Raw genomic sequence first — 114,346 nt, 5'->3', positions numbered from 1 at the left:
TACGCGGCCCTCCTGGCTCAGAACAACCTGACGCCGGCGAACTACGAGGCTTCGCTGCGCGACGAGATCGCCAACGCCCACTTCTTTTCGGCGGTCGCCGGCGGCCTGAAGGCCCCGCGCATCTACGCCGCCCTGCAAGGCGCCTACGTCCTGGAAGAGCGCGACGTCGCCGCCTTCGCCGTGAACCCGGCCTCGGTCACCCGTCCGGCTCCGCCGACCGACGCGCAGCTGACCGCCTTCATGAAGGAAAACGCCGAGCGCCTGACGCGTCCGGAAACCCGGGTGCTGTCGATCATGCGTGTCAGCGCCAAGGCCCTGGAGCCGACCGTCGCCATCGACCCGGCCGCCGTGCAGAAGGCCTACGACTTCCGCAAGGACAGCCTGGCCAAGCCCGAGACTCGCACGATCGTCCAGATCGTCGCTCCGGACGCCAAGGCGGCCGCCACGATTTCGCAGCGCCTGGCCAAGGGCGAGGATCCCGCCGCCGTCGCCAAGGCGTTCGGCAAGACTCCACTCGTCCTGACCGACAAGCCCAAGACCGCTGTTCCGGATCGCAAGGTCGCCGACGCCGCCTTCAGCCTGGCCGCCGGCCAGGTCAGCGGCCCGATTACGGGCGAACTGGGCGTTTCGGTCATCAAGATCGTCAAGGTCACGCCGGGCTCGACCGCCTCGCTGGAGAGCGTGCGTCCGCAGATCGAGGCCGAGGTCCGCGCCCAGGCGGCCCAGACCAAGGCCTATGACCAGACCCAGACCTATCAGGACGCCCATGACGGCGGCGCCGATCTGGTCGCCGCGGCCAGCAAGGCCGGCGCCCTGGTGCTGACGACCGCCCCGGTCACCGCCCAAGGCGCGGACGAGACGGGGCAGCCCGTCGCCGGCCTGACGCCGGACATCGTCAAGACCGCCTTTGGCCTGTCGCAAGGCGGCGAAAGCGATCTGATCGAGGCTGGCAAGGGCGAATACTACGCCGTCAAGGTCGAGAAGGTGATCCCGGCCGCCATGCCGCCGCTGGCCGAGATCAAGCCGCAGCTGACCGCCGTGTGGATGGGTCAGGAAATGAGCAAGCGCCTGAAGGCCAAGGCCGACGAACTGGTCGCCCGCGTCAAGAAGGGTGAGCCGATCGAGGCCGTCGCCGCCTCGGTGCAGTCCAAGGTCCAGAAGGTCCCGGGTCTGTCGCGCCAGAACGCTCAAGCGCACATGGGCCTGGGCCGCGAGTTCCTGAGCGCCGCCTTCCAGGCCAAGAACAACGAGGCCTTCGCCACCCGCGCCGGCCCCCAGGGCGAGGCCTATGTCGTCGCCAAGCTGGAAGCCATCCGTTCGGCTCCGACCGCCGCCATCGCCCAGATCACCGCCATGGCGGGCGCCCAGGCCGGCGAAGGCCTGATGCGCGACCTCGGCGAAGCCTCGCGCAACGCCGCCAAGGTTCTGCTGAAGACCAAGAGCAACCTGACCCTGGCCCGTCAGGCCATCGGCGTCGACACCGAGGCCCTGGCCAAGGCCGAGGCCACGAAGGCCGGAAAGAAAGCCGAGTAATGAGTCTGGAGCCCGCGTTCGACGCCTTTTCGGAAATCTACGATTCCGGACGGCAGCAGGTCGTCTGGACCCGCCTGATCGACGACCTCGAGACTCCGGTCTCGGCCTATCTGAAGATCGCCCAGGCGCGTCCCTACAGCTTCCTGTTCGAGAGCGTCGAAGGCGGGGCCTGGCGCGGTCGCTACTCGATCGTGACCATGAACCCGGATCTGGTGTGGCGCTGCCGCGGCGATCAGGCCGAGATCGCCGAGGGCGACGACATCGCCGCCGGCCAGTACACGCCTCAGCAGGGCGGCGCACTGGACAGCCTGCGCGATCTGGTCGCCCGCTCGCGCATGGAGCTGCCCAAGGGCCTGCCGCCCATGGCCGCCGGCGTGTTCGGGGCCCTGGGCTATGATCTGGTGCGCCTGGTCGAGCGTCTGCCCGATATCAACGAGGATAAGCTGGGCCTGCCGGACGGGATCATGACCCGGCCGTCGATCGTCGCCGTTTTCGACGCCATCGCCCAGGAGATCATCCTGACCACGGCCGTGCGCCCGAAGGCCGGCGTCTCCGCCCAGGACGCCTATGCCGCCGCGCGGTCGCGGATCGAGACCGTGATGGCCGACCTGCATCGTCCGCTGGCCCACGACGCGCCGCGCGCGCCGCGGGAACCTATGGAGTTCACCACGCCGGTCAGCCGCGCTGACTACGCCGACGTCGTCGCCAAGGCCAAGGACTACATCGCCGCCGGCGACATCTTCCAGGTCGTGGCCAGCCACCGCTTCCGTGCGCCTTTCGACCTGCCGCCGTTCGCCCTCTACCGCTCGCTGCGCCGGACCAATCCGTCGCCGTTCCTGTTCTTCCTGAACCTCGACGGCTTCAATCTTGTGGGTTCCAGCCCCGAGATCCTGGTCCGCCTGCGCGACAACAAGATCACCATCCGGCCGATCGCCGGCACCCGTCCGCGCGGCGCCACGCCCGAGCAGGACGCGGCGCTGGAGGCCGAGCTGCTGGCCGATCCCAAGGAACGCGCCGAGCACCTGATGCTGCTGGATCTCGGCCGCAACGACGTCGGCCGCGTGGCCATGCTCAATCATCAGGGTCGAAACACCCCGGCCGAGCGCCCCAAAGGTCCGAATGTCCGGGTGACCGAGAGCTTCAAGATCGAGCGCTACAGCCACGTGATGCATATCGTCTCGAACGTCGAGGGCACGGCGCCGGAAGGCGTGGATCCGGTCGACGTGCTGATGGCCGCCCTGCCCGCCGGCACCCTCTCGGGCGCGCCCAAGGTGCGGGCCATGGAGATCATCGACGAGCTGGAAGTCGAAAAGCGCGGCATCGGCTATGCCGGCGCCGTGGGCTATTTCGGCGCCGATGGCTCGGTCGACACCTGCATCGTGCTGCGCACGGCGCTGGTCAAGGACGGCATGATGTACGTTCAGGCCGGCGGCGGCATCGTGGCCGACAGCGATCCCGACGCCGAGTATGACGAGACCCTGCACAAGTCCCGGGCTCTCAAGCGCGCGGCAGAGGAAGCCTGGCGATTCAGCTGAGCCTTAGGGCTGTTTCTTCCGCGCCTACGGACCGCCTAACCGGTCCTCCGGCAGGTGTTGGGTGACCGCCGGCGGCGCCAGCACCATCACCGTGGCGAAGGCCAGCGCGCAAAGCGCGGCGAAGGCCGCGGCGGCCAGCACCGGCGCCATCTTCTGGGGGCGCGTCTTGGGCCGCAGCAGCGCGCGGACATAGGCGACGGCGACAGGGTCCAGGGCGGAATCACGCGGGTCCATTCCCATATGATGCTCCAGACCGCTTCCGCTGTAACCGTAACTGAAAGCCGCGGGCGAAAATGCCGCTACACAAAGGCTTCGCCCGCGCTAGAACCGCACTTCGAAAGGCGGCGTCATGATCCTCGTCATCGATAACTACGACAGCTTCACCTACAACCTCGTTCACTATCTGAACGAGCTGGGCGCCGAGACGGTCGTCTACCGTAACGACGCCCTGACGGTGCAGGAGGCCCTGGGCCTGCATCCGGCCGCCGTGTTGCTGTCGCCCGGACCAAAGGCTCCGGACCAGGCCGGCATCTGCCTGCCGCTGCTGCGCGCCGCGCCGGCCGACCTGCCGATCCTGGGCGTTTGCCTCGGCCACCAGGCCATAGGTCAGGCCTATGGCGGCGAGGTGATCCGCGCCAAGCAGGTCATGCACGGCAAGGTCAGCAAGGTGCGCCACAACGACAAGGGCATCTTCAAGGGACTGCCCAACCCCTTCACCGCCACCCGGTATCACAGCCTGGCCGTCCGCAAGGAGGACCTGCCGCCCGAGTTGGAGGTCACCGCCTGGACCGACGACGGCGAGATCATGGGCGTCCAGCACAAGACCCGGCCCGTGTTCGGCGTCCAGTTCCATCCGGAATCGATCGCCACCGAGGGCGGCCATCAGATGCTGGCCAATTTCATGGACCTGGCGGGCGTCAAGCGCGACGCGGCGGTCTGGGTCTAGGACGGTCAACATGTCCGATGCATTCAAGCCGCTGTTGGCTAAGCTGGCCGATGGCCAGACCCTGGGCGAGGAGGACGCCGAGGTATTCTTCACCGCCTGCCTGCGCGGCGAACCGACGCCGGCCCAGGTCGCCGCCGCCGTCACCGCCATGCGCCTGCGCGGCGAGACCGTGGGCGAGATCGCCGCCTGCGCCCGCGCCATGCGCCGCGCGGCCGTCCAGCTGGAGCATCCCTACGAGGTCATCGACGTCTGCGGCACCGGCGGGGATGGCCTGCACACCCTGAACATCTCCACCGCCGTGGGCTTCGTGGCCGCGGGCGGCGGCCTCAAGGTCGCCAAGCACGGCAACCGCGCCATCACCTCCAAGTCCGGCACGGCCGACGTCCTGACCGCCCTGGGCGTCAATATCGACGCCACGCGCGAGCAGCAGCGGCGGGCCCTGGACGAGGCCGGCATCTGCTTCCTGTTCGCCCAGGCCCACCACGGGGCGATGAAGCATGTCTCGCCTATCCGCCAGCAGCTGGGTTTCCGAACCATCTTCAACCTGCTGGGCCCGTTGACCAATCCGGCCGGCGCCAAACGGCAGGTGGTGGGCGTCTCGGCGCCGCGCTTCGTCGAGCCGATCGCCAAGGCCCTTGGCGCCCTGGGCGCCGAACGGGCCTGGTCGGTGCACGGCGCGGGCATGGACGAACTGACCACCACGGGCGAGACCGAGGTCGCCGAATGGCGCGACGGCCGCATGCATCTCTTCACGATCACGCCCGAGGCCGTCGGCTTGCCCCGCGCCTCGCTGTCGGACCTCACCGGCGGCGATCCAGACTTCAACGCCGCCGCCCTCACCCGACTGCTTGACGGCGAGCAGGGCCCGTATCGCGACATCGTGCTGCTGAACGCCGCCGCCGCCTTCCTGGTCGCCGACAAGGTCGAGACCCTGGTCGAGGGCATCGCACTGGCCGCCGACGTCATCGACGACGGCCGCGCCAAGGCCGCCCTCGCCGGCCTGGTGGCCGCAACGAATACGGAAGCCGCCGCATGACCGACATCCTCGCCAAGATCGCCGCCTACAAGCGCGACGAGGTCACCGACCGCAAGCGCCGTCGCACCCAGGCCGCCCTGGACTCCGCGGCCCGCAACGCGTCGTCGCCGCGCGGCTTCAAGCGGGCGCTCGCTCAGGGCCACGCGCCCGGCAAGCTGTCGCTGATCGCCGAGATCAAGAAGGCCTCGCCCTCCAAGGGCCTGATCCGGGCCGACTTCGATCCGCCGGCCCTGGCCCGCAACTATGAGGCCGGCGGCGCGGCCTGTCTGTCGGTGCTGACCGACGGACCCAGCTTCCAGGGCGCCGACGCCTATCTGATCGATGCTCGCGCGGCGACCGCCCTGCCCTGCATCCGCAAGGACTTCCTGGTGGACCCCTGGCAGGTGGCCGAGAGCCGCGCCCTCGGCGCCGACGCCATCCTGGTGATCCTGGCGATGATCGACGACGTCCTGGCCGCCGAACTGATGGCCGAGGCCAGGCGGCTGGGCATGGACGCCCTCGTTGAAGTCCACGACGAGGCCGAGATGGCTCGCGCCGGCGCCCTGGGCTCGGACCTCGTGGGGATCAACAACCGCGACCTGAAGAGTTTCGTCGTCGACCTAGCCGTCACCGAGCGGCTGTCGGCCCAAGCGCCCAAGGACGCCCTGCTGGTCACCGAGAGCGGCATCTTCACCCCTGATGACGTGGTGCGGATGGAGGCCACCGGCGCCAAGGCCATGCTGGTCGGTGAAAGCCTGATGCGTCAGGCCGATGTCACGGCCGCTACGCGCGCTCTGCTCGGCTAAAGGATCGGGTACGCGCCATCTGGCGTTTTCGGCTTCGGCCGCTCACAGTCGCCTCAACAAGAAAGCCGCCGCGCCGCGACGCCGGCGACGCCACGCGAGGAAGCGCGAATGCATTGGGTCGCCCGCGTGGTGAATTGGTCCCTCGTCGCCTTTTTCAAGCGGGAGGGTTGGACGATCGAAGGCTCTGCGCCGACGACGACCCGCAAGTTCGTGATCATCGCCGCCCCGCACACCAGCAACTGGGACTTCGTCTATTTCCTGGGCGCGGCCGACGCCTTGAACTTGAAGTTGAGCTTCATGGGCAAGGCCTCGCTGTTCCGCTGGCCGTTCGAAAGGCTGATGAAGGACCTTGGCGGCGTGCCGATCGACCGCTCCCAGTCGCGCGATACGGTCCAGGCCATGGCCGACGAGTTCGCCCGCCGCGACGAATTCATGCTGACGATCGCGCCCGAGGGTACGCGCGGCAAGGCGGGCGGCTGGAAAACAGGCTTCTACAACATCGCCCTGAAGGCTGGCGTGCCGATGGTGCCCGGCTTCATGGACTACAAGCGCAAGGTGGTGGGCCTGGGACCGGCGATGATCCCCAGCGGCGACTACGAGAAGGACCTGGCGACGCTGGCGGCGTTCTATGCGCCCGTCACGCCCAGGCGCCCGGAACTGAAAACCGTCCCCTAGGGTGGATCAACGGCCGGGTTGGCTGAAGCTTGGTCGCTCGCTAGGGTCCGCGCCGCTCTTTCGTTGAAAGGAATCGGATGCGGGCCCTTCTCTCCAAGCTGCGGCGCGCCTTCTCGCCCGCGCCCCAGGCGTCGGTCGCCGACGCCGTGGCCGCCCCGCAAGAGCTGTGGCACCTGGTCGGCGCCGCCGACGCCGACTTCATTCGCGTAGGCCAGCAGTTCAAGGAGCTGTTTGTCGCCGCCGGCCTGCAACCGCACCACGCCTTCCTCGATGTCGGCTGCGGCATCGGCCGCGCCGCCGCGCCGCTGGTCGACTATCTGGATGCGTCGGGCCGCTACGCCGGCTTCGACGTGATGGCCGAGGCCATCGACTGGTGCAAAGCCAACATCGCCGTTGGCGACCCGCGCTTCGAATTCACCCACGCCGATATGCATAGCGACCGGTACAATCCGGGCGGCTCGCAGCCGGCCAGCGCCTTCGTCTTCCCCTATCCTGACGCCAGCTTCGACTATGTCTGGCTGGGTTCGGTGTTCACCCACCTGCTGGCCGCCGACCAGGCCCAGTTCGCGCGCGAGATCGCCCGGGTGCTCAAGCCCGGCGGGACCAGCATCGTCTCCTGGTATCTGATCGACGAGGAGGCGCGCGCCAACACGGGCGGCGGCGAGATCGCCTTCGATTTCGTCCATGCCCTGGAGGGCTGCTGGACCGCGACGCCGGACCTGCCGGAGGCGGTGATCGGCTATGACCTGCAGCCGATCCTGGCGCAGTACGAGACACTCGGACTCGATGTTCTGAACCAGGCCCTGGGCGTCTGGCGCCGCCAGCCGATGCAGGACCAGGACATCATCATCGCCCGCAAGCGCGCCGAGCTCTCACGCTTTTAGCCGCCGAAGACAAAGTCGGTTTTCCAATAGCCGTTCGACGGATCGAGGATGTTGACCGCGAACGGCGCCGCGCCGTCCGAGAGGTCCGTCAGCCAGGCGTCGTTGGACCTGGCCAGCACGCCGACATCCTCGGTGGCCGCGGCCGCCAGCAGGAATCCGACCATGGCCGCCTTCGTGCCGATACCGGTTGGGCCGTCGCCGCCGTAGTAGGCTAGGTAGTCCACCCGGGTGTCGATCAGCGCATGGACCTTGGCGTCGGTCGGCGTCCCGCCGAAGATGGCGCCATAGGCCTTCTTGGTCGCGTCAAAGAGGCTCAGCGATCCATAGCTGGCCACGAAACTGTCCTTGGCCTCGCCGTTCTTGCCCAGATTGACCGCGAAGTTGATGTAGCGGTTCACCGTATCGAACGTGGCGTAGTAGGCGCTGTTGAGGTTCGTGGCGTTCGGCCCCGTCGGCGAGATCAGGAAGTCGACGCCGACCTCGCTCGGCACCTTGCCAGTGAAGAACTGATAGCTCATCGACGCGACCGAGGTCGTGGCGTCGGCGGCCTTGACCACTTCGGCGATCGCCCCCGCCGGCGTCAGGGTCCCCGCCGCGATCTTGGCGTCGAGATCCGCCGCCGTCGCGCCGCCGCCGCCGCGCAGGATAGCGCTCACGGCGATCTGGGCGGCGGAGACGGTGAGCGACACCGTCTTGTCGGAGAATTTCAGGCTCTCGATATTGATCAGGATGTCGACGCCCTCACCGCCGCTGGGGCGCAGGTCGCGGACGGTCCAGGAACCGTCGGCGTTGCGGACCCAGGCGAAATTCGTCGAGGCGGCGGCATAGGTCATCACGTCCGCGCCGCCGCCGCCGTCGATCCGGTCGTCGCCGACGCCGCCGGTCACCGCGTCGGCGCCGCCGCCCAGCTTGACGTCCAGCCGCTCGACATGGCGCAGGTGGACCGCCGCGAGGTTGGTCAGGCTGCTGGGAACGAAGATGTCGCCATTCAGGTCGCGCACGACCCGCAGGCTCTCGGTCCGAGCGCTATAGTCGGCCCGGAAGACGTCGACGCCGGCGCCGCCATCGATGTCGGCTAGCCAGGTCTGGTCGAAGATGTCGTCGCGGATCGTCCCCAGCCCGGCGTCGGCCACGATCGCCAGGTCCAGGTCGCCGATCGTGTACCGCGCGCCGCGATAATAGGCGACGCCGTTCATCAGCCCCGCCAGCGGATCGCCGCCGCTGGGCGGAGCCGCGACCGTGCCGTAGTGCGTGTAGTTGCCGGGCGTCAGGGGAATTTCGTGGCCGACGAGGGCGAGGACATTCGGGCCGGAAAAGTACGGCGCGGCGCCCTCCTTGATCACGCGCAGGTCGTACGGAGAACGGAAGAGACCATCGAGCGCCTCGCCATAGCCGCTGAAGACCAGGCCATGCCCCAGTTCATGAACGATCACGCTCAGGGCGTCGGTGCGATTGTTCGGAATGTCGTCGGCGGTCTCGGGCGTCGGGTCGAACCAGAGCTCGTTGCGAAGATAGTCGATGGAGAACTGCAGCCTCAGATCATCGCCAACGGTGTTCGGATTGCCGCCCGAGCGCAACTCGGCGCTCAGCGTCCCCTCGCCCAGAATCATGCCGCCGGCGAATCGCGCGGCGGTCGTGACCTGCGCCGGCCCGCCCTGAGCGCGGCCTGAAGCGGTCGAAGTCATGATCTCGACAATGATGTTCGCCGTCGCCGATCCGGCCAGAACATCGCTCCACCTGGACAGTCCCAAGGTGATGGCCTGGGTCAGGTTGGCGCGTTCGACGTCGGTGATGCCGACCTGGTCGTCGAAACGGATCGAAGGCGTTATCGTCATAAGATCAACCCGTTATCGCGACATTCCAATTGGGCCTCGAACCGATGCGCCGCGTTCGCGCCCGTCCGCGCGATCACCTTAGCAGACCCGCACGACCGTGTTTGTCGGCCAAGGCTCACATCACGCCCTTATCTCATCGTCAACTTGACATTAAGGAAGAACGCCTAGAGAACATTGGCAAGGTTTGCGGTTTGTTCCGCGCTCCAGCCGAGGTCGACATGCTCACCCGCAAGCAGCACGAACTGCTGATGTTCATCCACGAGCGGATCAAGGAGACCGGCGTCTCCCCTCCTTCGACGAGATGAAGGAGGCTCTGGACCTGGCGTCGAAGTCGGGCATCCACCGGCTGATCACGGCCCTGGAGGAGCGCGGCTTCATCCGCCGCCTCGCGCACCGCGCTCGGGCGCTCGAGGTGGTGAAACTGCCGCAGCAGGCCACGACGGCGGCTCCGCCCAAGGGACGCGGCGCCTTCCGGCCCCAGGTGTTCGAGGGCGGCGGCGCGCCGCCATCGACGACCGCGTCCGCCACGCCGGCCAATGACAGCCGCGAACTGCCGATCCTGGGCAAGATCGCCGCCGGCACGCCGATCGACGCCATCCAGCACGAACGCGAGCGCCTGCCCGTGCCCGAATCCATGCTGGGCAACGGCGAGCACTATGTTCTCGAGGTGCAGGGGGACTCGATGATCGAGGCCGGCATTCTCGATGGCGACTACGTGATCATCAAGAAGGGCGACACCGCCACCTCGGGCGAGATCGTCGTCGCCCTGGTCGGCGAGGAAGCCACCCTCAAGCGCCTGCGCAAGAAGGGCGGCTCGATCGCCCTGGAAGCGGCCAACCCGAAATACGAGACCCGCATCTTCGGTCCCGACCAGGTCGAGGTGCAGGGCAAGCTGGTGGGCCTGATCCGCCGGTATCACTAGGCCGCGCCGGCCCGCAGAGAATTGGCCCTGATCCTCGGCCGAGGATCAGGGCTTTTTCGTATCCGGACATCGCGGTCGGTTGCGCCGTTCTAGGGGCAGTCGCCGTAGAAGGTCATGGTCTTGCCGCGATAGTCGAGCAGCAGTCTCAGCTTCATCGCCGCCAAGAGCTTGTTGCCGACATTGGCCACCCGCGTGTCGGTCGAGCCCGCCTCGGAGTAGGTGCTGACGATCTGTCCGGCCGGCAAGGTGAATGGCCCGAAGCCGACCGGCGCATTGAAGCTGTAGCTCTTGGACTTGGCCTCGCCTCGCGCGCCTGTCCGGGTGATCGTCCCGGCCTCGGCGAGCGCGTCTCGCGCGCCTGGCAGATCCAGCGCGCTCTGAAAGAGGCCGATGGAGCCGGTGGAGCCGGTGTCGAGAACTCACAGGCGCCTTCGCGTCCCCCATCCGGAAGTCGGGAATGATCGGGAAACTGTCGACAGTCCTCAACGGCGTGGTCCAGCGCGTGGCGCACCCCTTCGTCAGAGCCGTCGCTTCGCTGGCGCGCGACAGGATCGAAAGCTTGCTGGCCGGGTAGTCGATCAGGACCGTCTTGTCGCTGAGGAAACTGTAGCCCAGCACGCCGTCCAGCTTGCGGCCCAGGGCGCCCGACAGGCCGCCCATCTCGGTCGCCAGGGCTTCGAACTTGCCGAAGCGGGCGCCCTTGATCGCCAGGCCCTCGATCTCGGTCGGGAAAACCGCCGCGCCCTTGCCGTCACCGAAGCCGCTTGCCTCACCGGCGTCGCCGCGATCGATCTTCAGGCCGAGGCTCTCGGCCGTGGCGAGGTCGATGACCGAGGGGTCGACGCCGGTGTCGAGGATCATGTGCAGCGGTCTGCCCTTGACCGTGATGTCCACCCCGATCGTCGTCTTGGAAAAGTCAAAAGACGTCGTGGTCGGGCCGCGGAGGGGCGCGCTGGCGCAAACCGCTGGAAGCATGACGAGGAGCAGAATGGGGGAAGACTTCACGGTGCGTATCTCGCGGTGAACTCGGTTGAGAAGGTGCTCGCCTTCCAGTTTCACGCACAATCACGCGCGCGCGGAAGAGCATTCCTTATGCCCTGATTTCATGACGCGATATGGCGGTCAAATCGGTCGAACCTCCTCGCAAGCGGTGGCAAAATTCCGCCTGCGTGACGCCTACAGTCGCCCTGCCTCCGCCAGCCGCTTGGCGGCCGCGTCGAAGCCCGCCCAGGCCGCCGCCGCGAGCGAACCGCCGGTGCTGACACGGCGCACGCCCAGCGCCCCCAGGCTCTCGACCGACATCTCGGGTCCCCAGAGCAGGACATTAACCGGCTTGGGCGCCACGGCCTGGACGATAACCTTGATCTCCTGGGGATCCGTCACCGCCGGGGCGTAAAGGCAGTCGGCGCCCGCGGCCGCATAGGCCTTTAGGCGCTCCAGGGTCACGGCGAGATCGCGGACGCCGCGGAGATAGCCTTCGGTGCGGCCGACCAGGATCACGTCCTGGCCCGAGGCGTCGATCGCCGCGCGGGCGGCCTTCAGACGTTCGACGGCGACCGGCAGGTCGTAGAGCGCCGAGCCCGACTAGTCCTCGATCGACAGGCCCGCGACCCCGGCCTCAATGGCCAGGGTCACGCTCTCGCCGACGCCCTCGGGCGTGTCGGCGAAGCCGTTCTCGAAGTCGGCGTTCACCGGCAGGTCGGTGGCGGCGCACAGCATGCACAGGTGATCGACGACGTCATCGCGGTTGACCTGGCCATCGTCCTTGCCCAACGCCCAGGCCATTCCGGCGCTGGTCGAGGCCAGGGCCTTGAAGCCGAGCTTTTCCAGACGTTTGGCGCCGCCGACGTCCCACGGGTTCGGCAAGACGAAACAGCCCTCGGCGTGGAGGGCGCGGAAGGCCGCGCGACGGGCGGCGAACGGGTCCGACATGTCACTGCACTCCTGGATGACGTCCCAAGGTTTAGCGGACGCTGGTGACATCGGCTGTCAGCAGGCGGCGCCCCGCTGGACGACTCCACGGCCGGTCGCCGCGCAGGGGCTGAGCCCAGACGATGCGCCAGCCATCGGGCCGACGATAGAGCTCCGCGGCCCCGCCCGTCGCGAAGTCCTCGGCGGTCAGCAGCACGGTGTCGGCGCACAATGGCGGCATGCGCGCGGGGGCCGGGGCGCGGATCACCACGACCTCGCTGCGCACGCAGAGACCCGCCAGCGTTTCGGCGTCGGGTGTCTTGCGACTCCACGCCAGCGACAGGCGCACGGGCGCGCCCGGCTCCGGCGCGCAGATCCGTTTGTCACAGGCATAAAGGCTCCAGGTCGCCGGCGTCAGGCCGCGCCGGCGCGCCCAAAGCTCGGCGCCGAACCGCTTGGCGTCGGCGCGCAGCAATACCGCCGCGTCGCCCGAGCGGACGGCGACCGTCGCGCCATCGCTGGCGATCCAGGCGTCCGGCGCGGCGGGCCTTGGCCACAGAGCGACCGCCAGAGCCAGGGGAGCGCCGATCCACCGCAGCCGGCCGCGCCAGAGGCACAGGATCATCAGGCCCAGGAGCGCGACCACCAGGACCTGCGGCGGCGCGCTGGCCACGATCCTCTGGGCGCCGCGGGCGTCGGCGAAGCCGTTGGCGATCGCCACCATGGCGTCAACTCCCCAACCGGCCACGACCAGAAACGGCGCGCCCAGGCCGAACGGCTCCAGCAGCGTGCCGACCGCCAGGAACGGCATGATCACGAACGACGAGAGCGGCGCGACCGCCAGGTTGGCCGGCAGCCCCCAGACGGCGACGCGGTTGAAGTGCTGCATGGCGAACGGCGCGGTGGCCAGGCCCGCCACCAGGCTCGCCGCGACCGAGGCCGCCAGCCAGGTCAATCCGGCCTGCGGCCAGCGGATCCACCGCGGCGTCGAGATCTCCTTCACCGGCTGAGGCCAGCTTTCGGCCAAGGCCACCAGGGCGGCGGTGGCGGCGAAAGACATCTGAAAGCCCGGCTCTCCGGCGGTCTCGGGTTTCATCGCCAGGATCAGCAGCGCCGCGACGGCCAGGCCGTGCAGGGTGATGGCGCGGCGATCGAACAGAATGGCCAGGAAGGCGACGCTGGCCGTGATCGCCGCCCGCTCGGCCGGCGGCGGCGCGCCGGAGATGACGAGATAGCCCAGGACGGCGGCAAGGCCGGCGACAGCGGCGATCTTCTTGCCCGGCGCCCGCAAGGCCAGCCAAGGCCAAGCGGCGACGCCCAGCCGCACGGCGCCGAACACGAAACCGCCGACAATGGCCATGTGCAGGCCGGAAATGGAGAGGATATGCGCCAGGCCCGAGGCGCGCATGGCCTCGGTCTGGTCCTCGGTGATCCAGGCCTCGTGGCCGGTGACCATGGCCGCGCCGATCCCGCCGCTGCTGGGCCCCATCCGCGCCAGAATCCGCTGAGCCAGAAGTCCAGCGGAAGGAATTGATCGCCATGGTCAGGCGCAAGCTCAGGGGCGGCGGATCGAGCCGCGCCGCCCCCAGCTCGCCGATCGTGAAGCCGACGCCGCCGATCGAGTCGAACCAGGCGTCGCGGGCGAAATCATAGGATCCCGGCGCGGCCGGCGGCGGTGGCGGTCCCAGCATGGCCCGCAGCCGAACCGCCTGCCCTGGCGCCGGCGTCTCGTTCTCTCCGATCGTGACGCGGATCCTGCGCGGCGTTCGTTCCGGCGACAGGCCCGAGACCGCCACCGGCGCGATCAGCAAGCGCGGTCCGCCCACGCCGGGACTGACGACGTCGACGACGAATCCGTCCACCCGACGCACGACCCGCTCCCCCACCACGAGCGGCGCGGCCACGCGATCGCTCCGAACCTTGGCGGCCAGACCGCCGCCCGCCCCGAACGCCGCGAGGCTGGCCAGCACCACGAGCACGCCCGGCGCGTTCCAGCGTTGGCAGGCCCACCAGGTCGCCGCCAACGATCCTGCCGCCAGCGCCAGCATCCAGAGCGCCGGTTCGCCCCGAGCCTCCAGATAGCCCGCCGCGCCGAGACCAAACGCCACCGGCGCCCACAGGAACGCCCGATCCAGATTGACGCGACCTTCGGCCAGCAGCGCGGCCTTCACGGCGGACAACGATAGGCGGGGCGCGGACACCGAAGGCGGCGCCTCGACGACTTCAACGCCTAACACCCGGAAACCCTTGTGTTTTTGGCGAGCGTTCTCAGTTCGCCGCGATGCGGAAAACCACTAGGTCCAGCGCGAAGCCGCGTGCTAAGACGCGCCATCCAAGCCGCCTTGCGGTTCGTGCTCGTCAACGCCATTTCGGCGTCCAGCCCCACAGTTTTGAAGCCCATGTCGAACTCCACCTCCACCGGCCCCGCTTCGACGGGCGTCGTCACGCGCTTCGCCCCCTCGCCCACCGGCTTCCTGCATATCGGCGGCGCCCGCACGGCGCTGTTCAACTGGTTATATGCGCGCCATACGGGAGGGAAGTTCCTTGTTCGCGTCGAGGACACCGATCGCGAGCGTTCGACCGAAGCCGCCGTCGCGGCGATCTTCGAGGGGCTGAACTGGCTGGGCCTGGAATCGGACGAGGAGGTCGTGTTCCAGCACACCCGCGCCCCGCGCCACGTCGAGGTCGTGCACGCGTTGCTCGCCAAGGGTCGCGCCTATCGTTGCTGGATGACCGTCGAGGAACTGGAAGTCGCCCGCGAGAAAGCCCGCGCCGAAGGCAAGGCCATACGCTCGCCCTGGCGCGACGCGCCAGAAGGCGACCTGTCGGTCCCGCACGTGATCCGCTTCAAGGGCCCGCTTGACGGCGAGACCGTGGTCGACGACCTCGTGAAGGGCCCGGTGACCTTCAAGAACATCGAGCTGGACGACCTCGTTTTGCTTCGCGCTGACGGCGCCCCGACCTACAACCTGGCCGTGGTCGTCGACGACCACGACATGGGCGTCACCCACGTGATCCGCGGCGACGACCACCTGAACAACGCCGCCCGCCAGAGCCTGATCTACCAGGCGATGGACTGGGGCGTGCCGGCCTTCGCCCACATCCCGCTGATCCATGGCCCGGACGGCGCCAAGCTGTCAAAGCGCCACGGCGCCCAGGCTGTCGGCGAGTTCGCCGATCTCGGCTATATCCCCGAAGGCATGCGTAACTACCTGGCGCGCCTGGGCTGGGGCCATGGCGACGACGAGGTGTTCAACGACGAGCAGGCGATCGCCTGGTTCGACGTGGCCGACGTGGTCAAGGCGCCCGCGCGTCTGGATTGGGCCAAGCTGAACCACATCAACGCTCAGCACCTGCGCAAGGCCGACGACGCCCGCCTGACGGACCTGGCGCTGGACGCCGCCCGGAAGCGCGGCGAGCCCCTGCCCGCCGACGCCCGCGAGCGCATCGCCCGCACCGTTCCGGAAGTGAAGGAAGGCGCCAAGACCATCCTGGAGCTGGTCGACCACTGTGCGTTCGCACTGAAGACACGGCCCTTCGCGCTGGAAGAGAAAACCCAAAAGCAGCTCACCGAAGAAACCGTCGAGCGGCTCAAGCGCCTGCGCGATCAGCTGGCCGCCGCTCCGGCGTTCGACGCCGCGACCCTGGAAACCGTGTTGAAAACGTTCGCGGAATCCGAAGGCGTCGGCTTTGGTAAGTTCGGTCCGGCCCTGCGCGGGATTCTGACCGGCGGCGCCCAGGCGCCCGATCTGAACAAGACCATGGCCGCCCTCTCGCGCGAAGAGAGTTTGGGGCGCCTTGACGACGCCCTGGCGCCGCGCGCATGAGGCGCTATAACGCACCTGCGAAAACGAAAGTTGGACTGCTCGTTCCAATTTATGAAGGGGTCTAAGTATGACCGATAAAGCCACGCTGACGATCGGCGACAAGAGCTACGACCTGCCGATCCTCAAGGGCAGCACGGGTCCGGACGTCCTCGACATCCGGAAAGTCTACGCTGAAAGCGACCACTTCACGTTCGATCCGGGCTTCACCTCGACCGCGTCGTGCGAGAGCAAGATCACCTACATCGACGGCGACGCCGGGGTTCTGCTGCACCGCGGCTATCCGATCGACCAACTGGCCGAGAAGTCCTCGTTCCTCGAAGTCTGCCACCTGCTGCTGAACGGCGAACTGCCGACGGCCGACGAATTCGCCAAGTTCGAGCACAACATCACCTACCACACGATGTTGCACGCTCAGTTCGACCGTTTCTTCGAGGGCTTCCGCCGCGACGCCCACCCGATGGCCGTCATGACCGGCGCCGTCGGCGCCCTGTCGGCCTTCTACGCCGACAGCATCAATGTCGACGACGCTCGTGAGCGCGAGATCAGCGCCCATCGCCTGATCGCCAAGATGCCGACGATCGCCGCCCGCGCCTACAAGTACACGGTCGGCCAGCCGTTCGTGTCGCCGCGCAACGACCTGTCGTATTCGGAAAACTTCCTGCGCATGTGCTTCGCCGTGCCGGCCGAGGACTGGAAGCCGAACCCGGTGCTGACCCGCGCCATGGACCGGATTTTCATCCTGCACGCCGACCACGAGCAGAACGCCTCGACCTCGACCGTCCGTCTGGCCGGTTCGTCGGGCGCGCACCCGTTCGCCTGCATCGCCGCCGGCATCGCCTGCCTTTGGGGCCCGTCGCACGGCGGCGCCAACCAGGAAGCGCTGGAGATGCTGGAGACCATCGGTTCGGTCGAGAACATCCCGGACTACGTCCAGGGCGTGAAGGACCGCAAGTACAAGCTGATGGGCTTCGGCCACCGCGTGTACAAGAACTTCGACCCGCGCGCGAAGGTCATGCAGAAGACCGCCCACGAAGTGCTGGCGGAACTGGGCCACAACAACGACCCGCTGCTGCAGGTCGCCCAGGAACTGGAAAAGGTCGCCCTGAGCGATCCGTACTTCATCGACCGTAAGCTGTACCCGAACATCGACTTCTATTCGGGCATCACCCTGCGCGCGATGGGCTTCCCGACCAACATGTTCACCGTGCTGTTCGCCCTGGCCCGCACCGTCGGCTGGATCAGCCAGTGGAAGGAGATGTTCGAGGACCCGACCCGCAAGATCGGTCGTCCGCGTCAGCTCTATACGGGCGCCACGCAGCGCGACTACGTCCCGGTCGAAAAGCGCTAGACGCTTCTCCCTCGGAGACACGGATCAGGCCCCGCCTCGGCGGGGCCTTTTTCGTTTCTAGCGCTTTAGCAGGAAGCTCAGGACCTCTGCGACGGCGCGGTAGAGGGCCTCGGGGATCTCCTCGTCGATCTCCAGGGTCGAGAGGGCCTGGGCCAGCACGGGATCTTCCTCGATCGGCACGCCGTGTTCGCGAGCGGTCTCAATGATTTTCTCGCCCAGCCAGCCCTGGCCGGAGGCCACGACCTTGGGCGCGTTGGGGTCTTCGTAGAGCAGCGCGACGGCGATGCGCGGCCGAGCCGAGGGTCCGGTGATCCCGCTCATGAAGCTTGATCCACGAAATGGCCCAGCGGACTGCCGGCGCTCGGACTGGACGGAGCGCCGGAATGTACGGCGACCTCGGGCGACAACTCGGCCCGGCGCAAGGCCGCGCCCAGGGTCTCCTCGCCAGCGCGAAGGCGCGCGATGGTTTCGGCCCGCTCGGCCCACAGCGACACGCGCGTGTGCGAACCGGTCAGAGTGATCAGGGCGTGGACAGGGCCCAGCGGCTCGAGGTCTAGCGAGAAGCGCGCCTTGTAGGTGCGTTCGGCCGGACCGACCGCGCCGCCCCCCGAGCCCCCGCCGTCGTGGCTGATCTCGAACTGAGCGACAGCCACGCCCTGTGGCGTCATGAACGGCAGGTCGAGGTTCAGGCGGCCGGCCTGCTGCGGCCGGGCCTCGGCGGTCTCGGGTTCGTGCGCCTCCGGCAGCGACGCGATCTGCATCAGATCCTGGCGGGCCAGGGCGCCGTTGGTTCCCTTCAGCAGGCGCCGCACAAGATCGGCCGGCGACGGGTCAATGGGAAGTTCGGGCGCGGCCGGCTTCTGACCGACCATCGGGCCGCCGGCGTAGGGCGGGGGCGGCGTCTTCGAGCGCGAGGCCTCGGCTGGCGCCGCGCCGTAGCCCCTGGCGTCAGCGGTCTAGGCTCGGCGGCCACCCCGGCGACGGGCGCTTCGGCGAGAGCCTCCTCGGCGATCAGGCCCAACTGAACCAGCGCCGACATCGCCGCCCGGACGGGCGTCTGGACGGTCGCGGACGGCTTGGGCGCGGCCACGAAGGCGCCGAAGCGCGCCGCGAGGCCTTCGTCCTCGGGCGGCGGCTCCGGAGCCTTGGCGCCCGACGGAAGAGCCGCCGGCGCGATATCGGGGACCTCGCTCGAATGGATCGGCGGCGCGTAGGTTGGCGGCCTGGGCGCGGCCTCAAGGCCGGGTTGGATAGCTGCGGAATTGGCGGCGGTCGGGGGGCGCTGGGTTATCGCCGGCGGCGTCGGAACGGATCGAACGGCGCGAAGCGACGCTGGCGATGGCCCCTCGGCTCTTTCGCCGGCCGCAGGGATCGAGACCGGTCCGTCGATTGGCGCTTCCAAGGTCTGACGCGGCGGCGCCTTGGCCAGCCAGCCTGACAGCGCGCCCCGGAAGACCAGCAACGCGGCCTTCATGTCGCCAGCCTCTTGAAGACGCGGGGAGCCCTCCAGGGCCGGCGTGGTGGCGGCGCGGGCCATACTGGCCTCCAGGAAGACGCCGGACCGCTCGATAGCCTGACGCAGGCCCTGGGGCGTGGCGATCTGAGCGGCCGAAGGCGCCTTGGCCAGAAGCGCCCTCCCCGCCTCGCGCACCTCGGCCGGCGTGTCGGGCGTTCGACGACGGCGCGGATATTGGCCATCAGCGGAGCCAAGCCCGTCTGACGCGGCACGGCCTCGGCGGCCGCGATGCGCACGGCGCGCGCCAGCCGCGTCTCGGGCTTCGCCAGAGCGGCCTGCTGAAGCGCTGGTGGCGCGACCTTGGCGCCGTGCGCGTCAGCGGCGTGGCTGGTGTCGTGGGCTCCGGCCTGCCCAGCCTGCTCGACGGACGCGCCGGGCTTGGATTGAGCGGCGGGCGGACGACCGACGATCTCGCCCAGCTGAGCGGTCGAATTGGCGAGCGCCTGGCGCGCCATGGCCTGAAGGGTCGCGACAGAATCGGCCGGCGTCCCAGCCGCGGGGGCTGGAAGGATCGGGGTCACGGGCGTGGTCGGGTCTATGGCCACGACAACGGCTCCACGGCGACAGTTATGAAGACGTTAGCCCCCGGACGTAAATCGCTGGTTAACCTTCGAAGTATGAACATCGCGATGTCTCGCCTCTAGGGTGAGTATGGTTCCGGCGTAAGAGGTGCGTTCTGGATACGCGGTGGCTGAGCATCGTCGAGCATCGGCGCCGCGACCTACTGTCCATCGTGCCGATGACCGTGCTGGCCGCCGCCGGGAGCTGCGCCTGGCTCGATCCCAGGCTCTGCGCCGCTTGGCTGGCCATCGCCGCGGCGCTGATCGGCGCCAGCCAGTTGCTTTGCCGGTTCATCGCCAAGCATGGCCAAGCTGCGCCGATCCTCGAGACCGTGCTGGCCGCCTTCACCTTGGTCTACACTTTCGTCTACGCCAGCCTGCCGTCAGCCTTGGTGATGGTGGGCACGCGCGCCTCGGTGATGACCGGAGGAGCCATGATGGGCGCCGTCGCGCTGAGCTGCACGGCCGAGTTCGTGATCTCTCGCCGGATCGGCCTGGCCGCCCTGGCCGCCGTGGTGCTGCAAGTGCTGCTGATCACCGTTCTGACCTTTCCATCGACCGGCCCTGTCCAGCTGGCGCTTTCTCTGGTCGCGGTGCTGTGCTTCTTCGCCTACGTGCTGCGCTACGCCCTGCACCGCGAGGCGACCGTGCGGCAGATGGCGGCGGCCACCGCCCTGGCCCAGGCCCGCGAGGCCGAGGCGGCCAGCGCCAACCAGGCCAAGTCGTCGTTTCTGGCGACCATGAGCCACGAGATCCGCACGCCGCTGAACGGCATCCTGGGCATGGCGCAGGTGATGCAGGCCGACGAACTGTCTCCGACCCAGCGCGGCCGCCTGGACGTGGTTCGCCAATCCGGCAAGGCCCTGACGGATATCCTCAACGACGTGCTGGACTTGGCCCGCATCGAGTCCGGACAGCTGGAGCTGCGCCCAGAGCCGTTCGACCTGCGCGAACTGCTGATCGGCTGCGGCCAGACCTTCGCCGCCCTGGCTTACGGCAAGGGCTTGAGCCACGACCTGAGCATCTCACCGACCGCCGAAGGCGCCTATCTGGGCGACGCCGGCCGGCTTCGACAGATCCTGCATAATCTGCTGTCCAACGCCGTGAAGTTCACTGAAACCGGCGGCCTGTCGATCGCGGCTGACTACGTGAGCGGCCGACTTGAAGTGACGGTCGCGGACACCGGTCCCGGCGTCGCCGCCGACGAGCAGGAGCGTCTGTTCGGCCGCTTCGTGCTCTTGGACGACATCGCCACCCGCCGCCATGGCGGGGCGGGTCTGGGCCTGGCCATCAGCCGTGAGCTGGCCCGGCGCATGGACGGCGACATCACCCTGTTCAGCCGCCTGGGTGAAGGCAGCGCCTTTACCGTCGTCCTGCCGTTGGCCAAGGTCGACACGTTCGCCCAGCCCGAGGACGAGACCGCGCCCGACACCGCGCCGGGCCTCCGCATCCTGGCCGCCGAGGACAACCCGACCAACCAGCTGGTTCTGCGCTCGGTCCTGAGCCAGGCCGGCGTCGAGCCCCTCATCGTCGACAATGGCGCCAAGGCCCTGGCCGCATGGCGCGACGAGCGTTGGGACGTGGTGTTGATGGACATCCACATGCCGGTCATGGACGGCTTGACGGCGCTGAAGGAAATCCGCCGACTAGAGGCCGAGGAAGGCCGTCCGCGCACCCCGGTGATCGCTCTGACGGCCAACGCCATGCGCCATCAGATCGAGCTGCTGATCGAGGCGGGCATGGACGACCATGTCGGCAAGCCGATCGACGTGGCCAAGCTGTTGGGCGCGGTCGACCGGGCGGTTTCAGGCCGCAGCCTGGCTTCGCGTCTCCAGGAAGTCGACTAGGGCGTCGGCCGCGGCTTTCGACGGGTCGGGCATGCCTCGGCCCATCTTGTTCAGCGCGGCGTTCTGCGCGGCCGACTGCGCGGCGCGCAGCGCCGGATCGTCCAGCAGGCGCCCCACTTCGCGGGCCAGGCCTTCGCCCTCGCAGGCGTCCTGAAGCAGCTCGGGCGCGATCTCCCGATCGGCGGCGATGTTGAACAACGTGACCCAGCGCGGCTTCATCAGGCGCTTGAGGATGGCGTAGGTCAGGGGCGCTGTCTTGTAGCCGACCACCATCGGGCGGCCGGCGAGGGCCAACTCGGTCGTCACCGTGCCGCTGCAGGCCAGCGCGACGTCGGCGGCGACAAAGGCGTCGTCCTTTAGCCGTTCGTCCTCGATCACGTGCGCCCGGAACGGCCAGCCGGCGATGCGCGCCTTCACGGCTTCGGCGACGGTGTAGGCGGCGGGGACGACGATCTCCAGCTCAGGCCGTTCGGCCTTCAGACGGCGCACGGCGTCCTCGAAGGCTGGCAAAACGCGCTCGATCTCGGACGGGCGGCTGCCCGGCAGCACGAGCAGGATTTGAGCCGAGGACGAGACCCCGATCGCCGCGCGCAATCTCGCGCCGTCGGCTTGGTCGAAACGCTTGGCCAGGGCCGAGTTGCCGACGAAGACGCTGGGCAGGTCCACGGCGTCGAAATACGGCTTGTCCATCGGCTGGATCGACAGCAACAGATCGAAGGCCTTGGCCAGGCTCCGGGCGCGGCCCGCGCGATAGGCCCAGACCTGCGGCGCGACGTACTTCACCAGCGGCAACCTGGAATCCAGCTTCCGCAGAGCGTGAGCCAGGCGGATGTTGAAGCCCCAGCTGTCGATCAGGATGGCCACATCGGGCTTTTCGCGAGCCGCCAGAGCCACCGTGTCTTTAAGGCGGGCCCTGACCGTCGGATAGGCCTTCACCCCCTCCACGATGCCCAGAATCGACAACTGAGCAATGTCGAAGGGGCTATCGACGCCCAGCTCGGCCATCTTCGCCCCGCCGACGCCGACGAAAGTAACGCTGTCGCCCAGACGCGCTCGCAGCGCCTTGGTCAGGCCGGCCCCCAGCGCGTCGCCCGAGGCCTCGGCGGCGACCAGCATGACTTTCAAGGGCCTGCTTGGCGGGGCAGCCATCAGGGTTGCTCCCGAGGATCGACCCCTAGCACGAACAGGCCCAGATCGTCCGCGCAGGCCATCACGGCCTCACGGTCAACGACCAGCAGGCCGCCGGCCTCGCCAACCACCCCGGCCAGGCCGGCGCGGGCGGCGCGCTGGATGGTGGCGACGCCGATGGTCGGCAGATCGACCTTGGTCTCCTGGATCGGCTTGGGCGCCTTGGCCAGCACGCCGCGCGGACGCTCAGCCGAACCTCGGATCGCCTGGGGCAGCTCGGCCACCCGGCGCAGCATGGCGTCGGTGCCTTCCTGAGCCTCGACCGCCAGGACGAGGCCGTTGCAGACAACGGCGCCCTGCCCCACGTCCAGCCGGCCGATCTCCCGCGCCACCAGCAGGGCCTTGTCGATATCGGCCATGTGCTCGTCGCGCGGATAGAACTTGCCCAGGCGACCGCGCGGCAAGGTCATCTCGCTGACCACCTCGTGCGCGCCCTCGATCTCGAAGCCTTCCTTCTCGAACTCGTCCAGCACCCGGCGCAGCAGCGCGTCGTCGCCCTGGCGCGCCGCCTTGATCAGGCTGGGCATGATCAGCAGGCCGCGCGCGTCGGGCATCAGCGCGCCGAAATCCGGACGCTTCACGTCGCCGGCGAAGCAGACGACCTCGCAGCCCTCGGCGCGCAACGCCTTGAACGCCTTGCCAAATTCGCCGATGCCGACCTCGACGCCGGGATAGCGGGCCAGCGAAGGTTCGGCGAAACCACGCAGCCGCATGACGGCGAAGGCGCGGCCAGCGGCCTCGCAATGGTCCGCCAGTTCGACGGGCAGCGACCCGCCGCCGGCGATCAGTCCCAGCTTACGCATCACCCGGTCCTAGATCTCGCGCTCGGGCAGGCAGAGCGGACGGTTGGCGTCGGCGCGGATGAAGTCAACGATCTCCATCACTTCCGTGATCGCCGCATGGGTTTCGGCTACGTCGTCGAGCCGCTCCTGGAACGTGCCTTCGTCGGCGAACATCAGGCGATAGGCCGCGCGCAAGGCGTTGATCGTCTCGCGCGAGAAGCCCCGGCGCTTGAGGCCGACCAGATTCAGGCCCTCGAGATGGGCGTGGTTGCCCCACACCGAGCCGTACGGAATGACGTCCTTGGTCACGGCGGCCAAACCGCCGATAAAGCTGTAACGGCCGATGCGCGAGAACTGATGCGCGGCGGCCAGGCCGCCCATGAACACGTAGTCGCCGATCGCCACGTGACCGCCGAGCGTCGCTCCCTTGGCCAGCACCACGAAGTCGCCGACGATGCAATCGTGCGCCACGTGCGAACCGACCATGTAGAGGCCGTCCGAACCGATGGTGGTCACGCCCCGGCCCGAGGCCGTGCCCGTGTGCATGGTCACGTGCTCGCGGATGATATTGCGCGGCCCGATCAGCAGTTCGGTGCGCTCGCCCTTGTGGCCCAGATGCTGGGGCGGCCCGCCGAGATTGGCGAACGGATGGACGATGCAATTCTCGCCGATCGTCGTCGCGCCCTCCACCACCACATGCGACAGCAGCCGCACGCCCGCCTCCAGGGTCACGTCAGGGCCGACGATGCTATAGGGCCCGATCTCGACGTCCGCGGCGATCTTGGCCTCGGGCGCGATGATGGCGGTGGGATGGATGGTCATGCCTTGGGTCCCGTCTCGACCACCATCGCGGCGAACTCGGCCTCGGCGGCCACCTTGTCGCCGACCTTGGCCACGCCCTTGAACTTGAAGATCGACGAACGCGCGCGCACCACCTCGACCTCCATCCGGATCACGTCGCCCGGGCGCACGGGATTGCGGAAGCGCACGCCGTCGATCGACATGAAGAAGATGGTCTTGCCTTCGGTGTCGACTTCCAGCGTCTTGCTCATCAGCACCGCGCCCGTCTGAGCCAGGGCCTCGACGATCAGCACGCCGGGCATCACCGGGTTGCCCGGGAAATGGCCCTGGAAGAACGGCTCGTTGATCGTCACGCACTTGATGCCGACGATCGACTGGCCAGGCTTGTAGTTCTCGGCGCGGTCCACCAGCAGGAACGGATAACGGTGCGGGATGCGCGCCAGGATCTCCGCGATGTCGATATCGGTCCGCACCGTTTGCTCGGTGTTCTCGCTCATGGTCTGCCCCTCGTCCCTCGACCGCCCGCCATGCGCGACAGCCACGCGGTCTCCCGAAGCCACCGCTTGAGCGGCCGCGCCGGGAATCCCGTCCAAGTTTCACCTTCCGGCACGTCCTTGAACACCGAGGCGGCGGCCCCGATGCTCGCGCCCGAGCCGATGTTCAAATGGTCGGCGACGCCGGCCTTGCCGCCGAAAGCGACACCGTCGCCGACGATCGTGCTTCCCGACAGCCCCGTATAGGCCGCCAGAACGCAATTACGTCCTACACGGACGTTGTGCGCGACATGCACCAAGTTGTCGATCTTGGTGTTCTCGCCAATCATGGTGTCGGCGAAGGCGCCCCGATCGACGCAGCTGTTGGCGCCGATCGTGACGTTGTCCTGGATCACCACCCGGCCCAGCTGGGGCATGTCGACCATGCCGCGCGGCCCGCCGGCGGCCCCGAAGCCCGCCTCGCCCAGCACCGCGCCAGCCGAGATCGAAACCCGGTCGCCCACGAGCGCGAAACCGATGACGGCGTTGGCGCCGATCACGCAGTCACGCCCGATCAGCACGCCCGGACCGATAACGGCCCCGGGGCCGATCCGCGTGCCGCGCCCAATTCTCGCTCCCTGGCCGATCGTCACGTTGGGCGCCAGGAGGACGCCATCTTCCAGCTCCGCCTCCGGATGAAGGGCGGCGGCGGATGGATCGTGACGGCGCGGCGTATGAAGACGGCTCACGGCCGCGGCCCAGGCCGCCTGGGGATGTCTGGTGATCAGCGCGGCGCAGGTCTCGGGAAGAAGATCGCCGTGCTCGGGGCGCACGAAACACGCCCCGGCCAGGGTGGCCCCGGCGGCGTCCTTGCGCTTGGCGTCCGAGAAGAAAGCGACGCCCCGCGCGTCGGCGTCATCCAGCGGCGCGGCGCGGATGATGGCCCGGTCGCCCAGGGCGGCATCCGCCAACTCGGCGGCGCCGGCCCGGGCCAACTCGGAAAGCGATGCCGGACCCAGGTTATCGAAGAAACGGGGGTCCGGCATGGCTCCTCACGAATAAGTTCCCCTAGGTAATCCTAAAGGAGACGATTCGCTTACTTATTGGTCGGCTGCAGGGCCGCTGCGCCCGGGACGCCTTGGTCCAGACGTTCGCGATCGAAGGTCAGGGTCTTGATGCGCGCGTCGAGCGCGGCGACCACGGCGCCGGTGATGTCCATCGCCGGGTTGGCCAGCATCACCGATTCACGATCGAACAGGATGCTGCACTTCTGCGCCTGGTAGACTTGGCGGATCGGCGTATCCATCTCCTGATAGACGCGCTGTAGCGCCTTCTGCTCGGTGGTTTCGACTTCCTTCTGGCGCAGTTGGCCCTTGCGCTGCCAGGCGTTGGCCTTGACCTGCAGAGCGGCGGCCTGCTGCTCCAGGGCGTCCTGGGCCAGGGTGGCCTTCTTGGCGTCAAGGGCCTTGGCTTCGTTGTCGAGGCCGGTGCGCTCGGCCGTCAGTTCGGCGTTGACCTGCTGGATGATGGTCTTCAGGCGAGCATCGACCGCCTTACCCACCATCGAGTTGCCGACAGCGCCCTGGCTCGAGAAGATGCAGACGCCCGGCAGAGCCGGACCATGCGTGACAGCCGGAGCCGCGGGAGCGGCGGCGGCCGGAGCCGTCTGGGCCGAGGCGCTGGTCGCGAGGGCGAGAGCGACAACGCTGGACGCGGCCGCGGACAGGAACTTGGACATGTTTATTGGAACCTTGTGGAGGTGGAGAACCGGAAGGTTTCGGTTCGGTCGTAGTCTTCCTTGGCCAAAATGCGGCTGATATCGAATCGAATGGGGCCCATGGGGGACTTCCAGTCGATCGAGATACCCGCCGAAGCACGCAGGCCGAGGTTATCCTTGATGTTGGGATCGAACACGCCGGGCGAACGCTGACGATCCACATCATCCAGCAGACCCGCCGTACCCACGTCGCTGAACAGGGCGGCCTTGATGCCGTACTGTTCGGGCAGGAAGGTCGGGACAGTCAGCTCGAAGGTGCTGATGGCGTAAAGCTGGCGCCCATCGAGTTGTTGGTGCTCGAGATGTCGCGCGGACCGATACCGGCGATCTCGAAGCCGCGGAACGAGGTGCCGCCGCGATAGAAGCGGTCGTTGATGCGGACGTTGTCGCCGCCCCAGCCCTCGATATAGCCGACCGAGCCGGTGGCGCTGAACACCAGATCCTTGTTGAAGCCCCAGTACCAGCCGGCGTCGGCTTCGGTCTTGAGGTACTTCACGTCGCCGCCGATGCCGGCCAGATCCTGGTTCAGGTCGGCGAACCAGCCGCGGGTCGGATTGATCGGATCGTTGCGCTTGTCGATGCGCAGGCCGTAGCCGATCAGCGAGGTGATGTACGCGCCGCGCTGCAGGCAGAGGATCTGCGAGACAGAACCGCTGGTGCAGAGGCTGTCGGCGACGCTGACCTCGTCCTGACGGACCGTGTAGCGCAGGCTCATCGACGAGTCGTTGGTCAGCGGGAAGCCGAAGCGGATGTCGCCGCCGACCGACTTGGTGTCGTAGGCCGCGTAGTCCGACAGGTCGTAGCGGAAGGTGTAGAGGTTGACGCCCGCAACCAGGTTACGGCCGGCGAAGCGCGGCTCGCTGAAGCCGAAATCGACCTGCTGGCGCAGCGAACCGACCGAGGCGCGAGCCCGCAGGTTCTGGCCGCGACCGCGGAAGTTGCGCTCGGTGATACCGACGTCGAGCACCAACTTATCGACCGAGCTGTAACCGGCGCTGAATGACAGTTCGCCCGTCGGCTGCTCCTCGACCTTCACCCTCAGGTTGGTGCGGTCCGGGGCCGAGCCCGGGGTGTCTTCGATATCGACTTCCTTGAAGAAGCCCAGGCGACGGATGTTGTTCTTCGAGCGGTCGACCAGCACGCGGTTGTAGGCGTCGCCTTCGGCCACTTCCAGTTCGCGGCGCAGGACGTAGTCCAGCGTGCGGGTGTTGCCGACGATGTCGATGCGGTCGACATAGACGCGCGGGCCTTCCCGGACCGAGAACACCACGTCGACGGTCTTGGTCTCGCGGTTGGGGACGTAGCGCGGACGCACGTCCACGAAGGCGAAGCCGGCCGCGCCCGCCGCGAAGGTCAGGGCGTCCGTGGCCTGCTCGATACGCTCGTCCTCGTACAGCTGGCCGGCGCGGATCGGCAGGATCTGGGCCAGCAGGTTGCCGTCCAGCTTCTTCAGTTCGGTTTCGACCGTAACCTTGCCGAACTTGTACTTCGGGCCTTCGTCGAGGGTGTAGGTGACGGCGAAGCCGTTCTTGTCCGGCGCCAGTTCGGCCACCGACGAGACGACGCGGAAGTCGAAGAAGCCGCGGTTGCGGTAGTGCTTGCGCAGCTGCTCGCGGTCGTACTCGATCCGGTCGGGGTCGTAATTGTCGTTGCTGGTCAGGATCTTGTACCAGCGGCTTTCCTTGGTCACGACCACGTCGCGCAGGTCGTTGTCCGAGTACTCGCTGTTGCCGAGGAAGTTGATCCCCAGCACGCCGCTCTTGGGGCCTTCGCTGATTTCGAAGACCAGGTCGACGCGCTTCTGCGGCAGCTCGACCACCTTGGGCGTCACGGTCGCCGAGATGCGACCCGAGCGGCGATACAGTTCGATGATCCGCTGAACGTCGGCCTGGACCTTGGCGCGGGTGAAGATGCCGCGCGGGCGGATCTGCACTTCGTCCTTCAGCTTGTCTTCCTTCAGGGACGAGTTTCCCTCGAAGACCACCTGGTTGATGATCGGATTCTCAACGACCTTCACGACCAGGTCGCCGCCCTGCATCTCGATCTTCACGTCGGCGAACAGGTCGGTGCGGGCCAGGGTCTTCAGCGCCAGGTCGAGGCGCTGGGAATCGACGGTGTCGCCGGGCTGGATCGGCAGATAGGACAGAACCGTGCCCTGCTCGATGCGCTCGTTGCCCTGAACGACGATGCGCTGGACCACGCCGGTCTGAGCGGCCTGGGCGAAAGCCTGATGCGGAGCCACCAGGGCCGTCGAGCCGAGGAGCAGCGCCATACCCGTGGCGAACGCGGCGCTTTGGGCGCGAAGTTTGTTCATGGGACCAATCATGGACGAAGAGCGGGCGTTCACGTGAACAGGCCGCCGATGAATTTGAACACGTCGTAGCGGTTGAGGTCGTTCCACGCCGCGAACAGCATGAAACCCAGGATCAAGGCAAGCCCCGCGCGGAAGCCGGCCGCCTGGAAATCCGCCCGTAGAGGCCGCTTGGCCACGGCCTCATAGGCGTACATCAGCAGATGCCCGCCATCGAGGACCGGGATCGGCAGAGATTCATGAAGCCGATGCTGACCGACAGGCTGGCGATCAGCAGCATGGACGAGATGAAGACGCGCAGGGCCATGGTGCCCACATCGGGCGCGCCGGCGGCGCTGGCCTTGGTCACCGCGCCGGCGGTATGGCCGATGCCAATCAGGCCGCTGATCTGGTCGGCAGGCAACTGACCCGTGACGAGGCGGCCCAGATAGAAGCCGATCGTCCTGATCATGCCCCACACCTCGACCGTGGCGTCGGGAATGGCGGTCAGGATGCTGGAGCGCTTGAACTGGGTGATCCCGGCGTTCTCGATGCCCAGCTGGCCGGTCTTCATGCGCCCGCTGATCTTGTCGTTGATCTCGACCAGGCGCGGCGTGGCGGTCAGGTGGACCTGCTGCTGGCCCCGCTTGACGGTGAAGTCGATCGGCAGGTTGGCGCGCAGCGAGACATAGCCCTGCAGATCCTGGAACGTGCCGATCTTGCGGCCGTCGGCGGCGACGATGATATCGCCTTTCTTGAAGCCGGCCACGGCGGCCGCGCCGCCCGGCACGACGCCATTGACGCTGGCCACGCGCTGCGGCGAGCCCACCAGCACCAGGAAGACGGCCATGATCAGTATGGCCAGGACGAAGTTCGACACCGGGCCGGCCACGGCGATGATCGCCCGCTGCCAGACCGGCTTGAAATGGAAGTACTTGGAGACGCCCGCCTCGCCCTCGCGCCGTACGATCGAGTCGCGCATGGCGGCCAGATTGTCCTGGTCGGGCACGCTGGCGGCGTTTTCGTCGCCGGAGAAGCGGACATAGCCGCCCAGAGGGATCGAGGCGACGCGCCATTCGACGCCGTGCTTGTCGGTCCACGACAGCAGCGGCGGGCCAAAGCCGATCGAAAAACAATCGATGGCCACCCCGCAAGCCCGCGCGGCCCAGTAGTGCCCCAGCTCGTGGATGGTCACCACGACGGATAGCACGAAGGCCGTGGACAGGATGAAGATCAAGACGTCAGTCATAAGGTTGGCCGGTCCCCCGGATCAGAGCCGGCGATGCTTTTGCGCGACAACCTCGGCCGCAATGCGGCGAGCGCTGGCGTCGATCATCATCGCATTATCGACAGCGTCACTTTCCGTGACGACGAGACCGCCAAGACTGTTCATACGCTCGAGAGTTCCCGCCACCGCGGCGGCAATATCGAGAAAGCCAATCCGCCGGTCAAGGAAAGCGGCGACGGCGACCTCATTGGCCGCGTTCATCGCCGTCGGAGCCCCGCCGCCCAGGCGCAGAGCCTCACGGGCGATTCCGATCGACGGGAAGCGATCCAGGTCGGGCGATTCGAAGGTCAGCTGGCCGTAGGCGGCCAGATCCAGGCGCGGCGCCGGCCAGGGCAGTCTGTCCGGCCAGGCGAAGGCGCAGGCGATCGGGGCGCGCATGTCCGGCGGGCCCAGCTGGGCCAGGGTCGAGCCATCGGCGTACTCGACCAGACTATGGATCACGGACTGGGGATGGATCACGACGTCGATGCGGCCTTCGGGCGTTCCGAACAGGTAGGAAGCCTCGATCATCTCGAGGCCCTTGTTCATCATCGTCGCGGAATCGACCGAAATCTTGGCGCCCATGCTCCAGTTCGGGTGGGCGATGGCCTGCTCCGGGGTCGCGGCGGCCATGGCGGCCCTGCCCCAGGTGCGGAAGGGGCCGCCCGAGGCGGTCAGGATTAGACGCGCCACCCGGTGCGCGCAATCGGGCTGCAGCACCTGGAAGATGGCGGAGTGCTCGGAATCGACCGGGATCACCGAACCGCCGGCCGCCTTGGCGATGGCCAGCAGGGCCGGACCCGCGCAGACGAGGCTTTCCTTGTTGGCCAGGGCCACGATCGCGCCGGTGCGAGCCGCCGCGACGGTCGGGGGGAGGCCCGCCGCGCCGACGATGGCCGACATCACCCAGTCCGCGCCCATGGCGGCGGCCTCGGCCACGGCGGCTGCGCCAGCGGCGGCGCGCACGCCGGTTCCGGCCAAGCCGTCCCTCAGCGCTTCTAACTTGCTCTCGTCCTCGATGACCGCGACTTTCGGCGACCAGCGCCGGGCCTGCTCGATCAGACGCTCGACATTGCGACCGGCCGTCAGGGCCAGGATTTCGACCTCTACGCCGGATTCCTCGAAAAGGCTCAAGGTCGAAAGGCCGATCGATCCGGTCGAGCCCAGCACCACCACCTTGCGGGGCAAGGTCAATGCGCCCATCCCACGTGGTCGACCAGCCGTACGGCGGCGATGACGATCGCCGCGAACATCAGGCCATCGACGCGATCCAGCAGGCCGCCGTGGCCCGGAATGATGTCGCCGCTGTCCTTCACGCCGAAGCGGCGCTTCAGGATCGATTCCCAGAGGTCTCCGGCCATGGTCGCCAGGCCGCCCAGCAGACCGATCAGGGCCGCCGCGGGCCAGACCAGCTTCAGATGGGCGAAATGGGCCACCAGGACCGCGCCGATCGTCGCCGCCACCAGGCCGCCGATGAAGCCGGACCAGGTCTTGTTGGGCGAGATCTGGGGCCACAGCTTCGGCCCCTTCAGCAGGCTGCCGACCACATAGGCGAAGATGTCGGCGAACCAGGTCACCACGAACAGCAGCAGCGTCCACCACAGACCGTCCGGCAGGGAGCGAACCCACACCAGAGCGATGACCGCCGGGGCGATATAGACCACGCCATAGGCCGCGTCGGCCCGGCGCTCGACCGCGCCGCGCGCGATCAGGCCCGCCAGGAAGGCGCCGACCAGCACAACAGACCAGGCGATGTAGAAATTGTGCAGGAAGCCGGCGATCACGGCGATCGCGCAGAAGACGCCGACCACGGCGCCGACCGCTCGAGGAGCCTTGGGCGCGCTGATCTTCCCCCATTCGCGGGCCAGCAGAGCCACGCAAAGGAGGGCCAACGCCAGAATCCAGTAGCCCCCGAACCAGACGGCGGCCACGACCGTGGGCACGAGCACGGTGGCGGAAACCACGCGCGTCCGAAGATTGCCCCAGTTGAAACGCTTAGCCGGCGACGGCGACGTCATCGGCAGCGACCCCTCCGTAGCGTCGGTCCCGACGGCGATAGTCTGCGATGGCGGCCGCCAGGGATTTCGGGCCCGTAGTCCGGCCAGAGCACGTCCTGGAAGACCAGCTCGGCGTAGGCGCACTCCCAGAGGAGGAAGTTGGAGATCCGGCGCTCGCCGCTGGTGCGCACGATCAGGTCCGGCGCCGGCGCGGAAGCCGTCGACAGGAAGCGCTCGAAGGTCTCTTCGGTCAGGTCCGAGGCCTTGGCTTCGCCCCGCTCGACCTTCTCGGCGAAGGCGCGGGCCGCGTCGGTGATGTCGGCCTGACCGCCATAGTTGAAGGCCACCTGCAGCGTGAACCGGGTGTTGCCCTCGGTGCGCTTCTCGGCCCTGTCGATCACCTCGGCGATATCCGCCGACAGTCCTGTGCGACGGCCGATGATGCGGACGCGCACACCCGCCTTGGCCAGGCGCTCGAGGTCCGATTCGACATAGGCCTTGAGCAGGTTCATCAGCTCGGAGACCTCGTGCGCCGGCCGACGCCAGTTCTCAGTCGAGAAGCCGAAGACCGTCAGAACGCCAACGTTCTGAGCCTGAGCGCCCTCGACGGTGCGCTTGAGAGCGTTGACCCCGGCGCGATGACCGAGGACGCGCGGCATCCCCGCTGCTTCGCCCAGCGGCCGTTGCCATCCATGATAATGGCCACGTGCAGACGTTGATCGGTCGCCTCGCCCCCGGCGCGCCCCGACACGTTCTGCGGACCGGTGGTCGCCGGCATTCGCTTCAACCTTCCCTCGTCGCTCCCCCGTCAACTCGCAGGAGGGGGCGATCAGACCTGCATGATCTCTTGTTCTTTGATTTTCAAGGCCTCGTCCACGCGCTTGATGGCCTCGTCGGTCATCTTCTGGACCTCGGTTTCCATCTTCTTGCGCTCGTCCTCGGCGATCGCGCCGTCCTTCTCGGCCTTCTTCAGGTCGTCATTGGCGTCGCGGCGGACGTTGCGGACGGCGATCTTCTGCTGCTCGGCGTACTTGCCGGCGATCTTGGAGAGGTCCTTGCGGCGCTCTTCGGTCAGCGGCGGAATAGGAATGCGCAGATTCTGACCTTCAACGACCGGGTTCAGGCCCAGGCCCGAGGCGCGGATCGCCTTCTCGACCGAGACCACGACGCCCCGGTCCCAGACGCTGACATTGATCTGGCGCGGCTCGGGCACGCTGACCGAGGCCACCGCGTTCAGGGGCGTGGTCGAGCCGTAGGCCTCGACCATCACCTGGTCCAGCAGGCTAGCCGACGCACGGCCGGTGCGCAGGGATCCGAACTCTTCCTTCAGAGCGGCGACGGCCTTGTCCATGCGGTCGCGGTAGCGGGCCAGGACGGGTTTCTCGGCGGCGGCCATGAGGCTCTCCTCGCTTGTCTTTAAGGCTTAGGCGGCGCGGTCGGCGGCGACCACGGTGTGGGTCCCCTCGCCTCGCAGGACGGTCAGCAGGTTGCCGCGTCCCTTGATCGAGAAGACCACGATCGGAATATTGCTGTCGCGCATCAGCGCCACGGCCGAGGCGTCCATGACCCGCAGGTCCTTGGCCAGCACGTCCATATAGCTCAGGCGATCATAGCGCTCGGCCTTCGGATCCTTCTTCGGATCGGCCGTATAGACGCCATCGACGCTGGTGCCCTTGAACAGCGCGTCGCACTGCATCTCGGCCGCGCGCAGGGCCGCGGCGGTGTCGGTGGTGAAGAACGGGTTGCCGGTGCCGGCGGCGAAGATCACCACGCGCCCCTTCTCCAGGTGACGCTGGGCGCGACGGCGGATGTAGGGCTCGCAGACCGTGGCCATCGGGATCGCCGACTGCACGCGGGTCTCGACGCCGATCCGCTCGAGCGCGTCCTGCATGGCCAGGGCGTTCATGACGGTGGCCAGCATGCCCATGTAGTCGGCGCTGGAGCGTTCCATGCCCTTGGCCGCGCCCGCCATGCCGCGGAAGATATTGCCGCCGCCGATCACCAGGCACAGCTCGACGCCGGACTTGACGATCTCGGCCACGTCTTCGGCAACGGATTGCACGGTGTTGGTGTCGATACCGTAGGGCGTGTCCCCCATGAGGACCTCGCCGGACACCTTCAGCAGGATGCGGCGGTATTTCTGGGGCGTGCTGGTATCGGACATGGGACCGCTATTCCTGAGTTCGTCGGCACGCACATTACGTGCGTTCTACAGAAGTGGGATGGGTTTTGCCAACCGCGGCCGCGCCTTTGACAGCACGGCCGAACGGCAGGCGCAAAAAGGGCGCGGCGCGCGTCTAGACGCGCCGCGCCCTGATTGTTTGCCAGAAGCCCGAAGGCTCCCGACGGCAAGCCTTAGGCCTGGCCGGTCATCGAGGCGACTTCGGCGGCGAAGTCATCCTGCTTCTTTTCCACGCCTTCGCCCAGGGCCAGACGGGTGAAGCCCTTCACGGCGATCGGCGCGCCCAGCGTCTTGGCGGTCTCGGCGACCAGCTGCTCGACGGTCTGGTCCGGGTTCATGACGAAAGCCTGCTTCAGCAGCACGACTTCTTCCAGGAACTTGCGGATGCGGCCTTCGATCATCTTTTCGACGACCGCCGGCGGCTTGCCCGACTCCAGAGCCTGCTCGGTGAACACGGCCTTTTCACGCTCGATGGCGGCCGGGTCCAGATCGTCCGACGACAGCGACAGCGGAGCGGTCGCGGCGACGTGCATGGCGATCTTGCGGCCCAGCTCGCGCAGGGCGGCCTTGTCGCCGGTCGACTCGACGGCCACCAGCACGCCGATGCGGCCAAGGTCCGGCGCGGTGGCGTTGTGGATGTACGAGGCGACGACGCCGTTCTCGACGGTGTGCTTGGCCGCGCGACGCACCATCATGTTCTCGCCGATCGTGGCGATCAGGTTCGTCAGATGGTCCTGCACGGTCTCGCCGCCGGCCAGCTTGGCCGCGGTGATGGCGTCGACCGAACCGTCGGTGGTCAGAGCCGCGCCGGCGATCTGGCGAGCGGCGCCTTGGAACAGGTCGTTGCGCGACACGAAGTCGGTTTCGGCGTTCACTTCGACGGCGGTGGCGGTTTCACCCGCGCCTTGATCGGCCGTGGCGACGGCCACCAGGCCCTCGGCGGCGGCGCGATCGGCCTTCTTGGCGGCCTTCGAGAGGCCCTTGGCGCGCAGCCAGTCGATGGACGCTTCGATGTCGCCGTTGTTTTCCGACAGCGCCTTCTTGCAGTCCATCATGCCGACGCCGGACTTTTCGCGCAGTTCTTTGACGAGCGCGGCCGTGATCTCAGCCATGGAAAATCTCCATATTCAAACGGTTAGCGACCGGGCTTGTAGCCCGGTCGCATGTCAGGGTCGCGACGGCCACTCCACCCCGGCCAGGCCAGGAGAGAGGCGCGCGGGAAATCAGCCCTCGGCCGACTCCGGAGCCGCTTCGGCGGCGACTTCAACCGGCGCTTCCGGAGCGGCTTCCGGGGCGACTTCAGCGATCGCTTCCGGAGCCAGAGCGCGGGCCAGGGCCGGCTCGGTCGGGTTCACGGCGGCGCCCAGGTCGACGCCCGAGCCGGCTTGGCCAGCAGCCAGGCCGTCCAGGACGGCGTCGGCGATCAGGTCGCAGTACAGCTGCAGGGCGCGAGCGGCGTCGTCGTTACCCGGGATCGGGTAGGTGATGCCGTCCGGATCGCAGTTGGTGTCGAGAATGGCGACGACCGGGATGTTCAGCTTGCGGGCTTCCAGGATCGCGATCGCTTCCTTGTTGGTGTCGATCACGAACATGATGTCGGGGATACCGCCCATGTCCTTGATGCCGCCCAGCGACAGTTCCAGCTTGTCGCGCTCGCGCGTCAGCTGCAGCAGCTCCTTCTTGGAACGGCCTTGGCCTTCGCCGGCCAGGACGCCTTCCAGCTCGCGCAGACGCGCGATCGAGCCCGAAACGGTGCGCCAGTTGGTCAGCGTGCCACCGAGCCAACGGTGGTTCACATAGTATTGGGCGCAGCGCTTGGCGGCCGTGGCGACCGGGTCGCTGGCCTGGCGCTTGGTGCCGACGAACAGCACGCGGCCGCCGGCGGCGGCGACTTCACGAACCTTCACCAGGGCTTGGTGCAGCAGCGGGATCGTCTGCGACAGGTCGATGATGTGGATGTTCGAGCGCGAGCCGAAGATATAGCGGTCCATCTTCGGGTTCCAGCGGTGCGTCTGGTGACCGAAGTGAGCGCCGGCTTCCAGGAGCTGACGCATGGAGAATTCGGGAAGAGCCATCGGGCCTGTATCCTTTTTCCGGTTGAACCTCCGCGGACACCCCCGTTCCAGACCATTCTGGAGCGGGACCGGAACGGCGAAGCCGGGATGTCTCCCCGGCGCAACCGAACGTCCACGTGTGGAATGGCCGGGCAGATAGTCTCTCGGCGGAGAAAAAGCAAGCCCTCGCCGTGATGGCCGGCGCCGGCCGCACGGTTGATCCGTCGCGACCCCGCCGCCCGCAAGATCCATCCCCAAAACGGGCGAGCATGCGCCGCCCCTCCACAGGAAGACCGGAAAGCCGTCGCCGTCCCGACATAGTGATGTGGCGTAATCCCTCCGGCGTCGTCGTTCTACACGGCATAGCTGGAGGACGTCATGCTCGCGGTCTTCGATCTGGACGGAACCTTGCTGGACGGCGACTCCACCGGCCTCTGGCTGTGGGGACGGGTCAAGCGCTCGCCCCTGCGCGCCCTGGCGGTCCTCGTCGTGGCCCCGCTCGCCGCGCCGATGGTGATGATCCCGCGTACGCGCCGGCTCGGCGCCTCGATCCTGCTGTGGATCGCCACGGCGGGCCTGGGCGAGCGGGCCTTGCGTGATTCTTGCGCGGAGTTCGGCGCAACGTTCCGAGCTGGCGGCAACGCCCTGGCGTGGCGCCCAGGCGGTCTCGCCGCGCTGAAGGCGCATCTGGACGCCGGCGACCGCGTCATCGTGGTCACGGCCGCGCCGGCCATCCTGGCGCAGGCCCTGATCGGCCCTCTGGGCCAGCCGATCGAGGTGCTCGGCACCTCACTGAAGCGCCGCGGCGGCGGCTGGGTCGCCGATGTCCACTGCCGCCATCAGCGCAAGTGTCAGGCCCTGGCCGAGGCCGGCCACGGCGCGCACTGGACCTATGCCTATACCGACAGTCTCGACGACCTGCCCCTTTTGCGCGGCGCGGATAAGCCGGTGATCGTCAAGGGCGGCAAGAAGGCCGAGCGGCGGCTGTTCCGGGGCCGGGCTGACCAACGGTCGGGCGGCGGCTTGGTGACGTGACGCCTGGCGAGCGCTTCCCGCAGAGCTTCGGTGTCGGACGATTGCGCGCCCGAGCCAGCCGAAAGCATGAGGCCGTGCGTGGCGGGCCATGGCGAAGGGGCTGGCTTGGCGACTACCCAAAGATGATCCGGCTTCCAACGACAGTGCGGAAGACCTGATCGGGCATTTGGGCGATGGCGGGGGCGATGAAGGCCTCGCCCGTGCAGTGCCCTGGCAGGATGTAGTCCGGCTTGAGCGACTGCATCAGGGCCAAGGTTTCGAACGCCTGTTGAGACGTCTGGGGCGGAACGAGATGGAAGCCTCCCATGATCGCATGGATACGATCCACGCCTGACACCGCCTGCGCCGCCCGCACGGTGTTGATGACGCCCCGGTGGCTGCATGATCCGATCACGATCAGACCCTTGCCCTTCAGATGAAAGGCGGTTCCCAGCTCATGGACGGCGTCGTCGACGAAAAAGTCCAGGTCGCGACGATCAGGGTCAAGATCGGCTCGGCGACAGCCCTGTCCGGGCAACATGGCGGTCGGCACCTTCGGCCGTTCGGGTGAGACGAACGGGATCCTGCCCGTGGTGAAGCCTATGTCGGCGATGGTTCGCGGCGATGAGGCGACACGCAGATCGATTCCCGCCGCGACCAGATCGGCCTTTTCCAACTGTCCGAAGCTCGGGCCATTCGGCGCTACGCCTCGCAGCCGGGCGCAGAACGCTTCCTCGCCGCCAACATGGAGTGGGGTTCCACGCTTGACCCGCCCGACCAGGGCGGCGAGCCCGCCGAAATGGTCATAGTGGCCGTGACTCAGCACCATGGCGTCGACCGTCCCAGGATCGACGCCCAGGAGCGCCATGTTGGAGGCCAAGGTCTCGGGTGTGTAGCCGAAATCGATCATCACCCGGCGGCGAGCGCCGGCGCTCATCGCGTCGGCCAAGAGCGAATAACCCCACTCGCCGCGCAGGGTGAGCTTGTAGGACGAGGCTGCGCGCTCGGGCGGAAGGATCTTCAGGCCCGGACGCTCGACCGGCGTTGCGAAACTGGAGACCGTGCTGTCGGCGAGCAGCGTCAGGGTCAGGCGATCGATCTCGGGGACCATGAGCGGCGCGGCCGCGCCAGGCGGGGCGCCACCATGGCCAAACCCGAGGCCAAAATCATTCGACGCGTCAGCATGACCGGCCCTACCGTTGGAAAGCCTATCGCTCTGATCGGCCCTTCTCAGAGATACGCGCCTCCAGGCTCCGGTGCAGCCCCAAAGCGCCTCTTGAACCGCCTCAACCGCCGCTGATCGGAATACTGGCAGGCGAGGCGTAGTGGCATCGCCAAAGCGGTAGCCAACCTCATACGCTCCGCGCGTTCTATCCGTCATGAGCGAGCCGGTCGCGTGTGTCGCGCGGGAGCGGCCGCGGGGCAGGCGTGGGCCCGCGGCCGCCCCGTTTGTCAAAACGACTTGCCGTCCACCGGCCGCGGCTTGAGAGCGAAGACGTCGACCCCGTCAAGGCAGCGAACATTGATCGCCGCCATCTTGCGACCGTCCGGCGCGGTTCCCATCCCGAACGACTGGATGCCGCAGGTTTCGCAGAACAGGTGGGAAATCTGGTGAGTGTTGAACTGGTACTCGGTCAGGGCGTCCTGACCGCTCTTCAATTCGAAGGCGCTCTCCGGCGCGAAGGCCAGGATCGCGCCAAGCTTGCCGCAGCGCGAGCAGTTGCAGCTGATCAACCCGTCCAGCTCGACCTCGACCGCGTAGCGCACGCGACCACACTGGCAACCGCCTTGGTGACTGGTCATCGGCCCTCTCCTCCCCTGTCAGCCCGTTCTGAACCGCCTTGACGCCGCCAGCGGCGGCTATCCCGTCGAGGTCCGCCGCCCCGGACATCGCACCGAAATAGGAATATGTTCCTACACATCCTCCAGCAGCGCCACGCCGGGCGCGGTCTTCAGCGCCCCGCGCAGGGCGGCGTCCAGCGTGTAGCGTCCTGGCAGGCGCAATTCGATCTCGCGCCCGCCGCCGATCGCGGCGACAAAGGTCACTTCTCCGCCCTTCTGCCCCTGCGCCGGTTCGAGGCGCCGCTTGAGCGCCTCGATTTCGGTCGCCGATGGCGACAGGTGGACGCGCAGCCCGGCCACCACGTTCTCGATGGCCTTCTCGATCGGCTCGGCGTCGTCGCCGAAGAAGCGAACCTCGCCGTCGCGGGCCTTGGCGCGGACCTTGATGACCACGGCCTTGCCCGGCTCCAGCACGTCGCGACATTTTCGCAGGGATTCCGGCGGGAACAGCACCTCGTATTCCCCAGTCGGGTCCGAGAGGGAGACGAAGGCGAACTTCTCGCCGCTCTGCGAGGCGCGCTCCTGGCGGCGACGGACGACGCCGCACATGCGCAGGGCCTCCATCCCGGCTTCGGCCTGGGCCATGGCCTCGGTGAGCATGGACGTGCGGCGACGACGCAGCATGCCCACCACGTCTTCCAGGGGGTGGCCTGTCAGGTAGAAGCCGACGGCGGACAGCTCCTCGTCCAGCAGGTCGACCTGGTTCCAGTTCTCCGTCTTGGAGAGGCGCGGGCGCCCGGCGCCCGGGTCCGAGCCGAACAGCCCGCCCTGCCCGCCCTGGCGGTCGGCGTGGCAGCTCTGGGCATGGGCGATCAGCACGTCGGCCGAGGCGACGATCTGGGCGCGGTTCTTGTGGATCTGGTCGAAGGCCCCGGCCCGGGCCAGGTTCTCGATGGCGCGCTTGTTGACCTGCTTGGGATCGATCCGCTCGACGAAATCGAAAATGTCGCGGAATGGCCCGCCCTCCTCGCGGATCGCCACCAGATGCTTCATGGCCTCCAGACCGACGTTGCGAATGGCGCCCAGGGCGTAGAGCACCTCGCCGTTCTCGACCTCGAAGTCGGCGCCCGAGACATTGACGTCCGGCGCCCGCACCGTGATGTCGAACTTGCGGGCGTCCTGGTGAAAGACGGCCAGCTTGTCGGTGTTCGACAGATCGAGGCTCATCGAGGCGGCGAAGAACTCGACGGGCGTATTCGCCTTCAACCAGGCCGTCTGATACGAAATGAAGGCGTAGGCGGCGGCGTGTGACTTGTTGAAGCCGTAGCCCGCGAACTTGGCCACCAGTTCGAAGATCGAGCCCGACTGCTCCTCGGGGACGTTCTTTTCCCTGGCGCCGGAGACGAAACGGATCTTCTGGAGATCCATCTCCTCCTTCTTCTTCTTGCCCATGGCGCGACGCAGAAGGTCGGCCTCGCCCAGGCTGTAGCCGGCCAGGATCTGGGCGATCTGCATCACCTGTTCCTGGTAGACGATGACGCCGTAGGTCTCCTTCAGCACCGTCTCCAGCGACGGATGCAGCGTGTCGACGGGTTTACGGCCGAACTTGCAGTCGACGAAGGTGTCGATGTTGTCCATCGGCCCCGGACGATAGAGCGAGATCAGCGCGGTGATCTCCTCGATCGAGCCGCAGCGCATCTTGCGCAGCGTGTCGCGCATGCCCTGGCTTTCAAGCTGGAACACGCCGACCGTCTGGCCCGAGGCGAGCAGTTCGTAGGTCTTGCTGTCGTCGAAGGCCAGCTTGCCGAGATCGATCTCGAAGCCGCGCTTCTTCAGGTGCTTCACCGCGCGATCCAGCACGGTCAGGGTCTTCAGGCCCAGGAAGTCGAATTTCACCAGGCCGGCGCTCTCGACCCACTTCATGTTGAACTGGGTGGCAGGCAGGTCCGAACGCGGATCCTTGTAAAGCGGGGTCAGCTGAGTCAGAGGGCGGTCGCCGATCACCACGCCGGCGGCGTGGGTCGAGGCGTTGCGGAACAGCCCCTCCAACTGCAGCGCCACGTCCAGACAGGCCGAGACGTTGGCGTCTTCCTTCTTGGCCTGCTTGAGGCGCGGCTCAAGGTCGATCGCCTGGGCCAGGGTCACCGGCGCGGCCGGGTTGTTGGGCACCATCTTACAGAGACGGTCGACCAGACCCAGCGGCAGCTGCATGACCCGGCCGACGTCGCGCAGCACGGCGCGGGCCTGCAAGCTGCCGAAGGTGATGATCTGGGCCACGCGGTCTCGACCGTACTTCTCCTGCACGTAGGAGATCACCTCCTCGCGCCGCTCCTGACAGAAGTCGACGTCGAAGTCGGGCATGGAGACCCGCTCGGGATTGAGGAAGCGTTCGAACAGCAGGCCGAAGCGCAGCGGATCCAGGTCGGTGATGGTCAGCACCCAGGCGACCAGCGACCCGGCGCCCGACCCCCGCCCTGGGCCCACCGGAATCCCGTGCGCCTTGCCCCACTTGATGAAGTCCGACACGATCAGGAAGTAGCCTGGGAAACCCATCTTCTTGATGATGTCGAGCTCGAAATCGAGCCGCTTCCAGTACTCCTCCTCGGGCGCCGACAGGGTCAGGCCCACGAAGCGCGCCTTCAGGCCTTCCCGCGCCTGATGCTCCAGTTCCTCGGCCTCGTCACGACCGTCGCCGGTCGGGAAGCTGGGCAGGATCGGGTCGCGCTTGTGCACCATGAAGGCGCAGCGACGGGCGATATCGAGCGTGTTGTCGCAGGCCTCCGGCAGATCGGAGAACAGCTTGCGCATATCGGCCGCCGGCTTGAACCAATGCTCGGGCGTCACGCGTCGGCGCTCATCCTGGCCAACGAAGGAGCCGTCCGAGATGCACAGCAGAGCATCGTGGGCGGCGTAGAAGCTCTCTTTGGCGAAATAGACGTCGTTGGTGGCGACCAACGGCGCGTCATGCTCATAGGCCCAATTGACCAGGCCCGGCTCGGCCGCGGCCTGCTCGGGCAGGCCGTGGCGCTGAAGCTCGACATAGAAACGATCGCCGAATACACGCTGCATCTCGGCCAGGGCCGCGGAGGCCTCAGCCGTCTTGCCGGCCGCGAACAGAGCGTCGACCGGGCCATCCGTACCGCCTGACAGCAGGATGAGGCCTTCGTTGTGTTCGACAACCTTGGCCCAAGGCACGATCGGCTCGGGCAGTTCGGCGCTGTCGAGATAGGCGATCGACGACAGTTCCGAGAGGTTCAGATAGCCCCGTTCGTTCTGGGCCAGCAGCACGATTGTCGGAGCCCGAGCCCAGCGCTCCGTCGGACCGCCGCCGATGCCGGTGATCGGAATGGCGCAACCGATGATCGGCTGGACCCCCGCGTCCTTGGCGTAGGACGAATATTCAAGCGCCCCGAACAGATTGGCGCGATCCGCGATGGCCGCCGCCGGCATGCCGATCCCGGCGGCCAGCTTGCCGATCTGGTCGGCCTTGATCGCCCCTTCCAGCAGCGAATAGGCCGAGCGAACCCGCAGATGGACGAAACCCTGTCCCTCCCCGTCCGCCATGACCAACCTCCGCTACACGACCGTCGTCATACGACTCAGGCCACCAGATTGGCGACCGTGCACATCATCCAGACGAAGCTGGCGACCGACACAAGGGCCAAAGACTCACGCGCGATACGGATCATAGGAGCCTCCACAGATTTCTTGTTTTGTTCCATATTCCGCTTTTGTTCTGTTCACAAGATGTTCCGCGACGTTCCACCGCATTTTCTCGAGCCGCGTCACGCTAGGCCGCAGCCCCGGCGTCACAGCCGGGGCGATCACGATGTCGAAATCCAAAGCGAACCGACGCGCGGGCATCCGGCGCTCTAGCGGCGGCGGCCCAACGCTAGCGCCACATAGGCCAGCGACAAAACGGGGTTGTTCGCGGCGATGAAGCGAACCTTACTCGGATCCCGCCCGATCAGAAGGTGCGGGCTTCCAGGTGGCCGTCCTTGAGGGCCAGCACGCGGTCCATGTAGCGGGCCAGCTCCATGTTGTGCGTGGCGATCAGGGCCGCCACGCCCTGCTCGCGGCAGGTCTGGTACAGGGCCTGGAACACCGCCGCAGACGTGGCCGGGTCGAGATTCCCGGTGGGCTCGTCGGCCAGCAGCAGCTTGGGACGGTTGGCCAGGGCGCGGGCGATGGCCACGCGCTGCTGTTCGCCGCCAGACATCTGGGCCGGCTGGTGGGTCATGCGGTGACCCAGGCCCAGGCCTTCCAGCAGCTCCTTGGCCCGCGCCTCGGCCTCGCGACGGCTCTTGCCGGCGATGTTCAGCGGCATGGCCACGTTCTCGAGCGCCGAGAACTCGGGCAACAGGTGGTGGAACTGATAGACGAAGCCGACCGTGCCGAGGCGGATGCGGGTTCGGGCGCGCTCGGAAAGCTTGGAGCAGTCGCGCCCCTCGAGGGCCACGAGCCCGGCGTCGGGGTGCTCCAGCAGGCCCGCGGAGTGCAGCAGCGACGATTTGCCCGAGCCCGAGGGGCCGATCAGGCCGACGACCTCCCCCGGATAGACGTCGATGTCGACGCCGCGCAGCACGGGCAGCGCCCCAGCTTCGGTCTTGTAGACGCGCTCGACCCCGCGCAGGGCCAGGATCGGATTACTCATAGCGAAGCGCCTCCACCGGATCGAGACGCGAGGCGCGCATGGCCGGCGGCAGGGTCGCCAGGATGCTCATCAGGGCCGAGAGCGCGACGATGCCGCCGACCTCGGTCCAGTCGATCTTCGCGGGAATATGCGAGAGCATGTAGACGTCGGCGCTGAACACGGCCGTGCCCGTGACCCACTCCACGAAGGTCTGGATCGGGGTGATATAGGCGCAGAACACCACGCCGAGCGCCAGGCCGCACAGGGTGCCGGCCACGCCGATCGAGGCGCCCGCCATGACGAAGATGCGCAGCACCGCGCCCTGGCTGGCGCCCATGGTGCGCAGGATGGCGATGTCCTTGCCCTTGTTCTTCACCAGCATGACGAGGCTGGAGATGATGTTCAGGGTGGCGATGGCGACGATGCAGAACAGGATCAGCCGCATCACCTTCCGCTCGACCTGGAGGGCGGTGAAGTAGCTGTGGTTCTTGTCCTGCCAGTCGGTCACCAGCGCGCCGGGGCCGGAGGCGACCTCGACATCGTGCTTGTATTCCTTAGCCTTGTCGGGGTCGTCGACCTTGATCTCGACATAGTCCACGGATGTGTCACGACCGAAGAACAGCTGGGCCTGCTCCAGCGGCATATAGATGAAGGCTTCGTCGAACTGGCTCATGCCGACGCTGAACAGGCCGCCGACGATGTAGTTCTTCTCGCGGGTCGAGGTGCCGAACGCCGTGGCCGGCCCCGAGGGCGAGATCAGGGTGATCGGATCGCCAGGCTGCACGCCCAGGGTCTGGGCCATCCGGTCGCCGATCAGGACGATGTCGCCCCCATACTCCCCCTCACCGAAGCCTTCCAGCGAGCCCTTCTTGATGTTGCTGGAGATCAGCGACATGTGGCGCAGGTCGTTGGGGGTGACACCGCGCACGATGGCGCCGGTCACCTGGGTCGGGCCAATGACCATGGCCTGGGCCTCGACCATCGGCGCGGCCTGGATGACGCCTGGAGCCGCCTTGATACGGCGGATGATGGTGTCGCGGTCCGGTCCGTTGATCAAAGGCGACTGGGCGTAGAGATGGCCGTTGAAGCCGACGATGCGGCCCAGCAGCTCAGCCCGGAAGCCGTTCATCACGCTCATCACGGTGATGAGGGCGAAGACCGCCAGCATCACCGCGCAGAACGAAATGACCGCGATCAGCGCCACGCCGCCGTTCTTGCGCTTGGCGAACAGATACCGGCGAGCGACGGAGCGCTCCCAGCGGCTGAAGGGACCGGCGGCGCGGACGTCTGGCATCAGGCGGTCTTGCTCTTGGTCAGGCCTTCGAGGACCGAGTCCAGCGAGGCGGTATGGCGCTCGCCGGTCTTGCGATTCTTGATCTCGACCACGCCCTCGGCGATGCCCTTGGGACCGACGACCAGCTGCCACGGCAGGCCGATGAGATCCATCGTGGCGAACTTTGCGCCGCCGCGGGCGTCGGTGTCGTCGTAGAGCACGTCCTTGCCGGCCGCTTTGAGCGCGGCATAGGCCGTCTCGCAGGCCGCGTCGCAGGCCGCGTCGCCCTGGCGCATGTTGACGATGCCGACGTGGAACGGCGCGACGCTTTCCGGCCAGATGATGCCGGCCTCGTCGTGGCTGGCCTCGATGATCGCGCCCAGCAGGCGCGAGACGCCGACGCCATAGCTGCCCATCTGCACGGGCACGTCCTTGCCGTCCGGACCGGTGACCATGGCCTTCATCGGCTCGGAATACTTGGTCCCGAACGAGAAGATGTGACCGACTTCGATGCCGCGCGCCGACAGGCGGTCACCCTCGGGCAGCGCGTTGAAGGCGGCCTCGTCGTGGATTTCCTCGGTCGCGGCATAGAGCGCCGTGCGCTTGTTCACTAGCGGCTGCAGGTCGCCATACCAGTCGACGTCCGGACCGGGGGCCGGCATCTCGACCAGATCCTTGTGGCAGAAGACGGCGCTTTCGCCAGTTTCGGCAAGGACGATGAACTCGTGGCTGAGGTCGCCGCCGATCGGGCCGGTGTCAGCGCGCATCGGCACCGCCTTCAGGCCCATGCGCCCAAACAGGTTCAGGTAGGCCACGAACATGCGGTTGTAGGCCTTGCGCGCGCCCTCGGCGTCGAGGTCGAAGCTGTAGGCGTCCTTCATCAGGAACTCGCGGCCACGCATCACGCCGAAGCGCGGGCGGGTCTCGTCGCGGAACTTCCACTGCACATGGTAGAGGTTCTTGGGCAGGTCACGGTAGCTGCGCACCGAGCCGCGGAAGATCTCGGTGATCATTTCCTCGTTGGTGGGTCCGTACAGCAGCTCGCGCTCGTGGCGGTCGGTGATGCGCAGCATCTCCGGACCATAGGCGTCATAGCGGCCCGACTCGCGCCACAGGTCCGCCAGCTGAAGCGTCGGCATCAGCAACTCGATGGCGCCGGCGCGATCCATTTCCTCGCGGACGATCTGCTCGATCTTCTTCAGCACGCGCAAGCCCAGTGGCAGCCAGGCATAGATGCCCGCCGCTTCCTGGCGGATCATGCCAGCGCGAAGCATCAGCTGGTGCGAGACGATCTGGGCGTCGGACGGTGCTTCCTTCAGCACCGGCAGGAAATAGCGCGACAAGCGCATGCGCGTGGAAACTCCGGGGAATTCAAGGAGGCCTGAGATAGCCTCTCGTCCGACAGCTTGGCAACGCGGTAGAGCCCGCCCAGTTCAGATCTTTGATCTGAACTGGGCTGGTGGGCTCGTCCCTCCAAGAAATCGACGCGCGACAACCGCAGAAACCGGCATCCACTTTCTGCTGTCGCGCTTCGGGCTAAAGTAAGGCTCCGCAGGCGAATAAAAGAGAGGCCGCGCGGATCGCCGCGCGGCCTTTCAAGTCATCGTCGGGGAAGACGCCACAGAGCGAGACCGGCAAGGCCGATCTCCTGAAGTCACCTTACCAACCAAACATCTGTTGGGGCACGACCATGCGACGGAAGCGCTCACAATGAGAGCGTTCGCCCAAGGCTTGGGCGTTCGAGGGCAGATTGCTCACCTCACGCCCAAGGCTTGTGCATTCGCACGTCAGCCTCGGCCCTACTTCCAGTCGGGCAGGTCCGGCAAGGTGATCAGGTTGAAGTGAATGGTGAGGAAGAACAGCACGAAGATGACGGCCGAGACCCAGGTCGTGGTGATGAACTTGCGCTTCAGGTTCGGATTGATCGGCGCGCCCGGATCGCCGCCGCCCGGCGGCTTGACGCCAGCCTCGTGGTAGCTGCGCGAGCCCAGCGGCAGAACGGCGAACAGCACGGTCCACCAGATGGTCAGGTAGATCGCGAACCAGGTGATCGGGCTCATATCAGTGAGCGTCCTTCGGGCTTTCCATGAGTTCGACCAGCAGGCCGCCCATGTCCTTGGGGTGGACGAAGATGATCAGCGTGCCGTGGGCGCCGATGCGGGGCTCGCCCAGCACGGTCGCGCCCTTGGCCACCAGATCGTCGCGCGCGTCGTAGATGTTCTCGACCTCGAAGCAGATGTGGTGTTGGCCGCCCTTGGGATTCTTGGCCAGGAAGCCATGGATCGGCGAGTTCTCGCCATAGGGCTCGATCAGTTCGATCTGGCTGTTGGGCAGGTTGACGAAGCAGACCCAGACCCCCTGCTCCGGCATCGCCCACTTCTCGGTCACCGAGGTCGCGCCCAGGAGGTCGCGGTACATCTTCACCGAGTCGTCGATCGAGGGCGTCGCGACGCCGACGTGATTCAGCTTTCCGATCATGGTCATTCTCCTAGCCGCCGAAGGTACCAATCGGATCGCTGAAAGCCGAGTGCAGATCGTTCAATTGGCTGATGGGCATATAGAAGCTGCAGCCCTTGCAGGGCTCGGGGACACCGCAGCCCTGCCAGTCCCAGAGGGCCTTGACCCTCTCGGAGCCCAGCAGTTCGGCCAAGCTGGCCTCGCGAATATCGCCCAGCATCAGGGCGGTCTTGCCATCGAAGTCGGCGCAGCCGCAGAACGACACCTTGCCGCTCGAGAGCACCTGCAGGCTGATCAGCGGCAGGGCGCACTGCTCGGTGTTACGCTGCGGCGGCATCCACTCGGCGTCCAGCGGCAACGGCTTGGACGTGTCGAACACCGTCCAGTTGGCGTAGGTCCGCGTGCCCGGCAGCGACAGCTGGCCCGGTTCGACGCCGGCGCGCTGGGCGACATCGGCCAGCCAGGCGTCGATCTCGTCGGCCGTTCGCTCGCGCAGATGCCGCGCCCCAAGCCCCACCTTGGCGACGCCGAAGATGCGGATCAGCCGGCCCAGCGAGTCCATGAACTGGTCGTACTGGTCCTTGCGCGTCATCAGCGCGAACTCTTCGGCGTCCAGGCCGTAGACCGACACGGTGATCCGGTCGAAATAGCCGGCCAGCTCGGCCAGTTCTTCGTCCGTATAGAGATAGGCCATGGTGGCGTTGGTGATCGCCGAGACGCGACTGATCGCCGGCGTGGCGCGCAGCAGCTCCAGGCGGTCCAGAAGCTGCTTGTCCAGCAGCACCTCGCCGACCATCGGCGTCAGGGTGACGGGACCGCCCCCCAGGGCCGCGTAATCGGCCACGACCTTGGCGAACACCGCCATCTCCATGCCCTGCTTCTTGCGGGTCTGGATCGAGTACGGGCAGATAACGCAGTCGTTGTTGCAGATATTGACCGTCTCGATGCTGATCGCCAACGGGCGGAAACGGCCGCGATGGGTGAAGTACGAGATCCGCTCCGGGCGGTAGATGGCCGGGAACTTGGCGATCGGATGCCCCGAGACCCGCTCGCGATATTCCGGCGAACCGACGATCTCGGCCTTGATGTCCTCGATCGTCGCGCCACGCTCCATCCAGGCCACGCAAGCGGCCAGGGCGTCGGGATCCGGCTCGCGCTTGAGCAGCTCCCGATAAAGGTGGCGGACGATCTGGCCCGCGTAGCCGTTTTCGCCGGCGCCCGAGGTCGGCGAGGCCGACGTCTGGGGCTCGGCGGAACGGCTACGACGGAAAATCACAGGCGCAGAACCGTGGTTTCCACGACCGGCTTGCGCTCCCAGATGCGGAACGCGGCCTTCTTCACGGCGCGGGAGATGGCGCTTTCGATCGCTTCGTCCAGCTCGCGGGTGTCGCCCGTCAGCTTCTTGTAGGCGGTCTCGGCTTCCTCGGCGAGATCGTCCAGCGCGTCGTCGAGGCTGTACTCCTCGTCGCCGGTCAGGCCGATGCCGCGGACCTGCGGGCCCGAGACGATCTTGTTGCGGCCGTCCAGCACGATCGACACGGCCAGCATGCCGTTGAACGCCGCGTGACGCCGCTCGCGCAGGGCGTCGCCGTTCTCGGGCGTGACGACGCCGCCGTCGACATAGAGGCGCCCGGCCGGCACCTCGTCGATGATCTCCGGATGGCCAGGCGCCAGGCGCACCATGTCGCCGTTGCGCGGCGAGATGGCGTGCGGAACCTGAAGGTCCTTGGCGAAGGCGGCATGCTCGATCAGGTGACGGCGCTCGCCGTGGGTCGGCACCGCGATCGTGGGACGCACCCACGCATACATCTGGCGCAGCTCTTCGCGGCACGGGTGACCCGAGACGTGGATGCCGGGCGTGTCGCGCTCGGTGTGCAGACGCACGCCGCGGTCGGCCAGCTTGTTCTGCAGGTTGCGGATCGGGATCTCGTTGCCCGGGATGACCCGCGACGAGAAGATCACGTGGTCGCCCTGCCCCAGCTTGACGTGCGGGTGGCTGCCGTCGGCGATGCGCGACAGCGCCGCGCGGGCCTCGCCTTGGCTGCCCGTGCAGAGGAACAGCACCTCGCTCTCGGGCAGGTGCTTGGCTTGGTCGTCGTTGATGAAGGGCTCGAGGCCCTGCAGCAGACCCACCGAGCGGGCGGCGGCGGCCATGCGGTGCATCGACCGGCCGGCCAGGCTGACCTTGCGGCCGCAGGCCTGGGCGGCGCGGATCACGGTGTCCATGCGCGCCACGTTCGAGGCGAAGCAAGCCACGGCGATCTTGCCAGACAGAACTCTTGATCAGGTTGCCCAGCGCCACACGGACACCCGCTTCCGACCCCGCCTCGCCCTCGACGAAGACGTTGGTGCTGTCGCAGACCATGGCCAACACGCCTTCGTCGCCCAGGCGGCGCAGGGCGGCGTCATCGGTCGGCGCGCCCAACTGGGGTTCGGGATCGATCTTCCAGTCGCCAGTGTGCAGGATCGTGCCCAGCGGCGTCTTGATCGCCAGGCCGTTCGGCTCGGGGATCGAGTGCGTCAGGGTGATCAGCTCAAGGTCAAACGGACCCAGCTTGAAGCGGCCGCCCAGCGGCACCTCGGTGATCGGCACGTCATCCAGGATGCCCGCGTCCCGCAGCTTCTCGCGCAGCAGGAAGGCGGTGAACGGCGTGGCGTAGACCGGCGCCTTCAGGCGCGGCCACAGCCAGTGCACCGCGCCCAGGTGGTCTTCGTGGGCGTGGGTCAGGACGATGCCGATGATGTCCTTGGCATAGGGCTCGATATAGGACGGATCGGGCAGGATGATCTCGACGCCAGGCGTCGTCTGGTCGCCGAAGGTCACGCCCAGGTCGACGACGATCCACTTGCGATCGTGCGCCGGGCCGAAGCCGTACAGGTTGAAGTTCATGCCGATCTCGTTCGACCCGCCTAGCGGCAGGAAGACGAGCTCGTCGCTCTTGGATTTTTTCATCAGGTCTCGGAAATGGTGTTTCGACGATAGATTTCGAGAAGACCCCGTATCGTCAGGTCGGGGTCGAAGTGGTCGATGCTGTCGGTGGCGCCCTCGAACAACGAAGCGACGCCGCCGGTGGCGATAACGGTCATGGGCTCGCCGCGCTCGCCCTTGATGCGCGAGACGAGCCCTTCGATCAGAGAGATATACCCCCAGAAGACGCCCGATTGCATGGCCGACACCGTATCGGTGCCCACGATCCTGTTACCGGCCGGCCGCTGAATGGCGATCCGGGGCAGCTTGGCCGCCGCCTCGTGCAAGGCCTGCGTCGAAAGATTGATGCCCGGCGAGATGATCCGCCCTCGAACGCGCCGTCGGCGGCCACGATGTCGAAGGTGGTGGCCGTACCGCTGTCGATCACGATCAACGGGCCCGGATAGACCATGTGCGCGCCGATGGCGTTGACCAGACGGTCGGCGCCGGCCTCGGAGGGCTTCTCGATGCGGACATCGATGCCCAGCCGGGCATTCTCACCGATCACCAGCGGCTCGACGTTGAGATAGCGCCGGGACAGGTTGCGCAGGTTGAAGATCGACTGGGGCACGACGCTGGAGATGATCACCGCGTCGATGGCCCGGAAGCCGATGCCCTGCATCGACAGCAGCTGCGAGAGCCAGACCACGTACTCGTCGGCGGTGCGGGTGCTCTCGGTCGCCGCGCGCCACTGAGCCAACCACGACGCGCCGTCGTGAATGGCGAACATGGTGTTGGTGTTGCCCTGTTCAATGGCGAGAAGCATCACGCGCCTCCGAAGAACACATCGCCGGCGGTGATCCGGCGGATCCTGCCGTCATCCAGACGAAGCCGTAGAGCCCCGTCGCCGTCCAGCCCCTCGGCGATCCCTTCGACCGTCTCGGTTCCCAAGCGCGCGAGGCAAGGCTCGCCCAGGCCGTGGGCGCGGGCCGTCCAGGCGTCGGCGATCGCCGGAAAGCCCAGCGAGGTCCAGATACGGAACCAGCGCTCGAAAGCTTCGGCCAGGGCCTGGGCGGCCTCGGCGGCGCCCGGCGGCGATACGTCACGATGGGTGGCGATCGAGGTGGCGGGACGCTCGCTGTCGATCGGCTTGCGGGCGAGGTTAACCCCGACGCCGACGGCCAGCCACAGCCCGCCCTGGGGCGAGGCGCCGGAACTCGATCAGGATGCCGCTGACTTTCAGCCCGCCCAGCAGCGGGTCGTTGGGCCATTTCAGGCTGACCAGCGAGGCGGGCACATAGCAGGCCAGCATATCGGCCACGGCCAGGGCGGCGACGAACGAGACTTGGGCGGCCTCGGCGGGCGGCTTGTCAGTGCGCAGCAGCAGGGTGGCGGCGAGGTTGCCCTCGCCCGTTTCCCAGGCCCGACCGCGACGCCCACGGCCGGCGGTCTGGCGGAGGCCGACCAGCCACACCGGGCCGACCTCACCCGCCTCGGCCCGGCGACGGGCTTCGGCGTTGGTGGAGTCAATCTCGTCGAGAACGACGATGGGTGGGACGACGACGGGCGAAACGCCCGTCACGTCACGCGTGACCAAAGGCCGCCGCGGCGGCCTTGGCGGCGGGATCCAGCCAGACCAGGGCCACGAGCACGATCGGGAACGAGAAGAGCGCGGCCGCGATGCCGACGGCTTGAGCCGAAGGCGACGGCGCGTCGACCGAGCCGGCCGGTGCGTCGAACCACATCGATTTGATCAGGCGCAGATAATAGAAAGCCGCGACGACCGAACCGACCAGGCCCAGCACGGCGGCCCATTGCAGGACCACGTCGCCCGCGCCCAGGGCGGCCTTGAACACATAGTACTTTGACCAGAAGCCCGAGAAGGGCGGCAGACCCAGGGCCGACAGCGAGAACGCCGTCATGGCCAGGGCGACGCCCGGACGTTCCTTGATGAGACCGGCCATCTCCTCGATCGTCTCCATCGGCTTGCCGCCGCGGTTCAGCGCCTGCAAGCAGGCGAAGAAGCCGGTGACGTCGACCATGTAGAGCACCATGAAGACCAGCATCGCATGCAGGCCGACCTCGCCGCCCGCCGCGACGCCCAGCAGGGCGTAGCCGACATTGGCGATCGAGGAATAGGCCCACAGGCGCTTCAGATTGGTCTGGGCCAGACCCGCGAAGGCGCCGACGAAGATCGACAGCAGGGCCGCGATCACCAGGATCTGGCGCCATTGGTCGCCGGCGGCCGGGAAGGCGTCGCCCAGCACGCGGGCGAACATCATCATGGCGGCCAGCTTCGGCGCGGCGGCGAAGAAGCCGACGACCGGGGTCGGGGCGCCTTCATAGACGTCAGGGGTCCACATGTGGAACGGCGCCGCCGAGACCTTGAAGGCCAGGCCGCAGATCAGGAACACCAGGCCGAACAGCAGGCCCGTGCCGTGCGCGCCGCCGTGGGCGGCGGCCAGGGCGATCTGGCTGAAGTGGGTCGAGCCGGTGAAGCCGTAGATCAGCGAGCTGCCGTACAGCAGCAGGCCCGACGACAGCGCGCCCAGCACGAAGTACTTCAGGCCCGCTTCCGACGACTTGGCGTCGTCGCGGCGCATGGCGGCCAGCACGTACAGGGCCAGGGACTGCAGCTCGACGCCGACATAGAGGCTGATCAGGTCGCCGGCCGAGGCCGTGACGCCCATGCCGAGGGCGGCCAGGATCACCAGGACGGCGTATTCGAACTTCTGGTCGCCGCGCTGGGCCAGCCAGCGGTCGCCCAGCACCACGGCGATGGCGCTGGAGAGATAGATGGCCACCTTGGCGTAGGTCGCCGCGGCGTCGGCCGCGTAGACGCCGCCGAAGGCGCGACCATGCGGACCCAGCACCGCCGTGGCGGCGGCCGCGATCAGCGCCGCGACGGCGGCCAGGGTGAAAATGGCCCCGACCTTGCCCCGGAAGGCGCCGGCGACCAGCAGGACGAGCGCCGCGATCGCGAGAACGATCTCAGGCAGGACGAGCGTGAAGTGGGCGGAAAAGGTCATAGGCTCCTCACCCGCCCACGGCGGCGCGCCAGGCGCCGACGAGCGCGTCGACGGACGTCGCGGTCAGGTTGAACACGAGATTGGGATAGACGCCCAGCAGAAGGGTCATCGCGATCAGAGGCACGAACAGCACGATCTCGCGCGCGTCCAGATCGGTGATGGACTTCAGCTCGGGATTGGTGATCTCGCCGTACATCACCCGGCGGTACAGGGTCAGCGCGTACATGGCCGACAGGATCACGCCAGTGGCCGCCACGATCGCCGTCCAGGTCGAGGCCTTGTAGACGCCGGTCATGGTCAGGATTTCACCGACGAAGCCCGAGGTGCCCGGCAGGCCGACATTGCCCATGGTGAACAGCAGGAACACGAAAGCGTAGTGCGGCATCCGGTTGGTCAGGCCGCCGTAGAAGGCGATCTCGCGGGTGTGCATGCGGTCGTAGACGACGCCGACGCAGAGGAAGAGCGCGCCGGAGATCACCCCGTGGCTCAGCATCTGGAACAGGGCCCCCTGCTCGCCCGCCGCATTGCCCGAGAAGATGCCCATGGTCACGAAGCCCATGTGGGCGATCGACGAATAGGCGATCAGCTTCTTGATGTCGGTCTGACGGAAGGCGACCAGCGAGGTGTAGACGATGGCGATGGCCGACATCGCGAACACCAGCGGCTGGAACATCTCCGAGGCGTTGGGGAACATCGGCAGGCTGAAGCGCATGAAGCCGTAGCCGCCGAGCTTCAGCAGGATGCCGGCCAGGATGACCGAACCGGCCGTCGGGGCTTCCACGTGGGCGTCGGGCAGCCAGGTGTGAACCGGCCACATCGGCATCTTCACCGCAAACGAGGCGAAGAAGGCCAGCCACAGCCAAGTCTGCAGCCACGGGGCGAACTTGAACGTCATCAGCGCCGGGATCGACGAGGTGCCGGCGATATTGATCATGGCCAGGATGGCGGCCAGCATCAGGATCGAACCCAGCAGCGTGTAGAGGAAGAACTTGTAGGCCGCGTAGATCCGACGCTTGCCGCCCCAGATGCCGATGATCAGGAACATCGGGACCAGGCTGAATTCGAAGTAGAGATAAAACAGGATCAGGTCGAGCGCGCAGAACACGCCGATCACCAGGGTCTCCAGGACCAGGAAGGCGATCAGATATTCGACGACACGCTTCTCGACCGACTTCCAGCTGGCGATAATGCAGATCGGCAGCAGGAACGCGGTCAAGAGGACGAACAGCACCGAGATGCCGTCGACACCCATGCGATAGTGGAGGCCCGCGAACCACGCGAAGTCTTCCACGAACTGGAAGCCCGGGTTCTTCGGGTCGAACTGCAGGGTCAGGACGATCGACAGGCCAAACGTGACCAGCGTGGTCACGAGCGCGATCCACTTGGCCAGGGTGTCGGTCTTTTCGCTCGCGCCGCTGAAGGCGCGCGCGGCGAGGATCACCGCGACACCGATGATCGGCGCGAAGGTCGTAAGGCTGAGAAGGCCGCTCATGAGCTCCGTCCCCCTCAACGGAAGGCGTACAGGGCGAAGGTCAGCAGGCCGGCGACGCCGAGCAGCATGACAAACGCGTAGTGATAGAGATAGCCGGTCTGCAGCTTGCCGGTGCGCCTGCCCACCTCATAGGAGAGTCTGCTGACGCCGTCCGGGCCGAGGCCGTCGATGATCTTCTGGTCGCCGCCCTTCCAGAACAGGTCGCCGAGGAACTTGGCGAAGCGCACGAAGGTGGCGTCGTAGAGTTCGTCGAAGAACCACTTGTTGTAGAAGAAGACGTAAAGTGGGCCCTTGCGCTCGGCCAGCTTCAGACCCAACCGCTCGTTGCCCTTGATGAGGTAGACGTAAACCGCGACCAGCAGGCCGACGATCGAGGCGATCAGCGGGCTCCACTTCACCCACTCGGCCACTTCGTGCGCCTGGTGGAGGACATGGTTGGTCGGGGCGTTGTAGATCGCGCCGCGCCAGAACTCTTCCTGGTGGTGACCGACGAAGTAGTCGGTGAACACGAAGCCGGCGAAGATCGCGCCCAGCGACAGCACCACCAGCGGGAACAGCATTACCCACGGGCTTTCGTGCGGCTTGTGGTCGTGACCGTGGCCGTGATCGTCATGCGCGTGGTCATCGTGCACCCCGTGCGCATGGGCGTCGTGACCATGGGCGGCGTGGGCGTCACCGTGGGCGTGATGGTCGTCATGACCCCAGCGCGCCTTGCCGTTGAAGGTGAAGAAGGCCAGGCGCCACGAGTAGAACGAGGTCAGGCCCGCGACGAGCACGCCGATCACCCAAGCGAACATGGCGATGCCGTTCTGGCCGCCCGCGGCGAACGCCGCCTCGATGATGGTGTCCTTCGAGTAGAAGCCGGCGAAGCCCAGGTGCAGCGGCGGGAAGCCGAGACCCGTGATGGCGATCGTGCCGATCGTCATGGCGATGAAGGTCACCGGCAGCAGCTTGGCCAGGGCGCCGTAACGGCGCATGTCCTGCTCGTGGTGCATACCGTGGATCACCGAGCCGGCGCCCAGGAACAGCAGCGCCTTGAAGAAGGCGTGGGTGAACAGGTGGAACATCGCCGCCTGATAGGCGCCGACGCCGGCCGCGAAGAACATGTAGCCCAGCTGCGAACAGGTCGAGTAGGCGATGACGCGCTTGATGTCGTTCTGGGTCAGACCGACCGTGGCGGCGAACAGGGCCGTCACCGCGCCGATCACCGTGACGATGTTCTTGGCGACGGGCGCGTATTCGAACATCGGCGACAGCAGGCACAGCATGTAGACGCCGGCGGTCACCATGGTCGCCGCGTGGATCAGGGCCGAGACCGGGGTCGGGCCCTCCATGGCGTCCGGCAGCCAGGTGTGCAGGAAGAACTGCGCCGACTTGCCCATCGCGCCGATGAACAGCAGGAAGCAGGCGATATCCATCAGCGGCCACGTGTGGCCGGCGAATTCCCAGGTCTTGCCGGCGTGGCTGGCGATCATCGGGAACAGCTCGGCGAACTGGATGGTGCCGAACGCCCAGAAGGTGGTCATGATCCCGAGGGCGAAGCCGAAGTCGCCGACCCGGTTGACCACGAACGCCTTGATGGCCGCGGCGCTGGCCGAGGGTTTCTTGAACCAGAAGCCGATCAGCAGGTACGAGGCCAGGCCCACGCCTTCCCAGCCGAAGAACAGCTGCATGAAGTCGGCCGCGGTGACCAGCGACAGCATGGCGAAGGTGAACAGCGACAGGTACGCGAAGAAGCGCGGCTTGCTGTCGTCCTCGGCCATGTAGCCCCAGGAATAGATGTGTACGAGGGCCGAGACCGTCGTGACCACGATCAGCATGGTCGCCGACAGGGCGTCGATGCGGATCGACCAGTCGGCCTGGAAGTCGCCGATGTGAATGAACGGCAGCAGGTGGACGGTGAAGGCCTCCATGTGCCCCCAGGTCCACTGGCTGAACGTGTACCAGGACAGCGCGCAGGACAGGATCAGCGCGCCGGTGGTGACCGACTGCGAGGCCACGTCGCCGATGCGGCGGCCGAACAGGCCGGCGATGGCCGCGGCGATGATCGGCGCGAAAACGAGAATGGTGACAAGCGTCTGCATGACGTCGCTTAGCCCTTCATCATGCTGGCGTCGTCAACCGCGATGTCGCCGCGGTTTTCGGAAGAAGGTGACGAGGATCGCCAGACCCACGGCCGCCTCGGCGGCGGCGACGGTCAGCACGAACATGGCGAAGATCTGCCCCGCCACATCGTGCAGGAAGGACGAGAACGCCACGAGATTGATGTTCACCGCGAGCAGGATCAGTTCGATCGACATCAGGATGACGATGACGTTCTTGCGGTTCACGAAGATGCCGAACACGCCGATCGTGAACAGGATCGCGGCGACGACGAGATAGTGCGACAGGCCGATCATTCGGAGATCCCCTCACCCGGCTTGATCTGGACCAGTTCCATGCCGGTCTTCGGCGTACGGGCGACTTGCTTGCCGATGTCCTGGCGCTTGACGCCCGGCTTGTGGCGCAGGGTCAGGACGATGGCGCCGATCATGGCGACCAAGAGCACCAGGCCGGCCAGCTGGAAGAAGAAGACGTAGTCGGTATAGAGCACCCGACCGATCGCCTCGGTGTTGGGCACCCCGCCCGGCGAGGCGTTCGGCAGAGCGTTCCGCGAGGCCGCGCCGTTGGTGGCGACCGCGGCCACGACCATCACCATCTCGGTGGCGATGACCAAGGCGATCGCCCCGCCGAACGGCAGGTACTGCACGAAACCCTGCCGGAGCTCGGCGAAGTCCACGTCCAGCATCATGACGACGAACAGGAACAGCACCGCGACCGCGCCGACATAGACAACGACCAGCAGCATCGCCAGGAACTCCGCGCCCAGCAGGACGAAGAGGCCGGCGGCCGAGAAGAAGGCGGTGATCAGGAAGAGCACCGAGTGCACGGGATTTCGCGCCGACACGACGAGAAGACCCGCCGCGATGGTCACGAAAGCCAGCAGATAGAAAGCGATCGCCTGCAAGGGCATTGGCCCAGGGCTCCCCTGAAATCTTACGTTCGATGACGCGACGCCTTGCGGCGCAACGCCTGCTTCGGATTCGCGCCCGTCTTTAGCGGTAGGGCGCGTCCAACTCCAAATTCTTCGCGATCAGGCGCTCCCAGCGGTCGCCATTATCGAGAAGCCGTTCCTTGTCGTAGTAGAGTTCCTCGCGGGTCTCGGTCGCGAACTCGATGTTCGGGCCTTCCACGATGGCGTCCACCGGGCAGGCCTCCTGGCACAGGCCGCAGTAGATGCACTTGACCATGTCGATGTCGTAGCGGGTCGTGCGGCGGCTGCCGTCCTCGCGCGGTTCGGCCTCGATGGTGATCGCCTGAGCTGGGCAGATGGCTTCGCAGAGCTTGCACGCGATGCAGCGCTCCTCGCCTGACGGGTACCGACGCAGGGCGTGCTCGCCCCGGAAGCGCGGCGACTGCGGGCCACGCTCGTTCGGGTAGATCACCGTCTTCTTCGGCGCGAGCATGTACTTCATGGCCAGGCCGAACGCGCCGGCGAAGTCCAGAAGGGCCGCGCCCTTAGCCGCTTGAGTGATGCGCTGGAACACCAGAGCTCTCCTAAAACCTATACCGAGGAGGCGCGTTGGCCCCTCCCCGTCTCGACTTTGGGCGTGACGCCCCTATTTCGCCCCGCGCGGGATCACGCAGGTGTAGTTCGACAGCTGAGCGGGGTCGCCCCCGTCCTGCTTGGCCTGGATAACGCCGCCCGAGGCCTTGCATTTGTCGCCTTCGCGGCGGAGGTCGTCATAGCTGACCACCCCGTCGCCCAGCGAATAGGACCGATCCGTCGCCGCGACGCCCGCACAGGCCGTCAGGGTCAGACCGGAAAGGCCTACAGCAAGAAGCGCGGCGCGACGCATCAGACCCCCGGACCGAACACGCGCCAGGCGGCGACCGCGGCCACCAGCACCAGCGAGGTCGGCAGGAACACCTTCCAACCCAGGCGCATCAGCTGGTCGTAGCGGTAGCGCGGCACGATGGCCTTCGCCATGGCGATCATGAAGAACCAGAAACAGATCTTGGCGTAGAACACCAAGGCCAGGAACAGATTGCCCCACCAGCCCCAGCCCTTCAGGAAGTCGGTCGGGAAGCCGGGATTCCAGCCGCCGAAGAACAGCACGCTGATCATGGCGCACATCAGGACGATGTTCGAATACTCGGCCACCATGAACAGCAGGTACGGCGTCGAGCTGTACTCGACTTGGTAACCGGCGACGAGTTCGGATTCGGCTTCCGGCAGGTCGAACGGCGGACGGTTCGTCTCGGCCAGGGCCGAAATGTAGAACATGCCCATCGAGACGACCATGATCGGCACGAGGACGATGTTCTTCAGGCCGCCGCCAAAGACGTTCCAGTTCCAGAACCAGCCCGACTGCTTCTCGACGATGGTCGACAGGTTCATCGAACCGGCCAGCAGGATCACCGTGATGATGATCAGGCCGATCGAGACTTCATACGACACCATCTGCGCCGCCGAACGCAGCGCGCCCAGGAACGGATACTTCGAATTCGAAGCCCAGCCGCCCATGATGATGCCGTAGACGCCCAGCGAGCTCATCGCCAGCAGGTAGAGAATGCCGACATTGAGGTTGGAGACGACCCAGCCCGGCGCGAACGGCACCACGGCCCAGCCGACGAAGCCCAGGACCAGGCTGATCAGCGGCGCCAGGATGAAGATGATCTTGTCGGCGCCGGCCGGGATCACGATCTCCTTCAGCACGAACTTGAAGAAGTCGGCGAAGGACTGCAGCAGGCCGAACGGGCCCACCACATCGGGGCCCTTGCGCATCTGCACGCCGGCCCAGATCTTGCGGTCGGCCAGCAGCAGGAAGGCCAGGCTCAGCAGGACCCAGATCACGACCAGCAGGATGCCGCCGGTCGTCAGGCCAAACCAGAGAAGCGGAGAAGTCGAGCCCACGATTTACTCCGCGGCGATCTTGGCGGCGCCGGACGCCACGGCCGCGCATTCGGCCATGGTCACGCTGGCGCGCGCGACGGGGTTGGTCAGGTGGAAAGCCTTGATCGGGCTCTCGAACGGCGCGTCCGAGACCTCGCCGTCAGCGCCGAGCGCGCCGACATCGAACGACACGGCGACCGAGCCCGGCGCGTAGTCGATCTGGCCGAAGGTCGGGTGGTCGGCGAACAGCCTGGCGCGCAGCTGGTCCAGGCTGTCATAGGGGAGCTTGTGCCCCAGCACTTCCGACAGGGCGCGCAGGATCGACCAGTCTTCCTTGGCCTCGCCCTTCGGGAACACCGCGCGACGGCCCATCTGGACCCGGCCTTCCAGGTTCACGTAGAGGCCGTTCTTCTCGGTGTAGGCCGCGCCCGGCAGGATCACGTCGGCCTTGTGGGCCCCGTTGTCGCCGTGCGTGCCGAGATAGATCTTGAAGGCGTCCGAGGCGGCGGTCTCGCACTCGTCGGCGCCCAGCAGGAAGAGCACGTCCAAGGCGCCCGGCTTCAGCATGTCGGCCGTCGACAGGCCGCCCTCGGCCGGAACGAAGCCCATGTCGAGGCCGGCCACGCGCGCGGCGGCGGTGTGCAGGACGTTCCAGCCGTTCCAGCCCTCGCGCACGACCTTGACGGTCTTGGCGAGGCCGGCGGCGGCCTTGAGGATGGCCGCGCCGTCGGCGCGGGCCAGAGCGCCCTGGCCGATGATGATCGCCGGACGTTCGGCGGCCTTCAGGGCGGCGACGAAGTCGCTCTTGCTCTTGGACAGGCCGGCCAGGGTCTTGGCGCCGGCGCCGAGGTAGTCGTAGTCGAACGTCAGGTCGGCTTGCTCGCCGATGACGCCGAAACGGGTCTTGCCTGCGACCCACTGCTTGCGGAAGCGGGCGTTCAGGACCGGGGCCTCGATCCGCGGATTGGCCCCGACGAACAGCACGACATCGGCGTTCTCGATGCCGGCGATGGTCGAGTTGAACAGCCAGCTCTCGCGCGGGCCAGCGCCCAGGGCGGCGCCGTCCTGGCGGCTGTCGAGGTTCTTCACGCCCAGGGCCGTGAAGAGGTCCTTGGTGGCCTTCAGGCTTTCGGCGTCCTGCAGGTCGCCGGCGATGACGCCGATGCGCTCGGGCGCGGTCGTCTTGATCTTGGCGGCGATGGCGGCGAAGGCTTCGGCCCAGGTGGCCGGCTTCAGGCTGCCGCCGACGCGGACGTACGGACGGTCCAGGCGCTGACGGCCCAGGCCGTCGACAGCGTAGCGGGTCTTGTCCGAAATCCACTCTTCGTTGACGTCGTCGTTGTTGCGCGGCAGCACGCGAAGCACGGCCGAGCCGCGGGCGTCGACGCGGATCCACGAGCCGAGCGCGTCCATGACGTCGATGCTCTCGGTCTTCTTCAGTTCCCACGGACGGGCTTCGAAGGCGTAGGGCTTGGAGGTCAGGGCGCCGACCGGGCACAGGTCGATGACGTTGGCGCTGAGCTCCGAGGTCACCGCAGCGCCCAGATAGGTCGTGATTTCAACGTCTTCGCCGCGCGAGATCAGGCCGATCTCCGGCGAGCCGGCGACTTCGGTGATGAAGCGGACGCAGCGCGTGCACTGAATGCAGCGCGTCATCACGGTCTTGATGAGCGGGCCCATGGCCTTTTCTTCGACCGCGCGCTTGTTCTCGTCATAGCGGCTGTCGTCGCGGCCGTAGCCGACGGCCTGGTCCTGCAGGTCGCACTCGCCGCCCTGGTCGCAGATCGGGCAGTCCAGCGGATGGTTGATGAGCAGGAACTCCATCACCCCTTCGCGGGCCTTCTTGACCATCGGGGTCTTGGTGAAGATCTCCTGGCCCTCGGCGGCCGGCAGGGCGCACGAGGCCTGAGGCTTCGGCGGGCCGGGCTTCACCTCGACCAGGCACATGCGGCAGTTGCCGGCGATGGACAGGCGCTCGTGATAGCAGAAGCGCGGGATTTCTTCCCCGGCCAGTTCCGCGACCTGCAGAACCGTCATGCCGGGCTCGAACTCGACCTCGACGCCGTTGACCTTGGCGATAGCCATAATTCGTTACTCCGCCGCGATCAGCTTGGCGCCCTGCACGTGCAGGCGACCGCTACGATAGGAAGCGATCCGCTCCTCCACCTCGTGGCGGAAGTGGCGGAACAGACCCTGGATCGGCCAGGCGGCCGCATCGCCCAGGGCGCAGATGGTGTGACCCTCGACCTGGGTCGTGACGTCCAGGAGGGTGTCAATCTCCTTCGGATCGGCCTCGCCGGTCGCCATGCGCTCCATGACGCGCCACATCCAGCCCGTGCCTTCGCGGCAGGGCGTGCACTGGCCGCAGCTCTCGTGCTTGTAGAAGTACGAGAGGCGGGCGATGGCGCGAACCAAGTCGGTCGACTTGTCCATGACGATAACGGCGGCCGTGCCGAGACCCGACTTCAGGTTCCGCAGGGCGTCGAAGTCCATCGGCAGGTCTTCGCACTGCTCGGCCGGGATCATCGGCACGGACGAACCGCCAGGGATGACGGCCTTGAGGTTGCCCCAGCCGCCCCGGATGCCGCCGCAGTGATCTTCCATCAGCTGACGGAAGGGGATGCTCATGGCTTCTTCGACGTTACAGGGCAGGTTCACGTGGCCCGAGACGCAGAACAGCTTGGTGCCGGCGTTGTTCGGACGGCCAAAGCCGGCGAACCAGGCGGCGCCGCGACGCAGGATGGTGCCGGCGACGGCGATGCTCTCGACGTTGTTGACCGTGGTCGGCATGCCGTAGAGGCCGGCGCCGGCCGGGAACGGCGGCTTCAGGCGCGGCTGGCCCTTCTTGCCTTCCAGGCTTTCCAGCAGGGCCGTCTCTTCGCCGCAGATATAGGCGCCTGCGCCGTGGTGAACGTAGAGGTCGAAGTCCCAGCCGTGGACGTTGTTCTTGCCGATCAGCTTGGCCTCGTAGGCCTGCTTGATGGCTTCTTCCAGCACTTCGCGCTCACGGACGTATTCGCCGCGGATGTAGATGTAGCAGGCGTGGGCCAGCATGGCGCGCGAGGCGATCAGGCAGCCTTCGATCAGGAGGTGCGGATCATGCCGCATGATCTCCCGATCCTTGCAGGTGCCCGGCTCGGATTCGTCGGCGTTGACGACCAGGTAGTGCGGACGACCGTCCTTCACTTCCTTGGGCATGAACGACCACTTCAGGCCGGTGCCGAAGCCCGCCCCGCCCCGGCCGCGCAGGCCGGAGTTCTTCATGTTGTCGATGATCCAGTCGCGCCCGGCGTCCAGGATGTCCTTGGTGCCATTCCAGCAGCCGCGCTTCTTCGCGCCCTCGAGGCCCCAATCGTGGAGACCGTAGAGGTTCGTGAAGATGCGGTCCTTGTCTTCGAGGATACCGACCATGACTCAGCTTTGCGGATCGAATGGATGGGCGCGCACATAGCGCGTCCGACGAATGATGACATAGGCGAAAAGCAGCCAGCCGGCGCCAATCGTGACGAGACCGGCGACGACCGCCCAGAACGGCGCGCCTTGCACCGTGCGACCCCAGATCAGCAGGATCGCGCCCAGCAGGCAGGCCACGAAGCCAACGCCGCGTTCACGGCGATGGAGGCCCCGGATGGTGTCGGCGTAGGCCGCGCGGCGGAGGTTGAGTTCGCTGTCGTCGATCATGACGAAGCCCCCTCTCCCTTGGATCCGCGCATCCAGCCCAGGATGAACCAGACGTGCGAGCCCAGGCCCGCGATGATGGCGCCCAGGAAGACCAGCCGCAGCCAGTCGATCCGCAGCGACACCGCGCCATAGATCGCGACGCCAGCCAGCACGAAGCAGACCGCGTTGATGACAAGCATCGCGGTCAGGCGCTTCTTCTGCAGGGCGGCGTCGGCGGTCATGTTAGGCGGTCGGCTCCGACTTCGCCTTGGAAGCCTTGGGCTTCTCGGGCAGGTTCGGGATCTTGATCTTCTTGGCGTACGAGCCGTCGTACAGCTTCGGGTCGGTCAGGGTGTGGATCGCGCCCTTCGGCTCCGAGGCGCCGCGGCCGTCGTAGCTGCCAGGCTTCGGGTCCTTGCCGGCCGCGAAGTCGTCCAAGATCTGGGCCAGGCTCTCCGGCGTCAGGTCCTCGTAATAGTAATCATTGATCGCGGCCATCGGCGCGTTGCAGCACGCGCCCAGGCATTCGACCTCTTCCCAGCTGAACTTGCCGTCGGCCGAGACGTGGTTGGCGTCGCCGATCTTGGCCTTCAGCACGGCCTTCAGGTCCAGCGCGCCGCGCAGCTGGCACGGCGTGGTGCCGCAAAGCTGCACGAAGGCGACCTTGCCGACGGGTTGCAGCTGGAACATCACGTAGAAGGTGGCCACTTCCAGCACGCGGATGACCGGCATCTCGAGCTGCTTGGCGATCTCCTGGATCGCCGGCTCGGAAATCCAGCCTTCCTGCTTCTGGGCCAGCCACAGCATCGGGATCACCGCCGACTGCTTGCGGGCGGCGGGATACTTGGCTTTCCACCAGTCGGCCTTGGCCTGGCTGTCCTTGGAAAAGGCGAAGCTGGCCGGCTGTTCCTTGGCGAGACGACGAACACTCATCGGGCGAAATCCACGCGGACGATCTTGTCGCCCTTGAAGGTGTAGATGGCGGCGACCTGGAACGGCGCGTCACCGTTGCCGCGGTCGACATGCTCATGGTCGATCACGTTCGAACCAACCACGATGCGGTTCAGCAGCTTCGCCTGGTTCCTGGGGAATTCGGCGAAGGTCTTGGCGTAGAAGGCGCGATAGGCGTCGAGCCCCGTGCGCGCCACATCGCCGTTCAGCCCCGCGACGACGACGTCGTCTGCGAAGTGGGCGCAGTGCGCGTCCAGGTCCTGGGCGTTGTAGGCGTCCAGTTGAGCTTGGGCGATCGCTTCCAGGCTCACCGGTCGACCTCGCCGAACACGATGTCGAGCGAGCCCAGGATGGCCGAGACGTCGGCCAGCTGGTGGCCACGATTCATCCAGTCCATGGCCGCCAGGTGCGAGAAGCCCGGCGCCTTGATCTTGCAGCGGTACGGCTTGTTCGTGCCATTGCTGACCAGGTAGACGCCGAACTCGCCCTTGGGCGCCTCGACCGCCGCGTAGACCTCGCCTTCCGGCGTCTTGAAGCCTTCGGTGTAGAGCTTGAAGTGATGGATCAGGGCTTCCATCGAGCGCTTCATCTCGGCGCGACGCGGCGGGCTGACCTTGTTGTCCTCGGTCAGCACCGGTCCCGGCGTGGCGCGCAGCATGGCGACGGCCTGCAGGATGATCTTCGTGGACTCACGCATCTCCTGCATGCGGCAGAGATAACGGTCGTAACAGTCGCCGTTCTTGCCCAGCGGGATGTCGAACTCGAACTCGTTGTAGTTCTCGTACGGCTGGTTGCGGCGCAGGTCCCAGGCGATGCCCGAACCGCGCACCATCACGCCCGAGAAGCCCCAGGCCCAGGCGTCTTCCTTGGTCACGACGCCGATGTCGACGTTGCGCTGCTTGAAGATGCGGTTGTCGGTGATCAGGCCTTCGATGTCGTCGCAGATCTTGGGGAACGCCTTCGCCCAGGTCTCGATGTCGTCGATCAGGCTGGGAGTCAGGTCCTGGTGGACGCCGCCCGGACGGAAATAGTTGGCGTGCAGGCGAGCGCCGCAGGCGCGCTCGTAGAATACCATCAGCTTCTCGCGCTCCTCGAAGCCCCAGAGCGGCGGCGTCAAAGCGCCGACGTCCATGGCCTGGGTCGTCACGTTCAGCAGGTGATTGAGGATGCGGCCGATCTCGCAGAACAGCACGCGCACGATCTGGCCGCGCTTGGGCACCTCGACGCCCAGCAGCTTCTCGATGGCCAGGCAGAACGCATGCTCCTGGTTCATCGGCGCCACGTAGTCGAGGCGGTCGAAGTACGGGATGTTCTGCAGGTAGGTCCGCGCTTCCATCAGCTTCTCGGTGCCGCGATGCAGCAGGCCGATGTGCGGATCGACGCGTTCGACGATTTCGCCGTCCAGCTCCAGCACCAGGCGCAGAACGCCGTGGGCGGCCGGGTGCTGCGGGCCAAAGTTGATGTTGAACTTGCGGACGGGCGTTTCCGGGATCGCCGGAACCGTGGCCTCGTCACGGAAGAAGTCGGTCGCCGCGGCGGGCGCGTTCGTGCCAGTCATGACTTAAGCGTCCCCTGCCCGCTTCTCGGCCTTCTCGTCGCCCGGCAGGGCGTACTTGGCGCCTCTCCCACGGAGACAGGAAATCGAAAGCGCGGAACTCGGTGATCTTGACGGGTTCGTAGACGACGCGCTTGAGCTCGTCGTCGTAGCGCACTTCCACATAACCGGTCATGGGGAAGTCCTTCCGCAGCGGATGGCCATGGAAGCCATAGTCGGTCAGGATCCGGCGCAGGTCCGGATGGCCTTCGAAGAAGATGCCGAACATGTCGAACGCCTCGCGCTCGAACCAGTCGGCGACCGGGAACACCGGCGTGGCGCTGGGAACCGGCGAGTCCTCGTCCGTCATCACCTTCAGGCGGATGCGCGTGTTCTTCACCATCGACAGCAGGTGATAGACGACGTCGAAGCGCGCGGCGCGCTCCGGATAGTCCACGCCCGTCAGGTCGACCAGTTGGTGGAAGCGGCAGGCCGCGTCGTCGCGCAGGAAGGTCAGGGTCTCGACCACAGTCGCGGCCTTGGCCACGATCGTCAGCTCGCCGAACGCCACCGAATGGCCCAGCACGCCGGGCGCGCGGGCGACGATGTCCTGGCCCAGGGCCTCGAGGTCTTGGCTCATCGCTCGATCGTCCCCGTGCGACGGATCTTCTTCTGGAGCTGCAGCACGCCGTAGACCAGGGCCTCGGCCGTCGGCGGGCAGCCCGGCACGTAGATGTCGATCGGCACCACGCGGTCGCAGCCGCGCACGACGCTGTAGCTGTAATAATAGTAGCCGCCGCCATTGGCGCAGCTGCCCATCGAGATGACGTAGCGGGGCTCTGGCATCTGGTCGTAGACCTTGCGCAGAGCCGGAGCCATCTTGTTGGTCAGGGTGCCGGCGACGATCATCACGTCCGACTGACGCGGGCTGGCGCGCGGCGCGAAGCCGAAGCGCTCCAGGTCATAGCGCGGCATGGCCGAGTGCATCATCTCGACCGCGCAGCACGCCAGGCCGAACGTCATCCACATCAGCGAGCCGGTGCGCGCCCACGTGATCAGGTCGTCGGCCGCAGCCGTGATGAAACCCTTGTCGGCCAGCTGTTGCGAGACGCCGTCGAAGAACGGGTCATGCAGCTTGGGGTCATAACCCTCGACCGTCGAACGGCCGCCGGACAGCGCCGGAACCGAGGACGAGTTGGCGGGAACGATCACTCCCATTCGAGGGCGCCCTTCTTCCATTCGTAGATAAAGCCGACGGTCAGCACGCCCAGGAAGGTCATCATCGACCAGAAGGCGAACTGGGCCACGTCGTGCGGCAGCTTCATCAGCGTGACCGCCCAGGGGAACAGGAACGCGACTTCCAGGTCGAAGATGATGAAGAGGATCGACACCAGATAGAACCGGACGTCGAACTTCATGCGCGCGTCGTCGAAGGCGTTGAAGCCGCATTCGTAGGCGGACAGTTTTTCCGGGTCCGGCGCCTTCGGCGCGAGCACGGCGGCCGCCAGAATGAAGACGATGCCGATGGCCGCCGCGATCCCTAGGAAGATCACGATCGGCAGGTACTGGAGAAGGAAGGCGGTCATGACAGCCCTTGGCTTGAATCGAGCGGGTTGTAGCCCACTGTCGCCAGCGCTTCAAACACCCCGAAGCACATTGAGAAACGATCGCAACTGGAACTGTTTCCGCTAACGGCGATCGATTGCGCGCCAAGGCTTTGGCGAATGCCTGAAAGGACCGGCGCAGCGCTGCCGCTCCGCTCCATCCACATGAAATCACCCAGGCCCGGCGGGCTATTTGACGCTTCTTCGATATGGCCGTTGACACGAGTCTTCGCCCGACATATCAGACGCCCCTCGCCGCAGGGCGGGTCGCACTTTCGCTTCGGCGAAGGGATATGCGGATGTAGCTCAGTTGGTTAGAGCGCCGGCCTGTCACGCCGGAGGTCGCGGGTTCGAGTTCCCGTCATTCGCGCCACCCCTTGAAAAAGGGGTAGGACCGCACCCTCCCCTCGGTCTACGGACGACCGTCGCGCCCAGGCGCACGACGCGGATGTAGCTCAGTTGGTTAGAGCGCCGGCCTGTCACGCCGGAGGTCGCGGGTTCGAGTCCCGTCATTCGCGCCACCGTCCGGTGGTTCTTCCTCTCAAATCGACAATGGCTTCGGCAACGACTTGAGTTGCCGTATTCGCACGCCATGTAGCGGACATGACATCCGCTTACCCGCCGTTCTCCGTCCTCGACCTCGCGCCCGTTCCGCAAGGAACGCCCGTCGGCCAAGCCCTCGAAAACAGCCTGGATCTGGCGCGACACGCCGAATCTCTCGGCTTCCACCGCTACTGGCTGGCCGAACATCACAACATGCCCGGAATCGCCTCGGCCGCGACGGCGGTCGTTATCGGCTACGTGGCCGGCGGCACGACGACGATTCGGGTCGGTTCGGGCGGCGTCATGCTGCCCAACCACGCCCCGCTGATGGTCGCCGAACAGTTCGGCACCCTCGCCGCCCTCTATCCGGGCCGAATCGATCTGGGCCTGGGCCGCGCGCCGGGCACGGATCAGGCCACGATGCGGGCCCTGCGCCGCTACGCCGGGGCGGTCGATTCGTTCGCCCAGGACGTCGTCGAGCTGCAGCACTGGTTCAAGCCGGCCGATCCGGATCAGAGCATCCGCGCCGTGCCCGGCGAAGGCCAGGACGTGCCGATCTGGCTGCTGGGCTCCTCGACCTGGGGCGCGCAGCTGGCCGCTGCCCTGGGCCTGCCGTTCGCCTTCGCCGCCCACTTCGCGCCCGAACTCCTTGCTGGACGCCCTCCTGCTCTATCGTCGCCACTTCAAGCCGTCGGAGGTGTTGGACAAGCCCTACGCCATGGTCTGCATCGGCGTCTGCGCCGCCGACACCGACGCCGAGGCGGCTCGTCTGGCGACCTCGACGCAGCAGCAGTTCCTGGCTTTGCGACGCGGTCGCCCGGGGCTGCTGCCGCCGCCGGTCGACGATATCCGTGAGCACGCCTCCCCCGCCGAGCTGGCGGGCCTGGATCACACTTTCCAATACTCGGCGATCGGCTCGCCCGAGACCGTGAAGCGCAAGATCGATCAAGTGCTGAAGCTGACGGAGGCCGACGAGCTGATGTTCGCCTCGCAGATCTACGACCACGACGCCCGCAAGCGCAGCTACGCTATCCTGGCGAACCTGAAAGCCTAGTGGTCCCTTTGAGGGGCCACGCCGCCGAAGGCGCTGCGCCCCGTCAAGCCGCCATAGATGGCGCAGAGCTGACGGAACACCGCGTCCCAGCCATGCCGCTCGACGGCCCGGCGGCGAGCGGCGGCGCCCACGGCGGCCAAATCACGGGCGAACAAGGCCTCGATCGCTTCGGCGAAGGCGGCGGGTTCGGACCGTGTCGCCAGCTGACCGACTTCTTGGTCGACCGACTCGGCCACCCCGCCGGCGGCGACGCCGACTACGGGCAGACCGCAGGCCATGGCCTCCAGAACGATCAGACCGAACGGCTCGTTGTCATTGGCGTGGACGAAGGCGTCGCAGCTGGCGAGCACGCCGGCCAGTTCGGCCGGGTCGCGGACATAGTCCAGGCAGAGGGCGCGATCGCTGACGGGGCGCCGCCGCCCGCGCCGACGAACAGCAGCTTGTAGGGCGCGCCCAGCCGCTCGACCGCGCCGACCAGGACGTCCAGCCGCTTCTCGCGGGCCGGACGGCCGGCGAAGACCAATAGCCGCTCATCGGGCGCGAGGCCCAGGCGGCGGCGCAGAGCGTCGCGATCCGCTCGGGCTGGATGGAAAAGCTCGGTGTCCACGCCCAACGGCAGACCGATGGCGTTATGCACCCCGGCCTCGATCAGCCGGCCGGCGATGAAGCGGCTCGGCGCCACGGCCTGGTCGAACTGGCGATAGATCGCCGCCCAGCGCTTCTGAACCGGCTTTTCAGCCCACTCGCCGATATGCAAAGCCGCCAGGGCGCCCAGATCGGTGTGGCAGAAACCGACGACCGGCACGCCGAGGGCGTCGCCGGCGCGTAGCGCCGCCAAGCCCGGCGTATAGGGGTCGCCCGCCTCGATGATGTCGGGACGCTGGCGGATCAGGCGGTCCATCCAGGCGGCCTTGACCACGGGCCAGCGATAGCCGGCTCCAAACGGCAGCGGCGCGGCGTAGATCGAGACTCGCCCCCGCCCCGTCGTAGGAATCGCGCGCGCCCGGCACCACCAGCGTATGGCGAACATCCGGACGGTTTGCGGCCAGCCATGCGCGCTTCGAAGCCAGATAGCGACGCACGCCGCCGCTGCGCGGCGCGTACAGCATGGTGGTGTCGACGAGACGGACCGCGTCGTCAGTTGACGGAGCAATATCGGAGGGAAAACCGCGCAGGCCGACCGGCCGGGTCGATCTCGTATCCGTCACACCGATTCCTCATCGTAACTCTAGGCCCCCCATTCGGCCCTGGAACGATAAAGCTTTTGCGACATTCGCGGTTCCTCGCCGTTCCCGGACGAATTCAGGGGCACACCGCGTCGCCCAAGAGCTTCTCGCAACAGTACTTCTACCTCAGCATTCACGCTACGCAACTCGGCGTTTGCGAGACGCTCGACGGCGGCCAGCGCCTCCGGGCGCACGCGCATCAGGAATGCGGGGCCGGACGCGGGGAGACTGTACCGATGATCAAGGGAGACAAGGTGGTGGGCAGTGAGGGGATCGAACCCCCGACCCTCTCGGTGTAAACGAGACGCTCTACCGCTGAGCTAACTGCCCTCTGGGCCGGCGCTTTTAGCCGGAGCCGAGGCCTACGCATAGCGCAAAACGAAGGGGCGGAGCGCCAGTCTCCGACGCCCCGCCCCTCTTAAAGCGGAGAAACTGGTTTTAGCCGTTCAGCGAGGACTTCAAGCCTTCGCCGACCTGGAAGCGCGCGGTCTTCGACGCGGGACGGTTCACCGTCTCGCCCGTGCGCGGATTGCGGGCGGTGCCGGCGGCGCGCGTCACGGCCTTGAAGGTGCCAAAGCCGACCAGGCGAACGTCGGAGCCCGACTTCAGCGAGTCGGTGACGGCGTCGATGAAGGCTTCCAGAGCGTCCTTGGCCTGGTTCTTGTTGATGCCCGCCTTCTCGGCGATCGCCGTAACGAGCTCGGCTTTAGTGGTCATGTTTTTCTCCCAGCCTGAGCAGCGCCGTTTATTGCTTACGGCGCTTGGCTCAGCGGGGATTATGGCGGCTGAAAAAGCCCCGTCAAACGAGAGCGGCGCGGAAATCTCCCGCGCCGCCTAAGTTATCAACGATTAGTTGCGTTTAGTGGGTAAGGACAGCGTCGCTGTCGCCCTCATCCTTCTTCGCGGTCGCAGCAATCGGCTCGTCGGCCTCGCTCCATTCGATCGGCGTCAGCGGCCCCGTGAGACCGTGCTTGAGCACCTCGTCCATGGTCGAGACCGGGATGATTTCCAGGCCGTCCTTGACGCTCTGGGGCACATCCACGAGGTCCTTCTCGTTTTCCTGCGGGATCAGCACGGTCTTAACGCCGGAGCGCAGGGCCGCCAGCAGCTTCTCCTTCAGGCCGCCGATGGCGGTGACCCGGCCGCGCAGGGTGATCTCGCCGGTCATGGCGATGTCCTTGCGGATCGGGATGCCGGTCAGCACCGAGACGATGGCCAGACCCATGGCGGCGCCGGCGGACGGACCGTCCTTGGGCGTGGCGCCATCCGGCACGTGGATGTGCACGTCGGTCTTCTCGAAGATCGGCGGCTTGATGCCGAACTGCGTCGCCCGCGAGCGGACATAGCTGTTCGCCGCCGAGATCGACTCCTTCATCACGTCCTTGAGGTTGCCGGTGATCTGCATGCGACCCTTGCCCGGCATCTTCACGGCTTCGATGGTCAGGATGTCGCCGCCGAATTCCGTCCAGGCCAAACCGGTGACGATGCCGACCTGGTCGACTTCGTCGGTCTCACCGTAACGGTACTTCTTGACGCCCGCGTACTTGGCCAGACGCTCGTCGTCGATGGTGATCGAGGCCAGCTTCTCGCGCGCCAGGTCACGCACGGTCTTGCGCGCCAGGGCGCCCAGCTCCCGCTCCAGCGACCGCACGCCGGCTTCCCGGGTGTAGTAGCGGATCAGGTCGCGGATGGCCTTGTCCGGAACGATGAACTCGGCCGGCTTCAGGCCGTGGTCCTTGGCCAGCTTGGGCAGGATGTGCCGCTTGGCGATCTCCAGCTTCTCGTCCTCGGTGTAGCCGGGGATGCGGATGATCTCCATGCGGTCCAGCAGCGGCTGGGGCATGTTCAGGCTGTTGGCCGTCGTGACGAACATCACCTGCGACAGGTCGTAGTCGACCTCCAGGTAGTGGTCGCCGAACGTCGAGTTCTGCGACGGATCGAGCACTTCCAGCAGCGCCGAGGCGGGATCGCCGCGGTAGTCGCTGCCCATCTTGTCGATCTCGTCCAGCAGGACGAAGGCGTTGGTGGTCTTGGCCTTCTTCATCGACTGGATGACCTTGCCGGGCATCGAGCCGATGTAGGTGCGGCGGTGACCGCGGATCTCGGCCTCGTCACGCACGCCGCCGAGGCTCATGCGCACGAACTCGCGACCGGTGGCCTTGGCCAGCGACTTGCCCAGCGACGTCTTGCCGACGCCGGGAGGACCCACGAGGCACAGGATCGGGCCCTTCAGCGAGTTGGTCCGGGCCTGAACGGCCAGGTACTCGAGGATCCGTTCCTTGACCTTGTCCAGGCCGTAGTGGTCGGCGTCGAGGATCTGCTCGGCCTCCACCAGGTCGATCTTCTTGGTCTTGGCCTTGCCCCACGGAATCGACAGCAGCCAGTCCAGATAGTTGCGGACCACGGTGCTCTCGGCCGACATCGGGCTCATGTTGCGCAGCTTCTTCAGCTCGCTCTCGGCCTTGGTGCGGGCTTCCTTGGAAAGCTTGGTCTTCTTGATGCGCTTTTCGAGATCGATCAGCTCGTCGCGCGAGTCGTCCGGGTCGCCCAGCTCGCGCTGGATCGCCTTCATCTGTTCGTTCAGATAGTACTCGCGCTGGGTCTTCTCCATCTGGCGCTTGACGCGCGAGCGGATCTTCTTCTCGACCTGCAGCACCGAAATCTCGCCCTCCATCAGGGCGAAGACCTTTTCCAGGCGCTTCACGACATCGAAGATTTCCAGCAGGTGCTGCTTGTCGCCGATCTTCACCGACAGGTGGGCGGCGATGCTGTCGGCCAGCTTGCCCGGTTCGGCGATCTGCGGGATCGACGCCAGGGCCTCCGGCGGCACCTTCTTGTTCAGTTTGACGTAGTTCTCGAACTGCTCGACGACCGCGCGCGACAGGGCCTCGGCCTCCGGGCCGGCGCCTTCGTCCTCGCTGACCTCGCCGATCTGGGCTTCGTAGAAGGACTCCTGGTCGGTGAACTTCACGACGGCCGCGCGGCCCTTGCCCTCGACCAGCACCTTGACCGTGCCGTCGGGCAGCTTCAGCAGCTGCAGGACGGTGGCCAGGACGCCGACGTCGAAGATATCCCCCGGCGCCGGATCATCGTCCGCCGAGTTCTTTTGGGTGACGAGCAGGATCTGCTTGTCGCCGCGCATCACTTCCTCGAGGGCGCGCACGGATTTATCGCGGCCCACGAAGAGGGGCACCACCATGTGCGGGAACACAACGATGTCCCGCAGCGGCAAGACAGGAAGCGTACGTAATTCGGACATGTGCTCAATACTCCCGGCCTCGGCGCTTTCCAACGCCTGGCCATGCGGGCCGCCGTAACACCAGACGATGCGCCTGAGTCGAACGACCCGTCCGCCCGGGACTGGGCGGATGGTCGTTATTTATGTGGACGTTTTACAACAGGGTTCAAGCGCGCTCGCCTGAGAGCGGCGACAAGTCGCGTGCGACCGGTGAAGCTGGCGCCCTCATGCCTCTACATCCCGAAAGCGGGGCAAGTTCGCCCAAGGCTCGGACTTTTCTTGAGTTTCGCTCGCTCAAGCTGACAGTGGCGCCGAAGCCTCACGGGTCGTCCAACAGGTTTACGATGACCCCCGATCCACGAAAAAGGCGCGCCTTTATCCAAAAAAGGCGCGCCTCGATTTCGCGATGAAGCTTGCAGGGTTAGGCCGAAGCCGCCCCGCCCTTCTTCTCGGCGTAGATCAGCAGCGGTTGAGCGCGGCCTTCGACGACCTCCGCATTGACCACCACCTCCTCAACGCCCTCATAGCTGGGCAGCTCGAACATGGTTTCCAGCAGGATGCCTTCCATGATCGAACGCAGGCCACGCGCGCCGGTCTTGCGCACGATCGCCTTCTTGGCGACGCCGTGCAGGGCGTCCTCCGTGAAGGTCAGGCCGATGTTCTCCATCTCGAACAGGCGCTGGTACTGCTTGACGAAGGCGTTCTTCGGCTCGGTCAGGATCTTGACCAGGGCGGGCTCGTCGAGGTCCTCCAGGGTCGCGACCACCGGCAGACGACCGATGAATTCCGGGATCAGGCCGAAGCGCTGCAGATCGTCGGGCTCGACGTTCCGCAGAATCTCGCCCGTGCGGCGCTCTTCCGGATCGGTCACCTTGGCGCCGAAGCCGATCGACTTGGCCGCGCCGCGCGCCGAGATGATCTTCTCGAGCCCGGCGAACGCGCCGCCGCAGATGAACAGGATGTTCGTCGTGTCGACCTGCAGGAATTCCTGCTGCGGATGCTTGCGCCCGCCTTGCGGCGGCACGGAGGCGACGGTGCCTTCCATGATCTTCAGCAGGGCCTGCTGCACGCCTTCGCCCGACACGTCTCGGGTGATCGACGGGTTGTCGGACTTGCGGCTGATCTTGTCGATCTCGTCGATATAGACAATGCCGCGCTGGGCGCGCTCGACGTTGTAGTCGGCGGCCTGCAGCAGCTTGAGCACGATGTTCTCGACGTCTTCACCGACGTAACCGGCTTCGGTCAGCGTCGTGGCGTCAGCCATGGTGAAGGGCACGTCGATGATTCGGGCCAGGGTCTGGGCCAGCAGCGTCTTACCCGTACCGGTCGGACCGACCAGCAGGATGTTCGACTTGGCCAGTTCGACGTCGTTGTTCTTCGCGGCGTGGTTCAGGCGCTTGTAGTGATTGTGCACCGCGACCGCGAGCACCTTCTTGGCGTGCCCTTGTCCGATCACGTAGTCGTCCAGGACTTCGCAGATCTCGCGCGGTGTCGGAACGCCGTCCTTCGACTTCACGAAAGCGATCTTGTGCTCTTCGCGAATGATATCCATGCAGAGCTCGACGCATTCATCACAAATGAACACCGTCGGTCCCGCGATGAGCTTACGCACCTCATGTTGGCTCTTTCCGCAGAAAGAACAGTACAGGGTGCTCTTGGTGTCGCCGCTCGCGGCTTTCGTCATGATCGCTTCTCACACTATGGCGTCTCACGGCTTAACGCCGCGACGCCCCTCCGAGCGCATACACCGCCACCGAAGCAGACAGGATATACGCCGGGAGTTGTCTAATCCTTGACATTCCCCGATCCGGGCGCGGTTCACAACCCTTCGCGGCTCCTTTGAAGCCTCAAACGTCCAAACCGGCCGGTTCGTGTCATGGCCTCGTCATCTAATTTGGGCGATTGGCGCGCCGGCGCAAGCGGCGAGCGTCTTGGGCCTTACCGCCGCCGGAGGAACCCCTTATGACGAGGCGAGGAATCGCATGGGAGGTCGAGCGCGGCAGCGCGCTCTTGGGATGATCAATGGGTAGGCGTTCGTGGATGGCCAAGGGTTTGAGCGCGTCGCGCCCGATGACCGGCGAGATGGGCCACGAGCCCGCGCTCGTGGCCTTCGACTTCGACGGCACACTGACGGTCAAGGACAGCTTCAACGCCTTTCTGAAGTGGCGCGCGGGCCGGCGCTGGACGCGCGGCGTCATCCGCCTGACCCCATCGCTGATCGCCTACGTGTTCGACCGCAACCGCGCCAAGCTCAAGGCCGCCGCGGTCCGCGAGTTCATGCGGGGCGCGACGGTCACGCAGATCGAGACCGACGCCCGCGCCTTCGCCGAAACTCACGCCCGCGCCCTGCTGCGTCCCGACGCCCTGGCCGTCTGGCGTGCGTGGCGAGCCAGGGGCGCGAAGCTTGTTATCGTCACGGCCTCGCCCGAGATCACCGTCGCGCCCTTCGCTCGGGGCCTCGGCGCGGACATGTTGATCGGCACGCGCCTGATGACCAATGAAGACGGCCGCATTCTGGGCGGGCTCGATGGGAACAACTGCCGGGCCAAGGAGAAGGTGCAGCGCTTGCGCGAGGTCTTCGGCCCTGACGTGCACCTGACGGCCGCCTATGGCGACACCTCCGGCGACACCGAGATGCTCGCGATCGCCGACGAAAAGGGCTACCGCGTCTTTCGAGGCAAGCCCGCGACCTGAGCGGATTTGTCGCAGGCAATGAGGCAACAAAAAAAGCCGCCGATCCCAAGATCGGCGGCTTTCTCGTTCCAGCGGAGCTTTCGCTTATTCAGCGCCAGCCTCGGCGGCTTCTCGCGTGTCGTAGACGTGGTCGACCAGGCCCCACGCCTTGGCTTCGTCCGAGCTCATGAAATGGTCGCGGTCCAGCGTGCGCTCGACCTCTTCATAGCTGCGGCCGCAGTGCTTGACGTAGATCTCGTTCAGGCGACGCTTGGTCTTGATGATGTCCTCGGCGTGGCGCTCGATGTCCGAGGCTTGGCCGCGGAAGCCGCCCGACGGTTGGTGAACCATGATGCGGGCGTTCGGCAGGGCGATGCGCTGACCGGCGGCGCCGGCGGCCAGCAGGAGGCTGCCCATCGAGGCGGCCATGCCCATGCACACCGTCGAGACCGGGCTCTTGATGTATTGCATGGTGTCGTAGATCGCCAGGCCCGACGTCACCACGCCGCCCGGCGAGTTGATGTACATGGCGATCTCTTTCTTGGGGTTCTCCGACTCCAGGAAGAGCAGCTGAGAGCAGATCAGGCTGGCCATCACGTCCTCGAACGGGGCCGGTCAGGAAGATGATCCGCTCCTTCAGAAGGCGCGAGAAGATGTCGTAGGACCGCTCGCCACGGCTGGTCTGCTCGACCACCATCGGAACCAGGTTCATCGCCGTCGAAACCGGATCGTGCATCATTGGGGATTACCCTTTTCGTGTGTCTCTGGCGCGAAAACGAATTCAGCCCCCGCGCGCCGTCGCTACCGCATATCGCGTGGCGCTTAACAGGTTGCAAGGAGCCGGCGATTTCGTGGCGCTATGAAAAAGGCGCGACCCTCGCGAGCCGCGCCTTGATTTCGTCGGCCTAGTCGGGCCTTAGCCGCCGTAGCCTTCCGGCAGGTCGTCTTCTTCCAGGAGCTCGTCCTTGGAGACTTCCTTTTCCTCGACCTTGGCCTTGCTGAAGATCAGGTCGACGACCTTGTCTTCGTAGATCGGGGCGCGCAGAGCGGCCTGCAGGTCGGCGCGCTGGCGGTACATGTCGAACACCTGCTGAGCCTGAGCGCCGTACTGGCGAGCTTCGCGCATGATGGCGTCGGTCAGTTCCTGGTCGGTGACGACCACGTCGTTCTTGCGACCGATTTCAGCGAGCACCAGACCCAGGCGCACGCGGCGCTCGGCGATCTTGCGATACTCGTCCTTCAGCTGGTCCTCGGTCTTGTCGGCGTCTTCCGGCGGCAGGCCGCCGCGAGCCTTGTCGGCCTCGACCTGTTGCCAGATGCCGGCGAACTCGGCGTCGACCATGCGGGGCGGCAGGGCGAAGTCGTGCTTGGTGTCCAGGACGTCCAGCAGGGCGCGCTTCAGCTTGAAGCGCGAGCTGTTCTCGTAGCGGCTGCCCAGGTTCGAGCGCAGCAGGTCCTTCAGGGCGGCCAGGTCCGACAGGCCCAGGCGCTTGGCCAGCTCGTCGTCGGCCTTGCTGTCGACCGGTGCGCGAACTTCGGTGACCTTGGTGGCGAACTCAGCGTCCTTGCCGGCCAGTTCGGCGGCTTGGTACTCTTCCGGGAACTTCACCTTCACGACGATCTCGTCGCCCGGCTTGGCGCCGACCAGTTGTTCCTCGAAGCCCGGGATGAACTGGCCCGAACCCAGAACGAGTTCAGCGCCTTCGGCCTTGCCGCCGGCGAACTCGACGCCGTCGATGGTGCCGACGAAGTCGATCAGCAGTTGGTCGCCGTCCTTGGCCTTCAGGCTCTTGCCGGTGCGCGGCTCGTAGGTGCGCGCCTGCTTGGACAGCTCTTCCAGGGCCTCGTCGACTTCCTCGTCACCGACCTTGTAGACCGGCTTGACGAGTTCGATCGTGGTCGGGTCGATCGGATCGAATTCGGGCATCACCTCGACCGCCAGGTCAAACGCCAGGTCGAGACCGCCTTCGATGACCTTGTCCATGTCGGACGTCGGGTTCAGTTCGGGTTGACCAGCCGGACGCAGCTTGTTTTCGTCGAGGACCTTCTGGGTGGTCTCGTTCAGCGCCTGCTCGATGACTTCGCCCATCAAGCCCTTGCCGTACAGACGGCGCACGTGAGCGGCAGGCACCTTGCCCGGACGGAAGCCCTTCACGTTCATCTGCGGAGCGACTTCGGCGATACGCGCTTCCAGGCGCGTGGCCAGTTCACTCGCGGGCACCGTGACGCTAAAAACGCGGCTGAGGCCTTCGCCCGACTTTTCAACGATCTGCATCGACAATTCTTATTTTCTCGGGTCCGGGACGCCGCGCGCCCGAGCTCCGCCCTGGGGGTCCAAAAGATCGACGCCGCCCCGCGAGAGCCGGGGGCGGCGAAAGACCGCCCTTATGTCACGACGTGCGCGAGCATCCAAGAGCGGCGGCGACAAAACTCATCCAGGCCTGGAGGGCCCGGTGAGAAGAGTGGTGCGGATGAGAGGAACTCGAACCTCCACGCCTCTCGGCGCCAGAACCTAAATCTGGTGCGTCTACCAGTTTCGCCACATCCGCGTGGGTGCGGGCTTACGGATTTGAGCCGGGCCGCGCAAGCCCGTAGAGTTCGGCGAGAACAGCGGGCGCGAGGCCTGGCAGGTCCTCGGCGATCAGACCCGGACCGTGGCGGGCGCCGCACTCGGCGTGGATCCATGCCCCGGCGCAAGCGGCCTCGAAGCTCTCCATGCCCTGGGCGATCAAGCCGCCAATGAAGCCGGCTAGGACATCTCCCGAACCGGCGGTGGCCAGCCATGGCGTTCCATTTAGCGACACAGCGGCGCGGCCATCCGGCGCGGCGACCACGGTGTCGGGTCCCTTCAGCAGCACGACCGCCCCTGCCCGCCTGGAAGCCTCCCGCGCCGCCGCGATACGTTCGAAGGACTTGGCCAACAGGCCTGGAAAGACGCGCTCGAACTCGCCTGGATGCGGCGTCAACACGTCGTCGCGATCGAGGCAGGCGAACAGGCTCTCCGGATCGTGCCGGAAGCTGGTCAGGGCGTCGGCGTCGACAACCAGGGCCGCGCCGGTGCTGGCCAGGGCCTGCAGGTTGCGGGCGGTCGCCTCCCCCACCCCGGCCGCCGGACCGATGATCACCGCATCGGCCTCCTCGGCGGCGACGGCGAGGTCGGCCTCCGCTCCGAACGGAGCCAGCATGATCGCTTCGAGATGCGCGGCGTTCACCGCCAGGGCTCCCGGCGGCGACAGCACGGTGACCGCGCCGGCGCCAACTCGCAGACCCCCGCGCGCCGCCAGCCGCGCCGCGCCGGTGCGCCGACATCTCGCCGCTGATCACCTTCAGCCGGCCGCGCGTATGCTTGTGGGCGTCGAGCGCCGGCCAGGGAAAGCGCTTGCCCCACAGATCCGGATCGTTCTCGAACAGGTTCACGCCCTCACTGGGGCCCAGCCCGATATCGGCCAGCACGACCTCGCCGCAGGCCTTGCGCCCCTCGATCAGGACGTGAGCCGGCTTGCGGCGATGGAAGGTGACGGTCAGGTCGGCGCGGAAGGCGACGTCGCCCAGCGGACGTCCGGTGTCGCCATGAATCCCCGAGGGCGTGTCGATCGCGACGATGGTCAGCGGCTGTTCCTGGCTGGCCCACGCCAGGCGCTCGACCTCCCCCTCCAGCGGCCGCGACAGGCCGGCGCCGAACAAGGCGTCTATATAGAGTACGCCCGGCGCGAGATCGGTCGACAGCGACCGCACCTCGCCCTTCCACCGCGACGCGGCCCAGCGGGCGGCGTCGCTGGACGGCGGATAGGCGGCCTCGACCACCACCTGCCAGCCGCGACGGCGCAGATGCCGCGCGGCGACATAGCCGTCACCGCCATTGTCGCCGGGACCGCACCAGATCACCACGGGACGCCGGGCGTAACGCGCCCTGACAGCCTGGGCCACGGCCTCGCCCGCGCGCTCCATCAGCGCGCGAACCGGCGTGCCGTGTTCGACGGCGGCGCGGTCGGCCGCGGCCATCTGGGCGACGGTCAGAATCTCGCGCCACGCCTACTCCTTCAAAGCACTTGGCTCTGAGCTTCGCGCCCTTTCTCCACCAGGATCAAGCCGTCGCCGTCGATCTCGAACACGGTGCGCGAGCAATGATCGGGGCGAAACGCCATGACCTCGGCCCGACCGGTGGCGACGCCAACCGCCGCGTTCAGGGCGACGAAGTGGCTGAACACCGCAGCGCCAGGGTATTCGCGCAAAGCGGCGGCCACGCCTTGCGTCCAGGCGACATAGTCGAGGTCCCCTTGGATCTCGCTCCAGCGGCCTTCGAAAGCCCGCTTCAGCCAGGCCGGTCTCTCCTCGTGCGACAATGCCGCCGGAGTCGGGATCTCGCCGACGCGCGGGTCGATGATCAATTCGACGCCCAGCGCCCGCGCCAGCGGCTCGGCGGTTTCGCGGCAGCGGCGCAGGGGCGAGGACACCACGCGCGTCGGCCGCTCGGGCAGAGCCAGGATCGCCTCGGCGACGGCGACGGCCTGTGCGTGACCGGTCGTATCGAGACCGGGATCCTCGTCAGCGCCGCCCCAGGTCGCGGCGGGTTTTCCGTGGCGGATCACATGAACCAGGGTCATGACTCAATCCGGAATGAAGAGGTTGCGGACGCCATCCGGATGGGGCCCGACGACGCCGGTCCGCCCTACCCCCTCGCAGCTTTCCAGGTCGCGGAGCACCTCCGGATCGTCCGGCGTCTGGGCCACGAAGCGCCGCCCCTGCGCGTCACGGCCGATGATGACGCCCATCCGCGCGCCCTCGCGGCCGTGGACGACGGTGTAGGTCTCGACGGTCGCCGGCCCTTGCGGGTTCTCAACGATCTCCGGATGCGGCAAGGCGCCGATCCGGGCCTGGACCACCGACGGCGGCTGGCGCTCCCACTTTCCTTCGACCGGCCTGGTCGAATAGATGCCCACCGACTGCTTGGTCAGGAACCACCCGTTGGCCGTCGACAGGCCATAGGCGCCGGGCCGTTCGCGCAGCTTGCCGACCATCTCGGCGATGGCGTGCAGGGCGTAGTTGTTTCCTGGCCCGCCGAAGTACGGCAGGCCGCCGGTGATGGTCAGGCCACGTGGGTCGTCCAGCGCCAGGCCGATCTCCTCGGCCCCGATCCGCACCGCCGATGGAAAGCAGGAATAGAGGTCGATAAGGTCGAGATCCTCGACGCCGATCCCGGCCATTTCCAGAGCCCGCTGGCCGGTCAGGCGCATGGCGGGACTGGAGTGATAGTCCTGACGCTCCAACGGATACCAGAGGTCCGAGGCGTCGGCGCAGCCATGCAGGAAAACCCACTTATCCTCGGGCACGCCCAGCTCGCGCGCCTTGCGGACGCTGGCGATCAGGACGGCCGCCGATTGGTCGACCTCCATGATGGCGTTCAGGTACTTCGGGTACGGATATCCGATCATCCGATTACGGTCGGTCACGGTGACCAGTTCCTCGGCCGAGCGCTCCACCGGGAACCAGGCGTAGGGATTGGCGGCGGCGACCTTGGTGAAGGGCGCGAAGAGCTCGCCCAACTGCTTCTGATGATCTTCCAGCGATCGCCCGTCCCTCGCTCTCAGCGCGTTTTCGAACAGGGGATAGGTGTTTACCGGATAGCCGAGACCGTGCGCGGCTTCCTGCTTGGTCACCCCCGGGCGCGGGTCGCCGATCCGCCGCGGCGTGCTGGCGAGGTCGTCGCCCCAACCCTCGAAGCCGAGGCCGCCCTTCATCCGCTTCATCAGCGATCCCAGGAACTCGGCCCCGGTGACCAGGGCGAACTCCGACTCGCCGCCCGCGACCCGCTCGCAAACGACATTGACCGCTTGTTGAGGGCTGTTGCCTCCGGTCTCGGTGTAGACGCTCCAGGCCGGCGAAGCTGAAAAAGCCCCCGCCAGTGAGGCTGGCGGGTCCGCCAGCCGAGGCAGCGGCAGCTTCGACAACCCTCCCGGCGCGTCGATGCTGAACGCCACGACCGCCAAAGCGTCCAGATCGGCAAGAACCGACCCTTTGAGGCCGGCATCCAGCGCCGCGCGTTCCGCCGCAACTTTCAGCAGTTCCAGGGGGGATGGTGAATTTCCGGCGTCGCCCCGATACGTGAATTGGCCCGCGCCGATCAAAACCGGTGTGTCGCCGCGCATATCCGCCCCCATTCAAACGATCGTTGGGCGCGATCGTAGGCGCGAAACCGTATGCCGCAAGGCCATTTGGCGGCCATTCCAGAAATGTACATTTCCAGGGCGCCAGGCGCCCAAACTTCGAACACATGCCCACGAGACAACCAAACGGTCATAAATGTCCCTGGCGCTCGCTTGCGGCGCTTCGGTCAGCATGATGGTTGCCCGCTCAGTGAAGCGGTTCGCCGCCCGGGCCCGAAAGTGGAACCGATGAAGAAGATCGAAGCCGTCATCAAGCCGTTCAAGCTGGATGAGGTGAAGGAGGCCCTGCAGGACATGGGCGTCCAGGGCATGACCGTCCTAGAAGCCAAGGGCTACGGCCGTCAGAAGGGCCACACCGAACTGTATCGCGGCGCCGAGTACGTCGTGGACTTCCTCCCCAAGATCAAGGTGGAGGTCGTTGTCGAGGACAGCCAGCTGGAGCCCGCGCTGGAGGCCATCACCCGCGCCGCCCGTACGGGCCGCATCGGCGACGGCAAGATTTTCGTCTCGGACATCGCGGAAGTGATCCGCATCCGAACCGGAGAAAGCGGCCCGGCCGCCGTCTAAGGCCGGATCGTCAAACGCTTAGAGAGCCTACAAAGGGGATACGGAATGACCACCGCCAAGGATATCCTGAACCTGATCAAGGAAAAGGACGTAAAGTACGTCGACGTCCGCTTCACCGACGTGCGCGGCAAGCTGCAGCACGTCACGTTTGACATCGATCTCGTCGACGATGACTTCCTGAACGACGGCACGATGTTCGACGGTTCGTCGATCGCCGGCTGGAAGGCCATCAACGAGTCGGACATGAAGCTGCGCCCCGACCTGTCGAGCGCCATCATCGACCCCTTCTACCAGCAGACCACCCTGGCGCTGTTCTGCGACGTCGTGAACCCGGACGACGGCACCCCCTACAACCGCGACCCGCGCTCGATCGCCAAGGCCGCCCTGAACTACGTCAAGTCGGCCGGCGTGGGCGACACCGTCTATTTCGGCCCTGAAGCCGAATTCTTCATCTTCGACGACGTGCGCTGGTCGGTTTCGCCGAACAGCACCGGCTACTCGTATGACTCGAGCGAACTGCCGGTGAACTCGGCCAAGGAATATCCGGAAGGCAACATGGGCCACCGCCCGGGTCCGAAGGGCGGCTACTTCCCGGTGAATCCGGTCGACAGCTGCCAGGACCTGCGCGGCGAAATGCTGGCCGTCATGGGCGAGCTGGGCATGAAGCCGGAAAAGCACCACCACGAGGTGGCCCCGGCCCAGCACGAACTCGGCCTGAAGTTCGACACCATGGTCGTCATGGCCGACCGGATGCAGCTCTACAAGTACGTCATCCACAACGTCGCCGCGGCCTATGGCAAGACGGCCACCTTCATGGCCAAGCCGATGTTCGGCGACAACGGCTCGGGCATGCACGTGCACCAGTCGATCTGGCAGGACGGCAAGCCGCTGTTCGCCGGTGACAAGTACGCCGGCCTGTCGCAGGACTGCCTGTACTACATCGGCGGCATCATCAAGCACGCCAAGGCCATCAACGCGTTCTCGAACTCGACGACGAACTCGTACAAGCGCCTGGTGCCCGGCTACGAAGCTCCGGTGAAGCTGGCCTACAGCTCGCGCAACCGCTCGGCCTCGATCCGCATCCCGCACGTCGACAGCCCGAAGGCCAAGCGTATCGAAGCCCGCTTCCCGGACCCGATGGGCAACCCCTACCTGACCTTCGTCGCCCTGCTGATGGCCGGCCTGGACGGCATCATCAACAAGATCGACCCGGGCGCGGCCGCCGACAAGAACCTCTACGATCTGCCGCCGCGCGAGCAGAAGAAAATCCCGGAAGTCTGCGGCTCGCTGCGCGAAGCCCTGGAAAGCCTGGACAAGGACCGCGCCTTCCTGAAGGCCGGCGGCGTCATGGATGACGACTTCATCGACAGCTACATCGAGCTGAAGATGGAAGAGGTGATGCGCCTGCAATTGCACCCGCACCCGGTCGAATTCGACATGTACTACAAGTGCTGATCGCGTAAGCGCTCAGAACAAGGACAGGGGCCGGAGAGCGATCTCCGGCCCTTTTTCTTACGCCACGAGGCCAGACCGCTCCGCGAGTAGAATGACTTATTACTTAGTGGGCGCCGCCTGAACAAAATTGTCGCAACTTCGCAACATAACCGACGTAATCGGCTCGAAAGAGCTGTTTTCGATCAAGACGAGATATCCCGACGGCCGCTGTTTCGCCTATCGCAGCGCAACAGAAGCGCCGTTAACGCCCCGGTCAGAGTCGGCGAACGGCGCGCTCCATCACAGGATGTCTCCATGCTCCCCAACCGCTCTTTCCGCCGCGCCCTGACGGTGTCGTGCGGCCTGTCCGCTCTGGTGGCCTCGCTGGCCGCCGGCTCGGCGGCCCTGGCCCAGGAAACCACCGTCGGCGAAGTCGTCGTCACCGCCCAGAAGCGCAGTGAAAACCTGCAGGACGTCCCGGTCTCGGTCGCCGCCATCTCCGGCGAGCGCCTGCAGTCGGTCTTCGCCGCCGGCGAAGACATCCTGACCCTGTCGGGCAAGGCTCCCGGCCTCTACGCCGAGTCCTCGAACGGCCGCGTCGCGCCGCGCTTCTACATCCGCGGCCTGGGCAACGCCGACTTCGACCTGGCCGCCTCGCAGCCGGTGTCGATCATCCAGGATGACGTGGTCCTGGAGAACGTCGTCCTGAAGAGCTCGCCGATCTATGACCTCGACCACGTCGAAGTGCTGCGCGGCCCGCAGGGTACGCTGTTCGGCCGCAACACCACGGCGGGCATCGTCAAGTTCGACACCATCAAGCCCAGCGACGAAACCAAGGGCCGCCTGGCGGCCACCTACGGCAGCTACAACACCGTCACCCTGGACGGCGGCTACGGCGGCGCCATCGTCCCGGGCAAGGTGGCGGTCCGAGCCTCGTTCCTGCTCCAGCGTCGCGACGACTACATCGACAACACCTACACCAAGCAGGAAAACGCCCTGGGCGGCTTCAACGAAAAGGCCGCTCGCGTTCAGCTGCTGGTCACGCCGAACGACAAGCTGAGCGCCCTGTTCAACGTCCACGGCCGCGACCTGGACGGCACCGCCGCCGTGTTCCGCGCCAACGTGCTGACCAAGGGCTCGAACAAGCTCAACGGCAACTACCAACGCGACAAGGTCGCCTTCGACAACACCGCCAACAACCCACAGAAGTACAAGGGCTACGGCGCCTCGGCCAACATCGGCTATGACTTCGACGGCGTGAAGCTGACCTCGATCACCGCCTATGAAAACACCCACGGTTACAGCCTGGGCGACATCGACGGCGGCAACCCGGGCGGCCCGGGCTTCATCCCCTTCCAGTCGAGCACCCAGGACGGCATCAAGAACCTGTTCCAGTGGACGCAGGAAGTGCGTCTGGCCAGCGACACCGACGGTCCGCTGAGCTGGCAGGTCGGCGGCTTCTACTTCGACACCAAGTACGACATCCGCACCGACCCGTTCTTCATGCCGGCCACCACCCTGCGCCAGAAGAACAAGTCCTGGGCGCTGTTCGGTCAGGCCTCCTACGCGGTCAACGACCAGCTGACCCTGACGGGCGGCCTGCGCTACACCGACGACGACAAGGACATGAATGTCGTTTCGGGCCCTAACAATGCTCCGTCGGTCTCGGTGTCGGATTCCAAGGTCAGCTGGGACCTGTCGGCATTCTACAAGATCGACGAGGACGTCAGCGTCTACGCCAAGGTCGCCTCGGGCTTCCGCGGTCCGTCGATCCAGGGTCGCGACATCGCCTTCGGCTCGCCCGCCTCGTCGGCCAAGTCCGAAACGATCATGTCGTATGAGCTTGGCCTGAAGAGCGAGCTGTTCGAACGTCGTGTCCGCCTGAACGGCGCGGTCTTCGCCTACAGCATCGACGACCCGCAGTTCAGCGCCGTTGGCGGCGGCAGCAACTCCAACCGCCTGATCAACGCCAAGAAGGGCGAGGCCTATGGCCTGGAACTGGACAGCGAGTTCGTGGTCACCCCGAACTTCGTCGTCACGGCCGGCTACAGCTACGCGCACACCAAGATCAAGGACAGCACGCTGGCCGTCGCCCCCTGCGCCGCCTGCACGGTCACGGACAAGCTGAACGGCGCGGGCCTGGCCCTCGTGGACGGCAACCCCTTCCCGAACGCGCCGAAGTACACCTTCGACGTCACGGCCCGCTACTCGATCCCGGTGGCCTCGGGCGAGCTGTTCGCCTTCACCGACTGGAAGGTCCAGGGCTACACCAACCTGTTCCTGTACCAGTCGAAGGAGTTCTACTCGAAGGGCGACTTCGAAGGCGGCCTGAAGGTCGGCTACGCCGACAAGGACGCCGGTTGGGAGCTGGCGGCCTTCGCCCGCAACATCACCAACGAGAGCAACATCAAGGGCGCGATCGACTTCAACAACCTGACCGCCTTCGTCAACGAACCGCGCGTCGTCGGCGTCTCGCTGAACGCCAACTTCTAGACCTTCTGGTCTTGGAAACCGAAAAGGCCGCGGAGCGATCCGCGGCCTTTTTTTCGTGGCGGCTAGGCCTTGAGGCCGTGACCGATGATCGGAGTGGTCTCGAAGCGCTGCGGAAAGCCGGCGATGATCGGCCGCCCCTTGGCGATCGCCGCCTGCACGGAGGGCAGCTTCAGCGAGGCGGCATGGGCGTCCTTGTCGGTCCAGACCTCGGTGATCCACAGCGCGTCGACGTTGGTCGGATCCTTGGCGATCACGTAGCTGAGGCAGCCCGGCATGTCGTTGGTCCCCTCCCCCAGGATCGCCAGCAACTCATCGCGCTTGCCGGGCGCGGCCAGCATCTGTCCGATCAGTCCGTACATGGGCGTCTTCTCCTGAGCTTGGGCGGCGGGCGCGAACGCGGCGGCGGCGAGGCCGCCGGCCAGCACGTCGCGCCGGATGATCTGGGTCATGGCTTTCTCCCGTCGACCGCACCTTGCGTCAGCACGGTCCGGAATGTGGCAGCAGGCTATTTCGCCTTGCACGCGCCCTGAGCCGAGACGCTGACCCCCGCCGCCCCCGCCTCGCAGGCGTTGCCATAGGTCTTGCCGTCGCAGCCGCAGACCGGCTGATAGATCCGCGTGCAGACCTGCGGCGCCTTGCGGCAGACGCCCGCCGCATCGGCGACCCGCCCGCAGACTCCGGCCTCCATCTGGCAGGTCAGGCCGGACTGGCATTGGAAGCCCGCGAACCCGCCGCACATGCCGCCCTCGGCGACGGGGGCGCGCGGCGACTGCTGCGGCGGTCCCGAAGGTTCCGGCGTGGCGGACGCTGTGCAGGCGGTCAGCAGAGCAACGGCGAGACAAGCGAGCAGACGGCGCATGGACGACCTCCCAAGAACAGGCGGAACGATTTTGCCGGCGACCGGCTCCATTCGCCCCTGCTTTGACTTGATAACGGGGTTCATTTCGTCTGTCCTTCCCGCCTCTTCGAGAGTCGGGGTTTTTCATGATCAGATGGCGTAACGCGGCGGCTGCCGTGAGCCTGCTCGCGCTGGGACTTTCAGCCTGCGCGACGACCGGGACCGGCGGTCCCGCCAAACCGTCCAGCACGGCGCAAAAGGATGGCAAGCCAGCCGAGAAGGCCGAGATCAAGCCGCTGCCCAAGGGTCTGGACGGCCAGGCCTCGACGGGCTTCCCTTCGACCTACAAGCCGTTCCCCTCGCAGACCATGGCCTTTGTCGGCGCCACGGTGCTGACCGCCACCGGCCAGCAGATCGACAATGGCGTCGTCGTCACCTCCGGCGGCAAGGTCGTCGCCGTGGGCGGACCCGAGACCGCGATCCCGGCCGACGCCGTCAAGGTCGACGCCACAGGCAAGTGGCTGACCCCGGGCATCATCGACGCCCACAGCCACCTGGGCGTCTATCCCTCGCCGGGCGTCCAGGCCCGCTCGGACGGCAACGAGGCCACCGACCCGAACACCGCCCAGGTCTGGGCCGAGCACTCGGTCTGGCCGCAGGACCCAGGCTTCAACCGGGCCCGCGCCGGCGGCGTGACCACCCTGCAGATCCTCCCCGGCTCGGCCAACCTGTTCGGCGGCCGCTCGGTGACGCTGAAGAACGTCCCCGCCCTGACCATGCAGGGCATGAAGTTCCCCGACGCGCCCTACGGCCTGAAGATGGCCTGCGGCGAGAACCCCAAGCGCGTCTACGGCGGCAAGGGCCGCTCACCCTCCACCGCGATGGGCAATGTCTTCGGCTATCGCAAGGCCTGGATCGACGCGGCCGACTACGCCCGCAAGTGGGACGACTTCCGCGCCAAACAGCAGAAGGGCGAGAAGGCCGATGCGCCCAAGCGCGACCTGCAGATGGAGACCCTGGCCGGCGTGCTGAAGGGCGACATCCTGGTGCAGAACCACTGCTACCGCGCCGACGAAGAAGCCACCATGATCGATATCGCCAAGGAGTTTGGCTACAAGATCACGATGTTCCACCACGCGATCGAGAGCTACAAGATCGCGCCCCTGCTGGCCAAGGAAGGCATCTGCTCGGCCACCTGGGCTTCGTGGACCGGCTTCAAGATGGAAAGCCTGGACGGCATCGACGCCAACGCCGCCATCCTCTGGAAGAACGGCGCCTGCGTGGTCATCCACTCGGACGATCCGATCATGACCCAGCGGCTGAACCAGGAAGCCGCCATCGCCATGACCGCCGGCAACAAGCTGGGCTACGGCATCAGCCGCGCCGAGGCGATCAAGTGGATCACCGCCAATCCGGCGAAGGCCATGGGCATCGGCGACAAGACCGGCTCGATCGAACCCGGCAAGGCCGCCGACCTGGTGATCTGGAGCCGCGACCCGTTCAGCGTCTACGCCCAGGCCGAAAAGGTCTTCATCGACGGCGCGCTGATCTACGATCGCAAGGACGCGCGCTTCCAGCCCAAGTCCGATTTCGAGCTCGGCCAACCCGGCCAGGGAGCGTTCAACTGATGATCCGGTCACTGCTTCTCGCCAGCGCCGCCTGCGCGCTGGCCCTTCCCGCGGCGGCCGAGACCGTCGCCATCGTCAACGCCCGTATCGAGCCCGTCTCCGGCCCGGCGATCCCGGCCGGCACGCTGGTGATCAAGGACGGCAAGATCGCCGCCCTGGGCGCCAGCGTCGCCGTGCCGGCCGACGCCAAGGTGATCGACGCCAAGGGCGGGGTCGTCACCCCGGGCCTGGTCGCCTCGTCCTCGAACCTCGGCGCGTCCGAGGTCAGCGGGGTGCGCGAGACCCGCGACGACGGCACCGGCAACGCGCTCAGCGCCGCCTTCGACATCAGCTACGGGATCAACCCGGCCTCGACCTTCATCCCGTTCGCCCGGGACGGCGGCGTCACCAGCTCGGCCGTCGTGCCGGTGCTGTCGGGAACCGGCGGCGGCGCGCACGAGCACGCCGACGACGGCGTGGTCGAGGAGATGACCGCCGGCAAGAGCGGCGACGGCGATCCCTCGCTGTTCGGCGGCCAGGCGGCCTTCATCCGCCTGAAGGCCGGCGCGAGCGACATCGTCGAGGCCTCCAAGCTGGCCGTCACCGTCTCGCTGGGCGAAAGCGGCGCGCGGGCGGCCGGCGGTTCGCGCGGCGCCGACCTGATCCTGATCCGCTCGGCGCTGGAGGACGCTCGCGCCTTCGCCAGCCGCCGCGCGGCCTTCGAGCAGGGCGCGACCCGGGACTTCGGTCTCTCGCGTCTCGATCTGGCGGCCCTGATCCCGGTCGTGCAGGGCAAGACCCCGCTGCTGATCCGCGTCTCCCGGGCCGCCGACATCCGCCAGGCCCTGAAGCTGGCGGCCGAGGAGAAGATCAGGATCATCCTCGAAGGCGTCGAGGAAGGCTGGCTGGTCGCTCCCGAGATCGCCAGGGCCGGCGTGCCGGTCATCGTCGATCCGCAGGCCGACCTGCCCGACAGCTTCGAGACCCTGGCCTCGCGGCTGGACAACGCCGCCCGCCTGAACGCCGCCGGCGTGAAGGTGGCGATCAACGGCGCGCGGGACTTCAACAACCTGCGCCAGGAGCGGCTGAACGCCGGCCTCGCGGTCGCCAACGGCCTGCCCTACGCGGCCGGCCTGGCCTCCGTGACCCTGGTCCCCGCCAAGATCTGGGGCCAGGACGGCAAGATCGGCTCGCTGGAGGTCGGCAAGCTGGCCGACGTCGTGGTCTGGAACGGCGACCCGCTGGAAACCACCAGCTGGCCGCTGAACGTCTTCGTCGGCGGCGTCGAGCAGCCGCAGGACAGCCGCCAGACCCAGCTGCGCGACCGCTATGCGGCCACCGACCAGAGCGGCTATCCGCCCGCCTACCGCTAGGTCGGAGTCCTGGCCGCAACGATCCGCCCCCGGCTTGGCTGGGGGCGGATTTTGCTTTTCAGGGGAAGGCCGCGAGGCCATACGGGGCCCCCGCGTTCGAATCGCCTAGACTTGCCCCAATGTCATCTTCCGATAAGACCCCCTCGCTGTTCGACGACGACGCCCTGGCGCCCGTCCCCGCCGCGCCGTTCCAGGCCAGCGTGGAGCCGCACGTCGAACCGACGCCGCGTCCGATCCCGCCGCCTCCGCCTTCATCGGCCAAGCCCGCGCCGCCGGCCAAGACCTCGGCGCCTGGCGAATACTCGGCCGCCGACATCGAGGTGCTGGAAGGGCTGGAGCCCGTCCGCAAGCGGCCCGGCATGTACATCGGCGGCACCGACGAGCGGGCGCTGCACCACCTGTTCGCCGAAGTCCTCGACAACTCGATGGACGAGGCCGTGGCCGGCTTCGCCAAGACCATCGAGGTCAAGCTCGACGCCGACGGCTTCCTGTCGGTCAAGGACGACGGGCGGGGGATGCCCGTCGACCCGCACCCCAAGTACCCCGGCAAGTCGGCGCTGGAGGTCATCATGACCGTCCTGCACGCCGGCGGTAAGTTCACCGGCAAGGCCTACGAGACCTCCGGCGGCCTGCACGGCGTCGGCGCCAGCGTCGTCAACGCCCTGTCCGAGCGCGTCGAGGTCACCGTCTGGCGCGACGGCTTCGAGCACCTGCAGGTGTTCTCGCGCGGCAAGCCGCTAGGCCCGATCCAGCAGGTCGGCCCGTCGCGCAAGAAGGGCACCATGGTGCGCTTCAAGCCCGACGACGAGATCTTCGGCGACACGGTCGGCTTCAAGCCGGCGCGCCTGTACCGCATGGCCCGCTCCAAGGCCTATCTGTTCCGCGGCGTGCAGATCAAATGGTCCTGCGATCCCTCGCGGATCCATGACCAGACCCCGCCAGAGGCCACGTTCCACTTCCCCAACGGCCTGGCCGACTTCCTGGCCGAGCGGACCAAGGGCCTGACCACGATCACGCCCGAGAGCTTCTCGGGCCGCATCGAGCGCCAGGGCGAGGCCGGCGCGGTCGAGTGGGCCGTCAGCTGGACGCCCCAGGGCTTCGGCGAGCACGACGGCTTCATGCAGTCGTACTGCAACACCGTGCCGACCCCCGAGGGCGGCACCCACGAGAGCGGTTTCCGCGCCGCCCTAACCCGCGGCCTCAAGGCCTATGCCGAGCTGAAGGGCGAGAAGCGCGGCACGATCATCACCGCCGACGACGTCGTCGCCCAGGCCGGCGCCCTGATCTCGGTGTTCATCAAGAACCCCGAATTCCAAGGCCAGACCAAGGAGAAGCTCTCGACCTCCGAGGCCCAGCGCTTCGTGGAAGCGGCGCTGCGCGACCCGTTCGACCTGTGGCTCTCGTCCAGCCCGAAGAACGCCCAGGCCCTGCTGGAGTTCGTCATCGAGCGGGCCGAGGAGCGTCTCAAGCGCCGCAAGGACAAGGAAGTCACCCGCGCCAGCGCCACCCGCAAGCTGCGCCTGCCCGGCAAGCTGGCCGACTGCGCCGGCGGCGCGGTCGATGGGGCCGAGCTGTTCATCGTCGAAGGCGACTCGGCCGGTGGTTCCGCCAAGCAGGCCCGCGACCGCAAGTACCAGGCCATCCTGCCCCTGCGCGGCAAGATCCTCAACGTGGCCTCGGCCAGCGGCGAGAAGTTCACCGCCAACAAGGAGCTGTCGGACCTGATGCTGGCCCTGGGGGCCCAGGGCGGGAACAAGTATCGCGAGGAAGACCTGCGATACGACCGCATCATCATCATGACCGACGCCGACGTCGACGGCGCCCACATCGCCAGCCTCTTGATCACCTTCTTCTACCGCACCATGCCGGACGTGATCCGCCAGGGGCACCTCTATCTCGCCCTGCCGCCGCTCTACCGCATCGCCCATGGCGGCAAGAGCGAATACGCCCGCGACGACGCCCACAAGGACGAGCTCTTGGCCACGGTGTTCAAGGGCAAGAAGCCCGAGATCGGCCGCTTCAAGGGCCTGGGCGAGATGATGGCCTCCCAGCTGAAGGAGACCACCATGGACCCCAGGAAACGCACCCTGGCCCGCGTGACCCTGCCGCGCTCGGAAGAGGCGGTGGAAAGCCTGGTCGAGACCCTGATGGGCCGCAAGCCCGAGCTGCGCTTCCGCTTCATCCAGGAAAACGCCGAGTTCGCCTCGGCGGATCTGGATCTCTGACTTCCTCCCTCCCTTCGTGGGGAAGGAACGCGCTTCATCGCCCTCGCGCCCGTGCGGCTGCGAGTTTGGGTGGGGAGGCGACGGAGCGGCCGGGCGAACCCGGAGACCGTGAGGTTTGTTGTGTTTCGGCTCGCTGACCGCTCCGCCAGGCTGTTCTTGCCCGTGAGGTCGGGAGGCGTGAGCGTTGTCTGCTCGGGTCCCCGTTTACCCCCGGACGGGCGCGGATCAAGTCGATCGGCTACATCCGTCTCGACCCCGACGATCCACGATAGGCGGTTTATACGATCACCGCCCTGTCGATCCGCTGAGGGTTTTGGCCCCGGAGACCGCCCGTTCGCCAGCCGATCCGCCTAAAGAGTACGGACGGGGCGACTTTCGAGCCTCCGGGAACCGCCAGCGGCCCCGCTCAACCTACCCCCGCCGCCGTATCGGGCCGGATCCAAACGCCCTCCCCGCGACGGGGATGGCTTTGATTATCGCGGCGGATTCAACGCGGATGATCCAGGGGCGTGAAAAAGTTGGAAGTCGTTGATTTCGTTGACCTCAAGATCGCGAACGCCGAGGATACAGCGCCATCAATCCCCACAAACAACCGTCATTCCCGCCCTTGTGGCGGGAACCCCTGGTTCAGCTGACCCGTGAGACGCAAGCGGACTGCTCAGCAGTCCGCCCCTCCCGCACCTGCGGCGGACAGAGGGGTTCCCGCCACAAGGGCGGGAATGACGAACGTTAGGGTGTCATCGGGGTTAGCTCAGTCCTGACAGCCCCCTGCTCGGCCCGCATCCGGTAGGCCATCACCGCCGTGTGGCCCAGGCGCTCGACCAGCCGCCAGTTGACGATCGCGCCCAGCGGCGCGCCGACCACGGGGATGAACTGGGCCAGTTTCGCCAGGTCGATGTGGTCGCGGTATTGCTGCTGGAAGGCCCGCCAGTCGAAGTCGTCCAGGTGGGCCGGATGCGGCCGCGCGTCCCAGTCGTCCATGGCCGCCAGCACCCGGGCGCGGTGGACGCCGTCCGAAAACGCCAACTCGAAGATGTGCAGGATATACAGACGCTCGGGCAGTTCCGTCCCGTCGTGGCCGAAGATGGCGGCGATCTCGAACAGCAGCTTGATCTTGAAGCTCATCAGCAACGGGAAGTCGGCCGCCGCCGCCAGGAAGCCGCCCAGGCCGGTGACCCCGCCCTCGGCCGCCGCCGCCTTCTTCCAGCCGTCGATCGCCTTGGCCGCCCGGGTCCGGCGCTCGTCCAGGGTCAGGCCGATCAAGGGCGAGCCCGTCGCGTAGTCCGACCCGACCAGCAGCGCCCGCGTCATCCCCTCGATGGCGGCGGTGATGGCGGCGTGGACCTTCTCGGGGATCAGCCGGTTGATCCGCGTCTGGGTGGCGCGGGCCAGGCCGTTCAGCGGCCCGGCGGGCCGGGTCAGCTCGGCGCGCCAGGCGAGGAGGTCGGGGGAGAGATCCATGGCCCTGAGGTAGCCCTTCTCGCCTCGCGGGAGAAGCGGCTACCCTTGCGCCATGACCGACGCCCAGCGCCTGACCCTCGTCCGTGCCGTCCACACGGTGATCTATGTGGTGATGGCCAGCGCCGCCCTGGTGGTGCTGGCCGCCGGATCACCGGCGCGCGCGGTCCCTGGCTGTGGGTCGCGCTGGGCCTGACGGCGATCGAGAGCGCCGTCTTCGCCGCCTGCGGCTTCAAATGCCCCCTGACCGCCGTCGCCGTGAAGTACGGCGCCGCCAAGGACGGCCCCTACGACACCTTCTTCCCGGAGCGCTGCACGCGCCACACATTCCGGGTGTTCGGGCCGGTGATCCTGGTGGGGGTGGCGTTGTTGGCGTGGCGGTGGGCGGTCAGGGGCTAGGGACGTTTCACGCTCATCAGACACTCCTCTCCAGCTCCGAAAAGCTAGCGTAGGTGTCCACTCAAACTTGGGAGGATCAGCAGTGGGGCGGGCATTCAGTTTCGCCCCATAGTTGCCACTTTAGCCTGGGGCTATCTATGCAGTTGTAGACGGAAATCAGTCGGATGACGGAGGCCAGACGAAGAAGGCGCAAGGGTCCAACACGGGCCTTTTTTCTTAGTCTTCTGTCTGTCTTAGCGGCTCACTTGGTGCTGTTCCTCGGTCTAGACCAGTGGCGGCAGACGAAGCCGGCCTGGGACGACTACGAAACACCTTCAACGTTAGAACTATTGATTCTACCCCGTCCGAAGCCGCCTGAGCAGAAAGCGGCAGCAGTCAGTGTTAAGACCGGGCGCGCGCAATTTACGCCGCAAGCCGCAGCCGCTTTGGATGCGACGCGCTTTGAGGCTCGGGTCCGGGCAGCGACGGCCGCGCCCGGTCGGCTCACGGATCAATTGAGCGTCCGTGCCTCAGGCACGCCTCCCTTACAAAGCCCGAGCAGCGGCGGAGATGGTCAAGCGATCGACCGTGGCCGTCTCTCTGGCGCCTTGAAGGGGTGGCAAAGATGTCGATTAAACGGTTCTCAAATAAGCGCCGAAGAGCGTCAGCAGTGCGATGAACGGATCGGCGCGATGGCAAAAGAATCGACTGCGCTTGAAGGTGGGACCATGTCGCCCGAAGCGCGCGCCGAGTTCGATCTCGCATGGAAAGAAGATCACGCTCCAGCCAAATGGGCGCAGTTGGGCTGCCTTGTCCGATTTGGGCAAGGCAAGGTTGTGACCTACAAGCCAACCCGGGGCGTCAGTCTGGGTCGTGCTTCTTCGCGACGCCGAAAGCGACGCTTCAACCCGTGAAGCCGAAGGCCAAAGGCTTTGACTAGTTAAGAGTGGAGTTCGCAGTAAACGGATGTCGTTGAAAGGTCTGAACCGCCCCGAGTTTGCCGTAGGCCATTTGGTTTGAGTCACGCGGCCATGGCGGGCTCCTGGCGCTCTGCCGCCGCTCTAGAATAAACGCCTCGCCTCCCCCATCCACACACCCTGCCCTTCCATCCCCACTATCCCCAACCGCCCCGCCTCGCCCTAACCGCCGACGCGCCCTATATCCCTACCCACCTATTCACCACGCCGGGCCCCAGGGATTGTCGACCCAGTTCAGACTGCCGCTGACCGCCGCGCCGCGCTACGGCCGGGAGGACTTCGCCGTCTCGGGCTGCAACGCCGACGCCGTGGCGCGGCTGGACGCCTGGCCGAACTGGCCCGAGGGGCGGCTGGCCCTGGTCGGGCCGGTCGGCGTCGGCAAGACCCACCTGGCGCGGACCTGGGCGCGGGCCGCCGACGCGGTGGTGGTCGACGCGCCGCGCGGGGGCGGCGTCGACCTGCCCGCCCTGCGCGGCCGGGCGATCCTGGTCGAGGACGCCGACCAGCGGTCGGCCGGCGCCGCCTTGAGCGACGAAGACCTGTTCCACATCCTCAACATGGCCGGGGTCGACGGCGGGAGCGTGCTGCTGACCGCCCGCGTCGCGCCGATCGCCTGGAGCTCGTCCGTGCCCGACCTGCGCTCGCGGCTGAACGCCCTGACCGTGGCGGAGATCGACGAGCCCGACGACGTGGTGCTGCGGGCGGTGCTGGAGCGCGCCTTCCGGGCCGAGCACCTGAAACCCGATCCCCGACCTCTATCCCTATCTGATCGCCCGCCTGCCCCGCTCGGCCGCCGAGGCCCTGGCCGCCGCCAAGCTGCTGGACGAGGCGGCCTCGCAGCAGCACCGCGCGGTCAACAAGGCGCTGGCGCGCGAGGTGCTGGGCGATCTGGAGGGCGAGGAGGACTGACCCCGTTCCCCCATCGAGGAGGAAGGGTTCAAGGTCGCTGTCGTCACCCCGTCACGCCATTCCTTCACCATTGGGCGTTCACCCTGCGGAAAACTCTGCGCTAGACTGAGGCCCATGACCGACGCCGCCGCCCTTCCGAACCCGACTCCGTCCCTGGCGCCGCTGGCGCCCGCCGCGCCCGAGATTCCCGTTCCGCAGACCGGCCTCGCGCTCGACGCGGAGCTGATGGCCTCGCCCGAGCGGTTCTTCAACCGCGAGACCTCGTGGCTGGCCTTCAATCAGCGGGTGCTGGAAGAGAGCGGCAATCCGCGCCACCCGTTGCTGGAGCGCCTGCGGTTCCTGTCGATCAGCGCCAACAACCTCGACGAATTCTACATGGTCCGCGTGGCCGGCCTGAAGGGCCAGGTGCGCGAGGGCGTGCGGGTGATCAGCCAGGACGGCCTGACCCCCGGCGAGCAGCTGGCGCGCATCAACGCCTCGGCCGCCGAGCTGATGGGCGAGCAGCAGAAGATCTGGCGCCAGGTCCGCACCGAGCTGTGGGACGAGGGGCTGAAGCTGCTCGACGCCAAGGACATCGAGGCCGAGGACCGGGTGAAGGCCGAGGAGATCTTCCTCAACCAGATCTTCCCGGTGATGACGCCGCTGGCCATCGACCCGGCCCATCCGTTCCCGTTCATCCCGAACCTGGGCTTCTGCCTGGCGCTGAAGCTGCGGCGGATCGCCGACGACAAGCACCTCTACGCCCTGGCGCCGATCCCCTCGCAGGTGCGGCGGTTCTGGGAGCTGTCGTCGGTGGTGACGCGCGGCAAGAAGCGCCAGCGCAAGATCATGGCGCTGGAAAGCTTCATCATCCTGTTCCTGGACCACCTGTTCCCCGGCTACGAGGTCGAGGGCCGGGGTCTGTTCCGCCTGATCCGCGACAGCGATCTGGAGATCGAGGAAGAGGCCGAGGACCTGGTGCGCGAGTTCGAGGCGCGGCTGAAGAAGCGTCGCCTGGGCCGGGTGGTGCGGGTCAAGATCCAGACCACCATGCCGCCGGACCTGCGCGACTTCATCATCGAGGGCCTGCGCGCCGAGCCCGAGGACGTGATCCTGGTCGACGGCAAGCTGGGCCTGGCCCAGATGTCGGAGCTGATCCCGCCGGACCGTCCGGACCTGAAGTTCCCGCCCTACAACGCCCGCTTCCCCGAGCGCGTGCGCGACCACGGCGGCGACTGCTTCGCGGCGATCCGCGAGAAGGACATCCTGGTCCACCACCCGTTCGAGAGCTTCGACGTGGTGGTGCAGTTCATCCGCCAGGCCGCGCGCGATCCGAACGTGCTGGCCATCAAGCAGACGCTGTATCGCACCTCCAAGGACAGCCCGATCGTGGCGGCCCTGATCGAGGCGGCCGACAACGGCAAGAACGTCACGGCCCTGGTCGAGATCAAGGCCCGCTTCGACGAAGAGAATAACCTGAAGTGGGCGCGCGACCTGGAGCGGGCCGGCGTGCACGTGGTGTTCGGCTTCGTCGACTGGAAGACCCACGCCAAGCTGTCGGTGGTGGTGCGGCGCGAGGGCGAGGGCCTGCGCACCTACTGCCACTTCGGCACCGGCAACTATCACCCGCAGACGGCGCGGATCTATACGGACCTTTCCCTGTTCACCTGCGACCCGGCCCTGGGCCGCGACGGGGGCAAGCTGTTCAACTTCATCACCGGCTACGCCCAGCCCGGACGGCTGGAGAAGCTGTCTTTCTCGCCGATGACGCTGAAGCCGGACCTGCTGAAGATGATCGCGGCCGAGGCCGACAACGCCCGGGCCGGCAAGCCCGCGGGTGTCTGGGCCAAGATGAACGCCGTGGTCGATCCGCAGATCATCGACGCCCTCTACGCCGCCAGCCAGGCGGGGGTGCAGATCGAGCTGGTCGTGCGCGGCATCTGCTGCCTGCGCCCGGGGATCAAGGGGCTGTCGGAGAACATCCGGGTCAAGTCGATCGTCGGCCGCTTCCTGGAGCACTCGCGCGTGGTGGCCTTCGCCAACGGCGCGGCCATGCCCGGCGCCCAGACGCGGGTGTTCATCAGCTCGGCCGACTGGATGCCGCGCAACCTGGACCGCCGCGTGGAAACCCTGGTCCCGGTCGAGAACCCGACCGTGCACCAGCAGGTGCTGGACCAGATCATGGTCGCCAACCTCAATGACGAGGCCCAGAGCTGGCGTCTCGACAGCGAGGGCGACTATGCGCGCGACCCGGCCTGGAAGACCAAGGGCGCCTTCTCGGCCCACGACTACTTCATGACCAATCCCAGCCTGTCGGGCCGCGGCCACAAGACCAACGACATGCCCCGGGCCTTCGACCACGTCGGGACCAAGCGCAAGCGTTGAGGGGCTGGGCCCTTGTCCCGCTGCTGATGCTATTGTCGGCCTGCGCGCCCGCCAGGCAGGCCGAGATCTGCGCCGTCCAGGCCCTGCCCGCCCGTCCCGGCGTCGACCGCTTCGGCGTCGCGCCGGGCGTCGAGCGCAAGGCCCAGGCGGTGGCCGAGGTCTACGGCCCCGGCGTGCTCGGCGGCTACCACATTCGCTGGTGGGGGCTGTGCGGGCATAGGGCCGACACCACCGACATGCTGCTGCTGGGTCCCGAGCCCTGGGCCCTGACCAAGGGCGGCCAGCGCGCCCACGGCCGCCAGGTCAGCTACGGCACCTGCTATCACCGGCGCGAGAACGACGGCTGGCGCACGGTGGCGTGCCGGATCAATCCCTAGGTCGCGATCGACGCGGCTTGCATGAAAGCGCCCGAGGCCAGGTTGGCCTCCGCCGCCCGCAGCCTCGCCAGCCCGTAGGCCAGCCGCCCTTCCTCGGTCGCCAGCACCGGCTCGCCCAGCGCCAGGCGCTGGTGGAGCGCGTTCGAGGTCCGGACCGTCCAGCCGCTCCGCCCTCGCCCGCCCCGCCGCGCCGGCGACGAACACCGCCGCGTGGAAGACGTGGCTGACCTGCCGGAACAGCCACAGCCGCGCCCGCTCGCCGTCCGTCGCCGCGCGCCCGAAATAGGTCCGCAGCAGCAGGGCCTCGCTCTCCGGGGCGGCGGCGTAGGCGTTGGCGATCGCGGCCAGGTCGACATAGCGGTCGGCCCGGAACGCCGCCTCCCAGTCGACCAGCCAGATGCGCCGGCCGTCATAGACGAGGTTGCCGGGATTGAGGTCGTTGTGGCTGGACACCGGTTGCGGCGTCAGGCGCTTGCAGACCTCGCGCAGCCGCGCCCAGGCGTCGAACGCCCCGACGGGGACCACGCCCGCGCGCGCGGCGGCGTCGACCAGGGCGTCGAGGCCGTCCAGATAGTCGACCAGCGCCGGAAAGCCCTCGATCGCGTGCAGCGCCCGCACCGCCTGGGCCAGTTCGACCACCAGGTCGGCGCGGGCCCCGGCATAGTCGAGGACCAGCGAGCGAGCCTCGATGAAGTCGCAGATCATCACCCCGTCATCCGGATCGGCGTAGCGCACCCGCGGCGCCAGGCAGGCCTGCGCCGCCAGCTTCAGGCAGGCATAGCCGCGATGCGGGTCGCGCAATCCGTCGCGCCCGGCCTCGAGCCGCAGCAGATAGGCGATCCCGCCGACGCGGATCCTGTAGACCCCCGCCCCCGACAGCCCACCGGACACCGGCGTCCAGCCGTCGAGACCCTCGGTCCCGAACGCGGCGCGCAGGGCCTTGCGAACGGCGGGGCGTTGGTCGGGGGAAAAGGACATCGGCGGAACCTCGTGGAGATCGCCGCCTTATTTACCCGGATAGAATCCGAGTCAATATAATCCGGGTAATAATATCGAAATCGATCAAGGTGTTTTCCGACAGGCCTTTCCGCGCGTTCTTCCCCATCGAAAACGATCGTGACCGCTTCCCCCAACCCGCGAATACGCTAAACCGTCCCCATGCCCTTCCAGGCGCCGCGCGACGCGGCCGTGATCGATATCGGTTCAAACTCGGTCCGCCTGGTGGTGTACCGGCTGGAAGGCCGCGCCATCTGGACCGTCTTCAACGAAAAGGTCCTGGCGGGCCTGGGCCGCGACCTGGCCAAGACCGGCCGCCTGTCGCCCGAGGGCGTCATCCAGACCCTGCAGGCGCTGAAGCGCTTCCGCGCCGTGCTGGAGGCGGTCAATCCCGCCGAGACCTTCGTCGTCGCCACGGCCGCCGCTCGCGAGGCCAAGGACGGCCAGGACTTCATCGACCGCGTGCGCGACGAGACCGGCTTCGTCGTCCGCGTGCTGTCCGGCGAGGAAGAGGCCCACTACGCCGCCGTCGGCGTGCTGGCCGGCGCTCCCGACGCCGAGGGCGTGGTCGGCGACCTGGGCGGCGCCAGTCTGGAGCTGGTCCGCCTGTCGTCCACCGGCGCGGGCCGGGGCGTGACCCTGCCGCTGGGCCCGTTCAGCCTGGCCGGCCCCAGCGGCGCCTTGAACGGCGGCTTCGACGGCGACCGCGTCCGCCGGCTGGCCCGCGAGCGCCTGGCCCCCGTGGCCGCCGATTTCCGCAGCGACACCTTCCACGCCGTGGGCGGCGCCTGGCGTAATCTCGCCTTGCTGCACATGCGGCTGTCCGGCTACCCGCTGCACGTCGTCCACCAGTACGAGATCACCGCCGCCGAGGCCCTGGACGCCGCCCGCCTGGTCGCTCACCAGTCGAAGAGCTCGCTGGAGCGCATCGAGGGCATGAGCAAGAAGCGCTCGGAGACCCTGCCCTACGCCGCCGTGGTGCTGGAGACCCTGATCGAGCAGCTGCACCTCAAGCGCATCGAGATCTCGGCCTATGGCGTGCGCGAGGGCCTGCTGTTCGAGGCCATGCCGCCGCGCATAAGGGGCTTGGACCCGCTGATCGAGGGCTGCTACGCCCTGGGCCACCGCCAGGGCGTCGCCGACGACCTGGGCCCGGCCCTGGACGCCTGGATCGCGCCCGCCTTCCGCACCCTGCCCGCGCTGTTCGGCGAACGCGACGGCATCCTGGTTTCGGCCGCCTGCCGCCTTTCGGACGTCGGCGCGCGCCTGCACCCCGATCATCGCGCCGACCTGGTGTTCGAGCAGGTGCTGCGCGCCCCGATCGCCGGTCAGAACCACGCCGAGCGCTGCTTCGTGGCGGTCGCCTCGCACGCGCGTCACGCCACCAACTTCCACCCGCCGGAACTGCCGACCCTGGAGCGCCTGCTGAGCCCCGCCCAGATGAAGCGGGCCCGCGCCCTGGGGGCCACGATCCGCCTGGCCTGCGACCTGTCGGGGCGCAGCCCCAGCCTGCTGGCTCGTTCGCGCCTGACGCTGGACAAGTCGCACCTGACCCTGGCGGCCGAGCCCGGCTACGCCAATCTTCTTCTGGGCGAACAGACCAGCAAGCGCGCCAATACCGCGGCGCAACACCTGAACCTGAAGTCAAAGATTATCACGGCGTAAATTCAGGTATAGGCGCGCCAGACAACATACTTAACCGGCTCTGAACTTCCCCGATACGGGGAAATCGACAAGTTGTCGCAGACTGACGACACCGACACTGCATATTTTGTTAGCAATGCTTCCGTAGCGTGACCTCAACGAAATAAACGGAGGTCAGTGATGTTGAAGCGTAAGGTCGACTACCTGGATGCCATCGCTCCGTCTTCCGAGGCCCGCGAGCGTCCCCAGCTGCACATCGCCAATGATCACGACGCGCCCGTGGCCAGCGCCGCCCGCACCCTGCAATCGGAAATCGGCCGCGTCTTCGCCCAGGAAAACACCTGGTCGGTCCGCCGCACCGTCGCCATCGGCGTGGTCTTCCACCTCGGCGTCTTCTGCGCCCTGGGCCTGGCCGCCGGCGGGGCGCTCAGCCAGTTCGCGCAGCGCTAGGGTTTCGCCCGGAGACCATTGCCCTCTCTCTAAGAGAGAGGGCTTCTATTTGGGCTGCGGAAGGTGATGGCCGCGCTCTGCGCACTCCGCCAGGATCCGCGCGGCTTGATCGGCCTGGCTCTCATACGGCGCGCCCTTGTAGGGCGGTACGGTCAGGACGACGCTTACCGTAGCGAAGAGGCCGGCTTCGGGTAACGGTTTCGAGTAGCGGATGATGTAAGGCACGTGCTTGCGATCGCCGATCGTCGCGTAGCCACAGATGGACTGCTTATCCTTGCTGAGCGAAGCGACCTCGATCTTCGTGGGAAGCCGGCTGCGCTCCTCGCGCTGCACGAGGTCCAGGGCTTGATCCACGACGAACCGCTCAGCCTGGGTCTGCCGCTCGCATCCCGCGAGAGGCGGCATCAGACTCAGCACCACGACGAAAATGACGGTGCGGGGCATCTTGCGACGACCGTAACACGACCTCAGGTCGAGTCGAGCACTCAATCCGACAGCGAAGCCTCCGCGCCCGGCTGGCCGCTGTCCAGGTCCAGATAGTCGGTGAACGGGATCCGGTAGACGCGGTCGAAGAACTCGCCCTGGAAGCGGAAAGGCAGGTTGGCGTCGCTGTTCCACAGCATGACGATGCCCGTCTTCGTCGCCGGGTCGAACATCATGGTCGAGCGATAGCCCGAGACCCCGCCGCTGTGACCGATGAGGCGGTGGCCCTTGTAGGTGAAGCTGCGCATGCCCAGGCCATAGGCCGGGTTCTTCAGTTCGCGGGCGATGTTGAGGCGGCCATAGGGCCGGCCGGTGGCGACGCGGGGACGCTGCACCTCGTCCAGCACCGTCGACGACAGAACGTCGGGCTTGAGGCCCATCTGGGCCTGCATCCAGGTGGCGAGGTCGACGATGGTCGAGTTGACGCCGGCCGCGGCGGGCACGTGATAGTAAGCGTCGGACAGCTTCAGCTCGCGGCGGGCGCGGTCGTGGGGCCGGGCCCAGTGCGGGGCCGAGGTCAGCCCGGCCATGCCGACCGAGGCGCCGGTCATGCCCAGCGGGCCGAACAGCTTGCGCTGCACCGTGGCGGCATAGGGCTCACCCGTCTTACCCTGGATGACCTCGGTGATCGTGTCATAGGCGACGTTCTGGTAGCTGTGGCAGGTTCCGGGCGGGCAGACCGTCTTGAGCGCGCCATAGGAGCCGCGGATCTTGGCCGGATCGACGCCGTCCTCCAGCTGGCCGTCGTAGGCGTTCTTGCCCAGGCCCGTGCGCTGCGCGAGCAGCTCCTCGACCGTCAGGGTGTTCTGGGCCTCGCCCGGCAGGCGCAGGCTGGTGTTGAAGGCCACCAGCGGCTCGGTCAGCGACAAGGCGCCGTCGGCCGCCATTCGCGCGCTGAGGGTCGAGGCCACGGTCTTGGACAGCGACGCCCAGCGGAACACGGTGCGGGCGTCGACCTTCGCGCCGCCTTCGGTCGTGCGGCCATAGCCGTGGACGAAGGACAACCGCCCCTTCTCGACGACAGCCACGGCCAGCCCCTCCATGGTCTTGTCGGCGGCCATGGCGTTGATACGGGCGTTCAGGGCGTCATAGTCGATGTCGCCATGCCAGGCGGACGGCTTTTCGGGCGTGTTCAGGGCCGCCTGCTCGATCGCCTCGGACACCGCCTTGGGCGCTTTCTTGAGGAACGGCAGGGCCGCCAGGCCGCCGACCAGGACGAGCCCCGCGGCGCCGGCGGCGATCCATCTCAGGCGCCGTCGCTTTTCCCACTCGCTCTGCCAGATCCTCGACACGCCGCGTAAACTCTTGAACTGGATTGGAAACCGATCATGGCGAGGCGCGCGGGGCGACTCGTTGCGTCCGGCTTTCTTCTAACGACAACGCCCGCGATATGCGCCGAAAAAGGGGCGCGCGACGGGTTCTAGCCGAACAGGGCCTTGTAGAGATCGCGCGGATTCACCGGCTTTTCCACCCAGCCCGTCATGCCCGCCTCGCGGCAGGCGGCGACCTCCTCGGGCGAGGCGCCGCCGGTGACGGCGATGATCGGCGTCTGGCGGTTGGCGCCGTCCTCGCGCAGGCGACGCGAGGCCTCCAGCCCGTCCATGCCGGGCATGCGGACGTCCATCAGAATGGCGTCGAAGATCTGACGCTCGGCCGCCAGCAACGCCGCCTGGGCGTCCTCGGCGGTCTCCACCCGGGCGCCGAACGCCTCCAGCATCTGGCGCAGGGCGCGGCGGTTGATGTCATGGTCGTCGACCACCAGGATCACTGGCGCCTCGTCGCGCACGGCCAGGGCCTGGACCTCGTCCTCGGCCGGTTCGACCGGCGCGGCGCCCTCGGGCGCGGGCAGACGCAGGGTGAAGCGCGCGCCGCCTTCCGGAGCGTTGGCCGCCGTCAGCTCGCCGCCCATCAGACGGGCGAGATCGCGGCTGATCGACAGACCAAGACCCGTGCCGCCGAACGCGCGGGCGGTCCCGGCGCTCAGCTGCTCGTAGGGGCTGAACAGGCGCTCGATCTGATCGTCCTTCAGGCCTGGGCCGGTGTCGCGCACGACGATGGCCACCTGGCGGGGCCGCTCGCGCTCGACGCGGACGTCGACGCTGACCCGGCCCTGGCCATCCCCCTTGCCTTCAGGGGTGAACTTGATGGCGTTGCTGAGCAGGTTGTTGAGGATCTGGCGCGTGCGCATCGGATCGCCTCGCACCCACTGCGGCAGGGTCTCGACGCCGGTCAGGACCAGCATGACGCCCTTGGCCCCGGCGGCGCAGCGCCAGAACTCGACCGCGTCGCCGACCACGGCCGGCAGGTCGTAGTCGACCACCTCGACGCCCATCCGCCCGGCTTCGATCTTTGAGAGATCCAGCAGGTCGTTGAGCAGGGTCCGCATCATCATCCCGGCGTCGGTGACCAGGGCGGCCGCGCCGTCGCGGTCCAGGGCGGCCGCGCCATTGAGGATGGCGTTGATCGGCGTGCGCAGTTCGTGGCTGACCATGGCGATGAAGGCCGACTTGGCGGCGGTCTGACGCTCGGCCGCCCGGCGCGCGGCGCGCTCGGCGGTCATGGTCCGCTCCGACCACAGGAAGACCATCGACAGGGTCAGGCAGAAGAGACCGCAGCCGATCAGGAAAAACACCGTGACCGGATCATGTGCGTCGCCCGCGACCAGCGGCGTGACGAACAGGTAGATGATATGCGGAGCCGCCGCCGCGACAAAGGCGACGAGGCAGCCCTCCGCGCCCATCAGCGCCGTGAAGATCGATCCGGACAGCAGCAGAACGGCGCCGGCCGCGCCCATCCGCGTGTCCATGGCCCACAGCGGGATGGCCAGCCAGCCGAAGGTCGCCGCCATCAGGAAGTCGCCGAAGAGGTTCAGCGCCACGGCCCGCCCGGGGACCGGGGCGTCGAGAAAACGATTCAGAGCGAGAAACTTCGCCCCCTGAATGAGGACGAAAACGCCCGACCACACGAACAGGAAACGCAGGCTTGGCCACACCAGCGCCATCCCGCAGAGGACCAGGACGACGAAGAGGCGAAGCGGGATCAGGCGTCGCCGCGACACCGCGGCGGGGCGGTAGGCGTCCGCCAGGTTGTCCCAGAATGCACTCAACGCAACCCCCGTACACGGCGCGCTCTACTCCCGAGGGAGCAACGCGGCGCGGCGTTGTACGCCAGCAATCCTTTGCACGCACGGGAAAATGGCTCGATCCGAACAGCAAAAGGGCGCGACAACCTCAGCGGTCGACGCGCCCTTTGCTCGCCTAGGTCGAGCGGACTACTCGGCCTTGGGAGCCCGACGGACCTCGACGACCCGGACCTTGGCGCCGTCCAGCACCAGGGCCAGTTCGCCGCGCTTGATCTTGAGGGCGTCGGCCCCGAAGGCGTCGCGGCGCCAGCCGACCAGGGCCGGGGTGGCGGCGTTGTCGTCGGCGGCGATCTTCTCAAGGTCCGAGACCGTGGCGATCAGCTTGGAGGCGACGCCCGCCTCTTCCGCCCGCGCCTTCAGCAGCACCTTGAGCAGCTCGACCACGGCGCCGGCGTTCTGCGGCGGCGGCGGACCGGGCTTGTCGACGACCGGGGCGTAGCCCTCCGGATCGGCCAGGGCGGCCTTGATCGCGGCCAGCAGGTCGGGACCGAACTTGCTGCCGCCGAAGCCCTTGGGCACGCCGCGCAGGTTGTTCAGGGCTTCCAGGCTCGTCGGCGTCTGGGTGGCCAGCTCGTCGATGGCCTCGTCCTTGAGGATGCGTCCGCGCGGCTGGTCGCGGCTCTGGGCGGTGCGCTCGCGCCAGGCCGCGACGGCCTTGAACACGGCCAGATACTTGGCCCCCGTCTTGCGCGGGCGCAGGCGACGCCAGGCCTTTTCCGGATCGACATCGTAGGCGGCCGGATCCGAGATGGCGGTCATCTCCTCCTCGACCCAGGCCAGGCGACCCGAGGTCTCGAGCCGCTCGCGCAGGGTCGGGAACAGGGCGGCCAGGTGGGTGACGTCGGCCAGGGCGTAGGTCAGCTGGGCGTCGGTCAGCGGTCGGCGGGCCCAGTCGGTGAACCGGCTGGACTTATCGAGCTCGATCCGCAGCATCTGGCGGACCAGGGCGTCATAGGCGATCTGCTCGCCGAAGCCCGCCGCCATGCCCGCCACCTGGGTGTCGAACAACGGCCTCGGCATGGCCTTCAGGTTGTTGAAGATCTCGACGTCCTGGCGGGCGGCGTGGAACACCTTGAGGATGCTCGTATCGCGCATGACGGCCAGCAGCGGCTCGAGGTCGATGCCCTCGGCCAGCGGATCGATGACGGCTTCGTGCGTGGGAGACGCGACCTGGATCAGGCACAACTTGGGCCAGTAGGTCGTCTCGCGCATGAACTCTGTGTCGACGGCGACGAAAGGCTCGCCCGCGAGCGCATTACAGAACGCCGCCAGCGCGGCGGTGGTGGTGATCGGCTTCATCGGCTGCTAATAGCCTCGCGCACCCCCGAGTCTGCAAGCGTCAAGACGCGCCCAGCGTCTCGGGAAAGCAAATTTTCCGCGTGTTCGGACGGGTTTACCGCCCTCCGATAGACCAGAGCGAGCGCCAGAGCGACCATGAGCGATCAGCCGAACGGCCTTACCTACGCCCAGGCGGGTGTCGATATCGACGCGGGCAACGCCCTGGTGGACGCCATCAAGCCCCTGGCCAAGGCCACCCGTCGCCCCGGCGCGGAAGCCAGCCTGGGCGGCTTCGGAGCCCTGTTCGACCTCAAGGCGGCCGGCTACGAGGACGCCCTGCTGGTCACCACCACCGACGGCGTCGGCACCAAGCTGCGCATCGCCATCGACGCGGGCATGCACGCCACGGTCGGCATCGATCTGGTGGCCATGTGCGTCAACGACCTGCTGGCGCAAGGCGCCGAGCCGCTGATGTTCCTGGACTATTTCGCCACCGGCAAGCTGGACATCGAGGTCGCCAAGAGCGTCGTCGCCGGCATCGCCGAGGGCTGCAAGCTGGCCGGCGCGGCCCTGGTCGGCGGCGAGACCGCCGAAATGCCGGGCATGTACAGCGACGGAGAGTATGATCTCGCGGGCTTCTCCGTTGGAGCCGTCGAACGCGACGGCGTCTTGCCCAAGCTGGACAAGCAGCGGGCCGGCGACATCATCATCGGCCTGGGATCCTCGGGCCCGCACTCCAACGGCTATTCGCTGGTCCGCCGCGTGGTCGAGCGCTCGGGCCTGGCCTGGGACGCCCCCTGTCCGTTCGAGAACGGCAAGACCCTGGCCGAGGCCCTGATGGCCCCGACCCGCATCTATGTGAAATCGCTGCTGCCGCTGCTGCAGTCGGGTCGCGTCAAGGGCGGCGCCCACATCACCGGCGGCGGACTGATCGAGAATCCGCCGCGCGCCATCGCCGAGGGCCTGACCGCCGAGTTCGACTGGAACGCCTGGGCCCTGCCCCCGGTGTTCGAGTGGATGGCCCAGGTCGGCGGGGTCTCCGAGCACGAGATGCGCCGCACCTTCAACTGCGGGATCGGCTTCATCATCATCGTGGCGCAAGCCGACGCCGAGCCCGTCCTGGCCGCCCTGCTGAACGCCGGCGAGGACGCCTTCATCTGCGGCCAGCTGGTCAAGGCTTGATGCTGAAGAAGACCAAGGTCGCCGTGCTGATCTCGGGCCGGGGCTCCAACATGGAGACCCTGGTCCGCGCGGCGAAATCGCCGGCCTGCCCGTTCGAGATCGCCCTCGTCTTGGCCAACAAGCCGGACGCCGGCGGCCTGGCCACGGCGGCGGCCGAGGGCGTCGAGGCCCTGTGCGTCGACAGCAAGCCCTTCGGCAAGGACCGCGAGGCCCACGAGCGCGCCATCGACGCGGCCCTGCGCGAACGCGGGATCGAGGTCATCGCCCTCGCCGGCTACATGCGGATCCTCACCCCGTTCCTGGTCGACGCCTGGGAAGGCCGGATGCTGAACATCCACCCGTCCCTGCTGCCGGCCTATCCGGGCCTGGACACCCACGCCCGCGCCATCGCGGCCGGCGAGGTCGAGGCGGGCTGCACCGTCCACCTGGTCACGGCCGGCGTCGACGAGGGCCCGATCCTGGGCCAGGCCCGCGTGCCGATCCTGCCCGACGACGACGACCACAGCCTGGCGGCCCGGGTGCTGGAGCAGGAGCACAGGCTCTACGCCGACACCCTGGCCGCTTTCGTCACCGGGCGTCTCGCCCAGGCCTGATCCCCCTGAGACCGCGTGTCACAGGCGGTAAAGGCTGTCGCGTCAGAACTTCGTCACCATATGGCGTCAGCATGCCGGCCATGGACGCCTGGATCACCGATCTCTTCAAAGTCGCCGCCGACCACGCCGGTTTCGTCGGCGCGGTTCTGTTCGCCATGACCTTGCTGGAGGCCCTGGTGTTCGTGGGCCTGCTGATTCCGATCCTCGGCGTCATGCTGGCCGCAGGCGCCCTCGTGGCCCAAGGCGCGCTGCATCCGGTCGAAGCGATCCTGTGGTGCAGCGCCGGCGCGGCCGTTGGCGACGCCCTCTCCTATCTGATGGGCCGGGGCCTGGGCGGTCGCCGGGCGAGCCGCCTGCTGTTCGGGGGCAAGCGCCGCCTGCTGGCGCGCGCCAAGCTGCTGACCCGCCGCCACGGCGTGCTGGCGATCGCCGCCGCCCGCTATCTGGGGCCCGCGCGTCCTTTCATTCCGATCCTGGCCGGCATGTCGCGCACGCGCGGCTGGCGTTTCCAGATCGCCAATGTGTTGTCGGCTCCGATCTGGGTGATCTCGCTGCTGGCGCCCAGCTACCTGGCCGCGCGGAACCTGCAGATGTTCGGGAACAACCCCGCCCTGACCAGCGGCCTCGCCCTGGGCGCCCTGCTGCTGATCGGCGCGGGCGCCCTGTGGCTCAAGCAGACCAGACGCACCGGGGCGATAGCCTCGTCACGCCTGTCGCCTCAAGATGTAGCGACGATGTCCGCGGGCGCGTCGTAGTATCGGATCGACTGCTCGTCCCAGGCATAGTCGGCGCTGGCGATCTGTGCGCGATCGTAGCTTGGCGAGGCCTTGAACCGGTCCTTGGACACATCGACCTGATACGTCTTGGCCATCGGATCGTAGCGGACGATCGACCAGGGAACGGGGTGATACCTGCCCGACCCGCCCAGCAGTCCGGCGCCTTCCACCACGAGGAACTCGATCCGCCCGGTATCCAGGTCGACGAACGTCTCCGCGATGGCGCCAAGCTTGCCGCCGTGCTCGCCCAGAAGGTCCTGGCCCAGGATGTCTTTGCTTCTCGTCAGGGGCATCGGGTTCTCTCTCGACCAACCGGCGGGGCTCGCCAAGAGACAAAGCGTCTGAGCACGCCAACGGTTTCGGCCGTCCCCTACGGCGCTTCAGGTTTAAGTGTGAGCGGTCAAACCGGCCGGAACGCGCTCAAGACCTGAACAGGCTCTAGACCGACCGCCAGCGCCGCTCGGCCCACAGGCCGCCGGCCAGCACGACCGCCACGGCGCCCCACAAGGCGGCCGCCCCAATATGCAGATAGGTCAGCGCGCCCAGGGCCCCGCCGCCCGCCAGACCCGTCCACAGCAGCACATAGCGCAGCCAGTCGGAGGGCTCGCCGCCGACCAGGGCCCCGGCGATGCGCTGGCCGGCCTTGACCAGGGCGCCGGTCATGTAGGTGAGGCCGACGGCGACGTCGCCGTTCCTCTGGAAGACGGCGTTCTCGGCCCCCATGGCCATGGCCACGGCGGTGACCCCGGCGGTGTCGTGGCCCAAAGTCAGCAAGCCCGCGCCCAGGGCCAGCAGCGTGGCCTCCAGCATCAGGACCGGCGAACGGCGGGTCTCGCCCAGCGCCCGAGCGGTCAGAGCCCCGAGCACGACGCCCGCGACGAACGAGGCCACCAGGGTCAGCACGGTCAGCACCGCCGGCCAGTGGGCCGTGGCCAGACCCACGCCCAGACGTGTGGAGTTGCCGCTCATGAACGAGACGAAGAACCCGCCCAGCTTCAAAAAGCCGATCGCATCCACATAGCCGGCCACGCCCGACAGCGTCACCGCCAGCGCCACCTCATTCCGTTCGTAGTGTTTCACGGCGACTCCCGACGCAAAGAACCGGTCGGATCGTCACCGATCCGACCGCGTCGCGCCATAGGTCGCTAAGGCCTTTCCGCGGACTTCGCCATCATGTCCAGCAGCGCCTTGGCCTGCCGCGCCGCCACGCCGCCATTGGGGTCGGCGGACAGCGGCTTGAGCAACTGGAAGGCGGTTCCCTCGTCGTTCGCTCGCAGGAAGGCGGCCGCGGCTACGAGGCGGATCTTCGCCACCTGCGGCGCCAGCCGGACCGCCCGCCGTAGCAGGGCCAGCCTCTCCGGCGACGGCGTCTCGCCGCTGACCATGGTCTGCGCCAGCAGGAACAGGGTCTGGTAGTCGTTCGGTTCTTCCGCGTCGGCCCGCCGCAGATAGCTTCGGGCGGAGACCATCAACGCGGTCTTGCGCTCGGGGTCGGGCTCGGCGGCGGCGCGATAGAGCTTGCTGGTCCCCATCAGCCGCAAGGCCTCCAGATTGCCGGCGTCCTCATCCAGCAGCTTGGTCAGCAGTTGTTCGCCCTTGTCGCGATCGCCCAGCACGATCTCGGCCCGGGCCTGGGCCTGACGGCTATAGCGTTCGCCCGGTCGGCGCGCCGCCGTCTTGCGGACGTAGTCCAGCAGGCCCGCGACATAGCCGCTCGGACTGGCCTTCAGGCGCTGGATCTCCAGAATAAGGTCATCCGCGCCCCTTGGCATCTTGCGGATCCGGATGGTCGGCGGCCGGTCCTCCGTTCGCGGCAGCGTCGTTCGCACCGCCGGCGCGTCCAGGAAGGCGCGCAGCCCGGCCTCCAACGCCTCCGGAGGTTCGCCGAACGCCTCGGTCCAAGCGGCCTTCGGATCGGTCGCTCCCGCCTCAAGCTTGTCCAGATAGGTCGCCAGCCGCGCCTTGCGGTCCGGATCGGACCATAGGTAGCGGACCAGGAGCGCCGCCTGGGCGTCGTAACCCCACGCCCAGGGGTCGGCCATAATGTCCCGCTCGGCGATCAGGCGGCGCACGGCGTCCAGATTCTTCGCCGCCAGCGCATTGTCGAACAGCGCCGGAACGTCGCCGATCGTCACGTAGCCGGGCCGGATATCGATGGAGCTGTAATAGACACCCGCCCCCTTGGTCAGCCAGCGCGGCTGCGGGAAAGGGAAGTTCTCGCTGAAGAAGTGCAGCGCATAGGCGCCCAGCACGCCGTCATCTCCCAGCGTCTGGTCGACCACCCTGTGAAAGTGGAAACTGTCGCGGACCACGACGGCGAAGATGTCGTCCGGCTCGGCGACATCGACCGACACCGCTGTGATCATGGCGTCGGGAATGAAGCGCCGATAGTCCGGATTGATGATGTCGTTGCGCTTTGGCGCCTTCACCAGATAGATCGGAAACTTGCGCGGCGCCGGCGCGTCCAGCTTGCCGTAGAGCGTCCGCAGGACCCGATCCAGGGCCTCGAACGTCCTCCGCCGTCCGGCGCGCGATCTCCGGGCCCTCATCCGTATAGACAATGACGTGATCGCTCTCGGCGCGCAGCCATCGTCCCGTGCCCTGCGGATTGACGAGCACGTCGCCCCAGGGCTTGGGCGCGGCGGCCATGGCCGGGCTGACTAGCAAGCCGGCGGCCAGCAGGCCAGCCGCGAGACCTCGGCCAATCGTCATTCTCGCCCCACCGAACGCTCAGCGCCGCAACACGTCAATCCACCTTAAAGCGACCTTCGCTAATCAGACAACCGTCGGCACCCACCAAACAAAAAGGCCGGCGGGTCGCCCCGCCGGCCTCAATGCTTTGGTAAGGCGGAAAGCCTTAGCCGACGATCTGGTCTTCCGTGAAGAACTGGGCGATTTCGATCGCGGCGTTCTCCAGGCTGTCCGAACCGTGGACCGAGTTTTCGCCGATCGACAGGGCGAACTGCTTGCGGATGGTGCCTTCGTCGGCGTTGGCCGGGTTGGTGGCGCCCATGACTTCGCGGTACTTGGCCACGGCGTTGTCGCCTTCCAGCACTTGGACGACGACCGGCTCGGCGGTCATCTGGGCGACGAGTTCACCGTAGAACGGACGCTCGGCGTGGACTTCATAGAACTTCTTGGCTTGGGCTTCGGTCAGCTTCACGCGACGCTGAGCGACGATGCGCAGGCCGGCGGCCTCGATCACGGCGTTGACGGCGCCGGTCAGGTTACGACGGGTGGCGTCCGGCTTGATGATCGAGAAGGTGCGTTCGGTCACGGAGTGATCTCACAGAAAAGTTGTGGATTGGGAGGTTGCGGGCTTATAGCCGTGCGCCTCCTCCCCGCCAACCCCGCCGCGTAACCTTCATAAAATGCTTCAGATCCGTGACCTGACCTTCAACGCCTGGGGTCGGAAGTTCTTCGACCATGCCAGCGTCAGTCTGCCGCCAGGCGCCAAGGTCGGCCTGATCGGGCGCAACGGCGTGGGCAAGTCGACCCTGTTCAAGCTGATCCTGGGCCAGCTGCACGCCGGCGACGACGAGATCAGCCTGCCCAAGGCCGCGCGGATCGGTTCGGTGGACCAGGAGCACCCGGCCACGCCGGTCACGCTGCTGGAGACGGTGCTGGAGGCCGACGAGGAGCGTCACGACCTGCTGACCCGGCTGGAGACGGCCGATCCGGAGGCGATGGGCGAGATCTGGGCGCGGCTGATCGAGATCGATTCCGACGCCGCCCCGGCCAAGGCCTCGGAAATCCTGGTCGGTCTTGGCTTCACACAGGACGACCTGGCGCGTCCGATGAGCGAGTTCTCGGGCGGCTGGCGGATGCGCGTGGCCCTGGCCGCGGCGCTGTTCGCCGAGCCGGACATGCTGCTGCTGGACGAACCGACCAACTATCTCGACCTGGAAGGCGCCCTGTGGCTGGAGGCTCGTCTCCAGAAGTACCCCCACACGGCCCTGATCGTCAGCCACGACCGCGAACTGCTCAACAACAGCTGCACGCACATGCTGCACCTGGCCGGCGGCAAGCTGGAGCTCTACACCGGCGGCTACGACGACTTCGAGAAGCGCCGCGCCGAGAAGGCCCGCCTGCAGCTGTCGGCCAAGGCCAAGCAGGACGCCGAGCGCGCCCACCTGCAGGCCTTCGTCGACCGCTTCAAGGCCAAGGCCTCCAAGGCGGCGCAAGCGCAGTCGCGGATGAAGCGCCTGGCCAAGATGGAGCCGGTGGCCACCACGATCGAGGAACGGGTCGCGCCGTTCACCCTGCCCTCGCCGCCGCGCCCGCTGGCGCCGCCGCTGATCCGCCTGGAAAAGGCGAACGTGGGCTATGAGGCCGATCGCCCGATCCTCAAGAACCTCAACCTGCGCATGGACCTGGACGACCGCATCGGCCTCTTGGGCGTCAACGGCGCGGGCAAGTCGACCTTCGCCAAGATGATCGCCGGCGCCCTGACCGTTCAGAAGGGCGAGTTGCACCGCGACAAGAAGATGAAGGTCGGGTGGTTCCACCAGCACCAGATCGAGGCGATGGATCCGGCGGACACCCCGCTGGAGATCATCCGCCGGGCCATGCCGGACGCCTCGGAAAGCTCGCGCCGCTCGAAACTGGCGCAGTTCGGCCTCGGCTTCGAGAAGCAGGAGACCACGGTCGCCAACCTCTC

General features: G+C 67.1%; 90 protein-coding genes, 4 tRNA genes and 17 pseudogenes (2 of these 111 only partly in view). 32 read left to right on the top strand and 79 right to left on the bottom strand.

Translation table 11 applies throughout. The features are described 5' to 3' along the window. Positions 1-1,533, top strand: partial view of a peptidylprolyl isomerase gene (locus ACHMW8_RS19345; RefSeq protein WP_125158511.1) — the 3' portion only. It extends 429 nt beyond the left edge of the window; the window shows 1,533 of its 1,962 coding nt (coding positions 430-1,962); its start codon lies beyond the left edge, outside the window; the stop codon is at positions 1,531-1,533. Then, positions 1,533-3,068, top strand: a complete 1,536-nt coding sequence (gene trpE, locus ACHMW8_RS19340; RefSeq protein ID WP_395443455.1) for an anthranilate synthase component I — start codon at positions 1,533-1,535, stop codon at positions 3,066-3,068. The genes ACHMW8_RS19345 and trpE overlap by 1 nt, the downstream gene beginning before the upstream one ends. Before the next feature lie 24 nt (positions 3,069-3,092). On the opposite strand, the gene ACHMW8_RS19335 is transcribed toward trpE, so the two are convergent. Further along, the gene (locus tag ACHMW8_RS19335; protein WP_125158513.1) at positions 3,093-3,302 is read right to left on the bottom strand and encodes a hypothetical protein; all 210 of its coding nucleotides are present in this window, start codon (positions 3,300-3,302) and stop codon (positions 3,093-3,095) included. Positions 3,303-3,417: 115 nt separating this feature from the next. On the opposite strand from ACHMW8_RS19335, the gene ACHMW8_RS19330 reads away from it, so the two are divergent. The 5 genes from ACHMW8_RS19330 (at position 3,418) to ACHMW8_RS19310 (ending at position 7,394) form a co-directional block, all read left to right on the top strand. Continuing rightward, entirely contained in the window at positions 3,418-4,014 is a 597-nt protein-coding gene (locus tag ACHMW8_RS19330) for an aminodeoxychorismate/anthranilate synthase component II (protein ID WP_125158514.1), read from the top strand. 10 nt (positions 4,015-4,024) lie between these two features. Continuing rightward, the gene (gene trpD / locus ACHMW8_RS19325; protein WP_125158515.1) at positions 4,025-5,050 is read left to right on the top strand and encodes an anthranilate phosphoribosyltransferase; all 1,026 of its coding nucleotides are present in this window, start codon (positions 4,025-4,027) and stop codon (positions 5,048-5,050) included. Further along, positions 5,047-5,835: an indole-3-glycerol phosphate synthase TrpC gene (trpC, locus tag ACHMW8_RS19320; protein ID WP_125158516.1), complete on the top strand. Its 789-nt coding sequence runs from the start codon at positions 5,047-5,049 to the stop codon at positions 5,833-5,835. The genes trpD and trpC overlap by 4 nt, the downstream gene beginning before the upstream one ends. A 108-nt stretch (positions 5,836-5,943) precedes the next feature. Then, positions 5,944-6,510, top strand: a complete 567-nt coding sequence (locus tag ACHMW8_RS19315; RefSeq protein ID WP_395443454.1) for a lysophospholipid acyltransferase family protein — start codon at positions 5,944-5,946, stop codon at positions 6,508-6,510. Positions 6,511-6,587: 77 nt separating this feature from the next. Then, positions 6,588-7,394: a class I SAM-dependent methyltransferase gene (locus tag ACHMW8_RS19310; RefSeq protein ID WP_395443453.1), complete on the top strand. Its 807-nt coding sequence runs from the start codon at positions 6,588-6,590 to the stop codon at positions 7,392-7,394. On the opposite strand, the gene ACHMW8_RS19305 is transcribed toward ACHMW8_RS19310, so the two are convergent. After that, positions 7,391-9,229, bottom strand: coding sequence for a hypothetical protein (locus ACHMW8_RS19305; RefSeq protein ID WP_395443452.1), 1,839 nt, complete (start codon positions 9,227-9,229; stop codon positions 7,391-7,393). The two genes, ACHMW8_RS19310 and ACHMW8_RS19305, sit on opposite strands and share 4 nt — an antisense overlap. Positions 9,230-9,447: 218 nt before the next feature. Here ACHMW8_RS19305 and lexA point away from each other — a divergent pair. Then, positions 9,448-10,151 (top strand): annotated as a pseudogene (lexA, locus tag ACHMW8_RS19300) (transcriptional repressor LexA). A gap of 89 nt (positions 10,152-10,240) precedes the next feature. Here the strand turns inward: lexA and ACHMW8_RS19295 are convergent. From ACHMW8_RS19295 to ACHMW8_RS19280, 4 genes and pseudogenes are all read right to left on the bottom strand, one after another. Then, positions 10,241-10,396 carry a hypothetical protein gene (locus tag ACHMW8_RS19295; protein WP_395446081.1) on the bottom strand — a complete coding sequence of 52 codons (156 nt, stop codon included), beginning with the start codon at positions 10,394-10,396 and terminating at the stop codon, positions 10,241-10,243. Between the two features lie 409 nt (positions 10,397-10,805). Beyond that, positions 10,806-11,012, bottom strand: a pseudogene (locus ACHMW8_RS19290) (aspartyl protease family protein); the annotation flags it as partial. Positions 11,013-11,327: 315 nt separating this feature from the next. Then, positions 11,328-12,083, bottom strand: a pseudogene (locus ACHMW8_RS19285) (isocitrate lyase/phosphoenolpyruvate mutase family protein). A gap of 31 nt (positions 12,084-12,114) precedes the next feature. Further along, a pseudogene (locus ACHMW8_RS19280) lies at positions 12,115-14,263 on the bottom strand (ComEC/Rec2 family competence protein). Between the two features lie 198 nt (positions 14,264-14,461). On the opposite strand from ACHMW8_RS19280, the gene gltX reads away from it, so the two are divergent. Both gltX and gltA read left to right on the top strand, forming a co-directional pair. After that, entirely contained in the window at positions 14,462-15,889 is a 1,428-nt protein-coding gene (gene gltX, locus ACHMW8_RS19275; RefSeq protein ID WP_395443451.1) for a glutamate--tRNA ligase, read from the top strand. Positions 15,890-15,956: 67 nt separating this feature from the next. Then, positions 15,957-17,237, top strand: a complete 1,281-nt coding sequence (gene gltA / locus ACHMW8_RS19270) for a citrate synthase (RefSeq protein WP_125158524.1) — start codon at positions 15,957-15,959, stop codon at positions 17,235-17,237. Positions 17,238-17,294: 57 nt separating this feature from the next. Here gltA and ACHMW8_RS19265 read toward each other — a convergent pair whose 3' ends face one another. From ACHMW8_RS19265 to ACHMW8_RS19255, 3 genes are read right to left on the bottom strand one after another with little or no spacing between them, the layout of a single operon-like run. Continuing rightward, complete coding sequence (locus ACHMW8_RS19265) at positions 17,295-17,558, bottom strand: EscU/YscU/HrcU family type III secretion system export apparatus switch protein (RefSeq protein ID WP_099577655.1); 264 nt, start codon at positions 17,556-17,558, stop codon at positions 17,295-17,297. Beyond that, complete coding sequence (locus tag ACHMW8_RS19260; protein ID WP_395443450.1) at positions 17,555-18,049, bottom strand: flagellar hook-length control protein FliK; 495 nt, start codon at positions 18,047-18,049, stop codon at positions 17,555-17,557. Before ACHMW8_RS19260 ends, ACHMW8_RS19265 begins: the two co-directional genes overlap by 4 nt. Continuing rightward, positions 18,034-18,888 carry a hypothetical protein gene (locus ACHMW8_RS19255; RefSeq protein ID WP_395443449.1) on the bottom strand — a complete coding sequence of 285 codons (855 nt, stop codon included), beginning with the start codon at positions 18,886-18,888 and terminating at the stop codon, positions 18,034-18,036. The genes ACHMW8_RS19260 and ACHMW8_RS19255 overlap by 16 nt, the downstream gene beginning before the upstream one ends. Before the next feature lie 604 nt (positions 18,889-19,492). On the opposite strand from ACHMW8_RS19255, the gene ACHMW8_RS19250 reads away from it, so the two are divergent. Next, positions 19,493-21,160, top strand: coding sequence for an ATP-binding protein (locus ACHMW8_RS19250; RefSeq protein ID WP_395446013.1), 1,668 nt, complete (start codon positions 19,493-19,495; stop codon positions 21,158-21,160). Here the strand turns inward: ACHMW8_RS19250 and lpxB are convergent. The 15 genes and pseudogenes from lpxB to rpsB all read right to left on the bottom strand — a co-directional run bounded on the left by lpxB (position 21,119) and on the right by rpsB (position 35,992). Further along, entirely contained in the window at positions 21,119-22,309 is a 1,191-nt protein-coding gene (gene lpxB, locus ACHMW8_RS19245; protein ID WP_395443448.1) for a lipid-A-disaccharide synthase, read from the bottom strand. The two genes, ACHMW8_RS19250 and lpxB, sit on opposite strands and share 42 nt — an antisense overlap. Beyond that, entirely contained in the window at positions 22,309-23,151 is an 843-nt protein-coding gene (locus tag ACHMW8_RS19240) for an LpxI family protein (protein ID WP_395443447.1), read from the bottom strand. The genes lpxB and ACHMW8_RS19240 overlap by 1 nt, the downstream gene beginning before the upstream one ends. Before the next feature lie 9 nt (positions 23,152-23,160). Then, positions 23,161-23,952, bottom strand: a complete 792-nt coding sequence (gene lpxA / locus ACHMW8_RS19235; RefSeq protein WP_125158528.1) for an acyl-ACP--UDP-N-acetylglucosamine O-acyltransferase — start codon at positions 23,950-23,952, stop codon at positions 23,161-23,163. Then, positions 23,949-24,428, bottom strand: a complete 480-nt coding sequence (gene fabZ, locus ACHMW8_RS19230; RefSeq protein WP_395443446.1) for a 3-hydroxyacyl-ACP dehydratase FabZ — start codon at positions 24,426-24,428, stop codon at positions 23,949-23,951. Before fabZ ends, lpxA begins: the two co-directional genes overlap by 4 nt. Beyond that, positions 24,425-25,450, bottom strand: coding sequence for a UDP-3-O-(3-hydroxymyristoyl)glucosamine N-acyltransferase (lpxD, locus tag ACHMW8_RS19225; RefSeq protein ID WP_395443445.1), 1,026 nt, complete (start codon positions 25,448-25,450; stop codon positions 24,425-24,427). The genes fabZ and lpxD overlap by 4 nt, the downstream gene beginning before the upstream one ends. Before the next feature lie 50 nt (positions 25,451-25,500). Beyond that, complete coding sequence (locus ACHMW8_RS19220) at positions 25,501-26,142, bottom strand: OmpH family outer membrane protein (RefSeq protein WP_125158531.1); 642 nt, start codon at positions 26,140-26,142, stop codon at positions 25,501-25,503. Positions 26,143-26,144: 2 nt separating this feature from the next. After that, a pseudogene (gene bamA / locus ACHMW8_RS19215) lies at positions 26,145-28,507 on the bottom strand (outer membrane protein assembly factor BamA). Between the two features lie 17 nt (positions 28,508-28,524). After that, positions 28,525-29,720 (bottom strand): annotated as a pseudogene (locus tag ACHMW8_RS19210) (M50 family metallopeptidase). 21 nt (positions 29,721-29,741) lie between these two features. Further along, positions 29,742-30,941, bottom strand: a complete 1,200-nt coding sequence (gene dxr, locus ACHMW8_RS19205; protein WP_395443444.1) for a 1-deoxy-D-xylulose-5-phosphate reductoisomerase — start codon at positions 30,939-30,941, stop codon at positions 29,742-29,744. Further along, positions 30,929-31,756, bottom strand: a complete 828-nt coding sequence (locus ACHMW8_RS19200) for a phosphatidate cytidylyltransferase (RefSeq protein ID WP_395443443.1) — start codon at positions 31,754-31,756, stop codon at positions 30,929-30,931. The genes dxr and ACHMW8_RS19200 overlap by 13 nt, the downstream gene beginning before the upstream one ends. Beyond that, positions 31,734-32,513, bottom strand: a pseudogene (uppS, locus tag ACHMW8_RS19195) (polyprenyl diphosphate synthase). Before uppS ends, ACHMW8_RS19200 begins: the two are co-directional and overlap by 23 nt. A 51-nt stretch (positions 32,514-32,564) precedes the next feature. Continuing rightward, positions 32,565-33,131 carry a ribosome recycling factor gene (gene frr / locus ACHMW8_RS19190; protein ID WP_125158537.1) on the bottom strand — a complete coding sequence of 189 codons (567 nt, stop codon included), beginning with the start codon at positions 33,129-33,131 and terminating at the stop codon, positions 32,565-32,567. A gap of 27 nt (positions 33,132-33,158) precedes the next feature. Next, positions 33,159-33,899 (bottom strand): UMP kinase, encoded by a 741-nt coding sequence (gene pyrH, locus ACHMW8_RS19185; protein WP_395443442.1) that lies wholly within the window; start codon positions 33,897-33,899, stop codon positions 33,159-33,161. A 191-nt stretch (positions 33,900-34,090) separates the two neighbouring features. Continuing rightward, entirely contained in the window at positions 34,091-35,029 is a 939-nt protein-coding gene (gene tsf / locus ACHMW8_RS19180; RefSeq protein ID WP_395443441.1) for a translation elongation factor Ts, read from the bottom strand. A 111-nt stretch (positions 35,030-35,140) separates the two neighbouring features. Next, positions 35,141-35,992: a 30S ribosomal protein S2 gene (rpsB, locus tag ACHMW8_RS19175; protein WP_125158540.1), complete on the bottom strand. Its 852-nt coding sequence runs from the start codon at positions 35,990-35,992 to the stop codon at positions 35,141-35,143. 357 nt (positions 35,993-36,349) lie between these two features. Here rpsB and ACHMW8_RS19170 point away from each other — a divergent pair, with 357 nt between their 5' ends. Continuing rightward, a complete protein-coding gene (locus ACHMW8_RS19170; protein ID WP_395443440.1) occupies positions 36,350-37,006 on the top strand; it encodes a haloacid dehalogenase-like hydrolase in 657 nt (218 codons plus the stop codon). Positions 37,007-37,118: 112 nt separating this feature from the next. Here the strand turns inward: ACHMW8_RS19170 and ACHMW8_RS19165 are convergent, their stop codons facing one another. The 31 genes and pseudogenes from ACHMW8_RS19165 to ACHMW8_RS19015 form a co-directional block, all read right to left on the bottom strand. Next, positions 37,119-38,096, bottom strand: a complete 978-nt coding sequence (locus ACHMW8_RS19165) for an MBL fold metallo-hydrolase (protein WP_395443439.1) — start codon at positions 38,094-38,096, stop codon at positions 37,119-37,121. Positions 38,097-38,437: 341 nt separating this feature from the next. Beyond that, positions 38,438-38,788, bottom strand: coding sequence for a GFA family protein (locus ACHMW8_RS19160; RefSeq protein ID WP_395443438.1), 351 nt, complete (start codon positions 38,786-38,788; stop codon positions 38,438-38,440). 111 nt (positions 38,789-38,899) lie between these two features. After that, positions 38,900-42,331 (bottom strand): DNA polymerase III subunit alpha, encoded by a 3,432-nt coding sequence (dnaE, locus tag ACHMW8_RS19155; protein WP_395443437.1) that lies wholly within the window; start codon positions 42,329-42,331, stop codon positions 38,900-38,902. A gap of 35 nt (positions 42,332-42,366) precedes the next feature. Further along, positions 42,367-42,456, bottom strand: a complete 90-nt coding sequence (gene sidA, locus ACHMW8_RS19150) for a cell division inhibitor SidA (protein ID WP_099577629.1) — start codon at positions 42,454-42,456, stop codon at positions 42,367-42,369. Positions 42,457-42,734: 278 nt separating this feature from the next. Then, the gene (locus ACHMW8_RS19145; protein WP_125158545.1) at positions 42,735-43,421 is read right to left on the bottom strand and encodes an ABC transporter ATP-binding protein; all 687 of its coding nucleotides are present in this window, start codon (positions 43,419-43,421) and stop codon (positions 42,735-42,737) included. Further along, positions 43,414-44,694, bottom strand: a complete 1,281-nt coding sequence (locus tag ACHMW8_RS19140; protein ID WP_395443436.1) for a lipoprotein-releasing ABC transporter permease subunit — start codon at positions 44,692-44,694, stop codon at positions 43,414-43,416. The genes ACHMW8_RS19145 and ACHMW8_RS19140 overlap by 8 nt, the downstream gene beginning before the upstream one ends. Next, a complete protein-coding gene (proS, locus tag ACHMW8_RS19135) occupies positions 44,694-46,022 on the bottom strand; it encodes a proline--tRNA ligase (protein WP_395443435.1) in 1,329 nt (442 codons plus the stop codon). The genes ACHMW8_RS19140 and proS overlap by 1 nt, the downstream gene beginning before the upstream one ends. A gap of 450 nt (positions 46,023-46,472) precedes the next feature. Then, complete coding sequence (locus tag ACHMW8_RS19130) at positions 46,473-46,733, bottom strand: DUF1467 family protein (protein WP_125158548.1); 261 nt, start codon at positions 46,731-46,733, stop codon at positions 46,473-46,475. Between the two features lies 1 nt (position 46,734). Beyond that, complete coding sequence (mce, locus tag ACHMW8_RS19125) at positions 46,735-47,151, bottom strand: methylmalonyl-CoA epimerase (protein WP_125158549.1); 417 nt, start codon at positions 47,149-47,151, stop codon at positions 46,735-46,737. 10 nt (positions 47,152-47,161) lie between these two features. After that, positions 47,162-48,406 carry a radical SAM/SPASM domain-containing protein gene (locus ACHMW8_RS19120; RefSeq protein ID WP_395443434.1) on the bottom strand — a complete coding sequence of 415 codons (1,245 nt, stop codon included), beginning with the start codon at positions 48,404-48,406 and terminating at the stop codon, positions 47,162-47,164. Next, positions 48,403-50,083: pseudogene (locus ACHMW8_RS19115) on the bottom strand (ribonuclease J). The gene ACHMW8_RS19120 and the pseudogene ACHMW8_RS19115 overlap by 4 nt, the downstream one beginning before the upstream one ends. Continuing rightward, positions 50,083-50,867 (bottom strand): annotated as a pseudogene (locus ACHMW8_RS19110) (type III pantothenate kinase). Before ACHMW8_RS19110 ends, ACHMW8_RS19115 begins: the two co-directional pseudogenes overlap by 1 nt. After that, positions 50,864-51,620: pseudogene (locus ACHMW8_RS19105) on the bottom strand (biotin--[acetyl-CoA-carboxylase] ligase). The pseudogenes ACHMW8_RS19110 and ACHMW8_RS19105 overlap by 4 nt, the downstream one beginning before the upstream one ends. A gap of 1 nt (position 51,621) precedes the next feature. Then, complete coding sequence (nuoN, locus tag ACHMW8_RS19100; RefSeq protein WP_395443433.1) at positions 51,622-53,067, bottom strand: NADH-quinone oxidoreductase subunit NuoN; 1,446 nt, start codon at positions 53,065-53,067, stop codon at positions 51,622-51,624. A gap of 7 nt (positions 53,068-53,074) precedes the next feature. Further along, complete coding sequence (locus tag ACHMW8_RS19095) at positions 53,075-54,577, bottom strand: NADH-quinone oxidoreductase subunit M (protein ID WP_395443432.1); 1,503 nt, start codon at positions 54,575-54,577, stop codon at positions 53,075-53,077. Continuing rightward, positions 54,574-56,643 carry an NADH-quinone oxidoreductase subunit L gene (gene nuoL, locus ACHMW8_RS19090; RefSeq protein WP_395443431.1) on the bottom strand — a complete coding sequence of 690 codons (2,070 nt, stop codon included), beginning with the start codon at positions 56,641-56,643 and terminating at the stop codon, positions 54,574-54,576. Before nuoL ends, ACHMW8_RS19095 begins: the two co-directional genes overlap by 4 nt. Positions 56,644-56,651: 8 nt before the next feature. Then, positions 56,652-56,958 (bottom strand): annotated as a pseudogene (gene nuoK, locus ACHMW8_RS19085) (NADH-quinone oxidoreductase subunit NuoK). Further along, positions 56,955-57,572: an NADH-quinone oxidoreductase subunit J gene (locus ACHMW8_RS19080; RefSeq protein ID WP_125158556.1), complete on the bottom strand. Its 618-nt coding sequence runs from the start codon at positions 57,570-57,572 to the stop codon at positions 56,955-56,957. The pseudogene nuoK and the gene ACHMW8_RS19080 overlap by 4 nt, the downstream one beginning before the upstream one ends. Before the next feature lie 82 nt (positions 57,573-57,654). Next, entirely contained in the window at positions 57,655-58,146 is a 492-nt protein-coding gene (gene nuoI / locus ACHMW8_RS19075; protein ID WP_125158557.1) for an NADH-quinone oxidoreductase subunit NuoI, read from the bottom strand. Between the two features lie 72 nt (positions 58,147-58,218). Next, positions 58,219-58,458, bottom strand: a complete 240-nt coding sequence (locus ACHMW8_RS19070) for a hypothetical protein (RefSeq protein ID WP_125158558.1) — start codon at positions 58,456-58,458, stop codon at positions 58,219-58,221. Beyond that, the gene (nuoH, locus tag ACHMW8_RS19065; protein ID WP_395446012.1) at positions 58,458-59,519 is read right to left on the bottom strand and encodes an NADH-quinone oxidoreductase subunit NuoH; all 1,062 of its coding nucleotides are present in this window, start codon (positions 59,517-59,519) and stop codon (positions 58,458-58,460) included. The genes ACHMW8_RS19070 and nuoH overlap by 1 nt, the downstream gene beginning before the upstream one ends. Further along, positions 59,520-61,580, bottom strand: coding sequence for an NADH-quinone oxidoreductase subunit NuoG (nuoG, locus tag ACHMW8_RS19060; protein ID WP_395443430.1), 2,061 nt, complete (start codon positions 61,578-61,580; stop codon positions 59,520-59,522). It lies immediately after the preceding gene. A gap of 6 nt (positions 61,581-61,586) precedes the next feature. Further along, positions 61,587-62,906: an NADH-quinone oxidoreductase subunit NuoF gene (nuoF, locus tag ACHMW8_RS19055; protein WP_125158561.1), complete on the bottom strand. Its 1,320-nt coding sequence runs from the start codon at positions 62,904-62,906 to the stop codon at positions 61,587-61,589. Positions 62,907-62,909: 3 nt separating this feature from the next. Beyond that, entirely contained in the window at positions 62,910-63,176 is a 267-nt protein-coding gene (locus tag ACHMW8_RS19050; RefSeq protein ID WP_395443429.1) for a hypothetical protein, read from the bottom strand. Beyond that, positions 63,173-63,397, bottom strand: coding sequence for a hypothetical protein (locus tag ACHMW8_RS19045; RefSeq protein WP_395443428.1), 225 nt, complete (start codon positions 63,395-63,397; stop codon positions 63,173-63,175). The genes ACHMW8_RS19050 and ACHMW8_RS19045 overlap by 4 nt, the downstream gene beginning before the upstream one ends. A 1-nt stretch (position 63,398) precedes the next feature. Beyond that, positions 63,399-64,088, bottom strand: a complete 690-nt coding sequence (gene nuoE, locus ACHMW8_RS19040) for an NADH-quinone oxidoreductase subunit NuoE (RefSeq protein ID WP_125158564.1) — start codon at positions 64,086-64,088, stop codon at positions 63,399-63,401. Continuing rightward, a complete protein-coding gene (locus ACHMW8_RS19035; protein ID WP_125158565.1) occupies positions 64,085-64,417 on the bottom strand; it encodes a nuclear transport factor 2 family protein in 333 nt (110 codons plus the stop codon). The genes nuoE and ACHMW8_RS19035 overlap by 4 nt, the downstream gene beginning before the upstream one ends. Beyond that, positions 64,414-65,664, bottom strand: a complete 1,251-nt coding sequence (locus ACHMW8_RS19030) for an NADH-quinone oxidoreductase subunit D (protein WP_395443427.1) — start codon at positions 65,662-65,664, stop codon at positions 64,414-64,416. Before ACHMW8_RS19030 ends, ACHMW8_RS19035 begins: the two co-directional genes overlap by 4 nt. Positions 65,665-65,667: 3 nt before the next feature. Beyond that, positions 65,668-66,280, bottom strand: a pseudogene (locus ACHMW8_RS19025) (NADH-quinone oxidoreductase subunit C). After that, complete coding sequence (locus tag ACHMW8_RS19020; RefSeq protein WP_125158568.1) at positions 66,277-66,879, bottom strand: NADH-quinone oxidoreductase subunit B family protein; 603 nt, start codon at positions 66,877-66,879, stop codon at positions 66,277-66,279. The pseudogene ACHMW8_RS19025 and the gene ACHMW8_RS19020 overlap by 4 nt, the downstream one beginning before the upstream one ends. After that, positions 66,849-67,226, bottom strand: coding sequence for an NADH-quinone oxidoreductase subunit A (locus ACHMW8_RS19015; protein WP_125158569.1), 378 nt, complete (start codon positions 67,224-67,226; stop codon positions 66,849-66,851). Before ACHMW8_RS19015 ends, ACHMW8_RS19020 begins: the two co-directional genes overlap by 31 nt. 313 nt (positions 67,227-67,539) lie before the next feature. On the opposite strand from ACHMW8_RS19015, the gene ACHMW8_RS19010 reads away from it, so the two are divergent. The 3 genes and pseudogenes from ACHMW8_RS19010 (at position 67,540) to ACHMW8_RS19000 (ending at position 68,841) form a co-directional block, all read left to right on the top strand. Continuing rightward, positions 67,540-67,617 (top strand) — tRNA-Asp (locus ACHMW8_RS19010). A 71-nt stretch (positions 67,618-67,688) separates the two neighbouring features. Continuing rightward, positions 67,689-67,765, top strand: a tRNA-Asp gene (locus ACHMW8_RS19005). Between the two features lie 82 nt (positions 67,766-67,847). Next, positions 67,848-68,841: pseudogene (locus ACHMW8_RS19000) on the top strand (LLM class flavin-dependent oxidoreductase). Here ACHMW8_RS19000 and ACHMW8_RS18995 read toward each other — a convergent pair. The 5 genes and pseudogenes from ACHMW8_RS18995 to clpX form a co-directional block, all read right to left on the bottom strand. After that, positions 68,838-70,049: pseudogene (locus tag ACHMW8_RS18995) on the bottom strand (glycosyltransferase). The pseudogenes ACHMW8_RS19000 and ACHMW8_RS18995 sit on opposite strands and share 4 nt — an antisense overlap. 273 nt (positions 70,050-70,322) lie before the next feature. After that, positions 70,323-70,397, bottom strand: a tRNA-Val gene (locus ACHMW8_RS18990). A 108-nt stretch (positions 70,398-70,505) separates the two neighbouring features. Further along, the gene (locus ACHMW8_RS18985) at positions 70,506-70,784 is read right to left on the bottom strand and encodes an HU family DNA-binding protein (RefSeq protein ID WP_125158573.1); all 279 of its coding nucleotides are present in this window, start codon (positions 70,782-70,784) and stop codon (positions 70,506-70,508) included. Positions 70,785-70,926: 142 nt separating this feature from the next. Beyond that, on the bottom strand, positions 70,927-73,326 hold the full coding sequence (gene lon / locus ACHMW8_RS18980; protein WP_125158574.1) for an endopeptidase La: 2,400 nt from the start codon (positions 73,324-73,326) through the stop codon (positions 70,927-70,929). A gap of 400 nt (positions 73,327-73,726) precedes the next feature. Then, positions 73,727-74,989 carry an ATP-dependent protease ATP-binding subunit ClpX gene (gene clpX, locus ACHMW8_RS18975; RefSeq protein ID WP_125158575.1) on the bottom strand — a complete coding sequence of 421 codons (1,263 nt, stop codon included), beginning with the start codon at positions 74,987-74,989 and terminating at the stop codon, positions 73,727-73,729. 338 nt (positions 74,990-75,327) lie between these two features. Here clpX and ACHMW8_RS18970 point away from each other — a divergent pair, with 338 nt between their 5' ends. Continuing rightward, entirely contained in the window at positions 75,328-75,999 is a 672-nt protein-coding gene (locus tag ACHMW8_RS18970) for an HAD-IB family hydrolase (protein ID WP_395443426.1), read from the top strand. A gap of 84 nt (positions 76,000-76,083) precedes the next feature. Here ACHMW8_RS18970 and ACHMW8_RS18965 read toward each other — a convergent pair. From ACHMW8_RS18965 to ACHMW8_RS18940, 6 genes and pseudogenes are all read right to left on the bottom strand, one after another. Next, positions 76,084-76,714: pseudogene (locus ACHMW8_RS18965) on the bottom strand (ATP-dependent Clp protease proteolytic subunit). Positions 76,715-76,894: 180 nt separating this feature from the next. Further along, the gene (gene tig, locus ACHMW8_RS18960; RefSeq protein ID WP_395443425.1) at positions 76,895-78,253 is read right to left on the bottom strand and encodes a trigger factor; all 1,359 of its coding nucleotides are present in this window, start codon (positions 78,251-78,253) and stop codon (positions 76,895-76,897) included. A 188-nt stretch (positions 78,254-78,441) separates the two neighbouring features. Continuing rightward, positions 78,442-78,527 (bottom strand) — tRNA-Leu (locus ACHMW8_RS18955). 12 nt (positions 78,528-78,539) lie between these two features. Next, positions 78,540-79,980 (bottom strand): annotated as a pseudogene (locus tag ACHMW8_RS18950) (NAD(P)H-hydrate dehydratase). Between the two features lie 38 nt (positions 79,981-80,018). After that, on the bottom strand, positions 80,019-80,582 hold the full coding sequence (locus ACHMW8_RS18945; protein WP_395443424.1) for a histidine phosphatase family protein: 564 nt from the start codon (positions 80,580-80,582) through the stop codon (positions 80,019-80,021). A gap of 3 nt (positions 80,583-80,585) precedes the next feature. After that, a complete protein-coding gene (locus tag ACHMW8_RS18940; RefSeq protein ID WP_395443423.1) occupies positions 80,586-82,136 on the bottom strand; it encodes an acetyl-CoA acetyltransferase in 1,551 nt (516 codons plus the stop codon). Positions 82,137-82,370: 234 nt separating this feature from the next. Between ACHMW8_RS18940 and ACHMW8_RS18935 the strand changes: the two genes are divergently transcribed. The 3 genes from ACHMW8_RS18935 (at position 82,371) to ACHMW8_RS18925 (ending at position 86,636) form a co-directional block, all read left to right on the top strand. Next, positions 82,371-82,709, top strand: a complete 339-nt coding sequence (locus tag ACHMW8_RS18935; protein ID WP_125158582.1) for a P-II family nitrogen regulator — start codon at positions 82,371-82,373, stop codon at positions 82,707-82,709. 45 nt (positions 82,710-82,754) lie between these two features. After that, positions 82,755-84,164 carry a type I glutamate--ammonia ligase gene (glnA, locus tag ACHMW8_RS18930; protein ID WP_125158583.1) on the top strand — a complete coding sequence of 470 codons (1,410 nt, stop codon included), beginning with the start codon at positions 82,755-82,757 and terminating at the stop codon, positions 84,162-84,164. Between the two features lie 294 nt (positions 84,165-84,458). After that, a complete protein-coding gene (locus ACHMW8_RS18925) occupies positions 84,459-86,636 on the top strand; it encodes a TonB-dependent receptor (RefSeq protein WP_395443422.1) in 2,178 nt (725 codons plus the stop codon). Between the two features lie 62 nt (positions 86,637-86,698). Here ACHMW8_RS18925 and ACHMW8_RS18920 read toward each other — a convergent pair whose 3' ends face one another. Both ACHMW8_RS18920 and ACHMW8_RS18915 read right to left on the bottom strand, forming a co-directional pair. Then, positions 86,699-87,085: a putative quinol monooxygenase gene (locus ACHMW8_RS18920; RefSeq protein ID WP_125158585.1), complete on the bottom strand. Its 387-nt coding sequence runs from the start codon at positions 87,083-87,085 to the stop codon at positions 86,699-86,701. A 56-nt stretch (positions 87,086-87,141) separates the two neighbouring features. Beyond that, positions 87,142-87,495, bottom strand: coding sequence for a Kazal-type serine protease inhibitor family protein (locus ACHMW8_RS18915; protein ID WP_125158586.1), 354 nt, complete (start codon positions 87,493-87,495; stop codon positions 87,142-87,144). 125 nt (positions 87,496-87,620) lie between these two features. Here ACHMW8_RS18915 and ACHMW8_RS18910 point away from each other — a divergent pair, with 125 nt between their 5' ends. From ACHMW8_RS18910 to parE, 3 genes are all read left to right on the top strand, one after another. Beyond that, positions 87,621-89,102 carry an amidohydrolase gene (locus tag ACHMW8_RS18910; RefSeq protein WP_125158587.1) on the top strand — a complete coding sequence of 494 codons (1,482 nt, stop codon included), beginning with the start codon at positions 87,621-87,623 and terminating at the stop codon, positions 89,100-89,102. After that, positions 89,102-90,454, top strand: coding sequence for an amidohydrolase family protein (locus ACHMW8_RS18905; RefSeq protein ID WP_395443421.1), 1,353 nt, complete (start codon positions 89,102-89,104; stop codon positions 90,452-90,454). The genes ACHMW8_RS18910 and ACHMW8_RS18905 overlap by 1 nt, the downstream gene beginning before the upstream one ends. Positions 90,455-90,573: 119 nt before the next feature. Further along, positions 90,574-92,679 carry a DNA topoisomerase IV subunit B gene (parE, locus tag ACHMW8_RS18900; protein WP_395443420.1) on the top strand — a complete coding sequence of 702 codons (2,106 nt, stop codon included), beginning with the start codon at positions 90,574-90,576 and terminating at the stop codon, positions 92,677-92,679. A gap of 593 nt (positions 92,680-93,272) precedes the next feature. Here parE and ACHMW8_RS18895 read toward each other — a convergent pair. After that, positions 93,273-93,402: pseudogene (locus ACHMW8_RS18895) on the bottom strand (hypothetical protein); the annotation flags it as partial. Positions 93,403-93,408: 6 nt separating this feature from the next. Further along, positions 93,409-94,140, bottom strand: a complete 732-nt coding sequence (locus tag ACHMW8_RS18890; RefSeq protein ID WP_395443419.1) for an EcsC family protein — start codon at positions 94,138-94,140, stop codon at positions 93,409-93,411. Between the two features lie 45 nt (positions 94,141-94,185). On the opposite strand from ACHMW8_RS18890, the gene ACHMW8_RS18885 reads away from it, so the two are divergent. From ACHMW8_RS18885 to ACHMW8_RS18870, 4 genes are all read left to right on the top strand, one after another. Then, entirely contained in the window at positions 94,186-94,536 is a 351-nt protein-coding gene (locus tag ACHMW8_RS18885; RefSeq protein ID WP_395443418.1) for a hypothetical protein, read from the top strand. 245 nt (positions 94,537-94,781) lie between these two features. Continuing rightward, positions 94,782-95,429, top strand: coding sequence for a hypothetical protein (locus tag ACHMW8_RS18880; protein WP_395443417.1), 648 nt, complete (start codon positions 94,782-94,784; stop codon positions 95,427-95,429). A gap of 284 nt (positions 95,430-95,713) precedes the next feature. Continuing rightward, positions 95,714-96,505, top strand: a complete 792-nt coding sequence (locus tag ACHMW8_RS18875; protein ID WP_395443416.1) for a chromosomal replication initiator DnaA — start codon at positions 95,714-95,716, stop codon at positions 96,503-96,505. Between the two features lie 121 nt (positions 96,506-96,626). Next, positions 96,627-98,765, top strand: coding sequence for an RNA degradosome polyphosphate kinase (locus ACHMW8_RS18870; RefSeq protein WP_233586682.1), 2,139 nt, complete (start codon positions 96,627-96,629; stop codon positions 98,763-98,765). A 29-nt stretch (positions 98,766-98,794) separates the two neighbouring features. On the opposite strand, the gene ACHMW8_RS18865 is transcribed toward ACHMW8_RS18870, so the two are convergent. Beyond that, a complete protein-coding gene (locus tag ACHMW8_RS18865; RefSeq protein ID WP_395443415.1) occupies positions 98,795-100,120 on the bottom strand; it encodes a hypothetical protein in 1,326 nt (441 codons plus the stop codon). Positions 100,121-100,300: 180 nt separating this feature from the next. On the opposite strand from ACHMW8_RS18865, the gene ACHMW8_RS18860 reads away from it, so the two are divergent. Together ACHMW8_RS18860 and ACHMW8_RS18855 are read left to right on the top strand one after the other, a co-directional pair. Continuing rightward, entirely contained in the window at positions 100,301-101,803 is a 1,503-nt protein-coding gene (locus tag ACHMW8_RS18860; RefSeq protein WP_395443414.1) for a Ppx/GppA family phosphatase, read from the top strand. A 156-nt stretch (positions 101,804-101,959) separates the two neighbouring features. After that, positions 101,960-102,232 carry a hypothetical protein gene (locus ACHMW8_RS18855; protein ID WP_125157882.1) on the top strand — a complete coding sequence of 91 codons (273 nt, stop codon included), beginning with the start codon at positions 101,960-101,962 and terminating at the stop codon, positions 102,230-102,232. Between the two features lie 45 nt (positions 102,233-102,277). Here the strand turns inward: ACHMW8_RS18855 and ACHMW8_RS18850 are convergent, their stop codons facing one another. The 4 genes from ACHMW8_RS18850 to rnd all read right to left on the bottom strand — a co-directional run bounded on the left by ACHMW8_RS18850 (position 102,278) and on the right by rnd (position 107,156). Beyond that, positions 102,278-102,676 carry a hypothetical protein gene (locus tag ACHMW8_RS18850; RefSeq protein ID WP_125157881.1) on the bottom strand — a complete coding sequence of 133 codons (399 nt, stop codon included), beginning with the start codon at positions 102,674-102,676 and terminating at the stop codon, positions 102,278-102,280. A 41-nt stretch (positions 102,677-102,717) separates the two neighbouring features. Next, positions 102,718-104,007, bottom strand: coding sequence for a serine hydrolase domain-containing protein (locus ACHMW8_RS18845; protein WP_395443413.1), 1,290 nt, complete (start codon positions 104,005-104,007; stop codon positions 102,718-102,720). A 128-nt stretch (positions 104,008-104,135) separates the two neighbouring features. Next, entirely contained in the window at positions 104,136-105,821 is a 1,686-nt protein-coding gene (locus ACHMW8_RS18840; RefSeq protein ID WP_125157880.1) for a response regulator, read from the bottom strand. A 165-nt stretch (positions 105,822-105,986) separates the two neighbouring features. Next, entirely contained in the window at positions 105,987-107,156 is a 1,170-nt protein-coding gene (gene rnd, locus ACHMW8_RS18835) for a ribonuclease D (RefSeq protein ID WP_125157879.1), read from the bottom strand. A gap of 135 nt (positions 107,157-107,291) precedes the next feature. On the opposite strand from rnd, the gene purM reads away from it, so the two are divergent. The 3 genes from purM (at position 107,292) to ACHMW8_RS18820 (ending at position 109,665) form a co-directional block, all read left to right on the top strand. After that, positions 107,292-108,317: a phosphoribosylformylglycinamidine cyclo-ligase gene (gene purM / locus ACHMW8_RS18830; protein ID WP_395443412.1), complete on the top strand. Its 1,026-nt coding sequence runs from the start codon at positions 107,292-107,294 to the stop codon at positions 108,315-108,317. Next, on the top strand, positions 108,317-108,910 hold the full coding sequence (gene purN / locus ACHMW8_RS18825) for a phosphoribosylglycinamide formyltransferase (protein WP_395443411.1): 594 nt from the start codon (positions 108,317-108,319) through the stop codon (positions 108,908-108,910). The genes purM and purN overlap by 1 nt, the downstream gene beginning before the upstream one ends. Before the next feature lie 71 nt (positions 108,911-108,981). Next, positions 108,982-109,665, top strand: a complete 684-nt coding sequence (locus ACHMW8_RS18820) for a DedA family protein (RefSeq protein ID WP_395443410.1) — start codon at positions 108,982-108,984, stop codon at positions 109,663-109,665. On the opposite strand, the gene ACHMW8_RS18815 is transcribed toward ACHMW8_RS18820, so the two are convergent. The 4 genes from ACHMW8_RS18815 to ndk form a co-directional block, all read right to left on the bottom strand. Further along, positions 109,629-109,979, bottom strand: coding sequence for a PRC-barrel domain-containing protein (locus tag ACHMW8_RS18815; protein WP_395443409.1), 351 nt, complete (start codon positions 109,977-109,979; stop codon positions 109,629-109,631). The genes ACHMW8_RS18820 and ACHMW8_RS18815 overlap by 37 nt on opposite strands. Before the next feature lie 145 nt (positions 109,980-110,124). After that, on the bottom strand, positions 110,125-110,766 hold the full coding sequence (locus tag ACHMW8_RS18810) for a YoaK family protein (protein ID WP_199743494.1): 642 nt from the start codon (positions 110,764-110,766) through the stop codon (positions 110,125-110,127). 65 nt (positions 110,767-110,831) lie between these two features. Then, positions 110,832-112,235, bottom strand: a complete 1,404-nt coding sequence (locus ACHMW8_RS18805) for a tetratricopeptide repeat protein (RefSeq protein WP_395443408.1) — start codon at positions 112,233-112,235, stop codon at positions 110,832-110,834. A gap of 308 nt (positions 112,236-112,543) precedes the next feature. Then, positions 112,544-112,963 (bottom strand): nucleoside-diphosphate kinase, encoded by a 420-nt coding sequence (gene ndk, locus ACHMW8_RS18800; RefSeq protein WP_395443407.1) that lies wholly within the window; start codon positions 112,961-112,963, stop codon positions 112,544-112,546. 94 nt (positions 112,964-113,057) lie between these two features. Between ndk and ACHMW8_RS18795 the strand changes: the two genes are divergently transcribed. Further along, positions 113,058-114,346, top strand: the 5' portion of a protein-coding gene (locus ACHMW8_RS18795) for an ABC-F family ATP-binding cassette domain-containing protein (RefSeq protein WP_395443406.1). 580 nt of this gene lie beyond the right edge of the window; 1,289 of the gene's 1,869 nt are visible here — the first part of the coding sequence; its start codon is at positions 113,058-113,060; the stop codon falls past the right edge of the window.

This window comes from Caulobacter sp. UC70_42 (assembly GCF_044056025.1).
Taxonomy (GTDB): domain Bacteria; phylum Pseudomonadota; class Alphaproteobacteria; order Caulobacterales; family Caulobacteraceae; genus Caulobacter.
Note: the sequence above shows the minus strand (reverse complement) of the source record. Positions and strands in the feature narration are given on the sequence as shown.

What these genes read in the sequence shown, in the direction of transcription:
- ACHMW8_RS19160 (WP_395443438.1), bottom strand. Translation starts at nt 38,788, where the DNA reads ATGACCAGTCACCAAGGCGGTTGCCAGTGTGGTCGCGTGCGCTACGCG.
- sidA (WP_099577629.1), bottom strand. Translation starts at nt 42,456, where the DNA reads ATGATCCGTATCGCGCGTGAGTCTTTGGCCCTTGTGTCGGTCGCCAGC.
- rnd (WP_125157879.1), bottom strand. Translation starts at nt 107,156, where the DNA reads ATGAAGCCGATCACCACCACCGCCGCGCTGGCGGCGTTCTGTAATGCG.
- lpxB (WP_395443448.1), bottom strand. Translation starts at nt 22,309, where the DNA reads ATGGCTGCCCCGCCAAGCAGGCCCTTGAAAGTCATGCTGGTCGCCGCC.
- ACHMW8_RS19020 (WP_125158568.1), bottom strand. Translation starts at nt 66,879, where the DNA reads ATGGAAGAAGGGCGCCCTCGAATGGGAGTGATCGTTCCCGCCAACTCG.
- ACHMW8_RS19140 (WP_395443436.1), bottom strand. Translation starts at nt 44,694, where the DNA reads ATGCCAGACGTCCGCGCCGCCGGTCCCTTCAGCCGCTGGGAGCGCTCC.
- glnA (WP_125158583.1), top strand. Translation starts at nt 82,755, where the DNA reads ATGACCACCGCCAAGGATATCCTGAACCTGATCAAGGAAAAGGACGTA.
- ACHMW8_RS19200 (WP_395443443.1), bottom strand. Translation starts at nt 31,756, where the DNA reads ATGACGTCGCCGTCGCCGGCTAAGCGTTTCAACTGGGGCAATCTTCGG.
- ACHMW8_RS19250 (WP_395446013.1), top strand. Translation starts at nt 19,493, where the DNA reads ATGACCGTGCTGGCCGCCGCCGGGAGCTGCGCCTGGCTCGATCCCAGG.
- ACHMW8_RS18905 (WP_395443421.1), top strand. Translation starts at nt 89,102, where the DNA reads ATGATCCGGTCACTGCTTCTCGCCAGCGCCGCCTGCGCGCTGGCCCTT.
- ACHMW8_RS19070 (WP_125158558.1), bottom strand. Translation starts at nt 58,458, where the DNA reads ATGCGTCGCGCCGCGCTTCTTGCTGTAGGCCTTTCCGGTCTGACCCTG.
- dxr (WP_395443444.1), bottom strand. Translation starts at nt 30,941, where the DNA reads ATGGGCGCATTGACCTTGCCCCGCAAGGTGGTGGTGCTGGGCTCGACC.
- tig (WP_395443425.1), bottom strand. Translation starts at nt 78,253, where the DNA reads ATGCAGATCGTTGAAAAGTCGGGCGAAGGCCTCAGCCGCGTTTTTAGC.
- ACHMW8_RS18935 (WP_125158582.1), top strand. Translation starts at nt 82,371, where the DNA reads ATGAAGAAGATCGAAGCCGTCATCAAGCCGTTCAAGCTGGATGAGGTG.
- tsf (WP_395443441.1), bottom strand. Translation starts at nt 35,029, where the DNA reads ATGGCTGAGATCACGGCCGCGCTCGTCAAAGAACTGCGCGAAAAGTCC.
- ACHMW8_RS18920 (WP_125158585.1), bottom strand. Translation starts at nt 87,085, where the DNA reads ATGACCCAGATCATCCGGCGCGACGTGCTGGCCGGCGGCCTCGCCGCC.
- parE (WP_395443420.1), top strand. Translation starts at nt 90,574, where the DNA reads ATGTCATCTTCCGATAAGACCCCCTCGCTGTTCGACGACGACGCCCTG.
- ACHMW8_RS19130 (WP_125158548.1), bottom strand. Translation starts at nt 46,733, where the DNA reads ATGAGCCCGATCACCTGGTTCGCGATCTACCTGACCATCTGGTGGACC.
- lpxD (WP_395443445.1), bottom strand. Translation starts at nt 25,450, where the DNA reads ATGCCGGACCCCCGTTTCTTCGATAACCTGGGTCCGGCATCGCTTTCC.
- ACHMW8_RS18945 (WP_395443424.1), bottom strand. Translation starts at nt 80,582, where the DNA reads ATGACCCTGGTTCATGTGATCCGCCACGGAAAACCCGCCGCGACCTGG.
- nuoN (WP_395443433.1), bottom strand. Translation starts at nt 53,067, where the DNA reads ATGACCTTTTCCGCCCACTTCACGCTCGTCCTGCCTGAGATCGTTCTC.
- ACHMW8_RS19220 (WP_125158531.1), bottom strand. Translation starts at nt 26,142, where the DNA reads ATGTCCAAGTTCCTGTCCGCGGCCGCGTCCAGCGTTGTCGCTCTCGCC.
- trpC (WP_125158516.1), top strand. Translation starts at nt 5,047, where the DNA reads ATGACCGACATCCTCGCCAAGATCGCCGCCTACAAGCGCGACGAGGTC.
- dnaE (WP_395443437.1), bottom strand. Translation starts at nt 42,331, where the DNA reads ATGGCGGACGGGGAGGGACAGGGTTTCGTCCATCTGCGGGTTCGCTCG.
- ACHMW8_RS19080 (WP_125158556.1), bottom strand. Translation starts at nt 57,572, where the DNA reads ATGCCCTTGCAGGCGATCGCTTTCTATCTGCTGGCTTTCGTGACCATC.
- ACHMW8_RS19335 (WP_125158513.1), bottom strand. Translation starts at nt 3,302, where the DNA reads ATGGACCCGCGTGATTCCGCCCTGGACCCTGTCGCCGTCGCCTATGTC.
- ACHMW8_RS19170 (WP_395443440.1), top strand. Translation starts at nt 36,350, where the DNA reads ATGCTCGCGGTCTTCGATCTGGACGGAACCTTGCTGGACGGCGACTCC.
- ACHMW8_RS18815 (WP_395443409.1), bottom strand. Translation starts at nt 109,979, where the DNA reads ATGCCCCTGACGAGAAGCAAAGACATCCTGGGCCAGGACCTTCTGGGC.
- ACHMW8_RS18970 (WP_395443426.1), top strand. Translation starts at nt 75,328, where the DNA reads ATGGGTAGGCGTTCGTGGATGGCCAAGGGTTTGAGCGCGTCGCGCCCG.
- clpX (WP_125158575.1), bottom strand. Translation starts at nt 74,989, where the DNA reads ATGACGAAAGCCGCGAGCGGCGACACCAAGAGCACCCTGTACTGTTCT.
- pyrH (WP_395443442.1), bottom strand. Translation starts at nt 33,899, where the DNA reads ATGTCCGATACCAGCACGCCCCAGAAATACCGCCGCATCCTGCTGAAG.
- ACHMW8_RS18805 (WP_395443408.1), bottom strand. Translation starts at nt 112,235, where the DNA reads ATGAGGGCCCGGAGATCGCGCGCCGGACGGCGGAGGACGTTCGAGGCC.
- purN (WP_395443411.1), top strand. Translation starts at nt 108,317, where the DNA reads ATGCTGAAGAAGACCAAGGTCGCCGTGCTGATCTCGGGCCGGGGCTCC.
- mce (WP_125158549.1), bottom strand. Translation starts at nt 47,151, where the DNA reads ATGATCGGAAAGCTGAATCACGTCGGCGTCGCGACGCCCTCGATCGAC.
- ACHMW8_RS18890 (WP_395443419.1), bottom strand. Translation starts at nt 94,140, where the DNA reads ATGGATCTCTCCCCCGACCTCCTCGCCTGGCGCGCCGAGCTGACCCGG.
- ACHMW8_RS19330 (WP_125158514.1), top strand. Translation starts at nt 3,418, where the DNA reads ATGATCCTCGTCATCGATAACTACGACAGCTTCACCTACAACCTCGTT.
- proS (WP_395443435.1), bottom strand. Translation starts at nt 46,022, where the DNA reads ATGCGCTTGTCGCGCTATTTCCTGCCGGTGCTGAAGGAAGCACCGTCC.
- trpD (WP_125158515.1), top strand. Translation starts at nt 4,025, where the DNA reads ATGTCCGATGCATTCAAGCCGCTGTTGGCTAAGCTGGCCGATGGCCAG.
- ACHMW8_RS19310 (WP_395443453.1), top strand. Translation starts at nt 6,588, where the DNA reads ATGCGGGCCCTTCTCTCCAAGCTGCGGCGCGCCTTCTCGCCCGCGCCC.
- purM (WP_395443412.1), top strand. Translation starts at nt 107,292, where the DNA reads ATGAGCGATCAGCCGAACGGCCTTACCTACGCCCAGGCGGGTGTCGAT.
- ACHMW8_RS18915 (WP_125158586.1), bottom strand. Translation starts at nt 87,495, where the DNA reads ATGCGCCGTCTGCTCGCTTGTCTCGCCGTTGCTCTGCTGACCGCCTGC.
- ACHMW8_RS19305 (WP_395443452.1), bottom strand. Translation starts at nt 9,229, where the DNA reads ATGACGATAACGCCTTCGATCCGTTTCGACGACCAGGTCGGCATCACC.
- nuoF (WP_125158561.1), bottom strand. Translation starts at nt 62,906, where the DNA reads ATGGTCGGTATCCTCGAAGACAAGGACCGCATCTTCACGAACCTCTAC.
- ACHMW8_RS18820 (WP_395443410.1), top strand. Translation starts at nt 108,982, where the DNA reads ATGCCGGCCATGGACGCCTGGATCACCGATCTCTTCAAAGTCGCCGCC.
- ACHMW8_RS19145 (WP_125158545.1), bottom strand. Translation starts at nt 43,421, where the DNA reads ATGAGTAATCCGATCCTGGCCCTGCGCGGGGTCGAGCGCGTCTACAAG.
- ACHMW8_RS18860 (WP_395443414.1), top strand. Translation starts at nt 100,301, where the DNA reads ATGCCCTTCCAGGCGCCGCGCGACGCGGCCGTGATCGATATCGGTTCA.
- ACHMW8_RS19165 (WP_395443439.1), bottom strand. Translation starts at nt 38,096, where the DNA reads ATGGTCCCCGAGATCGATCGCCTGACCCTGACGCTGCTCGCCGACAGC.
- gltX (WP_395443451.1), top strand. Translation starts at nt 14,462, where the DNA reads ATGTCGAACTCCACCTCCACCGGCCCCGCTTCGACGGGCGTCGTCACG.
- ACHMW8_RS19015 (WP_125158569.1), bottom strand. Translation starts at nt 67,226, where the DNA reads ATGACCGCCTTCCTTCTCCAGTACCTGCCGATCGTGATCTTCCTAGGG.
- ACHMW8_RS19315 (WP_395443454.1), top strand. Translation starts at nt 5,944, where the DNA reads ATGCATTGGGTCGCCCGCGTGGTGAATTGGTCCCTCGTCGCCTTTTTC.
- gltA (WP_125158524.1), top strand. Translation starts at nt 15,957, where the DNA reads ATGACCGATAAAGCCACGCTGACGATCGGCGACAAGAGCTACGACCTG.
- fabZ (WP_395443446.1), bottom strand. Translation starts at nt 24,428, where the DNA reads ATGAGCGAGAACACCGAGCAAACGGTGCGGACCGATATCGACATCGCG.
- ACHMW8_RS19030 (WP_395443427.1), bottom strand. Translation starts at nt 65,664, where the DNA reads ATGACTGGCACGAACGCGCCCGCCGCGGCGACCGACTTCTTCCGTGAC.
- ACHMW8_RS18865 (WP_395443415.1), bottom strand. Translation starts at nt 100,120, where the DNA reads ATGTCCTTTTCCCCCGACCAACGCCCCGCCGTTCGCAAGGCCCTGCGC.
- trpE (WP_395443455.1), top strand. Translation starts at nt 1,533, where the DNA reads ATGAGTCTGGAGCCCGCGTTCGACGCCTTTTCGGAAATCTACGATTCC.
- ACHMW8_RS18985 (WP_125158573.1), bottom strand. Translation starts at nt 70,784, where the DNA reads ATGACCACTAAAGCCGAGCTCGTTACGGCGATCGCCGAGAAGGCGGGC.
- ACHMW8_RS18925 (WP_395443422.1), top strand. Translation starts at nt 84,459, where the DNA reads ATGCTCCCCAACCGCTCTTTCCGCCGCGCCCTGACGGTGTCGTGCGGC.
- lpxA (WP_125158528.1), bottom strand. Translation starts at nt 23,952, where the DNA reads ATGACCATCCATCCCACCGCCATCATCGCGCCCGAGGCCAAGATCGCC.
- ACHMW8_RS19265 (WP_099577655.1), bottom strand. Translation starts at nt 17,558, where the DNA reads ATGAGCGGGATCACCGGACCCTCGGCTCGGCCGCGCATCGCCGTCGCG.
- ACHMW8_RS19045 (WP_395443428.1), bottom strand. Translation starts at nt 63,397, where the DNA reads ATGACCGCCGACGCCGCCCTGCAGAAGAAGCGCCTGACCGCGATGCTT.
- nuoE (WP_125158564.1), bottom strand. Translation starts at nt 64,088, where the DNA reads ATGAGTGTTCGTCGTCTCGCCAAGGAACAGCCGGCCAGCTTCGCCTTT.
- frr (WP_125158537.1), bottom strand. Translation starts at nt 33,131, where the DNA reads ATGGCCGCCGCCGAGAAACCCGTCCTGGCCCGCTACCGCGACCGCATG.
- ACHMW8_RS18910 (WP_125158587.1), top strand. Translation starts at nt 87,621, where the DNA reads ATGATCAGATGGCGTAACGCGGCGGCTGCCGTGAGCCTGCTCGCGCTG.
- ACHMW8_RS19240 (WP_395443447.1), bottom strand. Translation starts at nt 23,151, where the DNA reads ATGCGTAAGCTGGGACTGATCGCCGGCGGCGGGTCGCTGCCCGTCGAA.
- ACHMW8_RS18870 (WP_233586682.1), top strand. Translation starts at nt 96,627, where the DNA reads ATGGCCTCGCCCGAGCGGTTCTTCAACCGCGAGACCTCGTGGCTGGCC.
- ACHMW8_RS19050 (WP_395443429.1), bottom strand. Translation starts at nt 63,176, where the DNA reads ATGATCGACGACAGCGAACTCAACCTCCGCCGCGCGGCCTACGCCGAC.
- lon (WP_125158574.1), bottom strand. Translation starts at nt 73,326, where the DNA reads ATGTCCGAATTACGTACGCTTCCTGTCTTGCCGCTGCGGGACATCGTT.
- ACHMW8_RS18850 (WP_125157881.1), bottom strand. Translation starts at nt 102,676, where the DNA reads ATGCCCCGCACCGTCATTTTCGTCGTGGTGCTGAGTCTGATGCCGCCT.
- ACHMW8_RS18940 (WP_395443423.1), bottom strand. Translation starts at nt 82,136, where the DNA reads ATGGGGGCGGATATGCGCGGCGACACACCGGTTTTGATCGGCGCGGGC.
- nuoG (WP_395443430.1), bottom strand. Translation starts at nt 61,580, where the DNA reads ATGGCTATCGCCAAGGTCAACGGCGTCGAGGTCGAGTTCGAGCCCGGC.
- nuoL (WP_395443431.1), bottom strand. Translation starts at nt 56,643, where the DNA reads ATGCAGACGCTTGTCACCATTCTCGTTTTCGCGCCGATCATCGCCGCG.
- rpsB (WP_125158540.1), bottom strand. Translation starts at nt 35,992, where the DNA reads ATGGCTCTTCCCGAATTCTCCATGCGTCAGCTCCTGGAAGCCGGCGCT.